114 protein-coding genes, 6 pseudogenes and 4 other annotated features (2 of these 124 cut by a window edge) are annotated in these 115,343 nt (G+C 35.4%); of the genes and pseudogenes, 84 read left to right on the plus strand and 36 right to left on the minus strand.

Features of this window, described 5'->3' with window-relative positions; all coding sequences use genetic code 11:
- The 4 genes from BWGOE10_RS10065 to BWGOE10_RS10080 all read left to right on the plus strand — a co-directional run.
- Positions 1-1,611, plus strand: partial view of a formate--tetrahydrofolate ligase gene (locus BWGOE10_RS10065; RefSeq protein WP_033710610.1) — the 3' portion only. Its footprint begins 78 nt before the window's first position; only the last 1,611 of its 1,689 coding nucleotides appear in the window; the start codon falls outside the window, past its left edge; its stop codon occupies positions 1,609-1,611.
- A gap of 90 nt (positions 1,612-1,701) precedes the next feature.
- Positions 1,702-2,229 carry a hypothetical protein gene (locus BWGOE10_RS10070; protein ID WP_070142184.1) on the plus strand — a complete coding sequence of 176 codons (528 nt, stop codon included), beginning with the start codon at positions 1,702-1,704 and terminating at the stop codon, positions 2,227-2,229.
- Between the two features lie 19 nt (positions 2,230-2,248).
- Entirely contained in the window at positions 2,249-3,418 is a 1,170-nt protein-coding gene (locus BWGOE10_RS10075) for a DEAD/DEAH box helicase (RefSeq protein ID WP_070142186.1), read from the plus strand.
- A gap of 268 nt (positions 3,419-3,686) precedes the next feature.
- Positions 3,687-4,070, plus strand: a complete 384-nt coding sequence (locus tag BWGOE10_RS10080; RefSeq protein ID WP_070142188.1) for a VOC family protein — start codon at positions 3,687-3,689, stop codon at positions 4,068-4,070.
- A gap of 44 nt (positions 4,071-4,114) precedes the next feature.
- Here the strand turns inward: BWGOE10_RS10080 and BWGOE10_RS10085 are convergent, their stop codons facing one another.
- Together BWGOE10_RS10085 and BWGOE10_RS10090 are read right to left on the minus strand one after the other, a co-directional pair.
- The gene (locus BWGOE10_RS10085; RefSeq protein WP_070142190.1) at positions 4,115-4,753 is read right to left on the minus strand and encodes a zinc dependent phospholipase C family protein; all 639 of its coding nucleotides are present in this window, start codon (positions 4,751-4,753) and stop codon (positions 4,115-4,117) included.
- Positions 4,754-4,782: 29 nt separating this feature from the next.
- Positions 4,783-5,769 carry a quinone oxidoreductase family protein gene (locus BWGOE10_RS10090; protein WP_070142192.1) on the minus strand — a complete coding sequence of 329 codons (987 nt, stop codon included), beginning with the start codon at positions 5,767-5,769 and terminating at the stop codon, positions 4,783-4,785.
- Positions 5,770-5,975: 206 nt separating this feature from the next.
- Between BWGOE10_RS10090 and BWGOE10_RS10095 the strand changes: the two genes are divergently transcribed.
- Both BWGOE10_RS10095 and BWGOE10_RS10100 read left to right on the plus strand, forming a co-directional pair.
- On the plus strand, positions 5,976-6,554 hold the full coding sequence (locus BWGOE10_RS10095; protein WP_070142194.1) for a sigma-70 family RNA polymerase sigma factor: 579 nt from the start codon (positions 5,976-5,978) through the stop codon (positions 6,552-6,554).
- On the plus strand, positions 6,551-7,231 hold the full coding sequence (locus tag BWGOE10_RS10100) for a DUF3600 domain-containing protein (protein WP_070142196.1): 681 nt from the start codon (positions 6,551-6,553) through the stop codon (positions 7,229-7,231). The genes BWGOE10_RS10095 and BWGOE10_RS10100 overlap by 4 nt, the downstream gene beginning before the upstream one ends.
- Positions 7,232-7,285: 54 nt before the next feature.
- On the opposite strand, the gene BWGOE10_RS10105 is transcribed toward BWGOE10_RS10100, so the two are convergent.
- The 5 genes and pseudogenes from BWGOE10_RS10105 to BWGOE10_RS10125 form a co-directional block, all read right to left on the minus strand.
- Positions 7,286-7,531 carry a hypothetical protein gene (locus BWGOE10_RS10105; protein ID WP_070142198.1) on the minus strand — a complete coding sequence of 82 codons (246 nt, stop codon included), beginning with the start codon at positions 7,529-7,531 and terminating at the stop codon, positions 7,286-7,288.
- A 141-nt stretch (positions 7,532-7,672) separates the two neighbouring features.
- Positions 7,673-8,017 (minus strand): annotated as a pseudogene (locus BWGOE10_RS33340) (AarF/ABC1/UbiB kinase family protein); the annotation flags it as partial.
- A gap of 166 nt (positions 8,018-8,183) precedes the next feature.
- Positions 8,184-8,618 carry a hypothetical protein gene (locus tag BWGOE10_RS10115; protein WP_070142202.1) on the minus strand — a complete coding sequence of 145 codons (435 nt, stop codon included), beginning with the start codon at positions 8,616-8,618 and terminating at the stop codon, positions 8,184-8,186.
- Between the two features lie 85 nt (positions 8,619-8,703).
- Positions 8,704-9,669: an MBL fold metallo-hydrolase gene (locus BWGOE10_RS10120; RefSeq protein ID WP_070142204.1), complete on the minus strand. Its 966-nt coding sequence runs from the start codon at positions 9,667-9,669 to the stop codon at positions 8,704-8,706.
- Positions 9,670-9,766: 97 nt separating this feature from the next.
- On the minus strand, positions 9,767-9,976 hold the full coding sequence (locus tag BWGOE10_RS10125; RefSeq protein WP_070142205.1) for a DUF3925 family protein: 210 nt from the start codon (positions 9,974-9,976) through the stop codon (positions 9,767-9,769).
- A gap of 224 nt (positions 9,977-10,200) precedes the next feature.
- Between BWGOE10_RS10125 and bsaA the strand changes: the two genes are divergently transcribed.
- Positions 10,201-10,680: a glutathione peroxidase gene (gene bsaA, locus BWGOE10_RS10130; RefSeq protein ID WP_070142208.1), complete on the plus strand. Its 480-nt coding sequence runs from the start codon at positions 10,201-10,203 to the stop codon at positions 10,678-10,680.
- 251 nt (positions 10,681-10,931) lie between these two features.
- On the opposite strand, the gene BWGOE10_RS10135 is transcribed toward bsaA, so the two are convergent.
- Genes BWGOE10_RS10135 through BWGOE10_RS10145 form a run of 3 tightly spaced genes read right to left on the minus strand, consistent with a single transcriptional unit; the run spans position 10,932 to position 15,333 of the window.
- Complete coding sequence (locus BWGOE10_RS10135) at positions 10,932-13,160, minus strand: DUF3488 and DUF4129 domain-containing transglutaminase family protein (protein WP_070142210.1); 2,229 nt, start codon at positions 13,158-13,160, stop codon at positions 10,932-10,934.
- Positions 13,157-14,371: a DUF58 domain-containing protein gene (locus BWGOE10_RS10140; protein WP_070142212.1), complete on the minus strand. Its 1,215-nt coding sequence runs from the start codon at positions 14,369-14,371 to the stop codon at positions 13,157-13,159. Before BWGOE10_RS10140 ends, BWGOE10_RS10135 begins: the two co-directional genes overlap by 4 nt.
- Entirely contained in the window at positions 14,371-15,333 is a 963-nt protein-coding gene (locus BWGOE10_RS10145) for an AAA family ATPase (RefSeq protein WP_070142214.1), read from the minus strand. The genes BWGOE10_RS10140 and BWGOE10_RS10145 overlap by 1 nt, the downstream gene beginning before the upstream one ends.
- An 826-nt stretch (positions 15,334-16,159) precedes the next feature.
- On the opposite strand from BWGOE10_RS10145, the gene BWGOE10_RS10150 reads away from it, so the two are divergent.
- The 4 genes from BWGOE10_RS10150 to narI are packed head-to-tail and all read left to right on the plus strand — an operon-like array spanning position 16,160 to position 22,568.
- Positions 16,160-19,846, plus strand: a complete 3,687-nt coding sequence (locus tag BWGOE10_RS10150; RefSeq protein WP_171903106.1) for a nitrate reductase subunit alpha — start codon at positions 16,160-16,162, stop codon at positions 19,844-19,846.
- On the plus strand, positions 19,836-21,311 hold the full coding sequence (narH, locus tag BWGOE10_RS10155; RefSeq protein WP_070142218.1) for a nitrate reductase subunit beta: 1,476 nt from the start codon (positions 19,836-19,838) through the stop codon (positions 21,309-21,311). Before BWGOE10_RS10150 ends, narH begins: the two co-directional genes overlap by 11 nt.
- A 19-nt stretch (positions 21,312-21,330) precedes the next feature.
- On the plus strand, positions 21,331-21,861 hold the full coding sequence (gene narJ / locus BWGOE10_RS10160; RefSeq protein ID WP_070142220.1) for a nitrate reductase molybdenum cofactor assembly chaperone: 531 nt from the start codon (positions 21,331-21,333) through the stop codon (positions 21,859-21,861).
- Between the two features lie 17 nt (positions 21,862-21,878).
- Positions 21,879-22,568 carry a respiratory nitrate reductase subunit gamma gene (narI, locus tag BWGOE10_RS10165; RefSeq protein ID WP_070142222.1) on the plus strand — a complete coding sequence of 230 codons (690 nt, stop codon included), beginning with the start codon at positions 21,879-21,881 and terminating at the stop codon, positions 22,566-22,568.
- A gap of 144 nt (positions 22,569-22,712) precedes the next feature.
- On the opposite strand, the gene BWGOE10_RS10170 is transcribed toward narI, so the two are convergent.
- Positions 22,713-23,405 carry a Crp/Fnr family transcriptional regulator gene (locus BWGOE10_RS10170; RefSeq protein WP_070142224.1) on the minus strand — a complete coding sequence of 231 codons (693 nt, stop codon included), beginning with the start codon at positions 23,403-23,405 and terminating at the stop codon, positions 22,713-22,715.
- Positions 23,406-23,797: 392 nt separating this feature from the next.
- Here BWGOE10_RS10170 and moaA point away from each other — a divergent pair, with 392 nt between their 5' ends.
- The 7 genes from moaA to BWGOE10_RS10205 all read left to right on the plus strand — a co-directional run bounded on the left by moaA (position 23,798) and on the right by BWGOE10_RS10205 (position 29,777).
- Positions 23,798-24,811 carry a GTP 3',8-cyclase MoaA gene (gene moaA / locus BWGOE10_RS10175; protein WP_070142226.1) on the plus strand — a complete coding sequence of 338 codons (1,014 nt, stop codon included), beginning with the start codon at positions 23,798-23,800 and terminating at the stop codon, positions 24,809-24,811.
- Positions 24,812-24,828: 17 nt separating this feature from the next.
- Positions 24,829-25,842 (plus strand): molybdopterin-synthase adenylyltransferase MoeB, encoded by a 1,014-nt coding sequence (locus BWGOE10_RS10180; RefSeq protein ID WP_070142228.1) that lies wholly within the window; start codon positions 24,829-24,831, stop codon positions 25,840-25,842.
- A 43-nt stretch (positions 25,843-25,885) separates the two neighbouring features.
- The gene (gene glp / locus BWGOE10_RS10185; protein ID WP_070142230.1) at positions 25,886-27,175 is read left to right on the plus strand and encodes a gephyrin-like molybdotransferase Glp; all 1,290 of its coding nucleotides are present in this window, start codon (positions 25,886-25,888) and stop codon (positions 27,173-27,175) included.
- 154 nt (positions 27,176-27,329) lie between these two features.
- On the plus strand, positions 27,330-27,800 hold the full coding sequence (locus BWGOE10_RS10190; RefSeq protein WP_070142231.1) for a molybdenum cofactor biosynthesis protein MoaE: 471 nt from the start codon (positions 27,330-27,332) through the stop codon (positions 27,798-27,800).
- Positions 27,797-28,030, plus strand: a complete 234-nt coding sequence (moaD, locus tag BWGOE10_RS10195) for a molybdopterin converting factor subunit 1 (protein WP_070142233.1) — start codon at positions 27,797-27,799, stop codon at positions 28,028-28,030. The genes BWGOE10_RS10190 and moaD overlap by 4 nt, the downstream gene beginning before the upstream one ends.
- An 80-nt stretch (positions 28,031-28,110) precedes the next feature.
- The gene (gene narK, locus BWGOE10_RS10200; RefSeq protein WP_070142235.1) at positions 28,111-29,280 is read left to right on the plus strand and encodes a nitrate transporter NarK; all 1,170 of its coding nucleotides are present in this window, start codon (positions 28,111-28,113) and stop codon (positions 29,278-29,280) included.
- Positions 29,281-29,579: 299 nt separating this feature from the next.
- Positions 29,580-29,777, plus strand: coding sequence for a PspC domain-containing protein (locus BWGOE10_RS10205; protein WP_033710387.1), 198 nt, complete (start codon positions 29,580-29,582; stop codon positions 29,775-29,777).
- Positions 29,778-30,013: 236 nt separating this feature from the next.
- Here the strand turns inward: BWGOE10_RS10205 and BWGOE10_RS10210 are convergent, their stop codons facing one another.
- From BWGOE10_RS10210 to BWGOE10_RS10240, 7 genes are all read right to left on the minus strand, one after another.
- Positions 30,014-30,487, minus strand: coding sequence for a precorrin-2 dehydrogenase (locus BWGOE10_RS10210; RefSeq protein ID WP_070142237.1), 474 nt, complete (start codon positions 30,485-30,487; stop codon positions 30,014-30,016).
- Entirely contained in the window at positions 30,480-31,190 is a 711-nt protein-coding gene (locus BWGOE10_RS10215; protein ID WP_070142239.1) for a sirohydrochlorin chelatase, read from the minus strand. The genes BWGOE10_RS10210 and BWGOE10_RS10215 overlap by 8 nt, the downstream gene beginning before the upstream one ends.
- Entirely contained in the window at positions 31,187-32,611 is a 1,425-nt protein-coding gene (locus BWGOE10_RS10220) for a uroporphyrin-III C-methyltransferase (RefSeq protein ID WP_070142240.1), read from the minus strand. The genes BWGOE10_RS10215 and BWGOE10_RS10220 overlap by 4 nt, the downstream gene beginning before the upstream one ends.
- Before the next feature lie 58 nt (positions 32,612-32,669).
- Complete coding sequence (gene nirD / locus BWGOE10_RS10225) at positions 32,670-32,987, minus strand: nitrite reductase small subunit NirD (protein WP_070142242.1); 318 nt, start codon at positions 32,985-32,987, stop codon at positions 32,670-32,672.
- Positions 32,988-33,001: 14 nt separating this feature from the next.
- Positions 33,002-35,404 carry an NADPH-nitrite reductase large subunit gene (nirB, locus tag BWGOE10_RS10230; RefSeq protein ID WP_070142244.1) on the minus strand — a complete coding sequence of 801 codons (2,403 nt, stop codon included), beginning with the start codon at positions 35,402-35,404 and terminating at the stop codon, positions 33,002-33,004.
- A 253-nt stretch (positions 35,405-35,657) separates the two neighbouring features.
- Complete coding sequence (ric, locus tag BWGOE10_RS10235; protein ID WP_070142246.1) at positions 35,658-36,365, minus strand: iron-sulfur cluster repair di-iron protein; 708 nt, start codon at positions 36,363-36,365, stop codon at positions 35,658-35,660.
- A gap of 203 nt (positions 36,366-36,568) precedes the next feature.
- Entirely contained in the window at positions 36,569-37,522 is a 954-nt protein-coding gene (locus BWGOE10_RS10240; protein ID WP_070142248.1) for an excalibur calcium-binding domain-containing protein, read from the minus strand.
- A gap of 208 nt (positions 37,523-37,730) precedes the next feature.
- Here BWGOE10_RS10240 and exsG point away from each other — a divergent pair, with 208 nt between their 5' ends.
- The 4 genes from exsG (at position 37,731) to BWGOE10_RS10260 (ending at position 40,809) form a co-directional block, all read left to right on the plus strand.
- Positions 37,731-37,883, plus strand: a complete 153-nt coding sequence (gene exsG / locus BWGOE10_RS10245) for an exosporium protein ExsG (RefSeq protein ID WP_000395676.1) — start codon at positions 37,731-37,733, stop codon at positions 37,881-37,883.
- Positions 37,884-38,131: 248 nt separating this feature from the next.
- Positions 38,132-38,341 (plus strand): hypothetical protein, encoded by a 210-nt coding sequence (locus BWGOE10_RS10250; protein WP_070142250.1) that lies wholly within the window; start codon positions 38,132-38,134, stop codon positions 38,339-38,341.
- 263 nt (positions 38,342-38,604) lie between these two features.
- Positions 38,605-40,215 carry a lipase family alpha/beta hydrolase gene (locus BWGOE10_RS10255; RefSeq protein ID WP_081338103.1) on the plus strand — a complete coding sequence of 537 codons (1,611 nt, stop codon included), beginning with the start codon at positions 38,605-38,607 and terminating at the stop codon, positions 40,213-40,215.
- A 318-nt stretch (positions 40,216-40,533) separates the two neighbouring features.
- Complete coding sequence (locus BWGOE10_RS10260; RefSeq protein WP_000427797.1) at positions 40,534-40,809, plus strand: stage V sporulation protein S; 276 nt, start codon at positions 40,534-40,536, stop codon at positions 40,807-40,809.
- 354 nt (positions 40,810-41,163) lie between these two features.
- On the opposite strand, the gene BWGOE10_RS10265 is transcribed toward BWGOE10_RS10260, so the two are convergent.
- The 3 genes from BWGOE10_RS10265 to BWGOE10_RS10275 form a co-directional block, all read right to left on the minus strand.
- A complete protein-coding gene (locus tag BWGOE10_RS10265) occupies positions 41,164-42,303 on the minus strand; it encodes a tyrosine-type recombinase/integrase (protein WP_070142255.1) in 1,140 nt (379 codons plus the stop codon).
- A gap of 20 nt (positions 42,304-42,323) precedes the next feature.
- Positions 42,324-42,842 (minus strand): ImmA/IrrE family metallo-endopeptidase, encoded by a 519-nt coding sequence (locus BWGOE10_RS10270; RefSeq protein WP_070142257.1) that lies wholly within the window; start codon positions 42,840-42,842, stop codon positions 42,324-42,326.
- Between the two features lie 201 nt (positions 42,843-43,043).
- Positions 43,044-43,421 carry a helix-turn-helix domain-containing protein gene (locus BWGOE10_RS10275; protein ID WP_070142259.1) on the minus strand — a complete coding sequence of 126 codons (378 nt, stop codon included), beginning with the start codon at positions 43,419-43,421 and terminating at the stop codon, positions 43,044-43,046.
- 161 nt (positions 43,422-43,582) lie between these two features.
- On the opposite strand from BWGOE10_RS10275, the gene BWGOE10_RS10280 reads away from it, so the two are divergent.
- The 12 genes from BWGOE10_RS10280 (at position 43,583) to BWGOE10_RS32820 (ending at position 49,075) form a co-directional block, all read left to right on the plus strand.
- Positions 43,583-43,834, plus strand: coding sequence for a helix-turn-helix domain-containing protein (locus BWGOE10_RS10280; protein WP_070142261.1), 252 nt, complete (start codon positions 43,583-43,585; stop codon positions 43,832-43,834).
- A gap of 18 nt (positions 43,835-43,852) precedes the next feature.
- Positions 43,853-44,152, plus strand: a complete 300-nt coding sequence (locus BWGOE10_RS10285; protein WP_070142263.1) for a helix-turn-helix domain-containing protein — start codon at positions 43,853-43,855, stop codon at positions 44,150-44,152.
- A 67-nt stretch (positions 44,153-44,219) separates the two neighbouring features.
- On the plus strand, positions 44,220-44,735 hold the full coding sequence (locus BWGOE10_RS10290) for a helix-turn-helix domain-containing protein (RefSeq protein ID WP_070142265.1): 516 nt from the start codon (positions 44,220-44,222) through the stop codon (positions 44,733-44,735).
- Between the two features lie 28 nt (positions 44,736-44,763).
- Positions 44,764-44,985 (plus strand): hypothetical protein, encoded by a 222-nt coding sequence (locus BWGOE10_RS10295; RefSeq protein ID WP_033659540.1) that lies wholly within the window; start codon positions 44,764-44,766, stop codon positions 44,983-44,985.
- A gap of 183 nt (positions 44,986-45,168) precedes the next feature.
- On the plus strand, positions 45,169-45,453 hold the full coding sequence (locus BWGOE10_RS10300) for a hypothetical protein (RefSeq protein ID WP_070142267.1): 285 nt from the start codon (positions 45,169-45,171) through the stop codon (positions 45,451-45,453).
- A gap of 118 nt (positions 45,454-45,571) precedes the next feature.
- Positions 45,572-46,522 (plus strand): DnaD domain-containing protein, encoded by a 951-nt coding sequence (locus BWGOE10_RS10305; RefSeq protein ID WP_070142269.1) that lies wholly within the window; start codon positions 45,572-45,574, stop codon positions 46,520-46,522.
- Positions 46,519-47,841, plus strand: coding sequence for a replicative DNA helicase (gene dnaB / locus BWGOE10_RS10310; RefSeq protein WP_070142270.1), 1,323 nt, complete (start codon positions 46,519-46,521; stop codon positions 47,839-47,841). Before BWGOE10_RS10305 ends, dnaB begins: the two co-directional genes overlap by 4 nt.
- Before the next feature lie 2 nt (positions 47,842-47,843).
- Positions 47,844-48,038, plus strand: a complete 195-nt coding sequence (locus tag BWGOE10_RS10315; protein ID WP_070142272.1) for a hypothetical protein — start codon at positions 47,844-47,846, stop codon at positions 48,036-48,038.
- The gene (locus BWGOE10_RS10320; RefSeq protein WP_070142274.1) at positions 48,007-48,294 is read left to right on the plus strand and encodes a hypothetical protein; all 288 of its coding nucleotides are present in this window, start codon (positions 48,007-48,009) and stop codon (positions 48,292-48,294) included. Before BWGOE10_RS10315 ends, BWGOE10_RS10320 begins: the two co-directional genes overlap by 32 nt.
- Positions 48,269-48,631, plus strand: coding sequence for a cell division protein SepF (locus BWGOE10_RS10325; RefSeq protein WP_070142275.1), 363 nt, complete (start codon positions 48,269-48,271; stop codon positions 48,629-48,631). Before BWGOE10_RS10320 ends, BWGOE10_RS10325 begins: the two co-directional genes overlap by 26 nt.
- A 74-nt stretch (positions 48,632-48,705) precedes the next feature.
- Complete coding sequence (locus tag BWGOE10_RS10330; protein ID WP_044442009.1) at positions 48,706-48,897, plus strand: DUF3954 domain-containing protein; 192 nt, start codon at positions 48,706-48,708, stop codon at positions 48,895-48,897.
- Positions 48,898-48,934: 37 nt separating this feature from the next.
- Positions 48,935-49,075 carry a hypothetical protein gene (locus BWGOE10_RS32820; protein ID WP_097809065.1) on the plus strand — a complete coding sequence of 47 codons (141 nt, stop codon included), beginning with the start codon at positions 48,935-48,937 and terminating at the stop codon, positions 49,073-49,075.
- A gap of 69 nt (positions 49,076-49,144) precedes the next feature.
- Here BWGOE10_RS32820 and BWGOE10_RS29765 read toward each other — a convergent pair whose 3' ends face one another.
- The 4 genes from BWGOE10_RS29765 to BWGOE10_RS10350 all read right to left on the minus strand — a co-directional run bounded on the left by BWGOE10_RS29765 (position 49,145) and on the right by BWGOE10_RS10350 (position 53,617).
- Positions 49,145-49,339, minus strand: a complete 195-nt coding sequence (locus BWGOE10_RS29765; RefSeq protein ID WP_081338104.1) for a hypothetical protein — start codon at positions 49,337-49,339, stop codon at positions 49,145-49,147.
- 2,110 nt (positions 49,340-51,449) lie between these two features.
- Positions 51,450-51,734 carry a DUF4183 domain-containing protein gene (locus BWGOE10_RS10340; RefSeq protein WP_001123250.1) on the minus strand — a complete coding sequence of 95 codons (285 nt, stop codon included), beginning with the start codon at positions 51,732-51,734 and terminating at the stop codon, positions 51,450-51,452.
- A 347-nt stretch (positions 51,735-52,081) separates the two neighbouring features.
- Positions 52,082-52,801 carry a hypothetical protein gene (locus BWGOE10_RS10345; RefSeq protein WP_070142277.1) on the minus strand — a complete coding sequence of 240 codons (720 nt, stop codon included), beginning with the start codon at positions 52,799-52,801 and terminating at the stop codon, positions 52,082-52,084.
- A gap of 240 nt (positions 52,802-53,041) precedes the next feature.
- Positions 53,042-53,617 carry a hypothetical protein gene (locus tag BWGOE10_RS10350; protein ID WP_070142279.1) on the minus strand — a complete coding sequence of 192 codons (576 nt, stop codon included), beginning with the start codon at positions 53,615-53,617 and terminating at the stop codon, positions 53,042-53,044.
- 437 nt (positions 53,618-54,054) lie between these two features.
- On the opposite strand from BWGOE10_RS10350, the gene BWGOE10_RS10355 reads away from it, so the two are divergent.
- On the plus strand, positions 54,055-54,525 hold the full coding sequence (locus BWGOE10_RS10355) for an ArpU family phage packaging/lysis transcriptional regulator (protein WP_070142280.1): 471 nt from the start codon (positions 54,055-54,057) through the stop codon (positions 54,523-54,525).
- A complete protein-coding gene (locus BWGOE10_RS10360) occupies positions 54,522-55,064 on the plus strand; it encodes a site-specific integrase (protein WP_070142282.1) in 543 nt (180 codons plus the stop codon). Before BWGOE10_RS10355 ends, BWGOE10_RS10360 begins: the two co-directional genes overlap by 4 nt.
- Before the next feature lie 369 nt (positions 55,065-55,433).
- Here the strand turns inward: BWGOE10_RS10360 and BWGOE10_RS10365 are convergent, their stop codons facing one another.
- A complete protein-coding gene (locus BWGOE10_RS10365) occupies positions 55,434-55,739 on the minus strand; it encodes a WGxxGxxG family protein (RefSeq protein ID WP_070142284.1) in 306 nt (101 codons plus the stop codon).
- Positions 55,740-56,084: 345 nt separating this feature from the next.
- On the opposite strand from BWGOE10_RS10365, the gene BWGOE10_RS10370 reads away from it, so the two are divergent.
- The 23 genes and pseudogenes from BWGOE10_RS10370 to BWGOE10_RS10475 all read left to right on the plus strand — a co-directional run bounded on the left by BWGOE10_RS10370 (position 56,085) and on the right by BWGOE10_RS10475 (position 75,502).
- Positions 56,085-56,600, plus strand: coding sequence for a DUF3231 family protein (locus BWGOE10_RS10370; RefSeq protein ID WP_000512143.1), 516 nt, complete (start codon positions 56,085-56,087; stop codon positions 56,598-56,600).
- 564 nt (positions 56,601-57,164) lie between these two features.
- The gene (locus tag BWGOE10_RS32825) at positions 57,165-57,332 is read left to right on the plus strand and encodes a hypothetical protein (protein WP_098786673.1); all 168 of its coding nucleotides are present in this window, start codon (positions 57,165-57,167) and stop codon (positions 57,330-57,332) included.
- 56 nt (positions 57,333-57,388) lie between these two features.
- Positions 57,389-57,652, plus strand: coding sequence for a hydrolase (locus BWGOE10_RS10375; protein ID WP_070142285.1), 264 nt, complete (start codon positions 57,389-57,391; stop codon positions 57,650-57,652).
- Positions 57,639-57,974 carry an HNH endonuclease gene (locus BWGOE10_RS10380; RefSeq protein WP_070142287.1) on the plus strand — a complete coding sequence of 112 codons (336 nt, stop codon included), beginning with the start codon at positions 57,639-57,641 and terminating at the stop codon, positions 57,972-57,974. The genes BWGOE10_RS10375 and BWGOE10_RS10380 overlap by 14 nt, the downstream gene beginning before the upstream one ends.
- A 128-nt stretch (positions 57,975-58,102) precedes the next feature.
- The gene (locus BWGOE10_RS10385; protein WP_070142289.1) at positions 58,103-58,465 is read left to right on the plus strand and encodes a hypothetical protein; all 363 of its coding nucleotides are present in this window, start codon (positions 58,103-58,105) and stop codon (positions 58,463-58,465) included.
- Positions 58,462-60,120: a terminase TerL endonuclease subunit gene (locus BWGOE10_RS10390; RefSeq protein WP_070142291.1), complete on the plus strand. Its 1,659-nt coding sequence runs from the start codon at positions 58,462-58,464 to the stop codon at positions 60,118-60,120. Before BWGOE10_RS10385 ends, BWGOE10_RS10390 begins: the two co-directional genes overlap by 4 nt.
- A gap of 8 nt (positions 60,121-60,128) precedes the next feature.
- Positions 60,129-61,292 carry a phage portal protein gene (locus tag BWGOE10_RS10395; RefSeq protein ID WP_070142292.1) on the plus strand — a complete coding sequence of 388 codons (1,164 nt, stop codon included), beginning with the start codon at positions 60,129-60,131 and terminating at the stop codon, positions 61,290-61,292.
- On the plus strand, positions 61,276-62,058 hold the full coding sequence (locus BWGOE10_RS10400; RefSeq protein ID WP_070142294.1) for a head maturation protease, ClpP-related: 783 nt from the start codon (positions 61,276-61,278) through the stop codon (positions 62,056-62,058). The genes BWGOE10_RS10395 and BWGOE10_RS10400 overlap by 17 nt, the downstream gene beginning before the upstream one ends.
- Positions 62,059-62,061: 3 nt before the next feature.
- Positions 62,062-63,213 carry a phage major capsid protein gene (locus tag BWGOE10_RS10405; protein ID WP_070142296.1) on the plus strand — a complete coding sequence of 384 codons (1,152 nt, stop codon included), beginning with the start codon at positions 62,062-62,064 and terminating at the stop codon, positions 63,211-63,213.
- Positions 63,214-63,218: 5 nt separating this feature from the next.
- Positions 63,219-63,512: a hypothetical protein gene (locus BWGOE10_RS10410; RefSeq protein WP_070142298.1), complete on the plus strand. Its 294-nt coding sequence runs from the start codon at positions 63,219-63,221 to the stop codon at positions 63,510-63,512.
- 1 nt (position 63,513) lies between these two features.
- Positions 63,514-63,879, plus strand: coding sequence for a phage head closure protein (locus BWGOE10_RS10415; RefSeq protein ID WP_070142299.1), 366 nt, complete (start codon positions 63,514-63,516; stop codon positions 63,877-63,879).
- Positions 63,872-64,219 carry an HK97 gp10 family phage protein gene (locus tag BWGOE10_RS10420; RefSeq protein ID WP_070142301.1) on the plus strand — a complete coding sequence of 116 codons (348 nt, stop codon included), beginning with the start codon at positions 63,872-63,874 and terminating at the stop codon, positions 64,217-64,219. Before BWGOE10_RS10415 ends, BWGOE10_RS10420 begins: the two co-directional genes overlap by 8 nt.
- Positions 64,216-64,545 carry a hypothetical protein gene (locus BWGOE10_RS10425; protein WP_070142303.1) on the plus strand — a complete coding sequence of 110 codons (330 nt, stop codon included), beginning with the start codon at positions 64,216-64,218 and terminating at the stop codon, positions 64,543-64,545. Before BWGOE10_RS10420 ends, BWGOE10_RS10425 begins: the two co-directional genes overlap by 4 nt.
- Positions 64,546-65,108, plus strand: a pseudogene (locus BWGOE10_RS10430) (major tail protein).
- A gap of 18 nt (positions 65,109-65,126) precedes the next feature.
- Positions 65,127-65,489, plus strand: coding sequence for a hypothetical protein (locus BWGOE10_RS10435; RefSeq protein ID WP_070142305.1), 363 nt, complete (start codon positions 65,127-65,129; stop codon positions 65,487-65,489).
- Positions 65,490-65,720: 231 nt separating this feature from the next.
- Positions 65,721-66,929 (plus strand): annotated as a pseudogene (locus tag BWGOE10_RS10440) (DUF2207 domain-containing protein); the annotation flags it as partial.
- 259 nt (positions 66,930-67,188) lie between these two features.
- Positions 67,189-69,591 (plus strand): annotated as a pseudogene (locus tag BWGOE10_RS10445) (DUF2207 domain-containing protein); the annotation flags it as partial.
- Between the two features lie 41 nt (positions 69,592-69,632).
- Entirely contained in the window at positions 69,633-71,120 is a 1,488-nt protein-coding gene (locus tag BWGOE10_RS10450) for a distal tail protein Dit (RefSeq protein WP_070142311.1), read from the plus strand.
- Positions 71,117-73,537, plus strand: a complete 2,421-nt coding sequence (locus tag BWGOE10_RS10455) for a phage tail spike protein (RefSeq protein WP_070142312.1) — start codon at positions 71,117-71,119, stop codon at positions 73,535-73,537. The genes BWGOE10_RS10450 and BWGOE10_RS10455 overlap by 4 nt, the downstream gene beginning before the upstream one ends.
- Positions 73,538-73,553: 16 nt before the next feature.
- A complete protein-coding gene (locus BWGOE10_RS10460; protein ID WP_070142314.1) occupies positions 73,554-73,928 on the plus strand; it encodes a hypothetical protein in 375 nt (124 codons plus the stop codon).
- Positions 73,929-73,965: 37 nt separating this feature from the next.
- On the plus strand, positions 73,966-74,202 hold the full coding sequence (locus tag BWGOE10_RS10465) for a hemolysin XhlA family protein (protein WP_070142316.1): 237 nt from the start codon (positions 73,966-73,968) through the stop codon (positions 74,200-74,202).
- 17 nt (positions 74,203-74,219) lie between these two features.
- Complete coding sequence (locus BWGOE10_RS10470; protein ID WP_070142318.1) at positions 74,220-74,441, plus strand: holin; 222 nt, start codon at positions 74,220-74,222, stop codon at positions 74,439-74,441.
- Positions 74,438-75,502: an N-acetylmuramoyl-L-alanine amidase gene (locus BWGOE10_RS10475; RefSeq protein WP_070142320.1), complete on the plus strand. Its 1,065-nt coding sequence runs from the start codon at positions 74,438-74,440 to the stop codon at positions 75,500-75,502. The genes BWGOE10_RS10470 and BWGOE10_RS10475 overlap by 4 nt, the downstream gene beginning before the upstream one ends.
- Positions 75,503-75,619: 117 nt before the next feature.
- Here the strand turns inward: BWGOE10_RS10475 and BWGOE10_RS32830 are convergent, their stop codons facing one another.
- Positions 75,620-75,757: a hypothetical protein gene (locus BWGOE10_RS32830; RefSeq protein ID WP_165616035.1), complete on the minus strand. Its 138-nt coding sequence runs from the start codon at positions 75,755-75,757 to the stop codon at positions 75,620-75,622.
- 550 nt (positions 75,758-76,307) lie between these two features.
- Positions 76,308-76,736, minus strand: coding sequence for an SMI1/KNR4 family protein (locus tag BWGOE10_RS10480; protein WP_070142322.1), 429 nt, complete (start codon positions 76,734-76,736; stop codon positions 76,308-76,310).
- Between the two features lie 159 nt (positions 76,737-76,895).
- Between BWGOE10_RS10480 and BWGOE10_RS10485 the strand changes: the two genes are divergently transcribed.
- A complete protein-coding gene (locus BWGOE10_RS10485; RefSeq protein ID WP_081338106.1) occupies positions 76,896-78,758 on the plus strand; it encodes a GMC family oxidoreductase in 1,863 nt (620 codons plus the stop codon).
- Positions 78,759-78,953: 195 nt separating this feature from the next.
- On the opposite strand, the gene BWGOE10_RS10490 is transcribed toward BWGOE10_RS10485, so the two are convergent.
- Positions 78,954-79,712, minus strand: a complete 759-nt coding sequence (locus tag BWGOE10_RS10490) for a hypothetical protein (RefSeq protein ID WP_070142323.1) — start codon at positions 79,710-79,712, stop codon at positions 78,954-78,956.
- A 109-nt stretch (positions 79,713-79,821) separates the two neighbouring features.
- Between BWGOE10_RS10490 and BWGOE10_RS10495 the strand changes: the two genes are divergently transcribed.
- The 5 genes and pseudogenes from BWGOE10_RS10495 to BWGOE10_RS29780 all read left to right on the plus strand — a co-directional run.
- Positions 79,822-80,469, plus strand: coding sequence for an HD domain-containing protein (locus tag BWGOE10_RS10495; RefSeq protein WP_070142325.1), 648 nt, complete (start codon positions 79,822-79,824; stop codon positions 80,467-80,469).
- Positions 80,466-82,361, plus strand: coding sequence for an ABC-F family ATP-binding cassette domain-containing protein (locus tag BWGOE10_RS10500; protein ID WP_002158067.1), 1,896 nt, complete (start codon positions 80,466-80,468; stop codon positions 82,359-82,361). The genes BWGOE10_RS10495 and BWGOE10_RS10500 overlap by 4 nt, the downstream gene beginning before the upstream one ends.
- Before the next feature lie 75 nt (positions 82,362-82,436).
- The gene (locus tag BWGOE10_RS10505; RefSeq protein ID WP_048372457.1) at positions 82,437-83,168 is read left to right on the plus strand and encodes a Bax inhibitor-1/YccA family membrane protein; all 732 of its coding nucleotides are present in this window, start codon (positions 82,437-82,439) and stop codon (positions 83,166-83,168) included.
- Between the two features lie 105 nt (positions 83,169-83,273).
- Entirely contained in the window at positions 83,274-83,438 is a 165-nt protein-coding gene (locus BWGOE10_RS10510; RefSeq protein ID WP_171903105.1) for a hypothetical protein, read from the plus strand.
- Between the two features lie 10 nt (positions 83,439-83,448).
- A pseudogene (locus BWGOE10_RS29780) lies at positions 83,449-83,637 on the plus strand (single-stranded DNA-binding protein); the annotation flags it as partial.
- Between the two features lie 42 nt (positions 83,638-83,679).
- Here the strand turns inward: BWGOE10_RS29780 and BWGOE10_RS10515 are convergent.
- The 3 genes from BWGOE10_RS10515 to BWGOE10_RS10525 form a co-directional block, all read right to left on the minus strand.
- On the minus strand, positions 83,680-84,270 hold the full coding sequence (locus BWGOE10_RS10515; RefSeq protein ID WP_070142327.1) for a TetR/AcrR family transcriptional regulator: 591 nt from the start codon (positions 84,268-84,270) through the stop codon (positions 83,680-83,682).
- Between the two features lie 76 nt (positions 84,271-84,346).
- Positions 84,347-84,787, minus strand: a complete 441-nt coding sequence (locus tag BWGOE10_RS10520) for a hypothetical protein (RefSeq protein ID WP_070142329.1) — start codon at positions 84,785-84,787, stop codon at positions 84,347-84,349.
- A gap of 31 nt (positions 84,788-84,818) precedes the next feature.
- Positions 84,819-85,952, minus strand: coding sequence for an FAD-dependent monooxygenase (locus BWGOE10_RS10525; RefSeq protein WP_070142331.1), 1,134 nt, complete (start codon positions 85,950-85,952; stop codon positions 84,819-84,821).
- 259 nt (positions 85,953-86,211) lie between these two features.
- Here BWGOE10_RS10525 and BWGOE10_RS10530 point away from each other — a divergent pair, with 259 nt between their 5' ends.
- The 11 genes from BWGOE10_RS10530 to ileS all read left to right on the plus strand — a co-directional run bounded on the left by BWGOE10_RS10530 (position 86,212) and on the right by ileS (position 101,758).
- Positions 86,212-87,339, plus strand: coding sequence for a conserved virulence factor C family protein (locus tag BWGOE10_RS10530; protein WP_070142333.1), 1,128 nt, complete (start codon positions 86,212-86,214; stop codon positions 87,337-87,339).
- A 3-nt stretch (positions 87,340-87,342) separates the two neighbouring features.
- A complete protein-coding gene (locus BWGOE10_RS10535; protein ID WP_002158060.1) occupies positions 87,343-87,726 on the plus strand; it encodes a thiol-disulfide oxidoreductase DCC family protein in 384 nt (127 codons plus the stop codon).
- 83 nt (positions 87,727-87,809) lie between these two features.
- Complete coding sequence (locus BWGOE10_RS10540; RefSeq protein ID WP_070142335.1) at positions 87,810-88,244, plus strand: BrxA/BrxB family bacilliredoxin; 435 nt, start codon at positions 87,810-87,812, stop codon at positions 88,242-88,244.
- 49 nt (positions 88,245-88,293) lie between these two features.
- Positions 88,294-89,070: a class I SAM-dependent methyltransferase gene (locus tag BWGOE10_RS10545; protein WP_070142337.1), complete on the plus strand. Its 777-nt coding sequence runs from the start codon at positions 88,294-88,296 to the stop codon at positions 89,068-89,070.
- A 40-nt stretch (positions 89,071-89,110) separates the two neighbouring features.
- Positions 89,111-89,325 (plus strand) — a binding site (T-box leader).
- 45 nt (positions 89,326-89,370) lie between these two features.
- A complete protein-coding gene (gene argS, locus BWGOE10_RS10550; RefSeq protein WP_070142339.1) occupies positions 89,371-91,059 on the plus strand; it encodes an arginine--tRNA ligase in 1,689 nt (562 codons plus the stop codon).
- 171 nt (positions 91,060-91,230) lie between these two features.
- Entirely contained in the window at positions 91,231-91,560 is a 330-nt protein-coding gene (locus tag BWGOE10_RS29785; RefSeq protein ID WP_078205517.1) for a DUF2085 domain-containing protein, read from the plus strand.
- Between the two features lie 29 nt (positions 91,561-91,589).
- On the plus strand, positions 91,590-91,808 hold the full coding sequence (locus BWGOE10_RS10555) for a hypothetical protein (RefSeq protein WP_070142341.1): 219 nt from the start codon (positions 91,590-91,592) through the stop codon (positions 91,806-91,808).
- A gap of 223 nt (positions 91,809-92,031) precedes the next feature.
- Positions 92,032-92,910 (plus strand): class I SAM-dependent methyltransferase, encoded by an 879-nt coding sequence (locus tag BWGOE10_RS10560; protein ID WP_070142343.1) that lies wholly within the window; start codon positions 92,032-92,034, stop codon positions 92,908-92,910.
- A 27-nt stretch (positions 92,911-92,937) separates the two neighbouring features.
- On the plus strand, positions 92,938-93,711 hold the full coding sequence (locus BWGOE10_RS10565) for an endonuclease/exonuclease/phosphatase family protein (RefSeq protein WP_070142344.1): 774 nt from the start codon (positions 92,938-92,940) through the stop codon (positions 93,709-93,711).
- Between the two features lie 350 nt (positions 93,712-94,061).
- The gene (locus tag BWGOE10_RS10570) at positions 94,062-98,264 is read left to right on the plus strand and encodes a tetratricopeptide repeat protein (protein WP_070142347.1); all 4,203 of its coding nucleotides are present in this window, start codon (positions 94,062-94,064) and stop codon (positions 98,262-98,264) included.
- 98 nt (positions 98,265-98,362) lie between these two features.
- Positions 98,363-98,601, plus strand: a binding site (T-box leader).
- 55 nt (positions 98,602-98,656) lie between these two features.
- Positions 98,657-101,758: an isoleucine--tRNA ligase gene (gene ileS, locus BWGOE10_RS10575; RefSeq protein WP_070142349.1), complete on the plus strand. Its 3,102-nt coding sequence runs from the start codon at positions 98,657-98,659 to the stop codon at positions 101,756-101,758.
- A gap of 50 nt (positions 101,759-101,808) precedes the next feature.
- Here ileS and BWGOE10_RS29790 read toward each other — a convergent pair.
- Positions 101,809-101,934 (minus strand): annotated as a pseudogene (locus BWGOE10_RS29790) (DUF418 domain-containing protein); the annotation flags it as partial.
- Between the two features lie 235 nt (positions 101,935-102,169).
- Here BWGOE10_RS29790 and BWGOE10_RS10580 point away from each other — a divergent pair.
- Positions 102,170-103,681, plus strand: a complete 1,512-nt coding sequence (locus tag BWGOE10_RS10580; protein WP_070142351.1) for a M36 family metallopeptidase — start codon at positions 102,170-102,172, stop codon at positions 103,679-103,681.
- 107 nt (positions 103,682-103,788) lie between these two features.
- Here the strand turns inward: BWGOE10_RS10580 and BWGOE10_RS10585 are convergent, their stop codons facing one another.
- The gene (locus tag BWGOE10_RS10585; RefSeq protein WP_070142353.1) at positions 103,789-104,268 is read right to left on the minus strand and encodes a hypothetical protein; all 480 of its coding nucleotides are present in this window, start codon (positions 104,266-104,268) and stop codon (positions 103,789-103,791) included.
- Positions 104,269-104,522: 254 nt separating this feature from the next.
- Positions 104,523-104,735 (plus strand) — a binding site (T-box leader).
- A 105-nt stretch (positions 104,736-104,840) separates the two neighbouring features.
- Between BWGOE10_RS10585 and aspS the strand changes: the two genes are divergently transcribed.
- The 3 genes from aspS (at position 104,841) to BWGOE10_RS10600 (ending at position 108,963) form a co-directional block, all read left to right on the plus strand.
- The gene (gene aspS / locus BWGOE10_RS10590) at positions 104,841-106,139 is read left to right on the plus strand and encodes an aspartate--tRNA(Asn) ligase (protein ID WP_070142355.1); all 1,299 of its coding nucleotides are present in this window, start codon (positions 104,841-104,843) and stop codon (positions 106,137-106,139) included.
- A 168-nt stretch (positions 106,140-106,307) separates the two neighbouring features.
- Positions 106,308-106,556: a binding site (T-box leader), on the plus strand.
- Between the two features lie 115 nt (positions 106,557-106,671).
- Positions 106,672-108,012: a sodium-dependent transporter gene (locus tag BWGOE10_RS10595; protein ID WP_070142357.1), complete on the plus strand. Its 1,341-nt coding sequence runs from the start codon at positions 106,672-106,674 to the stop codon at positions 108,010-108,012.
- A 36-nt stretch (positions 108,013-108,048) separates the two neighbouring features.
- A complete protein-coding gene (locus tag BWGOE10_RS10600) occupies positions 108,049-108,963 on the plus strand; it encodes an alpha/beta fold hydrolase (protein ID WP_070142359.1) in 915 nt (304 codons plus the stop codon).
- Between the two features lie 39 nt (positions 108,964-109,002).
- Here the strand turns inward: BWGOE10_RS10600 and BWGOE10_RS10605 are convergent, their stop codons facing one another.
- Together BWGOE10_RS10605 and BWGOE10_RS10610 are read right to left on the minus strand one after the other, a co-directional pair.
- On the minus strand, positions 109,003-109,578 hold the full coding sequence (locus tag BWGOE10_RS10605; protein WP_070142361.1) for a nucleotidyltransferase family protein: 576 nt from the start codon (positions 109,576-109,578) through the stop codon (positions 109,003-109,005).
- Positions 109,579-109,611: 33 nt separating this feature from the next.
- Entirely contained in the window at positions 109,612-110,409 is a 798-nt protein-coding gene (locus tag BWGOE10_RS10610) for a lipid II flippase family protein (RefSeq protein ID WP_002189473.1), read from the minus strand.
- Positions 110,410-110,600: 191 nt separating this feature from the next.
- On the opposite strand from BWGOE10_RS10610, the gene BWGOE10_RS10615 reads away from it, so the two are divergent.
- From BWGOE10_RS10615 to BWGOE10_RS10630, 4 genes are all read left to right on the plus strand, one after another.
- On the plus strand, positions 110,601-111,266 hold the full coding sequence (locus BWGOE10_RS10615; protein ID WP_070142363.1) for an HAD family hydrolase: 666 nt from the start codon (positions 110,601-110,603) through the stop codon (positions 111,264-111,266).
- Between the two features lie 217 nt (positions 111,267-111,483).
- Positions 111,484-112,923 (plus strand): GntP family permease, encoded by a 1,440-nt coding sequence (locus BWGOE10_RS10620; RefSeq protein ID WP_070142365.1) that lies wholly within the window; start codon positions 111,484-111,486, stop codon positions 112,921-112,923.
- Between the two features lie 371 nt (positions 112,924-113,294).
- A complete protein-coding gene (locus BWGOE10_RS10625) occupies positions 113,295-114,494 on the plus strand; it encodes an iron-containing alcohol dehydrogenase (RefSeq protein WP_070142367.1) in 1,200 nt (399 codons plus the stop codon).
- Positions 114,495-114,645: 151 nt separating this feature from the next.
- A protein-coding gene (locus BWGOE10_RS10630; protein WP_070142369.1) for an aspartate/glutamate racemase family protein crosses the window boundary here: on the plus strand, positions 114,646-115,343 show its 5' portion. 1 nt of this gene lie beyond the right edge of the window; 698 of the gene's 699 nt are visible here — the first part of the coding sequence; it begins with the start codon at positions 114,646-114,648; the stop codon is cut by the window's right edge — 2 of its three bases fall inside, at positions 115,342-115,343.

The raw sequence follows: 115,343 nt of genomic DNA on the forward strand, positions 1-115,343 counted from the left end.
GCTAATTTAAATATTTTAGAAGAAGAACTAGAGCCATACGGACATTATAAAGGCAAGTTATCTCTTGATATTTTTAAGCGTTTACAAGATGAGAAAGACGGTAAAGTTGTTTTAGTAACAGCAATTAACCCAACTCCAGCAGGAGAAGGTAAATCAACAGTAACAGTTGGTTTAGGTCAAGCTTTTAATAAAATTGGTAAGAAAACAGTAATTGCACTTCGCGAACCATCTCTTGGACCAACAATGGGATTAAAAGGCGGAGCAGCAGGTGGCGGTTATTCTCAAGTAGTACCAATGGAAGACATTAACCTTCACTTTACTGGAGATATTCATGCGATTACAACTGCCAATAACGCATTAGCGGCGTTTATTGATAATCATATCCAACAAGGAAACACACTTGGAATTGATACGCGTAAAATCGTTTGGAAACGCTGTGTTGACTTAAATGATCGTGCCCTTCGTAACGTAGTAATTGGCCTTGGTGGACCGGTTCAAGGTGTACCACGTGAAGACGGTTTTGATATTACAGTAGCATCTGAAATTATGGCCGTATTCTGCCTTGCAACAGATATTCAAGATTTAAAAGCTCGTCTATCTCGCATTGTTGTCGCTTATAATTTTTCAAATCAACCTGTAACAGTTAAAGATTTAGGCGTAGAAGGTGCGTTAACACTTCTATTAAAAGATGCATTAAAACCGAACTTAGTACAAACATTAGAAAATACACCAGCTATCATTCATGGCGGACCATTTGCGAATATCGCTCACGGTTGTAACAGTGTTATCGCTACGACAATGGCAGCAAAATTAGGTGATTATGTTATTACAGAAGCTGGATTCGGTGCAGATTTAGGTGCTGAGAAGTTTTTAGACATTAAAGCACGTGCAGCTGGTATTAAACCAGAAGCGGTAGTTATTGTTGCGACTATTCGTGCGCTTAAAATGCATGGTGGCGTTGCGAAAGATCAATTAAAAGAAGAAAATGTAGATGCGTTAGCAAAAGGAATGGAAAACTTACAGAAACATGTTGAAACAATTCAAAGCTTCGGTGTTCCATTCGTAATTGCCATTAACAAATTCATTACTGATACAGATGCAGAAGTTACATACTTACAAGAATGGTGCAATGAGCGTGGCTATGCAGTATCCTTAACAGAAGTTTGGGAGAAAGGTGGCCAAGGCGGAGTTGACCTTGCTGAGAAAGTGTTAAAAGAAATTGAAAAAGGTGAAAACAACTACGCACCACTTTATGAATTAGAATTACCATTAGAAGAAAAAATTCGTACAATTGCTCAAAAAGTGTACGGCGCAAAAGATATTGAATTTGCTCCGAAAGCACGTAAGCAATTAGCTCAATATGAAGGAGAAGGTTGGAGTAACCTACCAATTTGTATGGCGAAAACACAATACTCTCTTTCTGATGATGCAACAAAATTAGGTCGCCCATCTGACTTTATCGTTACAATTCGTGAATTGAAACCATCTATCGGTGCAGGGTTTATCGTTGCGTTAACAGGAACAATGTTAACAATGCCTGGTCTTCCAAAACAGCCAGCTGCGCTTCAAATGGATGTAAATGAAGATGGAAAAGCAGTAGGTTTATTCTAAAAGGTTGTAATTCATCTCGTTTATCTGTAAACTATATATACATCAAGTGGCGCCTTTCCATAGAAAGGCGCCTGTTTTTTGGAGGAAATTATGTTTGATCCAACTGCTTTTGAAAATTTAAAGGTAATTGTGGAAGGGGCTGTCTATGATTTCGATTTACACGGTGATATTCTCGTAACAGATCGAAAAGATGTGATGGATCTTGCTTCATTAAGTCGTATGTATAGTATTTCATTTCAACTAACAGAAACATTTAAAACGCTGGTAGAGGCGACATTTTCACTATCTGTTGATGCAAAGAATTTATCAGGTGAAATATTGGAAGTACCTCAGTTTATACCAGGTTGTGAAATGAAGTTAGTGTTCTCGTTCGAAATGGAACAGCCAGAGATAGGATGCCAAGAAATTGAAGCTTTATTGCAATCTATTTGGGGAAAAGAGCGAATGATTACACAGAAAATTTCATACGAATATAATAAGCGAGCGATTTCATATCATAATAAGGTAGAGGTTCTATTTCAAAAAGCGATTACAGAAGACCATGTTGATGATTTAATAGCTGTTATTTCACACATGATAGAAACGGTGCGAACAATACAACATTTTCTTCAAAAATAGAGATAAAGGAGAAAAACAAATGATAAAAGATATGCAACCATTTTTACAACAAGCTTGGGAAAAGGCTGGTTTTAAAGAGTTTACTGAAATTCAAAAACAAGCGATTCCAACTATTTTAGAAGGACAAGACGTTATAGCTGAATCTCCAACTGGAACAGGAAAAACATTAGCGTACTTATTACCCCTTTTACATAAAATTAATCCTGAAGTTAAACAACCTCAAGTTGTAATTTTAGCGCCAACTCGTGAACTTGTAATGCAAATTCATGAAGAAGTTCAAAAGTTTACAGCGGGAACTGATATTTCTGGTGCGTCTTTAATTGGTGGTGCAGACATTAAGCGCCAAGTAGAAAAATTAAAGAAACATCCGAGAGTAATTGTTGGTTCACCAGGACGTATTTTAGAATTGATTCGTATGAAAAAGTTAAAGATGCATGAAGTGAAAACGATTGTATTTGATGAGTTTGATCAAATTGTAAAACAAAAGATGATGGGTGCTGTACTTGATGTAATTAAATCAACGATGCGCGATCGTCAATTAGTATTTTTCTCGGCGACAATAACAAAAGCTGCAGAAGATGCGGCACGTGATTTGACAGTTGAACCACAATTAGTACGTGTAACACGTTCAGAGGCACAGAGCCTAGTTGAACACACGTATATCGTTTGTGAGCGTCGTGAAAAAAATGATTATATAAGAAGAATTATGCATATGGGAAATGTAAAAGCAGTTGCCTTCTTAAATGACCCATTCCGTTTAGATGAAATTACTCGGAAATTGCAATTCCGTAAAATGAAAGCAGCAGCTCTTCACGCAGAAGCGAACAAACAAGAACGTGAAGCAACGATGCGTGCATTCCGCAGCGGGAAATTAGAAATTTTACTTGCTACTGATATTGCAGCACGTGGATTAGATATCGATGATTTAACACACGTAATCCACTTAGAGTTACCAGACACAGTAGACCAATATATTCACCGCTCAGGCCGTACTGGACGTATGGGTAAAGAAGGAACAGTTGTTTCTCTTGTAACAGAACAAGAAGAGCGTAAATTACTTCAATTTGCAAAAAAATTAGGTATTGTGTTTACGAAACAAGAAATGTTCAACGGATCATTTGTAGAAACGAAACCGAAAGCACCAAAGAAAAAGAAACCAGCATTTACTGGGAAGAAAAAGCCTAGATAAATAAATGGAAAGACGTAACTATGCGTAGTTACGTCTTTTTTGTTTGTAAGTTTCTAAATAGTAATTTCAAATATATGAACGATTCTATAGGGGGTATCGATTTATCGGTAAAAAACGACAATTTTGTTAGTTTCTAATTTTTTATGTGCATTGAATGAAATGAGTAAGTCGATAAATTTCGTGAAGAAGTACATATAAATTAAAAAGGAATAATAATAGCACCTGTAGAAAGCTACTTAGAATATAAAAACTATTAGGGGGAAAATAAATGATTCATAAAGTTGGACAAATTATGTTATATGTAAATAATCAAGATGAGGCAGTAAATTTTTGGACTGAAAAAGTAGGGTTTCATGTAATCGCAGAGGAAGATAACAATCAAGGAATGAGATGGATTGAAATCGCTCCAACTAATGATGCTGAGACGAGTATCATATTACATAATAAAGAGGTTATCTCCAAAATGAGCCCAGAATTGAATCTTGGTACACCATCGTTAATGTTTTTCTCAGAAAATCTTGAACAACTATACAAAGATTTAACAAATAAAAATGTTACAGTTGGCGAAATGGTAACTATGCCTACTGGTAAAGTGTTTAACTTTGCTGATAGTGAAGGGAATTATTTTGCGGTAATGGAAAAAAACAAATAATTATATAGTTATGTAAAAATCCCCCTCGTATGTAATGAGGGGGATTAAATATTTGAAGTGAATTTTTCATTAGAGCGTTGTTCTATAAAAAATGTTCCTTTTTCAATAGCAGTCTCAATATAACCAACGATTTGATCAAATGAAAACACTTGTAAGTTTTCGTGCAAGTGTTGCTCAGGGTATAGCATATCTTCAAAAAGATATTTTCGAAAAGTCAAAACGTTCTCTTTAGAAACCTCTTCGATGTCCACAATGTGAGCTTCTTGATTAAGAAGAGAAAAGAGCTGTTGTTCTTTATCGTAATGATGCAACAATTGTGCGTTCAATAATTTAAAATCGTTATAGTACATAGGTGCGATAGTTTCGTCGTTCTCAATTCTATTTTTTAGCCAAGGTAGAAAAAATCCACTTAGCCAATTATCATCGGCAATGAGGTGGGTATAATAACCTAACATATAAGAGGAATCCATATGCTCTTCATATTTATGAATAAATGAATCATAATCTATTCTTCTCGTATAGTTCTTCGTTGTACCAGCGTAAAAATGTGAAGTTCCTTTTTCTTTTTTTGAATGAACAGCATCAGGAGCTACACCACCAAGTAAGAAAGAAGTTTTATCTTGAATAGAAAGTTTCTCAGCAATACCGTTAGCGATAATGATATGCATAATTCGTGATCCCATGAATAACACCTCTATTTCATGTATTCATTTTAGGGAGCTGTCTGAACGTGTAGTATTACTTTCCCTGTACTTTGTCTACTTTCGACCCATTCATGTGCTTTCCCTGCATCTTGAAGAGGAAAAGATTTCGTAGCCTTAATTTGCAAACTTCCATCGCGTAAATAACGGAAAACTTGATTCGCAGTTTCTTGGAGTAGTTCAGGGCGTTTTTTTCGTGTAGTGCCGAAGCTGAATCCGAGTATAGAACGGCAACTTGCGTGTAAATCTTTCGTTTGGAAATTGCCAATTTCACCGCTCGCATTACCGAAATGAACGAGGCGACCGTAATAAGCAAGGCATTTTAAACTTCTTTCAGAGACAGCTCCAGAAATGGAGTCTAAAACAATATTAACGCCTTCTCCGTGTGTAAGCTGAGTTACCCTCTCTACAAAATCTTCATCTTGATGACAAATAACATAATCAGCGCCAGCATCTAAAGCAATTTTTCTTTTTGCTTCACTTCCGACAGTCCCAATTACTTTTTTAGCCCCTAATAATTTTGCGAGTTGAATCGCGGTAGTACCAATTCCTCCAGCAGCTGCATGAATTAGAACAGATTCACCTTGTTGAAGCCTTGCAACATTTGCGAGTAAATTATAGCTTGTAAAAGATACGATAGGGCAAGCGGCTGCAGTTTGGAAATTAACTTCATCAGGTAATACAAAAGTAAGATTTTCGTTCGCGACAACATATTCAGCGTAAGAGCCATTTTGAGGAAAAGTAATGACACGCTGGCCAGGATGAATGTTTTTTACATGAGAGCCTACGTGTTCTACAATACCAGCTGCATCTATCCCTGGAATAAAAGGTAAGGATTTGTTTCCTTTTTTGCCATAACGTGATTTAATATCGGCGAAATTAACACTAGTAGCAACAACGCGAATTAAAACTTGATTATCTGAAATTGTAGGAATATCCATGTCCGTATATTTCAACACTTCAGGACCACCGAATGAAGTTACAACGATAGCTTTCATATACATCCTCCTAAATTTGACTATATATATTATTTTAAATCTTCATTAGGAATTGGAAAATTATATAATTGTTATGCAGGGTTATAAGTGAAGCTTATGAAGTTATTGCATCATTATATTAATTTATTTGAAAAATATTTGAAAGAAATCGAACGAAATATCGTTTGCTTGCCAATATATAGTGTAAGACAAAGGAGGGATGGTACATGAAGGATGAAACATTGTATACCGATTTAATTCAATTAACTTTATCAGGTAATAAAGAAGCGTATAGCGAATTGTATGATAAAACGATTCAAGAAGTATATAAGACAGTACATTTTTTAATAGAGGATAAAGCAGATATAGATGATGTCGTTCAGGAAATATACATACAGCTATATGAATCGCTTCGTAAATATGATAGTGAGAAGCCATTTCGTCCATGGTTAATTGGACTTGCGATTAAACAAATCCATTCTTATAGAAGAAAGAGGTGGATGCGACTGCGAATTGTAAAAAAAGCAGAAGAGCAAAGAAAACCAGTACAAATTGATTTTTCTAGCGATGTTGTAAGTAAAATATCAAACCAAAAATTAATTGAACTCATTCATAAATTACCATATAAATTGAAACAAGTTATTATCTTAAGATACTTACATGATTACTCACAAGAAGAAGTAGCACAAATATTACATATTCCAATCGGTACCGTGAAATCTAGAATTCATGCGGCCTTAAAGAAACTACGTCAAAAAGAGCAAGTAGAAGAAATCTTTTTAGGAGAGGTAGGGAATGTAAAATGAGTTTGGATTGTAGAGTTAGAGAGTCTATACAAGAAGAAGCGAAGGGGATTGTAGCCCCGCCAGAGTTAAAAGAAAAAGTAATCGTTCAAATTAAAATGAAGCGCGGTGGAAGTAAAAGGAAGAAGCGCCTTATCGCAGGAGTGCTTGCAGCCGCATTTTTAATTCCGACAACTGGTTTTGCTTATCAATCTATTATGGCAGATGGTATATACGGGTCGTTTGAAAATTTAAAGAAGCATGCCGGAGCTATAACATTAGAAGGATACATGCGTTTTAATGCAAAGTTATCGCAAGCGAAAGACGAAATGGGTGCAAAAGAATATGAAGAGTTTACAAAAGAACTAAAGAAATTAACAAATGCAAAGCTTGAGTACGGGGATTCGAATGGTAATATTGATTATGATCAATTATCACCAGCTAAAAAAGAGGAATTGAAAAAGGTAGAAATGGAGCTTCAGCCGTATTTTGATAAATTAAATGGCCATAAATCTAGTAAAGAAGTATTAACTCCTGAAGAGTATGAACAATATATGGAAGCATTAATGGCATATCAAACAGTATTAGTAAAAATGAAATCGAGTGGTGGGATAACTGTAAACGAAGTACCTGAAGCGTACAAAGAAAAATTTATTAAAACGGAGCAGTATATGGAGTATGTAGATGAAAAGGTGCGATAAGTAGAAAAGCTCATAGCTTTAGCTTTGAGCTTTCTTAATTGAAGCGTAAAGATATTAACCACCTATTCCTTTTGCTAGCAATAGGAAATATACAAATACTAGTATTACACCATTTAATGCAGTACCAACTATTCCGAATAACCAATTTTTTGATGCAATTGCAAAAATAATGCCGAGTAATGAAAGAATACTTAGAATCACAATAATTAACGTTAAATTCGCATTAGGGCCTCTAAGAATAAAGAAAGAAAATACACTTGCGAGAAACATTAGAAACGAGAACCCAAAAAATCTATACATAATAATTCTCCCTTGGTTGAAATGTATTTTGACTTAGTGCACGATTTTCTTTAGTTTAACATAAATTTCCTAGTACATATTGAATATATAAACAATAAAAAACGAGTATAAAATCTACGTGATTTCATACTCGTTTTGTTATTACTTAAATTTCCTTACCGCATGAATAGCTACTCTTACAAGTAATATCGCACTTATAAATAAACCACCGTAACCAACGACACTTAAAAATTGATTATTTGGCTCTTTCGCATTGTTTGCTAAATGCAATACGCTTACCGAAATCCTACCAAATGCAGTTCCAATAAATGCAATGAGGAATTGTGAGATAAACGTAGTAATGAATGATGCATTTGTTTCGTCAGAGAAAAAGCCGACCTTTACGGATAATTCTCCGTTTTCTAGTTTTGAACTTAAATCATCTAGTTTTCTAGGAATGCGTCGCATGGCAGGTAACATAGAGAGTAATTCGTTAGTTGCAGCATCGTTCCTTCACTAATAAAAGACATAATGACTGCTAGTAGAAAAAATTGAAAAAACATTGTATCATTCCTCCGAATTTTATTCGATAACTGTATTATACAGGAATATAATTATGCTAAAAACAAGCCAAGGAAGTACAATCCTTGACTTGCACGATTAAATAGAGTATTCAATTATATTTTTTCATAGTTGCATTGTCCTTTTGTATAAAACAATCTAATAGTGAATAACCCGCAATTAGGCTAATTATAGTAACGAAAGTTGTGTTCACGAGAATAATATTAGCTAAATAAGGTAAGTATTCGCCAAGTGGTGAAAAGAGTAATGCAGGGGAAAAGGAAATGAATAGTGTGGGCACTGTAATAGCAATAAACTTATCCGGTTGAAAGCTCCAGTTTTGTTTACTCGTTTCGCGATTAATGGATTGAAGGAATCGTAATAAAATGCCAACTATAAGAGGGAAGAGTGTAAAGTAGAATAATCTTGGATAAACGTTAAAGTTCACCTGCGCGTCTGTATCTAAATAAAATTGAATTTTAACACCTACAACTAATAATAAGATGATAAATAATGTAAAGCAGAGGTATAATATTACTTTTTGCATTCCATTCCACCATCCTTTATTAAAAAATATATTCAAGGAACGAAGATATATACGATAACTGCGTTGTATATATCTTCGTTTTCTATTAGTTAATTGAGGATTTTGTTTGTTTCGTTAAGTAATCAATAATTCCCATCGCGCTAATCTCTAAATCAAGATGTAAAATGTTATAAACAGAATGATTTGATGGAACGTTTAGCTTTGTAAGGTGAGAGGAGACTTTCTCCATTAGTAAAGATTGTAATGCCTTAGTAGTCTCATCAAAATCAGTATATTTTTGAAAAACTTCATTTCCAGTATTAACGAAAATAGGTAACCAATGTTCAAGTTGGTTATATACTTCTGTAACATTGGCAGATGCGCCGTAATGACCGAAATAAATAGTATCTACATTCATACTTTGAATATGATTTTTCGAAGCGATCATCGCATCTGGTTGGAATTGTGAAGGTGAAGTTGACGGTAGATATAATTCTACATCAAAATCAGCTAGCTCTCGATAGTAAATTCCAATCGTATCACCAGTGAAAATGCCGTTTGTTTTTGAATCGTGAATGCTAATATGGTGCTTCGCATGTCCCGGTGTATCATAAAATGTAAGTGTACGGTCTTCTGCAATTTTTAATGTATCGCCATTTTGTACAATATGAACACGATTTTCTTCTATTGGAAGAATTGGATCAAAGAGTTTATTGAAATCTTCTTTGTACACAGCTTTTGCACCTAGAATTAGTTTTGTTGGATCAATCATATGACGAGCCCCGCGCGGATGCACAAATAGAGTAGCATTTGGGCACTTTTCCATCATTAACCCTGCTGCGCCTGCGTGATCTAAATGAACATGTGTAACGATAATGTTTTTTACATCATTTAAATCAATATGTAATTGCTGTAAGCCGTCTAAAATATAGGGAAGAGAAGGGGCCGCACAAGTTTCAATTAAAGTAATATCGTCACCTAATAAAACGTATGTACCTGTGCGTTCATTATGTTTTAAGTCGTAATCATCAATAAGATATAGATGAGAAGATAGTCGCTCTACTTTTTTCATACTTACCACTCCTTATACATATTTGTATGGTTTTATTATACGCTAAAAAAGAAAAGGCAGAAAACGAAAATTCGTCTTCTGCCTTCATGTAATGTTGTTATTTAGTTTGTTCTTTATTGATAAATATAACGAACAGTCCAACAATACCGCCAACTAATGGAAGAGTAATCTCTCCTGCTAAATTAAAGTAGGAACTTAGGAATAAGCCATTTACATCGATTACCCAGCCAGTAACATACAATAACATCATATATAGTACGAAATAAAACTCACGATTTGAAATCATTTCACGTTGTGCAGTTTTCATAATGAACACCATCCTTTTCTTTTATAATGGAATATAAACTGTCACATTTTGTTCACAATTCAATTGTAAAACTTTCCATCATAAAAGTCTAGTATATTGTGTCGAATTTTTGGACAAAAATAAAGCGCTATCATTTCAGTGTGTAAGTACGTAATAAGAGCTGTATATTCACGAATGTAGTATAGTAAAAACATAGAATGATAGTGAAGAGAGGGGTAGGAACAATGACAGTTTATGATTTTTCAGCTAAAACAATAACAGGAGAAGATAAATCGTTAAAAGATTACGAAGGAAAAGCACTTCTTATTGTAAATGTAGCTAGCAAATGTGGTTTTACACCGCAATATAAAGGATTACAAGAAGTATATGATAAATATAAAGATCAAGGATTAGAAATACTAGGTTTCCCTTGTAATCAATTTGGAGGACAAGAACCGGGAACGGAAGCTGATATTACTAGTTTTTGTGAATTAAACTACGGTGTAAACTTCCCGATGTTTGCAAAAATTGATGTGAAAGGTGACAAGGCTCATCCTCTCTATACATACATGACAGAACAAGCACCAGGTTTACTCGGTATGAAAGCCGTAAAATGGAACTTTACTAAGTTTTTAATTGGAAAAGATGGTAAGGTAGTAGGACGTTTTGCACCGCAAACGAAGCCGGTGGATTTAGAGGTTGAGATTGAAAAGGTACTTGGCTAATAATTAGGAGTCACTACTTTGGTCACTTCTGCTAAATAGCTTGTTTAACTTTTCCGCTCCCGATTTTTGCATACTTGGTAGTACGTGACTGTACGTATTTAGTGTTGTACCGATATCCGTATGTGGCAGTTCAGGAGATGGCGGAGGCGATTAGGAGTTAGCTATCTTATATTATGTTTATTAAAACCACCTCAAAGAACAAAGTAGCTCTTAGTCTTTGAGGTGGTTTCTTTAAACTCACATTATCAAGATTAAATCACTGTATCGAATTCATTTGATTTAGGCAGAGAAGCTGCTTTTTTCATAAGCACTTCCCATAAGTATACGGATTTCTTCCATTCGGCTGCGGCCTGTCCTTTTTGATACATAGCGTTTTCATAACTGAAAGTAAGTTGTTGCATATCGGCCGAGTTGTAAAGTGTATCGATGTGGAGAGCGTATTCTCGGAATGTTTGACTTTCACCCCGTGGTATGCCAATTCTCGCAAATTGTTTTAAAAGTGCACCGTAAGCTTTTTGATAAACAACATCATCTTTTCGGTATTTATAGAAAAGAATAATAAAAAATGTAATCCACTTCATTCTAGTAGTGAAGAGAATGTATCCGATGATACTAATCGGTATCGTAGAGAGGAATACGTACCACCAGGAAAAATAATTTTTGGAATTTGTGATCTTTTTAGTAGAGGCTTCTTCTGTATTTTCTATTAAACTTTTGAGCTTTGCTTCATTGTTCCGTTGGTGTATTTGCTCGTTATTAGAATTATTTTCTTCACTATTTTGTGAAGTAGAAGCAGGAGTATTATTTGTAAAAGTATAGGGATTGGTAAATCCTTTTGTTGGTTCGAATGGAATCCATCCGTATCCTGGGAAATATACTTCGACCCAAGAGTGTGCGTTATTGTTCGCGATTTTATAAACATTCTCACCTTCTGTACTAGCAAGTGTATTCTCAAGAGTTCCTTCTGTATAGCCTTTTACCCATCGAGCGGGAATCTCGGCAGAACGAAGTAACACGATCATAGACGTCGAAAAATTATTACAGTAGCCGCTTTTTGTATCGAAAAGGAATTGATCTACATAATCTTGGTTTTTGGCAGGGAATAAGACATTCGTTGTTTCGTATACAAAAGAGTTGTCTGTGAGGTAATTTTCAATAGCTAATACTTTATCATATCGGTTGTCTTTATCGTTTGTAAGATTGACAGCTAAGTCTCTTACTCGCTGCGGTAATGATTCGGGAAGTTGTGTGTACTTTGTCATGAAATAAGAACTTGTTTCATGACCTTCATTCGTTTTTACAGCTTTCAAATTTTCTATGGAAAACTCCGGGATCTCATACGTTACTTTATATGAATTTAAAGTAGTAGAAGAGTCTCCGTGCATCGTATAGATTTTTTCTGAAAATGGGTCAACACTGTATGATACATCAGTAGAAGCATCAACAGATACTAATCCTGCTGGATAGGTAAGGTGAGGATAACTTTTTTGCATGGTGATTGTTGCTTCGGTTGTCTCCGTTTTTGTATTTTGTTCGTACCAACTCACGACGTCGTTTTTATTTTTAAAAGAAACCTTTTTCGGGTTTTCGGAAACCTCCCAGCCTTTTCCTGTATAAAAATCTTTTGTTTCTACTCTCCAATATTGTTTGTTTTGCGTTTGTGCTGTAAAAACAGTTGTATTATCCGCCTTAAAAGGACCACCTAATTGTAAGTCATCTAAACCATACCCAATTGTAGAAACTTCTTGTTCTTTACTTGCTTCGGATGTGTTGAATTTTAAAAAATTCATTGGGTTTGGCCATTGAGGGCCAAATTTTGGAGCGAAGTATGCGATGGTTGCTGACAATACAATAAATATTGTAAGAGGTCTAAGTAATTTTGAGATTACTCTAGCATAATTTTGTAAGTGTTCAATCTCTTTTATTCGTTCTATTTGAAGAAGACTAAGCATAAAAAAGCCGATGACAACAGTACGAATAATAGCGTAGTTTGCATTGTATAAATGTAAGTTATGAAAAGTTGTGATATAAATAATAGTCAATACAAGAAATAACAACCCACGTTTTTTATGAATCATCCAAAAAGAGATGAAAGAACTCAAAAACCAAAATGATAGAAAAAATAAAAATGTTGGAAAAACTGGAGAAATATCTAGCAAATTCCCTTGAAATAACAGGGAGGAATTTCGAGAAATATCAGCAAAAAATTTCGTTAGCCAAGATGGATTTATAAAAGCATTTTTATAATACAGGAAATGAATGATGAATAAGATCGTGACGATCTTTATTGGAATCTGCCACCTTGTTTGAAAAAAAGAGAGAGTGAAGCAAATTCCTATAAATATTACAAAAATATCTAATCTACCTACGTTTGTAATACCTATAAGGGGGCTTAGCCATTCTAGTAAAAGTAGAAGTGCACATACATGCATGAAGAATCTGCTCATATCCCATTTGTATTTTGTTCGTAATGTTATCATTTGCTCACCTCAAAAAACACGTTTGTGTACCGGTTTTCATAAACCGCATTTACAAATATTTTTCGTTTTTGTAGAGTTTCTAGAATACTTAGTTCTCGATGTGAGAGTTGATTCGCTTTTTCTTTCACGACAAACACCATTAATTTTCTATTTTTAATAGCAGCACAGTCAGCCGCCTTTTGAATATCGGGAGAAAGATCGCTTGTCACGAGTATAATCGTTACGGGCTCATAAATTTTTCTTAATTCCATTTCTACACTCTGGGAGAGCGGGAATACACTGTCTGCTTGTACTTTCGCTAAATGACAAAAGATTTGTTGTAACTGCGTATCTCCATTGTCTAAAGGGAAAAAAGTTCGTTCTTTTCCAACAGACACGAATGACGCTGGTGAATTTTGTTTCAAGACAGCCCTCACAATAGAGGCAGTAAATGTTACGACTGATTCGAATAGAGAGGACTCAGTTCTGTCCATAAATATCATAATATTATGGCTGCGCTGTTGTTCAAACCCTTTCGTCATAATATTGTTTGTTCGTGCAGTTGCTTTCCAATCAATCCATGAAAAGCGGTCACCAGGTTTATATTCTCTGACACCGACAGAGACTGTAGAGTCTTTTGCTAAATTTATATTTGCTGAAAGTGCTCCTTGTTCGAAATGATTTTCCAATTGTCGATACGTTATATCTACATACTGGGGATAGACTAAAAATGTATCCGGAACTGAAAAAATTACTTCTTTCTCTATCATACCGAATAGATCGCCAGTTTTGACACGTACGCTTGAAAAAGTGTGCTCTCCTCTAGGGATTGTGTCAATAACATATTGAAACGAAATGTTTCGTTTTAATCCTGGAAAGAGTATGACCTTATTCATCTTTGCTTGTCTACAACTTGTAAATGGTGGTGGCAGTTCATCTTCTATAACTAAATAAAGTAGGGGAAAAGGAAACTTTCTTTTTATTGTAATAGTGCTTAAAAATTGTTCTCCTGCTGCATATTCGTTTTGGTTTGTTATTCGTTTTACTTCAGCGTCCCGTAAAGCGTAGAAGGGGAGTAGTAGTGAATAAAGGCCAATAGGAATCGTACTGTAAAACAAAAACCAACTTACAAATCCTCCTTGAAGCATAGCGTAAACAAATATTAAGACTAGGCATAAAGGGATTAGCAATAACTTCGTAACGTGATATAGTGCTCGTAGTAGTCGCTTCATCAAAGGTTCTTCGTCCTTTGAGTCGGCACGGTAGTTCGTGCAACGATTTTGGCGATAACTTGTTCTCCTGTTATTCCTTCAAATCTTGCTTCCATTTTTAGAATGAGTCTGTGAGCTAAAACGTAAGGAGCTAAAAATTTAACATCGTCTGGAATAACATAATTTCTGTCATGGATGAATGCATAAGCCTGTGAAGCTTTCATTAAAGCAATTGAGCCACGTGGACTTGCACCTAGCTGTATAGAACTATAAGAACGAGTCTGATTAACAAGTTTTACAATGTAATGCTTGATTGCTTTGTCCATGCTTACTTCCCGTACGCTTTGTTGTAAATAAAGTAATTCTTTTATTGTAGTAATAGCTTGTAAATGGGAAAGTGGATTTGTTTTTTCCATCCGGTTTAAAATTTCAAATTCTTCTTCTAGTGTAGGATATCCCATTCTTAGCTTCAACAAGAAACGATCGAGCTGAGCTTCTGGTAAAGGGTATGTTCCCTCATATTCGACCGGATTTTGTGTAGCCATTACAAAGAAAGGTTTTGGTAACGGTCTTGTAATGCCATCTATTGTGATAGTGCCTTCTTCCATACTTTCAAGTAAGGCAGATTGTGTCTTTGGAGATGTACGATTAATTTCATCAGCAAGTACAAAATTCGCCATAATTGGTCCAGGCTTGAACTCAAATTGGAGCTCTTTTGGATTGTAAATAGAAACACCTGTTACATCTGACGGCAGTAAATCAGGTGTGAATTGAATTCGCTTATAATCGGCATCAATTGATTTAGAAAGAGCACGTACTAGCATTGTTTTCCCGACACCGGGAACATCTTCTAATAGTACATGACCTTCAGCTAAGAGAGCTGTCAAGGCTAAAATCGTTTCTTTTCGTTTTCCGACCATTAATTTTTCAATATTGTTGATTATTTTTTCTACAATGGGATGTAATGAATCAAGCTGGGGCATTGTAATCCTCCTAATTTTATTATCTTTTCTAATTCATTTTTATGTTAAAGAAAAGGAGTTCCTTCATTTTAATGCAGTATAATAGTAATCTAAGAGGTAAGTAGGAATGGTGTATATAAGTTCATATTGAGAACTTATATAAATAGGAAAAAACTTAAATGTTAAAAAATCATGGTGATATACTTTATAATTTCTATGTCCCCAAAGGAAATCCTACTCATAATTTTATGAATATTCAGATTATATATGCAGATAACATCTAGTATAATTGTTTCCGTAACTAAGAGCAATACAGTAAATAATGATTTGTAGTTTTATCCCGCTATTTGTGGGCAGTAAAACGCCCACCTCAAAATTCAGCTAGTGCAAAGAAGTTAGGTGGGAGTGGGGCTGCCCGTAAATGCCCGATTGGTGCGGGCTGATAATCAGTGGGGGGTGAACAGAACCTCCACTGATTAAAGTTTCACTTTATATAAAATATGTCTTGATAATAGTATCGTTGCAGAAAAGTAAATTCCTTATAGCATTATTGAAGTAGTATCAAAACTCTTTTTAATATATGTATATAAAAACGTAGGAATCTCTCCTGCGTTTTTTCTTATGCAAAAAAAGGTGAATCCTCCAAATGCTATTCTCCTAATAAGCTCATGGCTGACCGAAATCTTCACAACAAAACAAAGTAATCTTTACTTATAAATGTTTCCCCGTAAACCGATTTCCAAATGAATTTATGACAATCTCTTGAACTGTGCGAAATGTCACATCTGTATTTTACAACCTCTCTTATAGTAAGGGTATGTAAGAGAGACGTATTAAAGGAGTGAACATGATGAAGAAGAAACCTTCAGCACTAATGAGACGTTTAAAATATTTTTCACCAATAGATCGTTATAACGATAATCATACACAAGAAACATATGAAGATCGTGAATGGGAAAATGTGTATAGAAAACGCTGGCAGCATGATAAAGTAATCCGTTCTACACACGGCGTGAACTGTACTGGTTCTTGTAGTTGGAACATTTATGTGAAAGATGGAATTGTAACATGGGAAGGGCAAGAGCTTAACTATCCAACAACAGGTCCTGATATGCCTGATTTTGAACCACGAGGATGCCCGCGTGGAGCGAGTTTTTCTTGGTACATTTATAGTCCACTTCGTGTGAAATATCCGTATGTACGTGGTGTTCTTTGGAGTATGTGGCAAGAGGAATTACAAAATAACGAGTCACCACTAGATGCTTGGAAAAGCATTGTGGAAAACCCTGAAAAAGCACGTAAGTATAAGCAGGCGCGTGGTAAAGGGGGATTCATTCGTGCGAATTGGGATGAAGTATTACAACTCGTTTCTGCTTCATTACTTTATACAGTAATCAAATACGGTCCAGACCGAAATGTTGGTTTTTCACCAATTCCAGCTATGTCGATGTTAAGTCATGCTGCGGGTAGCCGTTTTATGCAACTTATGGGTGGACCGATGCTTAGTTTCTATGATTGGTACGCTGATTTACCACCAGCTTCTCCGCAAATTTGGGGTGATCAAACAGATGTACCGGAAAGTAGTGACTGGTATAACTCTGGCTACATTATGACGTGGGGTTCAAATGTACCGATGACGAGAACGCCAGATGCTCACTTCTTAGCAGAAGTTCGATATAAAGGAACAAAAGTCGTTTCTGTAAGTCCTGATTTTGCCGAGTCAACAAAGTTTGCGGATGATTGGATTAGTGTAAAACAAGGTACAGACGGTGCACTTGCGATGGCAATGGGGCACGTGATCTTACAAGAATTTTATGTAGATAATCAAGTGGAATACTTCACAAAGTATGCGAAGCAATATACTGATTTTCCTTTCTTTGTCACATTGAAACAAAAAGGAGATCAATTCGTCGCTGATCGTTTCTTAAATGCTACTGATATTGGACGTGAAACAAAGTTAGGAGAATGGAAGCCTGTTCTTTGGAACGAGAACACGAAAGATTTTGCAACACCTCATGGCACAATGGGGTCACGTTGGGATAATGAAAAGAAATGGAATTTGCGTTTAGAAGATGAACAAACAGGTGAAAAGATTGATCCACGTCTTTCTTTACTTGGAATGGAAGACGCTGTTGGAACGGTACAAATTCCGTACTTCTCAGATGATGGAAACAAAGTATTAGAACGTACAATTCCAGTGAAAAAAATTATGACAGAAGAAGGCGAAGTGTTCGTTACAACTGTATACGACTTAACGTTAGCAAATTACGGCGTGAACCGAGGGCTCGGCGGACAAGAGCCGAAAGATTTCAATGATGATGTACCATTTACACCTGCATGGCAAGAGAAAATGACAGGAGTGAAACGAGAGCTTATTATTCAAATTGCTCGTGAGTTTGCACAAAACGCAGTTGATACGGATGGTCGCTCGATGATTATTGTAGGGGCCGGTATTAACCATTGGTTTAATTCTGATACGATTTATCGCGCAGTTTTAAACCTTGTTCTTCTCGTTGGGGCACAAGGTGTAAACGGCGGCGGTTGGGCGCATTATGTTGGGCAAGAAAAATTACGACCAGCAGAAGGATGGCAAACAATCGCGATGGCAAAAGATTGGCAAGGGCCACCGAAATTACAAAACGGTACATCTTTCTTCTATTTCGTAACAGATCAATGGCGTTATGAAGATACACCGGTTGGACATTTAGCATCACCAATTGAGGGCAACTCTCGTTATCAACATCACGGTGATTACAATGTATTAGCGGCACGACTTGGCTGGTTACCTTCCTATCCAACATTCGAGAAAAATGGAATTGAATTATATAAAGAAGCTGTTGCTACTGGTGCAACAACGCAAGAAGAAATCGGAAAATACGTTGCACAAAAACTAAAAGAAAAAGAACTAAAATTTGCGATTGAAGATCCAGATAATAAAAATAATTTCCCGCGCAACTTATTCGTATGGCGTGCCAACTTAATTTCAAGTTCTGGTAAAGGCCACGAATATTTCTTAAAACATTTATTAGGTACAACAAATGGATTAATGAATGACGATAGTGATTCAATACGACCAGAAGAAATTAAGTGGCATGAAGAAGCGCCAGAAGGGAAGCTTGATCTACTCATTAATTTAGATTTCCGTATGGCTGGAACAGCGCTCTATTCTGATATCGTCTTACCTGCTTCAACTTGGTATGAAAAGCACGATTTAAGCAGTACGGATATGCATCCATTTGTGCATCCATTTAATCCAGCAATCGGTTCACCGTGGGAAGCACGCTCTGACTGGGATATTTTCACCGCTCTTTCTAAAGCTGTGTCAGATTTAGCGAAGAAAATCGATCTTGAACCAATGAAAGAAGTCGTTGCAACACCACTTCTTCACGATACACCACAAGAATTAGCGCAACCACTTGGCAAGATTAAAGACTGGAGCAAAGGTGAGTGTGAACCGATCCCAGGTAAAACAATGCCGCAAATTCATGTTGTCGAAAGGGATTATAAAACGATTTATGACAAGATGACAGCTCTTGGACCAAATACCGGAAAACAACCGATTGGTACGAAAGGGATTTCTTGGTCGGCAGAAAAAGAATATGAGCAATTAAAGAGTCGATTAGGAGTTATTCGAACGGATTCTATTGCGAAAGGGTGCCCAGACATAAAAGAAGCAATTAATGCTGCTGAGGCGGTATTAACACTTTCTTCTACAACAAACGGTCATATGGCTGTAAAAGCATGGGAAGCACTTGAAAAACAAACCGATTTAAAACTACGTGATTTAGCAGAAGAACGTGAAGAAGAATGCTTCACATTTGAACAAATTACAGCGCAGCCTAAAACAGTAATTACTTCTCCAGCCTTTACGGGTTCTGAAAAAGGTGGACGCCGTTACTCGCCATTTACAACAAATGTTGAGCGTCTCATCCCTTGGAGAACGATAACTGGTCGACAATCTTTCTACTTAGATCACGACATGATGAAAGAATTTGGTGAAACGATGGCAACATTTAAACCAATTCTGCAACATAAACCGTTTCGTAAATCACGCCCTGAAGTAGAGGGGAAAGAAATTACACTAAACTATTTAACACCGCATAATAAGTGGTCGATTCATAGTATGTACTTCGATTCATTGCCGATGTTAACGCTGTTTAGAGGTGGTCCAACTGTTTGGATGAATAAAGATGATGCGAATGAAGCTGGAGTTGCTGATAATGATTGGATTGAGTGCTTTAACCGTAACGGCGTTGTCGTAGCACGTGCCGTTGTAACGCACCGTATACCGAGGGGAATGGCATTTATGCACCATGCGCAAGATCGTCACATTAACGTGCCTGGTACGAAATTAACAAGCACCCGCGGGGGAACGCATAATAGTCCAACCCGTATTCATGTTAAACCAACACATATGATTGGTGGATATGGTCAATTAAGCTATGGATTTAACTACTATGGTCCGACTGGGAATCAGCGTGACTTAAATGTCGTAATCCGTAAACTGAAGGAGGTAGATTGGCTTGAAGATTAAAGCGCAAGTCGGAATGGTAATGAACCTAGATAAATGCATCGGCTGCCATACTTGTAGCGTAACATGCAAAAACACCTGGACAAATCGTCCAGGTGCTGAATATATGTATTTCAATAACGTAGAAACGAAACCTGGAATTGGTTATCCAAAACAATGGGAAGATCAGGAGAAATACAAAGGCGGCTGGGAATTGAAAAATGGTGAAATTCAGCTGAAATCCGGTTCGAAAATGAAGCGTCTTATGAATATTTTCCACAATCCAGATCAACCAACAATTGATGATTACTTTGAACCTTGGAACTATGATTATGAAACATTAACAAATAGCCCGCAGCGTAAGCATCAACCAGTTGCTCGTCCGAAATCAGCAATTACAGGCGAATTTATCGACAAAATTGAATGGGGTCCAAACTGGGAAGATGATTTAGCAGGCGGACATATAACAGGATTACAAGATCCAAATGTAAAGAAAATGGAAGAAGAAATTAAAACGGATTTTGAGAATGTCTTTATGATGTATTTACCACGCATATGCGAACATTGTATGAATCCATCTTGCGTTTCGTCTTGTCCATCTGGTGCGATGTATAAACGTGAAGAAGATGGGATTGTTCTTGTGGATCAAAATGCATGTCGTGCTTGGAGATTTTGTGTATCGTCTTGTCCTTATAAAAAAGTGTATTTTAACTGGCAAACAAATAAAGCTGAAAAATGTACAATGTGTTTCCCACGTATTGAAGCTGGTATGCCAACAATTTGTTCTGAAACATGTGTAGGACGTATTCGATATATTGGGGTAATGCTATATGACGCTGACAAAGTAAAAGAAGCGGCTTCTGTTGAAAATGAAAAAGATTTATATGAATCTCAGCTTACTGTTTTCCTAGATCCAAATGATCCAGAAGTAGCAGCGGAAGCAAAAAAACAAGGGATTCCTGAAGAATGGATTAAAGCAGCACAAGAGTCGCCAATCTATAAAATGATTATCGATTGGAAAATCGCTCTACCTCTTCACCCAGAGTACCGTACAATGCCAATGGTTTGGTATATCCCGCCCCTTAGCCCAATTATGAATATGGTGGAAGGGAAAGGTAGTAACTGGCAAGCAGAAGAGATTTTCCCTGCTATCGATAATATGCGTATTCCAATTCAATATTTAGCGAATTTACTCACTGCAGGAGATGAATCACACATTCGTCTTACATTGAAAAAAATGGCTGTCATGCGAACGCATATGAGAGCATTGCAAATTAATAAAGAACCAAATGAAGCAGTATTAAAAGAAATTGGTTTAACGAAACAGGATGTAGAAGATATGTATCGTCTTCTTGCCATCGCGAAATATAAAGATCGCTTCGTCATCCCGACATCTCACCGCGAACAGGTTGCAGATTTATATAGCGAACAAGGAAGCTGTGGTCTTTCCTTCACAGGTGGTCCAGGCTCTTGTATGACAATTTCTTAAATAAAGGGGGCAGAAAATTATGAAACAAAGTTTACAAACTGCTTTTTCTTGTTCTTCTTTTCTTCTCTCCTACCCAGAACTTGGGTGGGGGGAAGCTTTAACTGAATTACAAGAAGAGATTGAAGCGATTGAACAGGAAGACGTTAAAGCAGCACTTACAACATTTATAAAACAAGCACTAAATAAAACGAATGATCAATTAATTGATACTTACGTATATACATTCGATTTTGGTAAAAAGACAAATATGTATTTAACTTATATGAACACCGGTGAACAAAGAGAAAGAGGTATTGAATTATTAGAGTTAAAACAGCATTATAAAAAATCTGGTTTTGAAGTAACAGATAAAGAACTACCTGATTATTTACCGCTATTACTTGAGTTTTTTGCAAATGCAGATGAACAAGATAGTGAACCGATTATGAGTAAATACAAGGAGAATATACAAGCATTGCACGTTCAGTTAAAAGAAGCAGACAGTATGTATGAACCAATTCTTGCAGCTATTCTCCTCGCTATCGATACATGGGGTGTACAGACAAAATAGAAAGGAGAGTTGTCAAAATGATGGATCAATTTCTATGGGTGTTGTTTCCTTATATCATTTTTGCAATCTTTATCGGTGGACATATTTTCAGATACAACTATGATCAATTTGGATGGACATCAAAATCTAGTGAACTATTAGAGAAGAAAATGCTCCGGGTCGGAAGTCTATTATTCCACTTTGGGATAATGTTCGTAATTGGTGGTCATGTTATGGGGATTTTAATTCCAGAGTCCGTATACCGTTCAATAGGTATTTCTGAACATATGTATCATGTAGTAGCGATTAGTTTCGGACTTCCGGCAGGTGTTGCTTCTATCATCGGTTTAATTATATTAACGTATCGCCGTGTAACAGTAAAACGCATCATTGCAACGAGTACAACGGGAGATTATATTGCGCTTATTTTATTACTTATCGTTATGCTAGCAGGACTTTCTTCAACGTTTTTAAATATTGACTCAAAAGGGTTTGATTATCGTACAACGATCGGTCCTTGGTTCCGTAGTCTCTTTATTTTCCAACCGAAAGTTGAATATATGATGGAAGTACCTGTTTGGTTTAAATTTCATATTATTGCAGCGATGGGGCTTTTCGCAGTATGGCCATTTACAAGACTTGTACATGTATTTAGTGCTCCAATTAAATACTTAAGCCGTAGTTATGTAATTTACAGAAGACGTATTCCTAATGAATTGAAAAAATAATACTGCTGTAAACGGATAGGAGCTAGCGGCTAAAACGAAACGAGGTCTAATATGAAAGGCCTCGTCTTTGTTAATATAGGGGGATAACCGTGTATGTTTAATAAGTAGCTTAATATGAAAAAAGATTAGCATCTAAATAAGATGCTAATCAATGCTACAAACAGAGGCAGAACAATCTTCACAAGCAATTTCACATTTTAAAAATTGTAAATCATGAATTGTAATCTTTCCTTTAGTAATAGAAATCGTACCCTTTTTTTTCAAATCATTTAACATTCGATTTACGCTTTCACGGGAAGTTGCACAGAAGTTCGCAAGTTCTTGATTCGTTAATGGTAAATCGATGAGAATACCATTTTCCTTTAACACACCATAACTATTTGTCATTCGTATGAGAGTAGAATACAGGGCACCTTTTTTGCCGTGTAATACTAAATCTCGGAACTTCGTTTGCATTCTTCTTAAATGTTCACTAATCCATTTCATAAATTCAAATACAAGTGCAGGCTTTTGGAGTAATGCTTTTTCTAAGGTTTCACGCTTTATTACTCCTACTTCAACATCTTCAAGGCATTTAGAATTTAATAAATACTTCGCATTGTCCGTGAACAATGTTAATTCGCCAATAATGTCGTATGCCGAACAAATACGAAGTGTTAATTCTTGCCCGTCAGCACTTAGTTTACTAATTTGTACTTTTCCTGAGTGGATGATATAGAGTTCTGTTGCTTCCATACCTTCTTGAAAAATAAAACTTCCTTTTTTAATCTGCATTTTATATTCAACAGATGCAAGTAATTCCTTTAAATCTTGAGATAATGTCATACTGTTTGCCACAGCGATCACCTTTCTTCTTTTAAGCAATACATTTCCTATTTTGAATGTAAGTATGATGAAAATGCAAGAGATATTTTTGGAAAAAAGTGAAATTTCAATGACCGTAAAGGAAAACGATATTAAATCTCTAAAAAACTAGTTATAGTAAGGGATTATATGGATTTGAGTTTTGAGAGTAAGAAAAGAAAAAAGAAACATAATAAGAAATTTTAATGTGTAAAGAAAGGAGACTAGAGATGTGAACAAAATTCGAACGGATTTGTGAAGAATTTTTGAATGGGGAAAGTAATGTGAGAAAAGTCACATTGAATATGTAGCTTCTTTTTTATAATGAAGGCAAATAAAAAAATTGAAAACTTACTAAGGACTTGAGTAGAAAAGAAGGGATATAGATGCACGAGAAGATGAGAGATTCTTTAGAACGGCCACTTCAAGATTTACGTATTTCAGTTATTGACCGTTGTAATTTTAGGTGCACATACTGTATGCCAGCTGAAGTGTTCGGACCAGATTACGCTTTTTTACAGGAAGAGTTTTTATTAACGTTCGATGAAATAGAAAGATTGGCGAGATTGTTTATAAGTATGGGAGTCAATAAAATTAGACTTACTGGCGGTGAACCTTTGTTGCGTAAAGATTTACCGAAGTTAATTGCAAGGCTTGCAAAGCTAGAAGGCTTAAAGGATATTGGACTCACAACAAACGGTATTCATTTAGCAAAACAAGCAAAGCTATTAAAAGAAGCAGGATTAAAACGTGTAAATATTAGTTTAGATGCGATAGAAGATCATGTCTTCCAAAAAATTAATGGACGAAACGTAAGTACAAAACCTGTCTTGAAAGGAATTGAAGCAGCAAAGGCAGCTGGATTAGAAGTAAAGGTAAATATGGTTGTAAAAAAAGGAATGAATGATAACCAAATTCTTCTTATGGCTCGTTATTTTAAAGAACAAGAAATTCAGCTCCGTTTTATCGAGTTTATGGATGTGGGGAGTACGAATGGCTGGAACTTCGAACAAGTCATTACGAAGGAACAAGTAATAGAGAAAATTAATCGTGTATATCCGCTTGAGCCTGTTACACCTCGTTACTTTGGAGAAGTTGCAAAATTATATCGATATGTAGGGAGCAACGCAGAAGTTGGATTTATTACTTCAGTCTCTGAGTCTTTTTGTTCTTCTTGTACGAGGGCTCGTATTTCGGCAGACGGTAAATTTTTCACATGCCTATTTGGAACAAAAGGAATGGATTTACGAACGCTTCTTAGAGAAGATATTTCTGATGCATCACTATTAAAAATTTTACAACATACATGGGCGTATAGAAAAGATAGGTATTCAGATGAACGAACGGCAGAAAGTACAAATAAACGTCCAAAAATTGAAATGTCCTACATTGGTGGATAATGAAAGGAGGATTCCATATGCAGGAGCGTTATTCAAGGCAAGTATTATTTTCTGGAATTGGTGAAATGGGACAAAAGAAAATACGAGAAAAGCATGTGCTTCTAATCGGTGCGGGTGCACTAGGGGCTGCAAATGCGGAAGCGCTCGTTAGGATGGGAATTGGGAAATTGACAATTGCTGACCGTGACTACGTTGAATGGAGTAATTTACAAAGGCAACAGTTATATACAGAAGAAGATGCACAGCAGTGTAAACCAAAAGCAATTGCAGCGGCAGAACATTTAAGAAGGATTAATTCTGAAGTGGAAATTGTACCAATTGTAACGGATGTCACAATGCAGGAAATGGAAGAGTTAACAAAAGAAGTGGATCTTATTTTAGATGCGACTGACAATTTTGATACGCGCCTACTTATCAATGACATTTCACAAAAAGAAAATATACCTTGGATATATGGTGGGTGCATCGGAAGTTACGGTGTAACGTATACAATTCTTCCAGGGGAAACACCATGTTTTCGCTGCCTAATGGATCATCCGATGGGCGGAGCAACGTGTGATACAGCAGGAATCATTCAACCAGCTGTACAAATGGTTGTTGCTCACCAAGTAACAGAAGCGATGAAAATATTGGTGGACGATTATAAGGCGTTGCGAGGAACAATGTTATCATTTGATATTTGGAACAATCAATATCTCTCATTAAAGGTAAATAGACAGAAGAAAAGCACATGTCCATCTTGTGGCAATGTACGCAAGTATCCAAGTTTAACATTTGAAGCACAGTTGAAAACTGAAGTGTTATGCGGGCGGAATACAGTTCAAATCCGTCCAGGGATAAAGCGAGTTCTTCATTTAGAAGAAATTCAAAAGCGCTTACAAAAAAGTGTGAATGTCAAAAAAACACCATATTTACTATCGTTTCTTGTTGATGAATATCGTTTTGTTTTATTTACAGACGGTAGGGCATTTATTCATGGGACTAATGATGTGAAAATGGCAAAACGATTATACGCAAAATATATAGGGTGAATAGAAAGAGCGTTTCTCCTTATCAAAACGAGGTGAAAAAGGAATGTTAGAAAAACGTATACCAATTCCAGTGGCAGAAGCAGTTGCACGTGTAATGGAGTACGCCTATCTAGGTGAAACGGAAAAAGTTTCTCTTAAAGAAAGCTACGGAAGAACGCTTGGAGAAGATGTTGTTGCAGATCATGATGTTCCGCATTTTGATCGTTCTCCATACGACGGGTTTGCAATTCGAGCGGAAGATACGAAAGAAGCAAGTAGCAGTAACCCCATTCAGTTTGAAGTAATTGGTGAAATTGGAGCAGGTTTTGTTTTTACAGAAGAAGTGAAAGCATTTCAAGCTGTACGTATTATGACAGGAGCCGCAATTCCAGAGGGGTGTAATGCTGTTGTTATGTTAGAACTAACGGAAGGGTTTGAAGAAAACGAAAAGACTTATATGAAATTAAAACGCTCTTTCGCTTCTAGTGATAACATTTCTTTTAAAGGGGAAGATGTAAAACAAAATGCCACCCTTGTGAAAAAAGGAACTTTTATTAACCCTGGAGTAGCAGCGCTTCTTGCTACGTTTGGTTATAGTTCAGTAAATGTTGTTAAGCAGCCGATTATTGGGGTCGTAACAACAGGAAGTGAACTTTTAGAAGTACATGAACCACTAAAACAAGGGAAGATTCGAAACAGTAACTCTTATATGATTGCTGCTCAAATTGAACGAGCGGGTGGAGTTGTACAGTATTATGGACAATTCGCTGACGATTTTGAGACGTGTTATAACACTGTAAAAAAAGCGATAAAAGAAGTGGATATATTAATTACAACTGGTGGTGTTTCAGTAGGAGACTACGATTATTTACCTGCTATTTATGAGAGATTACAAGCTAATGTACTTTTCAATAAAATAGCGATGCGACCAGGAAGTGTGACAACTGTAGCTGAGGTAGAAGGAAAACTATTATTTGGTCTATCTGGTAATCCTTCTGCTTGTTATGTCGGTTGTGAATTATATGTTCGACCAGTCATTGGGACATACTTGCATAGTAAAAATCCACACGTATATCGTGCAGAAGCAATTTTACAAAATGATTTTCCGAAAGCAAACCCATTTACTCGTTTTGTAAGAGGGAGAGTAGAAATTGTAGATGGTCAATTGCAAGTTACACCAGTGGGCTTAGATAAATCAAGTGCAATTTCTTCACTTGCAGAGGCGAATGCATTTATCGTACTGCCGGGCGGAACAAGAGGATTTGAAGCAGGAATGACTGTTTCGGTACTGTTATTAGAATCAAACGTAGGAAGCGAGTGGCCATGGGAAGAACCACTTCGATCATACAAGTGATAGAAAAATAGATTGATGGCTTCTCCGCGGATTATGATTTATCCCACATTAACTGCCCATAAACGCCCGATTGGTGAAGGCTAATAATCAGTAGGAGATGAAGAAAACCCCCACTGATTAAAGTTTCACTTTATACAAAGATAAGAGGTGCAAGATGACACATACGTATTATGAAGTAATTGATACACCAATTTCAATTGAAGAAGTTACTAATAAAGTAATTCAGCGTGAGTGCGGTGCTGTTACTACTTTTATTGGTACTGTTAGAGAATTTACGAAAGGACGCCGTACGCTATATTTAGAGTATGTAGCTTATAAGACAATGGCGGAAAAACAGCTTGAGAAAATTGGTACCGAAGTAGAAGGGAAATGGCCAGGTACATATGTGGCAATTACACATCGCATTGGTACATTGCAAATTTCTGATCTTGCTGTCGTTGTCGCTGTTGCTACACCACATCGGAAAGCGGCCTATGAGGCGAATGAATATATTATGGAGCGTATAAAACAAATTGTTCCGATTTGGAAGAAAGAGTTTTGGGAAGATGGTGAGTCATGGATAGGTGATCAGTTAGAGAAAACAGCATATGTAAATGGTGAACCTGAAAAGGAGATGAGAACATGATTGAAGTACTATTATTTGCACATTTGCAAGAAGAAGCAAGTAAGCCGGCCTTGCAAATAGAATGTGAAAAGATTACGGTTGCTGAGCTAAAGGATGTTCTTATAAAGAAATACAACTTAGCAATTTCAAAAGAGATTATGGTCGCTATAAATGAAGAATACGCAAATGAGGATGACATCATTCAAACTGGTGATGTTGTAGCAATGATTCCGCCAGTAAGTGGTGGTTGATTCTTTTCAGTCTAATCATGTGAGTACGTGATTAGACTGGAGGGAATTAATATAACTATGCATACATAGGAGGGAACAGGATGAAAAGTCCTAATTTTCAATTAAGTTTACAAACTTCTAATCTAGTTATCGGTTTTATGGTATGGGTCATTTTATCATCATTAATGCCTTATATTAAAGCGGATATTCCATTAACTGCGGGACAAATTTCTATGGTCACAGCAGTACCCGTTATTTTAGGTTCTATTCTTCGCATTCCAATTGGTTATTGGACAAATCGTTACGGAGCAAGAAAGTTATTCTTTATTAGTTTTATTCTATTATTATTCCCTGTCTTTTATATTAGTGTTGCCAATTCTATGATGGATTTAATTATTGGTGGCTTATTTGTAGGGATTGGTGGGGCTGTATTCTCTGTAGGGGTAACTTCTTTACCGAAGTACTTCCCGAAAGAGAGTCACGGTTTTGTAAATGGTATTTACGGTGTTGGTAACGCCGGAACAGCAATTACTTCATTTTTAGCACCTGTCATTGCAACTTCATTTGGCTGGAGAACGACAGTACAGTGTTATTTAGTTTTACTTGCAGCATTTGCACTTATGAACTTTTTATTAGGCGATCGTAAAGAAAAAAAGGTGAATACACCATTAATGGAACAAATAAAAGGTGTATATAAAAATGAAAAACTTTGGTTTTTATGTATCTTTTACTTTTTAACATTCGGATCATTTGTTGCATTTACAGTATACTTACCAAATTTTTTAGTATCTCACTTCGGATTAGAGAAAGTAGATGCAGGTATGCGGACAGCAGGGTTCATCGTATTAGCAACAATCATGCGCCCGATTGGTGGTTGGCTCGGTGATAAATTTAATCCATTTAAAATATTAATCTTCGTATTTATCGGTTTAACACTTTCAGGTATTATTTTATCATTTATGCCTAGTATGAACGTGTATACATTTGGTTGCCTACTAGTTGCATTTTGTGCAGGTATTGGAAATGGTACAATCTTTAAACTCGTTCCAATGTACTTCTCTGAACAAGCTGGTATTGTAAATGGAGTTGTATCAGCTTTAGGTGGACTAGGAGGGTTCTTCCCACCATTAATTTTAACATTACTATTCCAACTGACAGGTCATTATGCAATTGGATTTATGGCATTATCAGAAGTCGCACTTGCTTGTTTAATCATCACCGTGTGGATGTATAGCCAAGAGAAGCTGTTAGTAATGTTAAAGAATAATTAATAAGGAAAAAAGAACCGTCCCAAAGTATTCTGGGACGGTTCTTTTAGTAATAGGCTTCTTCATGTTTTATCGTTAAGTCGATAAAATGTCATTTACTATCTCCATCTTAACCAAAGCTTGTTTTCTAAAATAGTGTGGTTTTAAAATGAAAAACAGAAGGATTATGGGATTTTATGTTAAAATATAGATAACAGATGTTATTCAATTAAAGGGCAGGTTAGTTGAAGAAATGTTAAATCTCTTCCAAAGGTTGAACTAATTTTTAGTATACAAATATTTAATTTGATCGGGGTGTTTAGATGAAAAAATTATATAAGTCCACTCAAGATAAACAAGTATCAGGTGTATTAGGTGGCTTAAGCGATAAGTATGGAATTGATGTTAGTATCCTTCGAATAGTAACTGCATTATCAGCCTTTTTTACTAGCGGAATAACAGTGTTAATTTATATAATAGCTGCAATTGTTTTGCCTACAGATAAAGAAATTAAGGGATAAATGTATGAACTCAAATATAATTCAACAAACGGGAACTTTAAAGGAACAAGTAGATAAAGGCACTCCGCCTCTTACACGTCTACGATACCAGCCTTTGGTGGTAAGAATCCCACTGACGTTAGTCAGCTGGCCCTTTTAGAGGTAGGAGTGTCAATTGTCTGTCTAATAATAAAAAGAACAAACGTCTATAAAAAACGTTTGTCCGAAATTAATTAATATTTCACCTAAGAGATAAATTACGATTTGTTAGTACGAGAAAGCTTTTTTATAAGTTTAGGAAATATAGATGTTAGTTCTTGCTTCATACGCTTCGTAAACGATGGATCCTTACCTGAAGTTGAAATCGTTACAACATATTCATCATTTCGGATGATACCAGGTGTGTGAAATGATGATTCTGTACCATCACTTACAACGTTAACCCATTGGAAATCATGAGCGGCTTGTTTGACCATCATATTTACAGCGTGTTGATTTGTAGCTGCATAAATAAGGTGAGCATCTTTAATATCATCATTACTAAAAGTTTTTTGCTTCCAAGTAATATAAGGAAGTTCCTTCATTTCCTCGCAAATTTCTGGGCTGACAACGGTGACAAAAGCGCCCGTATCTTTTAATCCAGACGCTTTTCGATATGCAATTTTACCTCCACCAATGATAACGACCACTTTTTTATTTAGATTAAGCATAAGAGGGTACATGTTATACATACACACATTCCTCCATTCGTTCTATTAATGTTAATTTCATATATGTATCAAACTGAAGGCAGTTACAAGTTGTAACGTGATCATATTTTTTTGTATGCAATTTAATTTTTTGAAGTAACAAACCAGTAAAGAGAAGATACGGCATGACATATACATGGGACGCAGTCGATGTTATAGTCTTGAGCTCAGCGGTAAAAGAGGGTGTTCCTTTCGTTAAAAAGGAACAACATACTGGCATGCCGAGTTTTCGTTCGACAGCTGCTCCGATTTGTTGTAACTCATATATAGGCTGAGAGTCACTGCTACCTCGTCCTACGAGTAAAACTCTACTACCCTGCATTGGCATCGTTTCACGTATTCTTTTCACTACAAGTTCAACCATATGTGGATGCGTACTAAAAGGTGGTGCAAATGAAAATGTTATATGTGGATATTTCTTTTTCATTTGCCCTATCTCAAAAGGAATATCACGTTTATAATGAGCTGCCGCAAATAATAAAACAGGTACAATCATTATTTCAGTTGCTCCCTCTAGTATCGCTTCTGTAACTGCATCATGAATGGTAGGAGTTGTTAGTTCAAGAAAAGCTATTTTTTGAATTCTTTCGTTACGTTCTTTCATAACAGATTGAATAAATTGAATGAATTGTTCGTTACCTTCTTGCAGTCGGCTACCGTGTCCAACATATACGATTCCTTTCATCGTGCTACCATGTCTTTCTTCATAACGATTTCTTGTAATTGATGATCTACGTTGTGAAACCCGACTTTATTTGCATAGTGTAAAGTTGGAACATCGGTATATGAGAAGGGAAGAGTAAGAATATCTATAAAGCCAAGGCGTTTTACTTCTGATAAAAACGTATCAATTGAAGCACGTCCTTCAAATACAATGCTATCCCATGAGAATTCAGAAAGCATACGTGAATGAATTTCATCGAATCGATGATCAATTTTATACTCATGAGTCATCATATAGGAGCCTGCACCAATTTTTTCTTGAATAAAAGCAATTCGGTTTATATTCCGGCCTAAATAGACAGTTGTTTCTAAAGAAAACTCTGCAGATGTACTTAACAATCCATACTTCATAAGCTTTTCTTGAACAGGAAGGTTCATATACTGCAGTTCTGCCTGTAAGGAACGAATATCTTTATGATGTTTACTGCATGATTGCATCAAGATTTCTACACTTTCAGCTGAACAAAATACAAGGCGATCAACGTTAAAAATTTCATAGATTTGTTCAGGTGTTAATGTATATTCTTCCTTTTTAAAAGTTGGAATTTGATATATTTCTGCACCGGATTCTTGTAACTTTTGCTTGGTTAAACTTGTTTTATTTGTTGCGGATGTAAATAAAACTTTTTTACCATGTAATGGTTTACGTTCTTTCCAAGCGATTTGATTGCGTAAGGAAACGACGTCACCAACAATTGTCATTGATGGATTAGAAATATTTTCGTTTTTGACGATAGGAACAATGGTTGAAAGTGTTCCAGTGACAACGCGCTGCTTTCCAGTTGTACCCCATTCAATGACTGCTACGGGTGTATCTTCTTTTTTTCCTGCTTGTAGTAAGTTTGCACAAATTGTAGGTAAGTTTTTTATACCCATGTAGTAGGCGATAGTATCGCTATTGTGGGATGAATTATGTTTTTCGTGATCGGTTAAAGGACCTTTTGTATGTCCAGTTAGTAAAGTGACGCTATTACTGTAGTTACGGTGGGTGAGGGGGATACCTGCATAGCTACTAGCGGCGATGCTAGCTGTAATACCTGGTACAATTTCATACGGAATGTTCGCTTCTGCTAAAGTTTCTGCTTCTTCACCAACACGGCCAAAAATAGATGGATCTCCGCCTTTTAAACGGACAACGATTTTTCCTTCTTTCGCAAATTGAAGGAGGTGGGCATTAATCATTTCTTGTCGCATAGTATGATTTTTGGGCATTTTTCCGCAATAAATTAGTTCGCATGTTCCTTTCGTATAATTAAGAAAGGCAGGATTTAATAAGCGGTCATATAAGACAATATCTGCACGCTTTAAGCAATCTATCGCTTTTTTTGTAATAAGCCCTTCATCACCTGGTCCTGCACCAACTAAATATACATATCCGTTCATATACGCACCTCTTCTATTTTTATTTAAAAGGAAGCCAGGGGAGGCTTCCTTTTATCAATTACATGTATAGATAAATATCCCCGTCAATAACTTCTACTTCGTACGTTTGAATACAACCGTCATCAGGTTTTTGAACTTCACCTGTTACTAATGAAATTTTCCAATCATGTAGTGGGCAAAAGACGAATTCCCCAGATACAATTCCTTCTGCTAATGGACCGTTTTTATGAGGACAACGATTTTCTACAGCTCGAATATCGCCATTTGAGAGACGAAATAGGGCGATAGACATACCTTTCATTTGCACCTCTTTACCAATTTGAAAAGGAAGGTCATCCGCACGCATAATTTTTATTTTTTCTTTCGTTTGTAACATATAGTGCACGCTCCTTATTTTACAGTTTCTACTTCATACATCGCTTTTAATGACTTCGTTTCTAGTGCTTGTCCCCATGCTTCCGTATATGTGCTACGAGCTGTTTGGAAACGCTCATTTAGCATAGTGACCATGTTTGTATCTTGTAGTATTTCTTTTATGTGATCGAAGCCTAATCGTTCTGTCCAGTAGGCAGTGCGCTCCCCGTAAATACCAGTTTCACGATAATATTGTACGTAAGCTGTAGCGATGCGAAGTACATCATCTTCAGTAGGGACAATCATTACAAAGTCAGCTTCGCGTACTTCCGTACCACCATTTCCGCCAATATAAAGTTGGAATCCATTTTCGACACAAACAACGCCAAAATCTTTCGTTAGTACTTCAGCACAGTTACGTGGACAACCCGTTACACCCATCTTCATTTTATGAGGTGTATCTACCATTTCTAATGATTGTTCAAGTAGCATACCAAGTCCTAATGAATCTTTCGTACCGAACCGACAGTAGCGAGAGCCAACACATGATTTTACATTACGAAGAGATTTTGAATACGCATATCCAGAAGTCATATTTAAGTCGGCCCATACGTTAGGTAAATCTTGTTTCTTAACACCATATAAACCGATTCGACTTGCGCCTGTAATTTTTACGAGAGGAACGTCATATTTTTTCGCAACTTCAGCAATTTTCATTAAATCATCTGCGGTTGTAACGCCTCCGTACATACGTGGAATAACAGAAAATGTACCATCATGCTGGATGTTACCATTCATTCTTTCATTAACGTAACGGGATGATTTATCATCTGCATATTCTTCTGGGATCGCCATACGTAAATAGTAGTTTAAAGCAGGACGACATTTTGAACAGCCGTCTTCATGTGCAAAATCAAGAACATTTCGTACTTCTTTTGGCGATTTTAAACCTTTCTCATGAATTGCCGCTACAACTTCATCACGTGATAAAGTTGTACATCCACACATACCGGCAGATTGTGCTGAGGCATCAAAAGAATCTCCAAGTGTATGAGATAAAATTTGCTCAACAAGTGGGCGACATTTACCACAAGAACCTGCGGCTTTCGTGCATCCTTTAACTTCTTCAAAAGTAGTTAACTCTTGTTCTAAAATGGCGTGAACTATTGTGCCTTTCGTAACACCATTACATCCGCAAATAGTGTCATCCGCACTCATAGTAGCAACGTTAAGTTCGTTTTCTTCACCAGCTTTGTGAAGAAGGGAAGCTGCTGTATATTCTTGTATGTCTTCTTCTTTCTTTAACATGCTAAAGAGGCGTGTACCATCAGCAGTATCACCATATAAAACAATACCAACGACTTTATTGTCACGAACTAATACTTTTTTATAGGAACGTTTACATTCATCAAAGATTGATATTGCTTTCGTTATATCATCTTCATAAATTTGGCCAGCAGAGAATAAATCACAACCTGCAACTTTTAATTGTGTACCGACGATACTGCCCACATATCCATCAGTTTGTAAATTTGTTATATGCTTTGCTAAAATTGCGCCTTGTTCATAAAGTGGGGCAACAAGTCCATATGCGATACCGTCATGTTCTGCACATTCTCCAACCGCATAAATGGATTCATCATTCGTTTGCATATAGTCGTTGACTACAATACCGCGATTTACAATTAAACTAGCATCTTTTGCTATTTGAGTATTCGGACGTATTCCGACAGCCATTACAATTAAATCACAATTTACAATTTCACCATCTTCAAATTGAATGCCCTCAACATGATCTGTACCAAGAATCTTTACAGTTTTCTTTTCCATGAGAAATTTCATGCCTTGCGCTTCTAAATCTTCACGCAGAAGGGAAGCTGCTTTAGCATCTAATTGTTGCTCCATTAAGCCCGGCATTAAATGAACGACATGTACATCCATTCCTAAGTCAATGAGTCCTCTTGCGGCTTCTAAACCAAGTAATCCACCACCAATGACAACGGCCTTTTTCTTATCTTTAGCAGTATTTATCATAAATTGTGTATCTTCAATTGTTCGAAATCCAGTCACACCAGGAAGGGTGGAACCTTCAACAGGTAATATAAAAGCACTAGATCCCGTTGCGATAATGAGTTTGTCATATGTAAGAGTACGATTTTTTTCTGTGACAATGACTTTTTCTTCTCGGTCAATACTTTGAACTCTCTCGTTTGTATATAAAGTTATTTCATTTTCTTCGTACCAACTATATTCGTTCATAATGATATCTTGCATATTTGTTTTTCCCTGCAGAACATGAGAGAGCATAATGCGATTGTAGTTTGGATGTGGTTCATCTCCAAAAATAGTAATATTATATTCACTATCATGTTTTAATATTTCTTCCATACAGCGTATTCCAGCCATACCATTTCCGATCATTACTAAACGTTTTTTCATATTCATTTCCCCTTTTATGTGAAATGTTGAACAAAGTATATTATGTTTCTATTATAGAAAATTAAAAAAGAGGGAGATGTGATATTTATCACATTTTTATAATGATTCACAAATTGTTGAAATTCGGATTTATGTGAAGGGAGAAGCGAAAGGGAATATGGTTACAAGGGTAGAGGGGGAGGGGAAGTATAAATATTTTTCATACAATGAAAAAGCAGGACATGAGCATTTATACTCATGTCCTGCACTTTATTTATGCTTTCGTAATTGCACGTGGAAATAAAATGTTATTTTCTAAATGAATATGTTCAAATAAGTCAGATTCAAGGGCTTCAAGGCGCTGGTAAACAAGGCGATAAGTGCCGCAAGCTCCTTCTGGTGGAGTAAAGTCATTGGTCACCTTACGAAGTTCTTTAATAATATTGCCAGCGTGGTCATGCTCACTTTCTAATGCGTCTACTACTATACGTAATTTTGCATAATTTTCATCAGTCGGATTTTGTTCGAATTCTAAAATTAATGGGAAATCTTCCGTTTCTTCTTTAATTAAATGTTGTTCTAATTCAATCTTAAGTTCATGAAATAGCTTATGAATTTGAGCTAAATGAGGCTGACTTGCCCCATGAACGCGTAATACTTTCGTCACATATGGACTTAACTGTGGCAATTCTTCATTTAAATAGCGATGATGCTTGTTTACAACATAATCAATCAATTCTTGATAAGAAGCATTTTTCCAATCAATTTCAGATTCGTTTAATAGTTTCGTTTTATGATAAAGCGTATTTAACTCTGTGATTACCTCTATTGCCGATAAATTTCTTTCATTAATTGCATCAATAAGTGGTCTATTACCACCACAACAAAAGTCTATTCTATATGATTTAAAAAGATCACTAGCTTTCGGAAATTGTGTTACAATCTCACCGATAATTGAAGTTTCAGTAAATGTATGTTTCATATGAATTCCTCCATAAAGTTTAAATGTAATATCTAAATCAAGAATAGCGATAAATTAAAATCAATGTGGTGATTTAAATCACTTATTATGTGTCATTTTTGAGAATAATAAAAGGAGTTTTATTTAAGTAAGAGGAAGCGTAATTCGTCGCAATACTTTACGATAATAAAAAAAGAAGCTTAGTAGAAGCTTCTTTTTTATTACTATCTTTCACACGCAACTCCATCGCCATCACGATCAAGTTTAGAGCTATATCCTGGTTGGTCTCTATATAATGGGGCTTTCCCAGCATTTTTAACTTCAGTACAATTTTTGAAATATGTATTACTATTGCTTCCAGCAGCCGGTTGTGTTTGAGTTTGCTGTGCTTTTTGTTGTTCCTGTTGTACGCGAGCTTGCTCAGCAGCTTGACGTTGTTGCTCTTCTTGTTGTTTGCGAGCTTGTTCAGCGGCTTGACGTTGTTGCTCTTCTTGTTGTTTGCGAGCTTGTTCAGCGGCTTGGCGTTGTTGCTCTTCTTGTTGTTTACGGGCTTGTTCTTCAGCTTGACGCTGTTGCTCTTCTTGTTGTTTACGGGCCTGTTCTTCAGCTTGACGCTGTTGCTCTTCTTGTTGTTTACGGGCCTGTTCTTCAGCTTGGCGTTTCTCATCCTCTTGCTTACGAGCTAGTTCCTCAGCTTGACGTTTCTCATCTTCTTGCTTACGAGTTTTTTCGTCCGCTTCTTTCTTTTCTAATTCCTTTTTCTTTTCGTCATCTTTTTTCTCTTCACTATTAGAAGCGACTTGTTTATTAGTTGCTTTCGTTTTTTCAGAAGAAGGACTTGAAATACCTGATAGCGCAACAAAAATGACAAATAAAACAGCTGTAATTATAAATTGTTTTTTTGCTACACCCGTTTTCTTAATAACAGATAATATTGCAAGAACAAGGAAAAATATAAATAGAATGAAACTTAAAGTAGAAAAAAATTCGACGACTGGGTGTTCAGATTTTGTTGTGCCGGTCACCATTAAGATAATTGAAATCATAAAAAGAATAACAGTTGGACGACCATATTGTTTTGCTTTTCCATTTTTCTTAAAGAATGAAATGATACATAAGATTAAAAGAATGATAGCAATCAAAAATAAAGCTACACCAATATTACTCAAAATAGCCATTTTCATACCTCCATTTGTAAGATTTTCTCTATAGATTATATAGGAATTTATTGGATAGTACACGTTTTATATTAATTTAGAAAATTAATATTTTTAATAGACGAATAAACATTTATTTTATATATAAGGAAAAATAGATATATTTACTATTACTTTTTGAAAGAGATTTCATAAATTATAGTATATCGATTGAAAGGAGGAGATTTGTATGGAATTTCAATTACTAGTGAATTGCGTGTTACAAGAAGGGAATGCTTACTTTTTAGTAACAAAAGTAGATGATGTTATTACGTTGAAAGTGCCAATTACAGCAGGAGTAGCAGGTTTATTTTTAGCTTTAGGTGTACCGAGATGTTCTTAATTTAGATTTTGATAGTAAAAGGATGAGGGACAAGCCTTACCCTTTTACTATTACATAATTTTTTTATGTAAACTAAATGAGGTTTTTAAGTTTTTTAATATTATTTTTGCCATAGCACGTTTAAAATGGACATGCATATACTATAATGTTTCATTGACCTTTGATGATGAACGATAGTTTTAAAAAGTGTATCGAAAGTAGAAGTGATACTCTTTTCAATAATGAAAATAGAAGAGGTGCTAGTATATATGAAAAGACGAACGTATGATATTCCAGTCGCGTTGCGAAGAGAATGGTTTTTAATAGAGTTAGCGCATTTAACAAAAAAATATGGGATTGAAATTGCAACTAGTAAAATAGAAGATGCACCATTTTTAAGAGATCAAGTTACAGAATTCAAAATAGGAGCTGGTTTGCAATACGATAAATATGATGATGAGTACATCATCGAGTTTTAAACAAAGAAGCTGCGTATAAAAGGTTATTAAAGAGACCTTTTATACGCAGCTTTTTTGTAAAGAGAATGCTTTATTGAGAAATATTCAAAACGCTTATTGTAAAAAGGAATGAAGGAATGTTGAGAGAATAACGTTTGATAAGAAAGGAATGTGGCTATTAATTTCTTATTCAAATGTATCGTAAAAGTAATTGATTAAATGGAATTTAAAACAATTGGTGTTCAATGTAATGGTAGCGCTTTCTTTCGAGAGAAAAAAGGGGGATGTTAATGGGGATTATGAAAAGGTGTATCGTATTACTTATTGTACTTTGTTTTATGAGTCCGATGGTTGTTAGTACAAATGTACACGCAGAGGTTGTAACAGAGCTTAAGACTGGCTTTCCAGATCAAGAAGTATTTACTCCTGGAGAATGGTTTTTAGGCCAGAAACCTGCTAATTATGATGAGAATAAACCACCAATTCTCTTTGTACAAGGAAGAAATGGTAATGCGGATAGTTGGTATGGAAAGACAGTATATCATGATATGAATGATATGTACGATTATGCTTTGAAAGCAGGCTATCAAACTGTATTTATTCAATTATATGATGCTGCGGGGAAAGGATCAGCTAGCCAATGGGACAATGGAAAATTGTTAGCACAAAAGCTTGAAGAAATTTATAATCATTTTGGTAAAAAAGTGAATGTTGTAGCTCATAGTAAAGGTGGTATCGATACACAAGCTGCGTTAGTTGGATATGGAGCGAATCGATTTGTTGGAAATGTTATTACGCTTGCCACTCCGCATTACGGATCAAATTTAGCGGATTTATCATATAGTTGGTGGGCAGGATGGCTTGCCTCTATATTAGGTCAAAAAGATGATGGGACCTATTCATTGCAAATAGGTGAAATGGCAAAGTTTCGTTCTACAATAGATAATAATCCTGCAGCTAAATTAAACCGTTACTATACGGCTACTGGGACAAGCTGGGGACCTGTTTTTTCAGCATTATCTACGGGCGGGTTGTATTTGTCATCATACGGTTCTAATGATGGATTAGTGAACGAATGGAGTGCTAAGTTACCATATGGAACACATTTATTTACAGATTCACGATTTGATCATGATAATATACGAAAAGGTTCAGCCGTTTTTTCACGAATTGAACCATATTTACGGACAGCAAATGTACCAGTACCAGCTTTATTAGCCCCGAGTAATAGTTCAGAGGAAAAGGTAGAACAATTAAACACAACTTCTAATCAAGCTATTTTAGGAGGAGAGTTGTCACAAAATGAGTGGGTAGGACAAACTGTCGCAGTTGATAAAAAAGCAGAAGGGGTAGTTTCTATTTTAACAGCTTCTTCGGATGTAGAAATACAACTAATATCTCCAAAAGGAAAAGTTTATACAAAAAAAGATAGTGCTATAACTACTGGTGAAGGTGAATCGTTCTTTAAAGGAGCGACTATAAGAACATTTAAATTTGATAAAATGGAAGCAGGAGAATGGCAAGTTAAAATGATGGCGAAGCAGCCGAAAGATGCATATTTAATCGTAACCGATTACAAAAAAGATGCTCCGTTCGTCCTTCAAATGCCGGCAAAGGTTAAAGCAAATAAAGCAGAGTATAAACTCAAAAAATCACCTGCAGTTCCAGAAATGAAAGGCGATCTTTCAGTAACAGTAAGAGTAATTAATAAAGATGGAAAGTTAGTTTCTGAATCAAGTGAATCGCAAAATATTAATGCAAATATATTTACAGGTGCTTTGAAAAATATAGAACAGCAGGGTGTATATAACGTTACAATTGATATAAAAGGGATGAATAAGGAAGGACAACCTTATAATCGTACGATAGTTAAATCGGTTTATGTAGAGAAGTAGGAAAGAATGAATCGGTTTTAATAAAAAAAATGCCGAATTTTTGCGATAGAAGGATTTCGGCACTTTTTCATGTTTATTAGATGAATAGAAAAAGGAAAGCATTTTAGTGAAACAGAGAAATGGAAAAAGCGATGACTAAGTTTTCAACTTAGTCATCGCTTTTTATTTATGCAATTGAGCAGGAAGAAGGCAAAAAATATCGAATGAATGTAATTATACAGAATTGTTTGCTTTTGGTATGAATAGTAGTTAAAGATACGTTAGTTATATTTCAAACCGTAAGAAAAGAGAGATTAAATAATAGAGGGAGCAACTTACATGGAAAATATATTAAAGGTATCCTCAAAATCAAGTCCAAATTCAGTGGCAGGTGCAATAGCCGGTGTACTAAGAGCAAGTGGCAATGTAGAAATACAAGTAATTGGAGCTGGTTCTTTAAATCAAGCGATTAAAGCAATTGCGATTGCAAGAGGTTTTGTCGCTCCAAGTGGAATTGATTTGGTTCTTGTTCCAGCGTTTCAAGAGGTTACTATCGATAATCAAGAAAGAACAGCAATCAAATTAATTGTAGGCCCTAGAAGGAAAAGGTCTTAATAGCGAGCACTAATATAAGGGGATTTGAAAAGGTCAATAGACTCCAAAAAATTAGACACGTTATTTCATTTGACAGTTCCTTGGGCGTGGACACAGTATTGTACCGGATTCATGACTTTTAATTTCTATTTATATTTATCGGATTTTTCTGGAAACTTAAAAATGCCAAATCCTTTGTGACATAAGGGATTTGGCATTTTTGAAGTTTTTATGTTTTTTAAAATAAATACTAAAACTGCTCATTCTTCTCCCAAGATTCAACGATATAGGCCTATAAACCTTGTTATATCAAGGTTTATAGGCTCTGCTTTTTATTAATGCTCACATTTTGCTCACATTCGAATTTTTTTGTTTTTATTTGATGTTTTCATAAGATTTTATTACATTCTCAAAATTCTCTGCGGCCTGTTGCTGCATGTTTTGTGTGATATGGCTATACTTGTCTAAGGTCATTTGAATAGAAGAGTGGCCTAAACGATCCTGAACAATTTTAGGATGCTCACCCGCTTGAAGCATAAGTGTTGCATGAGTATGTCTTAAGTCGTGAATACGAATTCGCGGAACACCAGCTTTTCTGTAGTGATCTTTTAAAAAACGATGGGGAGCATCTATATGTAAGGGAGAATGAATTGTATTGCCAGCGAAAATAAATGCCTCTTCATTCAAATGTATGCCCCAGCGGAAAAACTCCTTCTTTTTATAGACGTAGTATGATTGTAACTCTGTTACAACAAAGGAGGAGATACTAATGCTTCTATTGGAAGATTTAGTTTTTGTAGCAGCTTTAAATAATCCTTTTTCAGTTTTTACAAGAGATTTATTAACTAAGATACGTTTGTTATCAAAGTCAATATCTTTCCATGTCAGTGCAAGTAATTCCCCACGTCTCATACCTGTATAGATCGCAAGTAAAAAGAACATATAGTACTTTTTATTTTTTTCTTTTAAATATTGGAGGAATCGATTACATTCCTCACTAGACCAGGTTTTCATTTCCCCTTGCTCTTCACGCGGCTTTTTTACTTTATTCATTATATTACCATGTATGATTTCCCATTCTACAGCATGTTTGAATATGCATCTGAAGCAGCGATGTATATTGCTGATTGTACCATTTGATAGACCTTTTTCTTTAAGTTCAGCATAATAGCTTTGAATCATTACAGGCTTAATGCTTTTAATTTTTTTATAACCAAATGTGGGAAGAATATAAAGTCTAACTAGGCTCATGTCTTTTTCATAAGAAGTTATTTTTAACTCAGCTTTTCGAATAGGCTGTAATTTTTCCCAGATATCTAATACACTTAATTGTTTATCATCAAAATACATTCCTTTTTCTATCTCTGTAATCATAGCTGCAGCAGCATTTTGAGCTTCTTTTTTAGTTCTAAATCCACTTTTGCTTTTTTGTTTTCTTTTGCCAGTCATTTGATCTATACCAATATCTATTGTAAATGACCACCTATCTCCGCGCTTATGAAAGTATCCTTTCAAATTTAACCCTCCTTTAAAAATTATTGAATCATTGTGTAGTTTTGAGCAATAACATCATGCAACTTATTGGCTAATAGTTGGTTTTCATAACGCAAAAGTCTTTTTTCAGCAAATTGTAGTGAGACGTTAAAAGTCTCAGCTATAAAATGTGCTGTTAAATGTGAAGGGGGCAAGTTTCTTAACATGAAAGTGGGAATACAAAAATGTAGTTCAAAATTCTTAGCTTTTGCTTCTTGATAATCCATGAACATTTTAGGCATATTTAATTGGTTCCCAGCATGAAATAGAAGGTGTGCAACTTCGTGGCCGAAGTCTTCAAATTGCTCTTGCTGCGATTTCCGTTCATCTAATATGATGCTTGCTAGACCATTACGTTTCATTGCACAACTTCCAATCGGAACAAAATAAAGCCAAATGTTTAGTTTTTGTGCAATTTTCATCATATCCATTTGTTCTGGAACAAAGATAGACAGAGATTGGTACAAGTGTTGCATATAGTCTTCAAGTTGTGTAGTGTAGTAGGGCTGCGATTTGTACATGTTATTTCACTCCAACATCTCAAAATAAGAACACTTGTTCTTATTTTACCGCAAAAAGAAAAGCCCGTGAAGAGGGCTTTATCGATAATTCTATTTCTGTTTATATAGGTATTGAACACTTATGTTCGAAAAATTAGGTGTTTGTGCAATATTCATACATTTTAAGATAAACAAAAATAATACACGCAATAACAGCGTGTATTATTTTTGTTTATCCCCAGGCTTACGATTCTTTTCTTTCATCTTAATAAATTCCCAAAACAGGCGTAGTTCCTCCTGTTTCTCTGGAGAAGCATCTTTGATGTCTTTGAACCATAATCCGAGTTCAGGATCGTTAAGAGGCTGATTAAATTCATCAGGTGTATTATTCAGACTTCGCTTATTTGTTCGACCAAGAAGATAGTCTACAGATATATCGAAGGAATCAGCTAATTTTTGCAGTGTGTCTGTGTCGGGAGTACGATTTCCGTTTTCATAACCAGATACAGAAACTTTTGTAACATTTATTTTTTCGCCTAATTGTTCTTGAGTTAACTTATGTTCAAGGCGTATTTGCTTAAGGCGTGTAGGGAAATCCAAGGTAATCCCTCCTTTACATACATTAATTATATGTTAACTAAATGTTAACGTAAATTTATAAAAATAAAGTTAACTAAATAGAAACTTTTACATTGACGTTAGCTAATGGTTAACTTATAATTGTTGTTAACAAGCAGTTAATAATGTTTGGTGGTGAAAAAATGAAACTAGAGAAATTAAAAGAAATTAGAGTGGTAAACAAAATGTCATTACAAAATGTTGCGGATTCAATAGGTGTTAGCAAACCTTATTATTGGCAAATTGAAAATGGAAAAAGAAGATTAACATATGATTTAGCTGTAAGAATATCTGGAGTGTTTAATTTAACCCCAGATGATATTTTTTTGGAGTTTGAGTTAACTAATAGTAAACTTGAGTGTTCATATTCTCAACTAAAAAGAATAAAAAACTAGCCTAAGGTGGTGACTATCATGTTTAGTTTTGATGTAGAAAGTTTCCGTCAAATTATTCGTGAAGAAGTGGAAAGGGCAACGATTCATATACAAAAGCAAAATGAATTGCCACCATTCCTTACAGTAACGGAATTAATGGACCTGCTACATATTAAACGTACCAAAGCATCAGAGTTATTAAATCGTTCTGATTTTCCAGTATGTCGCGAAGCGGGTGTTCTTATTCCTACACATCTTCTTTTTAAGTGGATGGAAAATCATACTGACTGGGTCGAAAATAATACTGAGTACTACAATCCATTAAAAGAATCTGTCTAATACTAAGTTACCATGTTGGGTTGTCACAAATAAATAATACGTTAGGTACGAATGGGGGAAGTAAACGATGTCTATAGGAAAAGAAGTTGCTATGGCACGTAAACGAAAGGGAATCACTCAAGAACAACTCTACTTAGAAATCCCTGTGAGTCGTGAGTCTTTAGCAAAATATGAAACTGAAAAACGACGAATACCGAAAGACTTACGAAAATGTATTACTGAAGGAATAGATGATCCACAACTGTTTTTTAAAATGTGGAGTGAAGCGACAGGTCATGTAAGTATCCCATTCTTTAATGGAGAATACATAGACCTTCATCCTACAAGTATGAGGTACATGGTTCAGCAAGAAACAAATGAAGCTTTGAAACAGCTTGATACATTATGTTGGTTTAAACCTTCACAAGCATGGTCTGAACAGGAGAAAGAATCTATGAAAAAGGCTATGCATGAAATTTTAGATGCTACGGGTTCGATGATGAGCCTAGTCGCGGTCTTATGTGATCAGTACGGTTTTTCAATGACAGATATATTTAAGTATTGGAAGGTTTCACTGAGAGCAAGGAAATATACAGATGGTTAATTTGATTATTACTAGGGAGGTTAGAGTAATGACAATTGATTATGTGAGTCCAACTTTAAAGCAATATAAAGAACTGGTAAGAAAAGAAGCAAATTTATATGGTGATATCCGAATCGCATCAATTTGTGGAGATTTTATAAAAGCTAAAAGTTTAAAGCAAGAGAAGAAATTAACGGAGATAAGAATTCGAATTATAGAAGCTGCATTTGTTTTGAAAAATAAAAAGAAAAAAGAAAAGGCTACCGCATAGCCCGCGATAACCAAAAATATCAACAAATGAATTATAACATATTCCGATTTAATGCGACAAGCAACTGCGCTTGTCGTTATGGCCAGAAAGATTTGTTCTCCTGTTGTTAATAGTTTATAAGATTGTACTTTCTGGCCATAACGATACGTACAGTATCAAATTATTTGAAGTGAGGGATGAAACATGAAGGTAGAATGTAATCGTCTGTTTGATTTAGTTCTACCAGGAGACTTTGCTTTTGCAAATGAATTACATAACTGCATGGTGACATGTATTCATAACATGTTCAATGCTGGCTCGCTTGATGAAGCAGATTACTGGGAGAAAGAGTTAAATAGGTGCGCTAAAGAATTCAAGAGTATTCGTAACGCAAGAGAAGATCATGATGTATCAAAGAGTTTTCGTGTAGTTGTTAAAAACCTTCAAGGTAAAGGAATCAATGCATCATTAGTTAGTCGTAGAAAATAAAAAAATCTATCACTTGGCAGAGTGATAGATTTAAGACACGTATAGCGAGTCTTTATAAATACTAATTTAGTTAAATTATATCAAAGTAAATCAAGTAAAACAATGGAGGATGAATAATATGGCAGTTTATAGACCGGTACACGTTTCATTTTGGCAGGATTCATTTGTTTTAGATCTTACACCAGAGGAAAAGTATTTTTACTTGTATTTGATGACAAACAGTAAGACGTCTCAATCAGGAATCTATGAGCTTCCACTTCGCATCATTGAAACTGATACAGGGTACAACCGTGAAACTGTTATGAAGCTATTAGAACGTTTTGCAGAGTACGGGAAAATTAATTACAACCAAAAAACAAAAGAGTTGTTCTTAATCAACTGGTTAAAATTCAATCCGATTAAAAATGTAAACATTGAAAAGTGTGTTTTAAAAGAAATTCAATCTGTAAAAGATCAAGATTTTCTGGTTGATTTTTATGAAACATGTTTGCAATTAGAAAGGGAACAAGATTTTAAAATTCCTCGTATTAAGGAGTATTTATCAGTCCGTTTGGAGGGGCTGATAAGGGGCTTCCAAGACCCTAGCAAGGAAGAAGAAAAAGAAAAAGAAGAAGAAAAAGAACAACAACAAGAAGAACGCGCAGGCGCGGAAGAAGTTGTTGAGGTTAATCCAATTTCTTTTTACGAGCAAAACTTCGGATTCGTTACACCTTTTATCGCAGATGGTATTCACGCTTGGATAGACGATTTAAATGCAGAGCTAGTTTTAAAAGCTATGGAAATTGCTTTAGAAAAGAATACGAGAAACATGTCTTACGTAAATACGATTTTACGAGACTGGCATCTTAAAGGATTGAAAACAGTAGCAGATGTTGAAGCGGCTGATAAAGAATTTCGTGCTCAACGATTAGCAAAAGGGCAACAACCGATACAAGCACCTTATCAACAAAAAGGCTTATCGGAATCTACTAAAAACGTAATACAGCAGCAAAAAGCATGGGAGCAGAACATTCCAACAGAAGAAGAACTTGCAGTACTTAACCAACAGAATGCGTGGTTGGCCCAATGAGTAACGATATGATTCGTAACACAGAAGCTGAACAAAGTGTTTTAGGTAGCATTATCCAAGAAGGCGATTTAATTAAAGATTGCCAGCTAAAGGCAAAACAGTTTTCTTTACCAACACACCAAGTGATTTTTAAAGCGATGAGAGAGTTAGAGGATGCAGAAGTCCCAATAGATCTTGTTGCTCTCATGGGGAAATTTGAAGACAGTTTTACGAATCAAATTGGTGGTATTGCGTTCTTTGTAAACTTAACCGAAGTTGTTCCAACGACGAAAAACTTTTCGTATCACGAAGGCTTAATTATCGAAGCTTGGAAAATGAGACATGCTCAAGAGGTTGCTGGTAACTTATATAACCGTCTTCAGCATGAAAGAGATATGAGCGCTATTAGTACATCGATAGATGAGTTAAGCGCTATTGAAGAAACAGGTTATTCAGATGAATTTAATCTAAAGGAAACCCTAGTTGATCTGTATAAGCAAATGCAAATCGATGTAGGAGATTTAACAGGAATAAACACCGGTTACGACGATTTGAATAGAATGACAGCTGGACTTCAAGAGGGCGATTTAATCATTGTCGGTGCACGTCCTTCGATGGGGAAAACAGCATTTGTATTAAACGTCACATTTCATGCAGCAAGCTCTAATACAGCAACAGGCATCTTTTCGCTAGAGATGGGAGAAGAACAGCTGCTTAAGCGAATGATCTCAAGTACTGGAAATATAGATGCCTCGAAATTAAAGAATCCTAAAAAACTATGTAATTTAAAGGATTGGGAAAAGATTAGCCAGGCAATGGGATTAATAAATGATTTGCCGTTAGAAATATACGATAAAGCAAACGTGACTATGCAAGAAATTTATGCGAAGACGAGAAAGCTAAAGCGAAAATATCCAGATAAAAAAGTATTCATAGCAATTGATTACTTACAGCTCATTGTCGGTGATCCAAAGCATAGAGGGAATCGTATGCAAGAAATCGGTGAGATTAGTCGTAAGCTAAAACTTATGGCAAGAGAGTTAAATGTATGCGTAGTCGCACTATCACAATTAAGCCGTGCTGTTGAAAGTAGGCAAGATAAAAGACCATTACTATCAGACTTACGTGAGAATGGTCAAATTGAGCAAGATGCGGACTTAATCGCATTCTTATATCGTGAAGATTACTATGACCGTGAAACAGAAAATAAAAACATTACGGAAATCATTTTAGCGAAACAGAGAAATGGTCCAGTTGGTGTTGTTGAACTAGCATTCATTAAAGAATTTAGTAAATTTGTGAACTTAGACCGGAAGTTTAGTCATCAACAGGAGGCTTAATCATGTTGTTACGGCAGGAAGTAGAGCGTAGGAAACTAGCAATTATTCGTAAATTATTAGGATTAGGGTTAGCTGAAATTAACGGACAAACATTAGATCAACTAACATTAACGCAGCTAGAGGGAATTTTAATCGCAAGCTTGCAAGTATTGGAGGACAATGATCATGATTCTCACGAGAGATTGGCGAAATGGTAATACGATTCACCTCAAGCGTAAAAAGTTTAGAGATATTTTACGTGCTGTACAAGATTTAGAAAAGCGAGGATATTCATGTGTTCATCCGATTAGATCGTTAGTACAGCTTCAAAGAGAATTCATTCATAAACGAACGAATGGAAAGATTAGCACAGCCAATTATAGCTTTACACAAACGAATGCTGATACTTGCTATGTAGTAATGATGAGAAAAGAAAAGAGTGAAGAACATGCGGAAGCAATTAACAATTTTTGATGTTGAGCCTGTTGTTTCATTTGATTCAAAGAAAGCAACAATCCATCGTTTGAATTCACAACTACGTTATGCGGATGTAGTTGTACAAATACCACGTCAAGCAAAAGCGATTGATGAGTTGAAACCAACGACAGCACCTGATGAGAGTTACGAGTTATTTGAAGATTACGCAATTGGGATTTGGCGTTACAAACGAGCGGAGGATAAACAATTTGTATGGGAAGAAGCTGAAGAAATGTGTAAGCGAGCAAGAGATGAAAAAGAGCCGATTCCAATACGGCTTCATTTATCACTTGAACAAGCATTCATTCCAGAAAACGTTGTTCAATATTTGTAGACAAATAAAAAAAGCCGAGAATACTCCCGACTACTTTCGACAAAGTAATTATAACACATGTGGGAGTGGTTTCGGTGGGAATTATTAAAGAAAACATTGCAGAAATGACAGCTGAAATTTCATTAAATCAGAATATGATTTACGTTGTGAAAGATGGAAAAGTTCATCTGATTGAACCACCAACTAGTGGTCACGGTGAACAGTCCTTTGTATATAAAAACGGAAAAGTAACTCGTATGGATGAGCGGAAAACGCAATTAATTTAATAGAATTTGAATTTTATTAAAAAGGGAGAGATGAGTAATGAGATTTGGAATTTATTTAGGTGGAGAATTGATGGAAGATTACGATGATATTTTAAAAGCTTATGAAGATGCTATCTATGTAACAAAGGAATCAGGAATTCCGCATGAAGTGAAAATAATTAAACCAGAAAAAAACTAAACAAAAGCGTTATTTTATATAAAATAATCCCCTGAAATCTAGGAGATTTAGGAAAACATCTATGAAAAATTATTTTATAAGGACTGGCATTCTTTTAGTTTCAAATCTTTCGAATTCTATAGGGCAATATGCAAACGTTGCTATAGGTTCTGAAGTTTCGTTTGTAAAAAAAGTGTGGTTAATTACTTTACCAGAAGAAGAATAAAAAGTAATTTTGGTTTTTGATATAGGAGGAAGCGTTATTACTAGTGGTTTACTTGTCATACTAATCAGCTCCTAAATTATTTGGTTTTATATGAACTTAATATGTATTCAATAAATATATATGAATTCATTTTATAAAGTTAGTACTTTGTGAATTGAGAAATTTAACAAAATAGTTATTGTATGACGAACAAAATAAAAGAACCCACTAATCATAACGGGTTCTATGTATAAGGAATACAAGGAATACAAGGAAATTGGTCCAGGGCAACCTGTGTATTCCTTTGAATGATAATAATATATTCAAAAGAATTAAAAAGATGAATGGGAAATTAAATAAAATCCTAATTTAAAACTAAAGAGCGCTTTCCAAGGCGCTCTCTGACCAAAACTTATACTGAAAAAGAATACACATGATATTGTATGCATGCTGTTTAGGTATGTGTAGTTGTACAATAAAATCTTTATTTGAATAGAGAAAAGAAAAAAGACAACAACCGGAGGGCTTGTTGTCTCAAAAAAAGTGGAATGGCACTAAAATATTAGTTTAAGTCATAACAGGTTATTTAAAGTATATGAATTGCGTATAAAAATATACATCTTTCAAACAAAAGCGTTATTTTGTACAAGAATTTTTACGATTATACACAAAAACAGCGGGCAACTGATTAAGTTGCCCGCCATGTTCTTGCACGGCACGGAGGAGCGCTTTCCCTTTTGAAAGAGTGCAGCCGGGGAGAGATCGGCTTAGAGGTAGTATGTGTAATACAAAAAAGATTATTCGTAAAGAGGAATGTAACGGTTCAAAACTAAACAAAATAGTTATTTTTTATTAAAAACTGCCCTTGTATTTTGGGGTCACAAGGGCAGAACAGATATATGGATTTGCAAAGGGGAATCTGCAAAATCATATAAATTGTAACATGTATATAAGCCTAAAGTGGTTACGGAAAAGTAACAAAATCGTTATTTTAAAACTAAAGAGCGCTTAAAAAAGCGCTCTGCACCAAAATTTATATAGAAAGAGGAAATACTACATTATATGCATACTGTTTTAGAATGGTGTGATCTTAAAGCTGAATCGTCATTGAATAACAAATTAAAAGAGCACACCTATAAGCGTGCTCTTAGAAAGGTAAGAATCTTATGAGTGGAGATTCTCCATACAATAACATATGCTTGTCCAGTTTAAAGGTGAAAAGTTTTTTAATAAAAACGCTATTTTGTACTTAGGAAATGGTGATGTTTATATAAATGATAAAGCAGCTAGCTCAATGAACTAACTGCTTTATCGTCCAACAAGAACAATACCCACAATACACTGTAACTAAAGGTTACAACTATAGTATGAGCAGAAGTGAAAATGTTATGCAAAAAAGAAAGCTAAACAAAAACTTCATTTTATAAAATATTCCCATGCAACAAAGGACACTTTCATTAGTGCCCTTTGTTGCATGGGAATAGCGTAAGTGGCCAGCTCACGTTATAAAGAAAGGTAGACTTTAATGTATTCAAAACCTGCTTAAATGTTGAAAACAAAAGAGCAGCTAGCCAAAGCTAACTGCTCCATTGCAACTTGTTAAAAAAAGAAAACGGCTGCTATTCAGGAATTGAACAGCTTGTAGATATTATGTGGAAGTTTTGGAATTTTATTCAGATAAATTTAAAAAAGCAGCTAGCAAAAGCTAACCGCTTAGCCCCAAGTAAGAGAGAGGAGCGCTTTATTAGGTCTAAGGCTGAAATAAGGGTTTTAGATGTTAAGACCTAAGACCTAATATATAGTATGGATCTCACTTGAGAAATTATGTATATAAATTGTATTCATACAAAAATGGTTAAAAAAACAAAGTAGCTAGCTCAATTAACTAACTACTTGTTGTACAAAAGAAATTAGGCCCTACAAGTAATGATGTGTAACTTTAAGTTACAGTTATAGTGTAAACAAGATTGGAAAAGTTATACGGAAGTGAACTTAATAAAAATTTCATTTTGTAGAAAAGAGGAAGCTAAAAAAGAGCACTATATATAAGTGCTCTTTTCGAGAGTGAGTATAAATCCCTATCATTCTATACTAGTATATGTACTGTTTTATGTAGTTGCTACTAAAATTAATGTCAGTTTTTAAAATTAGAGGTTTCTTTTAATGAAACCTCTAAAAAGACAACTAAATCTACGTTATTGTAAATTCAATTGCAATAGGAGTACCTCCATCTAGGACGGCTCCCCCTACAATAGTAGCAGCTGTAGTAGTCACACCAGTAATAGTATCACCTGTCTGAATAACGCCATTAATATAAAGCGTTAAAAAAGCATAAGAAGCAGGAAATGTTGTTACAGCGCCAGTGTCATCAGTAAAGTCTGTATTAGCAAAAGTTAAATCCGCTCCAGCGACAGTTCCTGTTGCTGCTGTACTTACAAATCGTCTTCCAGCTATAAAAGGTTTAACGATAGGCATTTATGTTCACCTCTTTATAAGAATTAACTCAGACAAGTTTTTTGAAAGCCTTGTCCTGTATTGTATTCTATGTTGTGCTTCTTTTAAAAGATACGGCTTGTATACTAGTAAAAAAGTATAATTCTTATGTTTTTAATAGATGTTGTATAAATTTAAACAAAATAATCCTTTTACGAAAAAAGGTCCTGTTGTCTCCAACAGAACCTTTCCTAAAATGGCAAAGAGCACTTTCAAAAACGCTAATTTTCATCCATAGTAGTGTCGGATGATATTATAATTTGAATAAATTGGTATTCGGTGTTAAAGACTATTACTTATTTAATCCTCTAAATGGAAGTTTCACTTTATTATGGACAAGGTGAAGTTGTAGTCGTTTCTCCAAAGAAAGGAAATCCATTTACCGTACCAGACGCTATAAGAGTTATATTTCCAGGCCCAGTAGCAGTAACATTCGTACTAAAAAATCCGCCTTCTTCTGTAAACACTGTAGTTGGAGAAACAGTCGCTGCACCTTGTATTGTGAACGTGACTGGTATTCCTGCAAATCCTATGCCATTTACTAACAAACGACCAGGTGCTACAACAGGAACGTTACAATCTTCACTTGTAAACGCTAGTCCAATAGCCACTTCTGTACCAGTGACTGGCAATCTCCTAACGCAGACTTTGACAATCTCCTTTTCTTTGAATTTAAAAGCAACTCGTAATCCGTCTATAAATCCAAAATTTTGTTCTTGGGCAGAAACTTGTCCAAGAATTGCTACTCCTGTGACCTCGAAAATGTCGCCTTCATTGGCATCTTCACGGTCAATGACACATTGAAAAGGGATATCATCAAAAACTTGAAAACCCGGCACTAGAGTGCCATTTTCTAAAACAGCAGTGTAAGTTAACGTTTTACGAACTACTCCGCAAATTACAACCTTTTCTGGGATTACATTTTCAATATCCGCTTCAACAGTTTGTGTAAAGGTAACGGTACCTGCAAGTGCTGGGGGTACAAGCTGCGTTGTGCGCTCAACAACAACTTGGCAACAAGTTGTTGGATTAATAAGTGGGCAAACCATTCATTATTCCTCCTTAGTTCAATAAATAATATTCTCTCAGTACATTTCGAAGTCAAATAGAATGCTATTGCTTCTACTATAGAATATGAAGTAGAGACAGAGCTGGTATAGGAGGATATCTTGGACAAGATTCCTATTTTTCAGCAAATAAATAAGTTATTTCATCTTAGAGAGATCCGGAACTGCGGATTTAGTCTCTAAAATGATCTGATTTTATATTTATGATGGAAGGATATTGATTTACTTAGTAATCGTTTTTATGGAAACTTTTATAACATCCTTCTCTATAAAATTGAAAGCAAGGGTTTGTCTATACGATCGAAAACCATTTGAACTTCCAAAGTTAGCTTCACGTGCAAAAACTTCACCAAGTATTTTTTTCTCGACGATGCTAAATTGATGATTTTCTTTAATGTCCGTTGATTCTATAAGACACTGGAAAGGAACATCATCTTGGATACTATGATTTGGAATCTCTCTGTTATGAGTTACTGCTGTATAAGTAACAGTTTTTCGGATATATCCAATAATGACGACTACTTCTGAACACACCTTTTCAATCGTAGTGAATATCTGTTTATCAACTTTGACGGTTCCTTTTTTTGCGGGAGGAACTAACTGGATTTTATGCTCAACAATTTGTCTGCAACACATCGTTTGGGATTTTGGAACTTTTAATAATTGTTTTGATTTTGGAGTTTTTGGGGATCGCGATGATTTTATTGGTTTTTGAACTTTCGGAAATACCGATAAATCGATATGCGGGAAAAAAGGTGCGCTTATATTAATGAAATCTTTCTTATGATGTGAATTCATATACGTTTCCTCACTTTTTGATAACATATAGTGTAGAATATGTTTTCTACACTATATATGCTTGTTTTTGACAAGGAATTTAAAAAAATGAGCTGTTGTCATATATCAATATGATTCTTTGACAATAAAAAAATGTTGCTTCTGATTTACATTCATAAAAAGCATATTACTCCTTCTCATTCATATAAGAGATAACGTGCTTTCAACTTTAAAAAAGGTCTATGAAATGCAGGACGAACATTTAGACAAAATAATCGTTTGAATAGAAAAATAGATAAATGGTGTAAAAATGGTATAATAAATAAAAATTAAATATTTAGTCCTACTGGAAGAACCAGCGGACATCAAACCATAAAGAGCATAAGCGATAGTGCTCTATGGTTTGATGTCCGCTTTTTGTTTTTTATTAATAAAATAGATAAGGAGTGTTTTTATATATGACGCAATTAACTTTCTTACCTAAAATTGATCGTAAAGCAACACAAGTCCGTTTAGAAGAGATTCTTGAAAATGTTCGTATTTATAGACAATTCGGGATGATTAGAAATGAGATGAAGGTCACAGCTTCTTGTGAGGTAAGATATCATGGTCCAACAAACATAGTAGGAAAGCCAGCTGAAGATGTTGCTTTAGCAAATGTTGCTATGAGTGAAAGAGAAGTGAAATTACAACGTTTATCTTTTCAAATTGATAAGGCATTAAGTCGTTTTAGTAAAAGCCAAAGGGACATTATTGTAAAACGATATTTAGAAGATGAAGAAGTTTTTGATTACATGGTTTATAACGAGATTAGTATGAGTGAACGTACATATAGACGAAATAAATCTAATGCTTTTTATAAACTAGCTTTTGCTCTTAGATTAGAAGTATATGAGACAGAAGAACAGAATGGAGGGGATAACCTATGAACTTTGTTCAACCTATCCGTGATCCAGAGCAAATACAACAGATTAAAGAATATCTGAAAGAAAACAGCGAACGTAATTTTATTTTGTTTGTAATGGGAATTAACACAGGTTTACGTATTAGTGACATTCTCAAATTGAAGATAGGTGATTTGAAAGGTAGCCATATTTCAATGAGAGAAAAAAAGACAGGGAAACAAAAACGTATTCAATTAACTCCAGCGTTAAAAAGAGAATTGCGTTGGTACATTGAAGAACGAGATGACAGTGAGTATGTAATTAAAAGTCGTGAAGGTACTAATAGACCAATTGGGCGCAGCATGGCTTACAAGATACTCAGAAGTACAGCAGCAGAGTTTGGCTTAAAGGAGATAGGGACCCATACATTAAGAAAAACATTCGGATATCACATGTACATGCAAACGAAGAATATTGCTTTGCTAATGGAGATATTCAATCATTCAAGCGAGAAGGTGACCCTTAGATATATCGGTGTAAACCAAGATGCAATGGATAAGGCTATGACTCGATTTAAAATATAGCAACGTCCTTTTTATTTTTTTGTTTTTATAATTACCCATTTTTTATGCGTTGTGTAACTCAAAAGGGAAAGTATTATGAAGCTATGAATATCAAGCGATTCAGCGATAGGGGCAGTTACACAAAATATAAGATATGGGTAAGTGAAGAAACGGCATAAAAAAGAAGCGTAGTTCATCAAATGGACGTAACGCTCCATTACCATCAAGTTAAGAAATTCATTGTTTCCGATTAATAGTATCCGTTTTTATGCGATTGTTATTGATTTTAAAAAAATAAAAAATCGCCTTATTAAAGGCGATTCATAATTTATTCATTTTGCATTTTTTTAATAAATAAATATCTTTTAAAATTAAATGCAATGTTCTACATTAACGTCTTTCTGGTTCTTTGTCTTTTTTTCTAAGACCAAATAATCCTACTAGTCCCAATAAACCAAGCCAAGCCCAATTATTATTTTTATCACGATTATCATTTAAATCATTTGTCGTATTTACATTTCGAGTTCTCACATCATTATTAACTCTATTCATGTTATTGTCATTAACTCGAGTTGTAATATTATTATTGTTAACTCTATTCGTATTATATCCATCGTATTCAGCATGGACGTTTGTACCAAAAACCATAATAGTTAGTAATAGGGCACCTAAAATAGATGAAAGTTTTTTCTTCATGGTTTTCCCTCCTTTCGTATTTAGTAATGTCTCCAGTTCCTTTAGACAATATTCGGTTGAAAATATATAAAACCATTTGAATTGAAATTCCGATAAACATCTTTAATTTTTATTATTAAAAGTACTTATAATAATGGATTAAGTTAATTGAAATGTATTTATTCTTTATAAGAATAAATTTTTGGTAACGGTACATTCTATGAGAGGTAATTACTATATTTGGGTAAGGTGTTCCTTATGAGTTATAAGAACTTATTTTCTTTAATCAAGAACATGATTGGGAAAATTTTTTCTATAGTAAGTATTGTTGCTAAAAGTCTAATTTCTTTAAGGAGGAATATTTTTATGGGTATTTTAAGTGGAAATCCACAAAATGAACCAATGCACTACGGAGAAGTCTTTGGGATTTGGAGTTATCTTGCAGCGGCACAAGGCGCAATTGCTGGATATCAAGTTCTTATTAACCATACAGGAGACGAGGATTTAAAGAAATTTTTAGAGAACCTTGTAGAGAATGATATCCAATCAGAAGTTGAAGAATTAAAAAATATCTTGAAATTGAATGGTGTTGCATTACCACCAGCACCTCCAGAAAGACCAGTTGCATCTATTGAAACGATTCCTCCTGGTGCTCGTATTAATGATGCAGAAATTGCAGCTAAAGTTTCTATGGATCTTGCTGCTGGGTTAGTAGCATGTAGTCAAGCTATGGGACAATCTCTTCGAGAAGATGTTGGAATGATGTTTGGTCAATTTCATATGAAAAAAGCACAAGCTGGAGCTATATTACTTCGTCTGAATAAGAAAAAAGGTTGGATTATTCCACCTCCATTACATGTTCTACAATCAGATCAAGCATAATAACTAAATAAAAATTCAATCTATTCTTTATGGCTGTTGCAGTGAGGTAGTCTAGGAAAATAAAGGTTATTAGCGAATTAAAATAAGTGGCAGAGTCATGACCGCTTTTTGGCAGTATATGTACCGGTTATTTTGGAATTAGCGTGTTATATTTGTATTGTGAGTAGTGGCGGAAAACATTTCTCACAAAATTCCTGATAAATGAAAATGGATCGTCATGACCGGTGGCGATGGTTGCGGATTGGATGACCAGTTGTTTCTTGATTCCACATTCAATTGCAATTTACGTTGTGTAAACGGGGAAGGGCTTTTGCTCTTCTTCCAGTTACTTAATATTGTGGGAGCGAATGAATGTAACGGTATTAAGTGATTGGAACAAGAATAAATACCGTATTTATATAGTAATAACAAAAGATTTTGACGAAAGGGCAACTGGTGCACGGTTGCTCTTTCATTATGCAAAAATTGCATGAGTAGTGTGAGGATTGAAAGAATAGTATATTATCCTTCTCAATGTACATATTAAGTAAAGTATTTAATATCATACATAAAAGGCGGGGTAATATGAGTGGAAATAAGAAAAATGAAGAATTGAATAAGGTGAAGAAGTATTATTTTAATGAGGATAATCAGCCAGTAGCTGGCATAGAGTTAACTTTGCCGCCTGATATAGGAAGCATGTTAGACCCGAAATCAGATGATGATGAAAGCAGAGAAAGTAATAATGAATAAGTTTAATCTAAGCATCCATTCGGGTGCTTTTTATTTTGGTTAAGGAGTGAAGGTAATTGGATAGCGTTTTAAACGATAGGATTGCTGCACTTGGTCTTATACCCATTGATAAGAAAGCATACATCAAATACCTTAAGCCTAATGAGAAGGCGTACAAGAAGGTTGGGATTGATGTTAATCGATTTAAGTATTATAAGCTGTATGAACAGAAGCCAATGTTTTACTCTGTAGAATATCTCACGCAAACACCAATAAAAGATTTATTGGAAAGAGATAGAGGGAATCAAACACGCTGGGTAAAGACAGATGAAAGAATATAAAACCAAACAACAGAAGCGTAAGTTCTATGACAGTAGTGATTGGAAGAGTACACGTGAACAAGTAAAGAAGCGTGACAACTACGAATGCCAGGAATGTAAACGAAACGGTCGAGTACAAACGGATACTAATGAGTACAGTGAGAGTGCAAAGCGTAAGAAGATACAGTTAGTTGTCCATCATAAAAAAGAACTTGAACATCATCCAGAACTTGCATTAGAAATCGACAATCTCGAAACAATATGTGTGGATTGCCATAATAAAGAACACGGTAGAATATTCAAAAAGAAACAGAACAAATGGGAACACGATGAAAAGTGGTAAAAATGATTCAGTAATAACACCCCCCCTTAAAATATTTCATCAAAAAATGCTCTAAGGGGCACCGGAGGAGGGGGTCGATTTTCCAAATTTATCAGCAATATTGCGCATGAGGGAGGGGGTACCCATGAATGGCTAAATTAAGTAGATCAAAACAAGACGAAATGATTGCAGAAGAAGTTAAAAAATGGCATGAAATTTTCAAAGATATTTCGAATGAAAAACGTGAAGCAGCCACAAGGTTAATTGAACGTGTGGCCTTTATGACAATTACTCTTGAGATACTAGAAGATGAAATTAAACTAAAGGGTCCAACCATCAAATATGAGAATGGTTCACAAAAAATGACCGTGGAAAACCCCTCCCAAAAATCATACAATACGATGATTAATCGTTATACGGTTGCATGTGATAAACTGTTTAATTTATTACCAAAAGAAATTGCTGAAAATGAAAAACAAAAAACAAAGCGCTCAGCTAAAGATTTAACATGATTCAGAATCAATATGTCAGTGAATATATAGAAATGTATCGAACAGGGAAAATTAAGCTAAACAAAGAGCGCATAATGCTAATTGAGTACCTGGAGAAATATATATTAACTCGTGACGATTTATATTTCGATACTGAAATGCATGAGGATTATATAAAATTCACTGAGAAATGGTATTTCAAATTGCAGCCATTTCAAAAATTCCTAACAGCATTCGTCTTCCTCTTTTATAAAGAAGATGATTCTGTATTTTACGAGCAATTTTTAATTATGATGGCTCGTGGTGGTGGTAAAAATGGTTTGATTTCATCGTTATGCCATTTCTTTATTAGTCCATTACATGGAATAGATCGCTACAATGTTTCTATTGTGGCCAACAATGAGAAGCAAGCAAAAGTTTCTTTTCGTGAAGTGTATGATTCAATTGAAGGTAAAGAAGTATTAGAAGACATGTTTTACCGCACTAAGGTTGAAATACTTGGTAATGATACAAAAAGCGTTATGCAATATCACACATCTAATGCAAGTTCTAAAGATGGACTTCGTGACGGTTGTGTTATTTATGATGAAATACATCGATATGAAAATTTTGATGTAGTAAATGTATTCTCTAGTGGACTTGGAAAAGTACCAAATGCTAGAGAATTTTTTATTGGTACAGATGGTTTTGTTCGTGATGGATTCTTAGACAAGACGAAAGAACGAGCGATGAATATTCTTAAAGGAAAAGATTTAGAAGATCCATTGTTTCCTTTTATCTGTAAGATTGATGATCCAGAAGAAATTGATAATCCAGAAGTGTGGGAAAAAGCGAACCCGATGTTTAGCGAGCCGAGAAGCGCCTATGCTAAAGGTTTATTTAAAAAGGTATTAACTCAATATAAACAGTTAGCAAACAATCCATCTAATCGTGAAGAATTTATAACGAAACGTATGAACTACCCTGAAACAGATTTAACAAAGTCTGTTGCTCCGTGGGAAGAAATAATTCGTACTGGTTATGAAGAAGATGGGGAAACACTTAGAGAAATTCCAGATCTAAGACATAAAACAGCTGTGGGCGGCCTCGACTTCGCCAGCATCAAAGACTTCGCATCAGTAGGGCTATTGTTCAAGAATGGTGAGGATTACATTTGGAAAACACACTCCTTTGTACGAAAAGGATTCTTGGATAAAGTGAAATTAAAAGTACCTATTAAAGAATGGGAAGAACAAGGATTACTTACTATTCTAGATGAACCGGTTATTAATATCTCTCACATTGTAGATTGGTTTGTAAAAATGCGTGAGTTATATGGGGTTAATACGATTGTAGCTGATACATTCCGTCTTGATCTAGTTAAAACAGCACTTGAATCTGAAGGGTTCATATTGTTATATATTCGTAATCCAAAAGCGATTCATTCTTTATTAGCACCAAGAGTCGAAACGTTATTTGCAAATAACCGCATTATTTTTGGTGACAATCCATTAATGCGTTGGTACACCAACAACGTCTACGTCCACATCAAGAAAGACGGCAACAAGGAGTATCTAAAAAAGGATGAATTTAAAAGGAAAACGGATGGATTCCAAGCTTTCATTCATGCACTATGGCAAGCGGATAACATTCTTGTGGATGAATTCGACTTTATGCTAGATGGTATTAAATTCTAATAAAGGGGGTGATAATCATTGGATGGCTGGATACAGTATTTAAAAGAAATAGTGAATTAGGATTTATGTTTGATGTGGAAATGTTTATTGAAAAAACGAATAGAGTCTACATGAAACGACTAGGGATTGATACATGTATATCTTTTTTAGGAAGAACAATTAGTCAATCAGAATTTAGAGTAAAAAATGGTGAAGCGTTTGAAAAGAATGAGCTTTACTATCAATTAAATGTTAGGCCAAATAAGAATATGACAGCAAGTACCTTTTGGGAAAAGTATATTTATAAGCTTATTTATGATAATGAAGCTTTAATTATACAAGCTGATGATGGTGATCTACTTATTGCAGATGATTTTGAACATAACGAATACGCTGTTTTTGAAGATACTTTTACAAATGTCACCGTAAAAGATTATCAGTTTAAGAGAAGCTTTAAACAAAGTGAAGTCATTCATTTAAGATATCGGAATGATAAATTATCACCACTTATCGATGGCCTTTTTGCTGATTATGGTGACTTATTCGGAAGGATATTAAGTTCTCAAAAGCGTAAAAATCAAATTCGCGGAACAGTTGATATGGACATGCTTGCAGCAAAGAGTAAAGAGCACCAATCAAAGCTACAAGAGTTCATTGATAATATGTATAAAGCGATTGGAGAAAAGGACGTTGCTATCATTCCACAACAACCGGGATTTAAATACGCTGAAACATCGGGCGGTGGGAACTCAGGTCAAAGTGTGGATGAAATCAATAAAGTAACGAATGGCTTTTTAAATCAAGTAGCAATGGCTATTGGTATTCCAACGGCTTTGTTATATGGCGAAATGGCTGATGTAGAGAAGCAAACAAAGAATTATATGCTTTTCACAGTCAAACCTTTATTAAAAAAGATATCGGATGAAGCAAACGTTAAATTCTTTGAAATGAATGAGTACCTTGAAGGACAAAAGATTGAAGTTAAAGCTATCTCTTATCAAAGTATATTTGATCTTGCAGAAAGTATCGATAAGCTTATTTCTTCTAGTGCTTTCACAGGTAATGAGCTTAGATTGGAAGTAGGATATGATATTTCAAATGATTCGAATTTAAACAAACATTATATTACGAAAAACTATACAGAAACTCATTTAACTGAAGGAGGTGAGAAAGAAAATGACGGTGAAGCTTGATATTAAAGGACCAATCATTTCTAGTGATGAAGCTTGGATTTATGAATGGTTTGAAATGGATGCAACAAGCCCAGGTATGGTTGCAAAAGAACTTACTAATGCCAATGGTGATGATTTAATCGTATCAATTAATAGCCCTGGTGGTTATGTACACGAAGGATCAGAGATTTATACAGCATTAAAAAACTACCCAGGACAGGTTGAAGTTCAAATTGTTGGTTTGGCTGCAAGTGCAGCTTCTGTTATTGCGATGGCTGGTGATAAAATTCGAATTTCTCCAACTGCACAGATTATGATTCACAATGTTTCTATGTGGAATGGTGGAGATCATCGTGACATGGAAAAGGCTGCTGAGATGTTGAAAACGACAGATCGAGCAATTGTAAATGCTTATGTCATTAAAAGTGGTAAATCGGAAGAGGAACTACTTAATATGATGGCTGAAGAAACATGGATGGGGCCACAACAAGCATTAGAAAATAATTTTGTGGATGAAATTATGTTTATGGATAATCCGGTTAAAATGACCGCTTCCAGTACCGTTTCTTCTATGATTCCACAGAAAATAATCGATGGTTTTAGAAATGGAACAATGAACAAAGGCCAAGGGATTACAAAAGAAGAGTTAAAAACTGCATTATCAGGGTTAAAAAGTGAAATTCTGAATGATTTACAAACTAATACAAATCCAAAAGAGCCTATTCAAGAGCCTGTTAATACAAAACAGAATCTGAGTACGCTCTTTTTAACTTTAGGAGGAAAATAAAATATGGTGATTAAATTTAATAATTTTGAAGAGAAGAAACTAGCATTTGCGAAAGCAACACAGGAAGGTACAGCAGAAGAACAATCAACAGCGTTAAATTCCATGATTGAAGCACTTGCTACAGATGTACGAGCAGATATTTTAAATCAAGTAAATGAATCAATGGTAGATCGTTCTATTATGCAGTCTCGTGGCGCTAATGTACTAACAAGTGAGGAAATGAAGTTCTTTAATGCTGTTGTTGAAGAAGGTGGTTTTAAGTCTACTGAAACATTACCTAAAACAACACAAGAACGAATTTTTGATGACTTAGTTCAAAGCCATCCGTTACTAGGGCATATTGGATTAGAGAACTTAGGGGCTGTGACAGAGTTTATTTATGGAGATCCAGAAGGCGCAGCTGTATGGGGACCATTATTTGGTGATATTAAAGGGCAATTAAATGCTGCATTCCGAAAAGAATCTATTACTCAACTTAAATTAACTGCGTTTATTCCATTAGCGAACGATATGCTTAAACTTGGTCCAGTTTGGGTGGAACGATATGTTCGTACAATGATTTCAGAAGCGATGGCAGTAGGTTTAGAACGAGGATTTGTAACTGGTACAGGTAAAGAAGAACCTATTGGATTGTTAAAAGATCCAAGTGGAAGTGTTGTTGGTGGAGTGTATCCGGACAAAAAATCAGCAGGGACTTTAACTTTCGAACCGGGTCGCAAAACAATTAATGAAATGAAAGGTGTTGTTAAGTTACTAGCTAAAAAGGTAAATGCTGATGGTTCCGATGCAGACAGACCGAAAAATATTGCTGGGAAAGTAGTTATGGTAACAAATCCATTTGATACTTTCGATGTTCAAGCAAATGCAACAATTCAAAATGCGTCTGGAGTGTATGTGACAAGTTTACCTTTTAATCCAATCCCTTCAGAATCGGTATTTGTACCTCAAGGTAAGGTGCTGTTTTTTGTTAAAGGAGAGTATATTGCAGCAATGGGTGGAACGGAGCCAATTAAAAAGTTTGAAGAAACATTAGCATTAGAGGATGCAACACTTTACATCTCTAAACAACATGCTACAGGTAAACCGAAGGATAAATATACATCTCAAGTTTACACATTACAACTTGCAGAAGTAACGCCACCAGCACAAGGATGATGTGAATGGAAACAGTAATTTCAAATGAAATATTACAGCAATTCAAAGATAGGATGCGATTAGGTGATGATGAAGATGATAACCTAAAACGTATCCTTTCTGCATCTAATCAAGAATTAACAAGAGTATGTGGGGCATATGACATAAATAATGATGAAGCGTTCAAAGAATTAGTTTTTGAGCGCTCTCGTTATGTCTATAATGATGCACTTGAGTATTTTAATAGTAATTTTTTAACGGTGATTAATAGTTTCAGCATCGAAAAAGCATTAGAAGAAATTGTATTGGAAGGTGATTGATATGCGTCCTTTTCAATATAAAAAGCCATTAAATACAGGTGATTTTAGGAATCGAATTGTTATTGAACAACCAATAGCAATAGAGGATGAATTAGGTCAAACAAGTGAAGAAGAAATAACATGGAAAGAGCTAAAAAAAGCGTGGGCTATGATAAAAACGTTAAAAGGCTCTGAATATATTGCAGCTTCAGCTTCACAAGCGACAAAGACATATCGTTTTGTTATTCCTTATACTTCTGGAATTACAGAAGAGATGAGAATTAATTTAAAGGGCCGTATCTTTGATATTATCGAACCGCCTATGAATGATGATGAAATGAATCGAACATTGACCATCATTGCAAAGGAGAGTGTGGGAGATGAATGATTTTGCAAGTGATATTGCTAGGGAACTGCAACGGTATTCAAACTTAGTAGAAGAAGAAATGGAAGTTGCAAAAGAAGAAGTTGCAGATAACCTAGTAACTGAATTAAAACGAAAAAGCCCTAAAAAAACAGGTAATTATCGTAAGGGATGGCGTAAGAAAAAGGATGGTAATGCAATTATCGTCCACAATGCATTGAAACCACAAGTTACACACTTATTGGAGAAGGGTCATGCGAAAGTTGGAGGTGGTCGTGTAGCGGCTCAAGTTCATATACGTCCAGCTGAAGAAAAAGCGATAAACGACTTCACTGAACGTGTGGAAAGGGCGATTCAGCAATGACATTAAGTGAATTAAAGGGAATTCTTGATGCTACAGGTTATCCTGTGGCCTATTCGCAGTTCACAGCAACACCAGGTAAGCCAGCACCTAAGCCACCTTATATTTGCTATCTTGTGGATGGATCTCCTAATATGCCGGCTGATAACAAGGTGTATCACAAGATAAGTGATGTAAGTATTGAGCTTTATACAATAAAAAAAGACTTGGCTGCAGAAGCCAAATTAGAAAAAGCCTTAGATGATCATGAGATACCTTATGAATCATTTGAGGCTTTTATTGAATCTGAAAAAATGTATCAAAAAACATATGAAGTGAGGTTGATATAAATGGAGAACAAAGTGCAATTCGGTTTAAAGAACGTTCATTATGCAACATTTGAAGAAAAAGACGGTGTGGTTACATTTGAAACGCCAACTCCTCTTCCTGGTGGGGTTGAACTGACATTTGAACCACGTGGAGATTTAATTGAATTCTATGCAGACGATATGCTTTATTACGCTGCAAGTAATAACCAAGGTTATGATGGCACGTTAAGTATCGCTAGTATTCCAGAAAAATTCGCTATCGATGCGTTAGGTGAACAGTTAGATGAAGTTGATGGCGTGTTAAATGAGTTAGCGGATGCAAAAGGAAAGTCATTCGCATTGCTATTTGAATTTGATGGTGATAAAAAGCAACTCGTCATGTTATGTATAACTGTTCAGCGAGTCGTCCAACACTTGCATCTAAAACAAAAACAAACTCTGCTGAACCTAATACAAATGAATTGAAATTTGTTGCCAGCCCTATCAATTTGAATGGAAAACGCGTAGTTAAAACAAAGACAACTTCTAATACTACTCAAGCTATTTATGATGGTTGGAACACAGAAGTTTATAAAAAGAAATAATAAAAGGGGCATAAATAGATGGAAAAGACAATTACAATTGATGGTAAACAGGTTCGATTAAAAGCTACAGCGGCAACAGTTAAACGCTATAAAGCACAATTCAGACGTAATTTATTTGCAGATATGATGGGGTTAGGAGCCATTAATGGATTAACTGCACCAGATGGATCACAACAACCTATTGATATATCTAATTTTGATATAAGTAAAGTGGATTTTGAGCTTATTTATGATTTGACTTGGTTATACGCTAAAACGGCTGATCCAAGTATTCCTGATCCTTTAACATGGCTAGATGGATTTGAAGAATTCCCTATGGAAGAAATCATGCCGGAAATTATGGAGTTAATCCAAGTCACTATGGGAGCAAAAAAAAAATAACAGGAAATGATGAAGAGCAAGGAACTTTCGGTGATGAAGAGTTAACAACCGATACATTCCTTGCTCTTTGTTATAAAGCGAAATTAACACGTTGGGATTTAGAAGATATGACAATCGGTGATTGCTTTGATTATATTGCTGAATTTGCTGAAATGGAAAAACCAGATAAAGAAAAAGTAAGAAAAGCGAATCAAAAAGATTACGATTCTTTCTAAGAAATGAGGTGAGAATATGGCAGGAAGAATTAAAGGTATCACGGTTGAAATTGGTGGAAATACTGTCGGCTTACAAAATGCTTTAAAAGACGTTAATAAACGCAGTAATGATTTAGCAAAAGAATTAAAAGATGTAGAACGTCTTTTGAAATTTGATCCCGGTAATGTGGAAGCATTAGCGCAAAAACAAAAATTATTAACACAACAAATTGAAAATACAACTGAAAAACTAGATAAGTTAAAGGCTGTTGAACAACAAGTACAAGCACAATTTCAAAACGGTAAAATTTCTGAAGAACAATATCGAGCGTTTAGGCGTGAAATTGAATTTACAGAAGGGTCACTTAATGGTCTTAAAAATAAATTAGGAAGCATGAAAGCCGAGCAAGAAAATGTAGCAAGTTCAACTAGACAATTAGAAACATTATTTAGGGCTACAGGAAAAAGTGTTGATGATTTTGCAGGAGCGTTAGGAAATCGTCTTGTGAATGCAATTAAAAGTGGAACGGCTACAAGTAGACAGTTAGAGCAAGCAATTGGAATTATTGGCCGAGAAGCATTAGGTACAGAAGCAGATATTGAAAAGTTACAACGTGCTCTTAGATCTGTGGACGACGGTAACTCGATACAACAAGTTCGAAATGAATTAAAAGATTTACAACAAGAAGCTCAAAGAACACAAAAGGAATTTAAAGAATTAGATATTGGTTTAGAAAATGTACTTGGAGCTATGGTAGCTGGTGGTGGTATTGCCGGAACAATAGAACAAGCACTTGATATGTCAAAGTTAAAGACAAAAATCGATATCACTTTTGATGTTCCAGAGTCTTCAAAAAAGTCAGTTGAAGAAGCTGTTAGAGGGATAACTGCTTACGGTGTGGATGCAGAAGCATCTTTAGAAGGCGTGCGAAGGCAGTGGGCATTAAATAAAAATGTTAGTGATGAAGCGAATGCAGCAATTGTTAAAGGAGCGGCGGCAATCGCGCAATCATATGAAGGTATTGATTTTACTGAATTAATACAAGAAACAAATGAAATTGCAAATGAATTAGGTGTTTCACAAGAAGGCGCTCTTGGTATGGCTGATGCCCTATTGAAAATGGGTTTCCCACCGGAACAGTTAGACATTATCGCTGAATATGGAGGACAGCTTGCCCGTGCTGGCTATAACGCTGAGGAAGTACAAGCAATAATGGAAGCTGGGGTTGAAACTGGCACCTGGAATTAGATTATAGTTCCCTTGTATGGCGACATACAATGAAAAACCCCTTTAATTCAGTGAAACTCTCACAAGAGACAATACTGAGCGAAGCCTTTTATTAAGGAACGTGCAACGACTAGTCGAAAGACGTAGGGTGTAAGTAAATGACACTCGAAACGGGGGGCAACTCAAGTAGTTGAAGATATAGTCTAATCTATACGGTGACGTATAGCAGTTCGTAAGAGAACGGGCGCGACGTTGCGAATCGCGTTGAATATAAATGATTGATAATCTCTTAGATGGTTTAAAAGAGGGGCGTATTAAAGCCGCTGAGTTTGGTCAAGGTGTCGATAAGGCTATGAAGGAAACACTGGAAGGAACTAATATCTCAGCTGAGCAATTGCAAAAATGGGGACAAGCTGTAGCTAATGGCGGTAAAGAAGGTTCAGCCGCTATGACTGACATTGCTCTAGCATTATCACAAGTTGAAAATGAAACGAAGAGAAACGAATTAGGTGTAAAACTCTTCGGTACGATGTACGAAGACCAAGGCCAAAACATAATTAATACATTGCTAGGTGCAAAAGAAAAAACGGTCGATTTCAAAAATAATCAAGATCAATTGAATGACTCAATAAAGAAAATGGATGCGAATCCAGCTGTTAAAATGCAAAAGGCTTTAGGTGATTTAAAGATGGCGCTAGAACCAGTGTTATCAGTTGTAGCTGATCTGGTATCTAAATTTGCTGAGTGGGTCACAAATAATCCAGCACTTGCAGCGACACTTGCAGCCGTAGCAACTGCCATTGGTATAATTTCCGGTGCGATTATGGCACTTGCACCTATAGTTGTAACGGTCATGAGTATCTTCGGAATTGGAGCGGCTGCAGCGGCTGGGATAGTTGCCATTGTTCCTATTATCATAGCCGCTATAGTTGCTTTAGGTGTAGCCATTTATAAAAACTGGGAAGATATCAAAAGCTGGACAATAGAAACCTGGAATTCTATTAAGGAATATTTGATAGAACTTTGGGACGGTATCGTTCAATCATCTAGTGAAGCGTGGAATTCATTTTTAGAAACAATGCGTGAGTTTTTTGAACCTATAGGTCAATTTTTTAGTGATTTATGGACAGGTATAGGTGAGGTATGTAGTAGTGCATGGAATTCAATAGTTGAATTCTTTTCTGGGGCTTGGGCTTCATTCACTGAAATGATGCACAGTTTCTTTGATCCAATAGGCGAATTCTTTAGTAGTTTATGGTCTGGAATTGTTGAAACAGCTTCCTCTTGGTGGACATCTTTAGTTACAACGGCATCCGAATTGTGGGGGATGCTAACGCAAGCTTGGCAAGATACTTGGAATGCAATTTTAACAATCTTAGACCCTATTATTTCAGCAATTTCAACAGTTTTAGAAGCAGGTTGGTTACTTATTCAAGCTGGGGTACAAATTGCATGGGCGGCAATATGTCAGTATATTATTCAACCGATTCAAGAAGCTTATGATTGGGTAAGTGTAAAAATTGGTGAATTGGTCACTTGGCTTGGTACACAATGGGAAATAGCAAAGGCTGCGGCACAAATCGGATGGGATTTATTGAAGCAATATATCATTCAACCAGTCCAGGAAACTTGGAATTTAGTGAAAGAAAAATTCTCTGATTTGGTTTCTTGGCTTGGTTCGCAGTGGGAAACAGCGAAATCTTACACTCTTACGGCGTGGAATTTAGTAAAACAGTATGTTATTCAACCTGTCCAAGAATTGTGGAATACAACAAAAGAAAAACTTGGAGATTTGGCAAATTGGATATTAGGAAATTGGGAAAAAATAAAATCCTATACACTTACAGCTTGGAATTTAGTGAAACAATATGTCATTCAACCAGCTACAGAAGCTTATAACTCAGCTAAAGAAAAATTTGAGAGTTTGTATAATTCAGCACGAGAAAAATTTGATGCTGTAAAAAATGCAGCACAAGAAAAATTCGAAGCAGCGAAAAGATTTATTGTTGACCCAATACGAGATGCTGTGGATCTGGTAAAAGGGTTTATCGATAAAATCAAAGGATTCTTTGAAAATTTAAAGCTGAAAATCCCAAAACCTGAAATGCCACCTCTTCCACATTTCAGCTTAGAAACAAGCACTAAAAACGTTTTAGGAAAAGATGTTACTTATCCATCAGGAATCAATATTGATTGGCGCGCGAAAGGTGGTATCTTCACTAAACCTGCAATATTTGGAATGAATGGTGGAAACTTGCAAGGCGCGGGAGAAGCTGGACCAGAAGCGGTTTTACCATTAAATAAAAAGACACTTGGGTCTATTGGTGAAGGTATTGCTAAAACTATGATTGGTACTACCGGATCTATGAGTCAATTAATGGGTGATATGAGTCGCATGATGGATAGTTCTATGAGCCAGTTATCAGGATTAAAAACTGTTATGAGTAGTGTATATGGAAGTATGTCAAACAGTAGGCAAGCAATGACAACTAGTGGTGCAAATCAAGTGTTTAATTATTCGTCAGGATCATCCAGTGTTACTGGAGGAATTCCGATGCAAGGTGGCGACTTAGTAATTGAAGTGCCTGTTGTTTTGGAAGGTCGAGACGTAGCGCGCGGCACTTATCGATATACAAAAGAGTATCAAGAGCGAGAAGAACAAAGAAACTCGGCCTTTTAGGTTTGAGTTTCTTTTACTTTATATAGAAATGAGGTGTTAACATGAGTTCTTTTACATTTAACAATCAAAGAAAACCATTTGTTCAGGTTGAGTATGGATGGAAAAAGCCAACATGGGCACCTTTACGGAGAAATTTGTTACAAGTACCAAACTATCCTGGAGCAAGGTTATTAAACACTCAAACTGAAATTCGTGTTCTTTCTGTTCCTGTAGGAATTATTGTTCCTGACGATTCCAATTTAGAAACGTTAAAAGAAGAAATTGCAGATTGGTTAATAACAGATCAAGAAGCGGAATTGAAATTTGATTCTGAACCTAATCGAACATATTTGGCGGTTGTTGATGATGGATTTGATCCTGATGAATTTGTTACCTTAGGGAAAGGCGTTATTAAATTCATATGTCCGATGCCATACAAGTTGGGTGATACTACAACAAGTGAATTTGTTCAAAACTGGTCTACAGAAACTACAGCATACTTAACAAATAAGGGCAGTGTAGAAGCTCCACCAATCATTGAAATTGATGTTAAAAAACCAAGTACCTTTTTAGATGTTTGGTTTGGTGATTATCCTAATAAACGTGATTATTTCCGTCTTGGTTATCCCCGAACTGTGGATGAAACACCAGTACAAGAGCGTGAGCGTGTATTGTGGGATGAAATGTCATCGATAGTAGGATGGACACCTGTTACTGGACAAGTGGAAGAGATGAAGGGCACGGGCGAAATCAAAGTAAAGAATGGAACAGCGTTTTACTGTCCTTATTACGGAACTGAAGGTACACAAGGATTTCATGGAGGTATTGTAAAGAAAAGTATACCTGGTGGACCATTGCAAAATTTCGAATTAGAAGCAAGGGTGCATTTGCAATCAGAGCATATAGATCAAATGGGACGCGTGGAAATTCTCCTTTTAGATGATACAAGTAATGTTGTAGCACGTATCAACATGAATGATTTATATGATCAGGCAGAAATAACAAAAGCATATATGAGGATTGGTAATAGTGCGACACCTAATAGTATTCGGAAGTTAGTTGATACAAGTGGTGCACATCCTAGTACACTTAATAATTTTCATGGTCGATTACGTATAGCAAGGCGCGGTAAAGACTGGTCTGTTTATGTTGCTAAATTCCAAGATGGCACAGAAATTGATGGTACATCTCTTGTGGAACGATGGACAGATGACACTGAAAATCCAATGACGAACCGTAAAGTCGCTCAAGTGATGATTGCAATTTGTAGGTTTGATAGGAATACACCTGTTTATACAATGCAAGTGGACGATTTAAAGATTTGGAAAGTAAATAACGTAGAGTCAAACGAAAAACCTTATATTTTTGACGTTGACGACAAAATTGTAATTGATACAGAAAGAAGCCTTGTAACAATCAATGGGAAAGATGCGGTAAATCTAAAGGATCTATTTAGTAATTTTCCAACAGTTATAAGAGGGGATAACCGTTTGGATATTATGCCGCCCGATGTTAAGGCGACAGTAACGTTTAGGGAGAGATATAGATGAGAACACCTAGCGGAACACTTCATGTTGTTGATTTTAAAACCAATCAGACCATCGCAGCCATTCAACCAAAAGATTACTGGGATGACAAACGGCATTGGGAAATTAAAAATAATGTTGATACTTTAGAATTTAAGGTGTTTGATAAAACAAGAAATTCAATAACTTTAATGCAGCAAAATCTAGTTTTAAAGGAAGTTCGAGATGGTAGGATTGTCCCTTATGTTATTACTGAAGTTGAAAAGGATTCTGAGGATAGATCAGTAACCGCTTATGCATCGGGTGAATGGGTTCAACTTGCAAAATCAGGGTATATTCCTCCACAGAAACTTGAAGGTAAAACAATTAATGAATTTATGGATATAGCCCTTATAGGAACAAAATGGAGACGAGGGAGAACAGAGTATTCTAGTTTTCGTTCCCTGACAATTGATGAATTTATTGATCCACTTTCTCTTTTAAAGAAAATTGAATCATTGTTTGAAATGGAAATTCAATACCGAGCTGAAATTGTAGGTTCTAAAATTGTCGCTCGTTATGTTGATATGGTAGCAAAACGAGGGCGAGATACAGGAAAAGAAGTAACGCTTGGTAAGGACCTAATAGGAATTAAGCGCATTGAGAACTCACAAAACATTTGTACAGCCTTACTGGGTTTCGTAAAAAAAGAAGGTAGCGATTTTATTACAATCGCTGATATAAATAAGGGCGTTCCGTATCTTGTGGATGACGATGCTTTTCAGCGATGGAATGAAGATGGAGTTCATAAATTTGGATTTTATAGCCCAGAAACAGAAAGTCAAGATATGGATCCAAATCGTTTGCTTACTCTTATGAAAACAGAGATGAAAAAGCGGATTAATACATCCGTTTCTTATGAGGTAAGCGCACATAGTATTGGGCGCATATTCGGAATGTCTCATGAATTGATTTATGAAGGGGATACTCTTCGAATTAAAGATACAGGATTTACGCCACAATTATTTTTAGTGGCCCGTGCAATATCTGGTGATGAATCATTTACTGATCCATCGAAAGATAAATATACTTTTGGTGATTATGTAGAAATTATCGATACGCGAGAAGAATTGCAAAAGTTATACAATAAACTTCGTGATTCTTTATATGATAAGGCTGATATGGATGCTTTAAAAGAACTTGAAATTCAACTAGAGGAAACATCGAACGGTTTCGACGAAAGATTAATTGCTATGAAGACGAGTCTTGAGAAAACCGATGAATCGATTATTTTAAATGCCCAAGCTGTTAATCAGCAGATGGAAAAGTTATCTTCTGATTTTAGTGTAACCGCTAAAGAGATTAGTTCAAAAGTTACAAAAGGTGAAATTATATCTACTATTAACCAAACGGCGGAACAAATTACTATCGATGTTTCTAAGTTGGCTATTAATGCTGACACAATTGTAAAATGGTTGACAGCAGAAGGGATCGATACAAACTTCATTTCAGTCCGAGGTGATAAGATTACCATTGATAAAAATGGTGTAACTGTTAAAATGTTAGATTTCCTCTATGAAGACGAACGGGGAACAAAAACGACCGTTATATCCAAACGAAATCTAATAGCAGATCATGATTTTTCAAGTGTTACAAAGAAAAACATCGGGCACAATGATTATTCGGGGTTTGAGGGTGGATATGGTCTGCCGTGGAGGGCTAACGGCAATGTAATTATAGAAAAAAATACATCCGTGTTTAATTATGAACAAATGGTGAATGCAACACGAGTAGATATGTATAACTATCCTGAAACAACTGTTAAAAACGGTATACATCCTGGTAATGTTTATACAGTATCAGCACACTTCCGTTGCGCTATGGTAAATGGAAAGAGGGTAACGGCTAAACCACAGCTGCACGTTTGTTATGTAACATATAGAGATAATGTTCATTACGATATATGGTACGAAGCAAAACTTTCATTCGATGCACCTAGCACATACTATGGCGACATTCAGCGTAGATCGTTCACTTTTACAGTACCAACAAGTTATAATTCACAGGAACACGCTGTTGTTATAAAAGTAGAGTCTGCGGATGCAAACATTGGACAAGGAACAGCAGTTTGCGTGTCAGGTGTAACCTTAGTTAGTGGCAAATATGCATCTATGTATGATTGGGATAGAGCGGCAGCAGAAAGAACCGATGGCATTCAGCCTTTCAACATGATTACAGTAGGCGGTGTAAATAACATAGGTCCAGCAGCAGATGGTCAAACGTTTGATATATCAACAGAAAAAGAAGTTAAGTTTCTTACTAATATACGAGCGGTTCAAGGCGTTAACCTTGGTGGAAATGCATTTCAAGGTTGGGGGCATATTCGCTTTACAGACGGAAATCGTGGTGTAGGTTTTTATGTCAACAATTCGAATGGATGGAATTTCAATGCTCTTGGATAGAAAGGAGATAGGTAATATGAATCAATACAAAGATTTACAAATTATGCCGTTACAGGCAGGCGAAGCATTTCCTTTTATGGGGAGATTGGTTGATGCAAAAAGAGAAGAACATGGCATTTTTGTTCAGATACCTGCAGACATGCTAGATAATGCTGGTATTCCAAACGATATCAGTAAAGTTGAAGTATGGAGAGAACTGTCTGATGGAACAATCTGTTTTAGAATTGCGACAAGGTGTGAAATATGTGGACGAGGCGCAAGACTTTATGAGTTAGATATGGGATTTGCGAAAAAGAATATTTGTGCAGATGATTACAAAACAATAACAGGTAATTATCCACCGCAAGAAACTCAAACAACTGAAAACGCAACACAAATGGAGCAGTCATAAGCTGGTCTTTTTTATTGTCTAAAAAGGGGTGGTCAAAGTGGAAGGATTACAAGAAGTAAGAAGTGATGTTCAAGAAATTAGGAAAGACATAAAGGACATTCGTTTAGAAATTAAAAGTTTAGAAATGCGAATAACAGGTAACGAAAAAGACATTATTAATATAAACAAGCAGCTAGATAAAATCAGTGCAAATACAACCTGGATCTTACGACTTATTGTTGGTGGAATTGTTGGAGCTATTCTTACGCTGCTATTGAAAGGAGGTGGTATGTAAAGTTTGAAATTACTGTAATGATTGGAATTGTCGTTGGTCTTTCACAGATTGCGAAAACAATCGGGTTACAAACAAAATATGTTCCGTTATTAAATTTAACGCTTGGCATTGTGCTAGGCGTTTTATTTTTGGGCGGAGATATCAAAACAAATGTATTTCAAGGAATCATCATTGGACTATCAGCAAGTGGATTATTTGACCACACAAAAATTATGAAAAAGGATGTTGATGCTAAATGAAAAAGATAATGAAACTAGCTTCCTCTGTATTTATGACACTAGTGCTCCTGTTAAGTTTCACAACAGGGGCTTTTGCTGATAGAACACTTATTATTCCTGATTTACCGAAACAACCATATCGTAATGGCGTAGGTGCTTATGAAGGCGTTGTAGCGCATAGTACAGCTACACCAGAAGCGCCAGCTATCAATATTCAAAAATATGAGTCTCGTACATGGCGCTCAGCATTTGTTCATTATGCAGTTGATTGGGACGAAACAATCCAAATTGCTGATACAAAATACATTGCCTATGGAGCTGGACCAGGTGCAAACAAAAGGTTAGTGCATGTAGAATTATGTGAAACGAGAGATTACGAGAAATTCAAACGCAGCTATGATAAATATGTAAAGTTACTAGCTAAAATCTTACGTGATCGTGGATTATCTGTAGAAAAAGGGTTATGGACTCACTATGATGTTACAAAATATCTTGGTGGAACAGACCATGAAGACCCACTTGATTATTTACGTAGCCATGGTGTTTCAGAAGCGCAATTCCGAGCTGATGTGCAACGTGTATACAACAATTCTAGTGTTGAAGTTTCAGTTCCTGAAAATCCATCTAAACCAGCAGAAGTGCCAACAGCAGTTGTTGATGGTGTAGCTTATATTCAAGGTAACAACGTTAATTTACGCAAAGGTCCAGATACAAGCTATTCTAGAATCCGTCAATTAAACAAACCGGAATCATATGTTGTGTGGGATGAAAAAGATGGATGGCTTAACTTAGGTGGCGAGCAATGGATTAAGAACGATCCATCTTATGTGAAGTTTAGCAAGAAAAGTACAGTGGATTCTTCTGTTGTAGGAAAACGTGTTGTTTCTAAAGTTAATAATCTACGTTTCTATGATGCTCCATCTTGGCAAGATAAAGATGTTGCTGGTTCTGTAGATGTAGGATTAGGATTCACAATTGATGCGAAAGTAACTGTCAATGGATCATCACAATATAAAGTACACAACAGTAGAGGAAAAACATACTACATAACAGCAAATGAAGTCTATGTGTATGTGAAGTAAGAAATGAAAAGAGTGCACTCTTGATCAAGGAGGTCACTCTTAAGTACACATTTATTTATAAAGAATCAATATAAAAATATATTCATGACTGGATTTTGTTATCCAAAATGAAGGTTTTTATTTTTTTTCACAGCCACAACCTTTTTTCTTTGTGTATCCTTGTTGAGATAAGTTTTCTTGTGGTTGTTGGGAGGAAGTAGAGGAATTGTTATTTTTATTACTTGAATCATTTTTTTGATCATTATCCTTACTCATAATATCATCACCTCCAATTTAATATATATAACCTGTGGTGTTAATTAAAATTTATTCAATATTTTGTAACTGTTTGAGCATAAAAAAATCAACTATCATAACAAGTGAGAAACATATATTGATATACATCTCATGTGGTATTATATACCAAAAGTATAGTGGAGCGTGTGGGCTTGTTTTAAAAATAGGTATACACTTTAATAGTAAGAAAAAGTGTTTTTAAGATAAAAAGTATGTAAATTTATGGTTCACCACAATATAAAGTACAAAATAGCAAAGGAAAAACATACTATGTTACTGTAAATGAAGCCTATGTAAACGTCTATTAACCTAGCAACAGCATGACGAAGAAACCGATTCCCACTAAAGAGTCGGTTTCTTACAATTATTATGTCAAACGTTTAATGCTGATACATATTATACGATAAACTCGAAATATTCCGGGGAAATTTTATCTTCGTCTGTAATGATGATTCCTGCATGTATATGTACATGTGAATTGAGAATAACAGCCGACTCGATATAAATGAGTCGGCTGTTATTCTTTTAACTATGACAACAATTCCTCTACTCCGACACCATCTATTAACAATGCTTTTAATGAAGGAGCTATTTTAATTGTCTCTTCAATATCTAAATCTCCAAAATCCACTGTATATAATCCGAATCCTTCTTTTCCATCTACATATAGTAATGCTTTTCCGCCTTCATCATCACCGATTGCCAGTGAATTTGGTATATATTTTTGAATATCATGTGCTTCATTCATCTCTATGCAATCAGTAGGGCTCCAAATACGTATGTAAAGTTCATTTTGTACATTAATCTCTGCATTTGTACAATGTTGGATTACTTCTAAATAATCTAATGGTACATCTATTGATGAGAACTTTTGTAATTCTTGAATAGCCTCTTTACTCGCTAGTGATTCATGAGCTTCTAATGTGAAGGCCCCATTTAATTTTTCTAGAATATTCATTAATAGTCAATCCTTTCATATGATAATGAATAGCAATTTCGTTATGTTAACCTTACATGTATAGAGCATACATTTTAAAAAAAGTAAAGACACTGGCACAAGAAACAAATTCTTTTTTACATTTAATATACTAAATGCAAAAAAGGAGCTTGATTATTCATGCCATCAAAAAAAAGAAATTGTTTCAATCCTCATGAATTTCCCTATTCATTATTTCCTTGTGCATTTCCTTGTGCAGTTCCAGAGCCTATAAAACCAATAGACCCTACCAAATTTGATTATATCGTGATTGGCGCTGGAACTGCTGGAGGAGTAATTGCCAAAGAATTAACGGATGACAAAAGTACTTCTGTACTAGTGCTTGAAGCAGGAACAAATATGACGAATGAGCTAAGTAACCCTAGCGTTATTGCCGCCATTAATACAACCCGCGGTAACAGGTTTAGCTTTAATGTTACTTCTGAACTAGAGTCAACTATTGCACGTACACTTATTGCAACACATGGTCGCGCCATGGGGGGAAGCTCAGAAATTAGTGACATGTACGCCGTACGTGGGAGTAAAGAGTTGTATAACCAGTGGGCAAGTCTTGTTGGTAATCAATGGAGTTACGACAAGATTAGCTCCTTATTTGTAAAAAATGAAACCTATACAGGATCGACACAAGACCCTAATGAACGAGGAACACAAGGGCCGATCTTTATTAGGCAACAGAGTATTCCCCCTAATGGATTGATTAATACGTTAGTTCAAGCAACAAACACTGTATTGGGAACACCGATTGCTGTGGACTATAATACCGGCATAAGGGATTGTACATTTCATAAAACACAAATTATTCAAAAAGAGGTTAGCCCTGGTCAATTTGTCCGATCATCAACGGCAACAGGCTATTTAAATGACCATATTGTCAGTCAAGGAAATCAGTTGCAGCCAGATGAATTTGGAGTCGGAGAAAGAAAGTTGGTTATTTTAGCTAAAACAACCGTTAATAAAATCTTATTTAAGGAAAAAAATGGATTGAAAATTGCGGTTGGTGTTGAATTTGTCAAGGATGGGGTTTCGCATAGAAGATTTGCAAGAAAAGGCATTATCGTCTCTGCAGGATTTTTTTCCTCACTCATTCTACAACGTTCAGGAATCGGTAAATCGGATGATTTGGCTAAAGCAGGTATACCAACATTGATAGAGAGTCCAAATGTGGGTCACAATCTTCAAACTCAGGGTTATGTTGGATTGGGGGTTGAGATAGATACCTCCCAAATTCTTCCGATATTTTTTGCTGATCCCAATTATCCACTTATCCTAGGTGCTTTCCAAGCAGAGAATCCAATGAATCTACTAGAAAGTCGTCGTCTTCAACTGATAGGGGCTCCTATCCCATTTTTTCTTCCTGCTCCAGATGTGATTAGCAATGGTTGGAGTTTTGATGTAACTTTCCAAACCACTCCAAGTATCATGAGTTTCGGTATTGTAGACGTGAATACAAAAAGCAGGGGTGCAGTGCTAGTGGAACATAGCGATCCGGAGGCTTATCCATCCCTTAACTTCAATCCGTTGGAAGATCCTAATGACCTAACGTATATGGTCGATCAATATAAGAGAATTTATAATATTATTGTAGAGGCTAGAGATCCACTGAAATACCCAAATAACGGCATCGGGAAAGTTGTATATCCTCCAGAGAGTATATTCCAGTTACCTGATAACGATCCTAACAAACAAAAGCAGCTTGAGAATTATGTCAAAGCCTCTTACACGAACTTCTCTATAGGCGGGCAGTGTCGGATGGGACAGACGATTCAAGATGGGGTTGTCGATGGATTCCTCAATGTGTTTGGTACCAAAAATCTTAAGGTTGCCGATCTATCTATTTCGCCTATTTTACCGGATGGTCAGCCGTCCGCCGCTGCTCAGATGATCGGGCTAAATGCGGTACGGTTTATAAAAGAGGATCCCTCCTCATATGTAATGACAGATTATGAACTTGAAGATTATGAAAATCAGATTAAAAAAACATAAATTAAATATTTATTCAATGGTTTTATTCTAATTTTTTGCTCACATTTTGCTCACAAATTATATAAAAACACGTGAAAAAATATGAAATGAATTTTTATAGTAAAATATAGTGAAATAAATAAAAAGTGCCATAAATGCTTGTTTAACAGTCATTTATGGCACTTTTTATTTTTATATTAAACAATATGAACACACTTAAAACTGCTCATTCTTCTCCCAAGATTCTACAATATAATGAGCAATCGTTGGATTGAATCCTTTACCAACTAAGAACATAATCGCAGCAACTTCTGTTAAAGCATGTTTGTGTGATGTATGTTTCGCTTCATTTAAACCGTAATCTACCCAAGGTTTTACGAAATCAAGTACAGGTTTCTTTAAAGGTAAAAACTGTGTACCGACAACTTGTTGGATTTGTTGTTGCGTTGGTTCTGTAATAGGTCCTGGTGGTAAAATTTGTGGCTGTGTAATATCGAGTGTAGGTCCTGGTGGTAAAATTTGTGGCTGCGTAATATCGAGTGTTGGCCCAGGCGGTAAAATTTGTGGCTGCGTAGGATCAATAGTTGGTGGTGCAGGTGGTGAGACACGTGCGTCATAGTTTGGCTGATACATTTGTTGTTGGTATTGCGGTTGTTGTGGCTGAGTTGGATATGGATTTTGTTGATATTGTTGTTCTTGATTTTGTGGTGCTACATATGGATTTTGCTGATATTGTTGTTCTTGAGTTGGTGGTGCTGCATATGGATTTTGAGGATATTCATAATTTGGACGTGTGTCATATGGATTTTGTTGATATTCAGTTTCTTGAGTTTGCGGTGTTGCGTATGGATTTTGTTCGTATTGGGGCTCTTGATGTTGTGTCTCTTGCTCCCCATATTGTTCAGCATATCTTTGTTCCTGATGTTGAGGATGAAAAGGTTGTTGTGGGTAAGGCGGTTGATTATTATAGAACATGTTGATTCCTCCTTAATAATGATGCCTACCACCTAGTGTATGGGCGGACAAGAAAATATGTGATGAAAAAAGGCGGGCGTGTTACAATAAGAAACTGGGTGAAGATAAAATGATAAAACAAGAAAAAATACAAAAAACAATAACTTTCGTAAAGCATATTTTAGAAAAAGATGCGAGTGGGCATGATTGGTATCATATTGAACGCGTACATAAATTGGCGATTTCTTTATCCGAGCAAGAAGGGGGAAATCGTTTTATAATTGAAATGGCAGCATTACTTCACGATGTAGCAGATGAGAAGTTAAATGCGAGTGAAGAAGCAGGAATGAAAAAAGTTTCTGACTGGCTAGAAGGATTGGAAGTTTCAAAGGAAGAAAGTGATCCTATTCTCCATATTATTGCGAATATGTCCTTTAAGGGTGGCCATGGTGGTAAAGTGGAATCAATTGAGGGGAAAATTGTTCAAGATGCAGATCGTTTAGATGCTCTTGGGGCAATTGGAATAGCTCGTACATTTGCATACGGAGGGGCCAAAGGGAGATTAATGTATGATCCCAATGTTCCGCCTCGTGAAGTGATGACGAAAGATGAATACCGAAAAAATAACGATCCATCTTTAAATCATTTTTATGAAAAACTTTTAAAATTAAAAGACTTAATGAATACGAACGCGGCAAAACAAGAGGCTGAAGTTCGTCATCGTTATATGGAACAGTTTATTGAACAATTTATGAAAGAGTGGAATGCACAAATATGAAAATGTTAACTGTGGAGAACTTATCGAAATCATACGGAGAAAAACCGTTATTTGATGGATTATCATGTAGTATTACAGAAGGACAACGTGTCGGAATTATTGGTGTAAACGGTACTGGTAAATCGACATTATTAAAAATTATTGCAGGATTAGAAACTCCTGATACAGGTGATATGACGCATTCACGTGGGTATACAATTAGTTATTTATCACAGCAACCAGAGTTTGATGAAAAACTAACAGTATTAGAGCAAGTGTTCCATGGTGATACACCTTTAATTCGTCTTCTTCGTGATTATGAACAATCGTTATTAAATATCGAAAAAGATCCAAGTAATGAAAAAGTACAGGAACAATTATTTGCAGTGCAGCAACGTATGGATGCAATGAGTGCATGGGAAGCAAATGCGAATGCAAAATCGTTATTAACGAAATTAGGAATTACTGATTTTACAGCGACTGTTGGAAACCTATCTGGTGGACAAAAAAAGCGTATTGCAATGGCGCAATGTTTTATTGAAACACCTGACTTATTAATTTTGGATGAGCCTACGAACCATCTTGACCATGAGACAGTTGAATGGTTGGAAGAATATTTAGCAAGATATACAGGTGCGGTATTACTTGTAACCCATGATCGTTATTTCTTAGATCGTGTGACAAACCGTATTTTTGAATTAGATAACGGTAAACTATATAGCTACGAAGGAAACTATAGTACATTTTTAGAAGCGAAAGCACTTCGTGAAGAGCAAGAATCGGCACAAGAATCCAAACGCCAAAATTTATATCGTCGTGAACTTGCTTGGATTCGCCGTGGTGCAAAAGCCCGTTCTACGAAACAAAAGGCGCGTATTCAGCGTTTTGATGAGCTAAAGGGACAAGAAGGACCAGCTGCAAAACAGTCAGTTGATATTGCACTAAGTGGAAGTCGTCTAGGAAAGAAAGTACTTGAGTTAAAAGATGTAACGAAAAAATTTGGCGATAAGACGGTACTACATAATTTTAATCATATTGTGAAACCAGGCGATCGTATCGGAATTATTGGGGCGAATGGAAGCGGGAAATCTTCTCTATTAAATATGCTTGCAGGCAAGTTATCTCCTGATAGTGGTGAAGTTGAAGTAGGACAAACTGTAAAAGTTGCTTATTATACGCAAGAAAATGAAGAGATGAATTTAAATCAGCGTATGATTGAATACATTAAAGAGATTGCAGAAGTTATTCATACAACAGATGGAAAAGTAATTGGTGCATCTCAAATGTTAGAACGTTTCTTATTCCCGACGCATTCACATGGTACACCGCTTGGTAAACTATCTGGTGGTGAAAGAAGACGTTTATATTTATTACGTATTCTAATGGGAGAACCAAACGTACTATTACTTGATGAACCTACGAATGATCTAGATACACAAACATTAACAGTACTAGAAGATTATTTAGAAGATTTCCCAGGTGTCGTTTTAACTGTATCGCATGACCGTTACTTCTTAGATAAAGTAGTAGATGAATTGTTCATCTTTAGTGGTGAGGGCGAAGTGCGTGAATTCCTAGGTAGTTATACGGACTATTTAGAGATGGAAAAGACGAAAGAACTTATTGAGAAAGCGGAAGTTCAAAAAGAGAAAAAAGTAGTAGAAGAAGCTCCAAAACAACAACGTAAACGTAAACTTTCATACAATGAGCAGCGTGAATGGGAAACAATTGAAGATACAATTGCCGAACTAGAAGAGAAAATTGAGTCAATTGGAGAAGAACTTGCGAAAGTTGGATCTGACTTCACAAAGGCACAAGAATTATCTGAAGCACAGCAGAAAACAGAAGAAGAGCTAGAAAAAACGATGGAAAGATGGAGCGAACTATCAGACATCGTTGAAGGATTAAAATAAAAACAAGCTGCATATATTGAAAAGTAAAGAGAAAAACTTTACACTATTGGTAGAACCTATTTTAGGAGGGAAAAAATGAGAACATCTAATCCAATGTTGAAAAAAGAGGCATTCCGTAAAGAGGGAGCAAATGCTTCTGCGATGACTATTGGCGGAACAGTAGGCAAAACGTTTATCATGCTTATCTTGCTGCTTGCAACGTCTGTCTATTCATACATACAGATGACGCAAGGTACAATGAAGATGCCAGTATTAATTGGTGCTTTAGTTATTGCGGCAATCGTTGCGTTTGCGTCTATATTCTTCCCACGCATATCACCTATCGGTGCGCCAATCTATGCAGCGGTAGAAGGGGTAGTGTTAGGAAGTATTTCAGCGGTTTATACAATGAAATTTGGCGATACTATCGTTTTAAACGCTGTATTACTAACAATTTCTATTCTATTTGCGATGTTAGTTTTATATGCAACGCGCGTAGTAAAAGTAACTGATAAATTCCGTACAGGTGTAATTGCAGCGACAATGGGAATTATGGTTATGTATTTAATCGTATTCTTATTAAATATGTTCGGTGTAACTGTTCCATATATTCACCAGGGCGGTACAATCGGTATTATCATTAGTGCAGTTGTTATCGTAGTTGCTGCGTTAAACTTATTACTAGATTTCGATTTAATCGAAAGTGGTGCACGTAGCCAAGCTCCAAAATATATGGAGTGGTACAGTGCAATGGGTCTAATGATGACTTTAGTATGGCTATACTTAGAAATTCTTCGTTTTGTTTCTTACTTTACGAAAAATGACTAATAAAAAAATCCTGCATGAAAAATGCAGGATTTTTTTATTTTCAAAGATAAATTGAAAACATCGTATAATATGGATGCTATTAACTCGAATTGAAGGGGATGGAATATGATGAAAGAGAAGAACGGGATTATGAAAAAACTATTTTCTAAAAGTTTTTTCATAGAACTAGATGACGCTTTAACATATCCGTCAGCAGAAGTCATTCGTTCAGCTATTGAAGGATATGGGGCTGAATGTAATGAACAATTAAAATTTGAGAGTAAAGTTTAACCGATTACTTTCTTGGCGAAGGTCGGCTGAAAATGTAACAGAATATTGTACGAAGGGGTCACTTGTTGGGATTACAGGGCGTATTCATACGAATAATTACGATGATGAGAAAGGAAAGAAAATATATAGAACTGAAGTTGTGATTGAGAGTATTACCTTTTTGGAGAGAAGGAGGGAGGGGGCATCGCATAAGAAATAAGGAGTATTAAAATAAAAGAGGGCTTTGTAGCAGAGCCCTCTTTTATTTTTGATTGATACCTTCCCAAACAATATCCAACTGTTGATTAAGTATATTTTTCGCACTTGTTTCATTAGCGTGTAATAGCGAGTGGGACATTAGTGTATAAAAATAAGTACTCATAATAGTAGAAGTGATGATATTTGTATCCCATGGACTGTGTAATTTTCCTGTCTCTTTCGCTTCTGTAATAATAGAAGACAAACTTTCTTCTAGCTGGTGTATACTTTTTAATTCATTTTCTACTAAGTAGTTAGATTTAATAATTTCAAAGACGGCATGCTTCATTAATTCACCATGTCCAGTAAATCGATCCAGTAAATCTCCTAAAACAAGTTTGATTCGCTCTTTCGGATGTTCTACATTTGCATATGTTTTTAAACTTTCATTCCATAGTTCAATTTGAGAATCACCTAAAAATAATAATATGTTTTCTTTTTTCGGAAAGTAGTTGAAGAAAGTTCCTTTTGCAATCCCGCATGCAGTAGTAATATCTTGAACCGTTACATTTTCGTACCCACGTTCTTGGAAGAGCTGTACTGCTTTTAGGAATATAAGTTCTTTTAATTCTTTTTTTCTCGTTTCTCTAAGCATATAATCGACTCCTAACACAAACAATTATATCTGTTTATTAGATAATCTCAAACGAAATTGTATTTCATAAACAAGTTTACTGTTTAATGAAGTTTAATACAATCATAGGAGTTTTTAGGTCGTGTTGTATTTGAACGCCCTTTGTGGATGTAGCGTTAGAGTTTTCCATTATTGTAATTGTATCTTCATCATTTACTAAAATTAATAAAGTTTTTATAGATTGATCTTCATATACAATTTCCATTTTACATGATACGGATTCCATAGTTTGTTTAGTTAAAGAAACCTCTTTAGGTGTACCTGCTTGAAGAGACTTAAGCATTTGTACAATAAACCCTTTATTATTTGTTTCGGCTTTTACTGTATTATTTTCCTTCATATTTAACAACTTTACATCTGTTATTTCATCTGTTTTCAATGCTAGTTTTGAAACTTCTTTATTTGAAGGAGAAGAAGTACACCCAAGTAAATTAATAATTAATGCAGTTGAAAGAAGGGTAGAAAGAATTCTGTTCATACTTTTCGCCACTTTTCGTTATAGTTTTTTGTTATAAATGAAAACTGTATAGTTCATGTGCTTGCCTATCAGAAACCCATTTCGGAACATGTTTCATTACTTGGTTTCTTAGTATAATTAAAGGTTTACTTTCCATTTGTGCCATTTTTCCAATGTTCCATGCAGTGTTTGAGATTTTTTTAATCCTATTTCGTCTTTTTTGTTCGTATTCTATAAATGCTTGACGATAGTGGACGTTATTTTTGATACATTCAGCAAGAATAATAGCATCTTCAATTGCCTGACAAGCTCCTTGACCTAAATTAGGTGTAAGTGCATGGGCAGCATCTCCAATAAATACGATGCGTTTGTCAAAAAATTGTTTCATTGGAGTGATGTCTACAATATCACGATGAATCATATTAACGTCATATGCATTTTTTAAAATAACTGGAATGGGATTATGATAATTTTTGAAATGACTATATAAATCTGCTGTTGTGTAAGCTGTGTATTTTCGATCCCTAGCTTTAGCGTTTATGAGCGCATACCAGTATACTTCGTTGTTTGGAAGAGGGACGATACCAAATCTACCGTTTGTTCCCCAAGTTTCAATAAAATCGTTTGTTAAAGATAGATTATGAGCTGGAGTTACGCCGCGCCAACACGTATAACCGGCATAACGATAACCATCACATTGTGTTACTTGTTTTCGAACGACAGAATGAATACCATCTGCAGCAATGAGTATATTGCCGAATGCTTCACTACCATCTTGAAATAATATTTTTAAGGCGTTTTCTTCATTTTGTTCTATTTTTACGCACTCTTTTCCCCGCTCGACAGTACCTTCTTGTAGTTTGGAAAGAAGCAATTGATGTAAATTTTTTCTATGAATAGAGTACATTTTTGGATAACAAGTTGGAATGGTCAATTTACTTAATATAGATCCTTTTTCTGACACAAGGTTAAAACCGTCACTTCCGTTCCCCAATTTTTTTATTTGCTCAGAAATTCCATATGGTTCGAGTGCTTGCATTGCATTTGGGGCAATGATAATACCTGCACCAGCAACAGTAGGTTCAGTATTTTTGTCATATACTTTTACATCTAATCCTATTTTTTGTAAGGAAATTGCTGCGCAAAGACCAGCAATACCACCACCAATAATCATGACATTATTCATTTGTTATCCCTCCACTTTCAAATGACTTAACTCATAAAATGACCAAGGTCATTTTATGAGTTAAGGTTAATACCTTTTTTGGTTATTGTCAATTAGACTTTTAACTATAGTTTCGGAACGAATAGGTGAAAATAGAAATAATTAAACTTCTATAAAATGTAGAAAAGGAATTAGTAAAATTAAGCATTCGAGTAGGAGTATAGAGTGATAACATGTTACAATACAGCTAAGAACAAGCAATAAAGGAGAGTTATTTTACGTGAAAATTAAAGCAATTGAACCGACGCCAAGTCCGAATACAATGAAAGTTATTTTGAATGAAGTACTACCATCAGGAGCGCGTAATAATTATACAAATGAAAATGCAGAACAAGCACCAGTGCAAGTGCAAGAAATTTTGAAGATTGAAGGCATTAAAGGTGTGTATCATGTTGCAGACTTTTTAGCAGTGGAGCGAAATGCGAAGTATGATTGGAAAGTTTTATTACAACAAGTTCGTGCTGTTTTCGGTGAAGAAATAGTGGAAGAAAGTGAAGAACAGCAAATTTCTCATTTTGGAGAAGTGAAAGTGTTTGTTCAAATGTTCTTTACTATTCCAATGCAAGTGAAGTTAACAGATGGAACGACAGAAGAGCGTGTAGGCTTACCTGATCGTTTTAAAGAATCCATTATGAAAGTGCAAATGTCTGCACCTAACGTTGTGAAAGAGCGCAAATGGGTAGAGCAAAGTACACGTTACGGTAATTTTGAAGAAATCGGGAAAGAAGTAGTAGAAGAAATTGTTGCTGCTTATTCAGAAGAACGTGTAAATGAAACGGTTAAAGAATTATTAGATCAAGCGGGTGCTGTTGAAGTAACGATTCAAAAGCGTGAGCCATATAAAGTAACAGAAGAGATGATGAAGGATTCCGACTGGAAAAAACGTTTTGCAGCTTTAGAACAAATGGATCCTACTGAAGAAGATATGCCAGTATTGAAAATGGCGCTAGATGATGAGAAAGTATCTATTCGCCGCTTAGCAACAGCTTATTTAGGTATGGTAAAAGGTGAAGGCGTATTGCCGTTATTATATAAAGCATTATTAGATCGTTCTGTAAGTGTTCGCCGTACAGCAGGGGATTGCTTATCGGATGTAGGTGACCCAGCAGCGATGTTCGTTATGATTAAATCTCTGAAAGATTCAAGTAAATTAGTACGCTGGCGTGCAGCAATGTTCTTATTTGAACTTGGTGATGAAAGTGCAATTCCGGCATTAAAAGCAGCTGAAGATGATCCAGAGTTTGAAGTAGCAATGCAAGCACGTTTAGCTTTAGAACGTATTGAAGGTGGCGAAGAAGCAAAAGGATCAGTATGGAAGCAAATGACGGAGTCTCGTAAAGGGGAATAGTTTATGATTGTTTTCTATGATAGTTGGTGTCCGATGTGTACAGCAGTTGCAGAGCGTACGGAAAAATTAGATAAAAAGGGTACGATGAAATTTGTTTCATTTCGAGATGAAGATGTAGTTGAGAAGTATGAACTTTCTCAAGAATTACAAAGTAAGATGGAACAGAGATTGTATATTTTAAAAAATAATAAGTGGTATGACGGAATTCATAGCATTAACGTATTAGCAAAGGCCGTTCCATCTTATTGGTTTGCAGTGCCGTTTATAAAATTATCTATCGTACTTGGATTTGGAAGTAAAGTATACGATTATATTGCCAACAATAGAAAACTTGTCCCAGTTGGACACTGCCGTGAAGGGGTTTGTGAAATCCCTACAAAAAAATGAAATCATCACTATCTTTCTTTTGCACCTATTAATAGCGCGTGATATGATGAAGTTGGAATGAAAGTTGAAGGAGAGATTACAAGATGTCAAATGCATATGAAGAATACATGCGCCAAATGGTAATTCCAATGCGCCAAGAATTAGTGCGTTCTGGATTTGAAGAGTTAACTACAGAAGAAGCTGTAACAGAATTTATTGAGAATGCAACAGGTACAACATTAGTTGTTGTAAACTCTGTTTGTGGTTGTGCAGCTGGTTTAGCACGCCCGTCAGCAGGTCAAGCAGTTGTACGTGCTGAAAGACAACCTGATCATCTTGTAACTGTATTTGCAGGTCAAGATAAAGATGCTACTGCAAAAATGCGTGAATACTTCGGAGAAATTCCGCCATCTTCACCATCTATGGCATTACTAAAAGGAAAAGAAGTTGTTCACTTCATTCACCGTCATGAAATTGAAGGCGCAACAATGGACGAAATTATTACAAACTTAGAACAAGCTTTCGAAAAGAATTGCTAAAGAAGGGGGAGAGTAAATCTCCCTCTTTTCTTTATATAGAGGTGAAACAATGATAGTAACAACAGCCGGAAGAACAAATAAAGAAATGACAGATTATGCAAAAAAGGTAGCAGAAGAGTTACAAAGTTCTTTCGTTATCCGTAATGATATACCTGTACATAAACTACATGAGCAGTATGAACAAGATGTACTTGTCGTAGGGAAAAACCGATTAGCTATTTATCCGAAAGGTACGGAAGAGTCGTTTTTCTTTCATCCAAACTCAGCGATGTTTCGTGTGAAAAGGTTAATGCGCGGAGAACACGATCCGTTTGTACAAGCTGCTAAATTAGAGAGCGGAATGAGAGTATTAGATTGTACGCTAGGTATGGCATCAGATAGTATTGTAGCTAGTTATATTGTTGGCGAAAGTGGAAAAGTAACAGGGCTTGAAGGAAACGAATATATGGCTTATATCATGGGGAAAGGCTTGAAAACATGGTCTTCATCCGTTTCTGAAATCGATGAGGCAATGCAAAGAATCGATGTAAAGCAAACAGAGCATTTTTCATTTTTAAAACAATGTGAAGATAATAGTTATGACGTTGTTTACCTTGATCCGATGTTTGAAGAAACTGTCATAGAATCAGATGGAATTAAAGGGTTAAAACACTTCGCTTTGTATCATGATATTACTGACGAAACAATTGCAGAAGCGAAGCGTGTGGCGAGAAAATGTGTCGTTCTGAAAGATCATTTCCGTAGTTCTAGATTTGAAAAACACAATTTTCACGTATACAAAAGAAAAAGTGCTAAGTTTCATTTTGGTGTAATTGACCCTTGCTAATTGTTTGAAAAGATGTATAATAAGCAATAATTAATTAAATATACTGTCTGTGATGAAGAGAGTAGTCTTTTTCAGAAGGAAAGCGAGCTAGGGATGGTGTGAGCCTAGTGCAGAAGAAAAAGATGAAGCGCACTTCGGAGACGCTTCTTGAACGAATAGTAGAGTAAGCCGAGGCCCCCTGTCCTCGTTATAAACGGGAAAGTGGTTCGGAATGAACAACAAGGGTGGTACCACGGGTTAAAACTCGTCTCTTATATAGAGACGAGTTTTTTGTGTTTCAAAAAATAAGGAGGTTGTAGTATGGAGTATAAAAAAAAGTTTGCGGAAAGTTTATCAAATATTCTTGCGAATGAATTAACACAAAGTCAAATTTTAGATTTAATTGAAACACCGAAGCAAGATGAATTTGGAGATGCAGCATTCCCATGTTTTTCACTTGCGAAGGAATATAAAAAAGCACCAGCTATTATCGCAAAGGAAGTGGCGGAGAAATTAAATGATCCGTTCTTTACGAAAGTAGAGGCCGTTGATCCTTATGTAAATGTATTTTTCAATCGTGAAACAGTAAGTGATGAAGTATTAAAAACAATTTTAGCGGAGAAAGAGGAGTACGGTCAAAATTACTTTGGATGTGAAAAAACGGTAGTTATCGATTATTCCTCTCCTAATATCGCGAAACCTTTTTCAATGGGGCATTTACGTTCTACAATGATCGGCAATTCGCTGAAACATATCGCCGAAAAGTGTGGATATGAAGTTGTCGGAATTAATTATATTGGGGATTGGGGAACACAGTTTGGAAAGTTAATTACCGCATATAAAAAATGGGGAAATGAAGAAGTAGTTAAAGAGGATCCAATACGTGAATTATTTAAGTTATATGTTCAATTCCATGAAGAAGTAAAAGAGAACAAAGTACTAGAAGAAGAAGGTCGTGCTTGGTTTAAAAAATTAGAAGAAGGTGATGAAGAAGCAGTCGAACTATGGAATTGGTTCCGTCATGAATCTTTAAAAGAATTTTCCCGCATTTATGAACTTCTCGGTGTGGAATTTACAAACTTTCAAGGAGAAGCTTTCTATAACGATAAAATGGAAGACTTTGTTGGGATTTTAGAAGAGCACGACTTACTGGAAGAATCAGAAGGGGCATTAGTCGTTAATTTAGAAGAAGAAGGTATGCCGCCATGTTTAATTAGAAAATCAGATGGTGCGACTATTTATGCAACGCGTGATTTAACAGCTGCTTTGTATCGTCAAAACACATACGAATTTGATAAAGCTCTATATGTAGTTGGCCCAGAACAAAGTTTACATTTTAATCAATTTTTCACTGTATTAAAAAAGCTCGGCTACAACTGGGTTGACGGGATGGAACATGTACCGTTTGGATTCATTTTAAAAGACGGTAAGAAAATGTCGACACGTAAGGGCAGAATTATTTTATTAGAAGAAGTGTTAGAAGAAGCTGTTGCACTTGCGGAACAAAATATTGAAGAGAAGAATCCTAATTTAAAACAAAAAGAAGAAGTGGCAAAACAAGTCGGTGTTGGAGCGGTTATCTTCCACGATTTAAAAAATGAGCGTATGCATAATATCGAATTTTCATTAGAAAATATGTTGAAATTTGAAGGAGAAACAGGACCGTATGTACAGTATACGCATGCGCGTGCTTGTTCAATTTTAAGAAAAGAAAGTGTGGAATTTGAAACGTGTAATTTTGAATTAAAAGACGATTACAGCTGGAGCGTCGTAAAGTTACTCAATAAATTCCCTCAAGTAATTGAAGCGGCTTTCAATAAAAATGAGCCATCTATTATTTCAAAATACGTATTAGATGTAGCACAGGCGTTCAATAAATATTACGGTAATGTTCGTATATTGGAAGAGAGCGAAGAGAAAGACAGCAGACTCGCATTAGCTTATGCTGTGACGGTTGTATTAAAAGAGGGGTTACGTTTACTTGGGGTGGAGGCACCTGAGGAGATGTAAAATAATAATTTTGTAACAAAAAGGCAAATCAGACGGTCATTAACCTGATTTGTCTTTTTGTATTTTCTTAAATAAATTCTTATTTATAAAGTGTTATACGCTACGAAGTGTAAGAATTCTATAATTTTGTTACTAAATCAATTAAAATATTTGTAGAGAGGATGGTCCGTATTGATTCGAAGTTTCATTTTAAACATTCCTTGTCATAGACTACCGGAAAGGAGTTTTCTTAAACTACAAAAATACATGCCTTTATGTGCGCGATGCACAGGTATGTTTATTGGTTTATGTATGTTTCCAATTTACTTTTTAATAACACCTTCGTTTAGTCTCTCATTAATGCTATCCTTTTTTGCTCAAATTCCATTATTAATTGATGGATTCACCCAAAAGTGGAAATGGCGAAGCAGCACAAATTTGCTAAGAGTAACTACCGGCTTATTAAGCGGTAATGGTATGGGACTATTTATTGCATCTAGTATTATATGGATTACATCTTAAACCACATATCAACGGAGGTAGCTACTTACATGTTTTGGATTTACATAATTCTAATTTTTATATCAGGTGGAAGTGGAATTGGTTTTATCATTCATGAAAAATATATAGAAGCAACAATAGCTTTTGTTATTTGCCTATTATTTATGGTGCTACTATATTTTTATTTAAAAAGAAGCAAAAAAAAGAGAAATTTAGATTGTGACTTAATAGATTGTACCGATTGCTCAGATTGTGATTGTACTATCTAAACTTCTATGTATTTCTTTTTTATGAAAAGGATTATATATCGTTTCAGGTATGTAATCCTTTTTATTTTTTTTTAAAATTAGTTGGTCAAATAGGTGGAGAGTAAAGAACATGTACGATTTAACGCAATAATTAGAACTAAACATCTCTAAAAATATTAGAAATATAGGAATACGTTTATTGAATGGAGAACTTTAGTTTTGTATATAAAAGGAGGTGTTGTACTTGGAAGAGTATGATTGGAATAGTAAGCTAGAGTATTTAAGAAATACGAGAGATTTATATTATAACGATGATTATTTAAGTTTTTTAGTAAATACAGTTTGGAAGATTTCTGAGCCAGTACATATTGTTGATTACGGTTGTGGGTATGGCTACTTAGGTTTAATTTTGTTGCCGTTACTTCCAAATGGATCAAAGTATACAGGTATTGATAGCGGGGAAGCATTAATAGCTGAAGCGAGAGAGTTGTTTCGTTCGCTTCCATATGAATCAGAATTTATTGAAGAAGATGCTACAGAAATTGAATTGGAAAATAAATATGATATAGCTGTCAGTCATGCTTTCTTATTACATATGAATTCGCCCAAAACGATGTTGCAAAAAATGATAAATTCAATTAAGGAGGGAGGAAAGATAATATGTTTTGAGCCGAATTGGATTTCTAATATGTCCTCATACACGCTAGACAGATTAATTCAATCGGAAATTATCCAGCTTGGTGTTTTGCAGAAGTTATTTGAAGAAGATGCACACAGAAGTGGTAAAGATGGCAATATTGGCATGAAAATACCAATGTATTTAAGTGAATTAGGTGTTAAAAATATTGAATGTAGAGTAAGTGATAAAGTGAATTTTTTAGATCCTAATTTAAATCAAAATGATAAGCAAGGATTATATAATTCTCTAAAAGAAGAGGGGATTGCTAGTAATCCAGGTGAAAAACAACAATTTATAGACCGTTTAATGAGTCGGGGCTTAACATTTGCTGAAGCGCTCGCTCAATATGAAGCAGAACTACGATTTTTTGAAGTGTTTCATATACATTCTGCTTTGGTATATGCCCCTAATATGAAAATTACATACGGTGAAATAAGGAGATAAATTTAATGTTAGAAAAGTAGGGATATAATGAGAATTGCTACCCTCAACATTTGGAATCATCAAACTTTGTGGTCAGAGAGATTAGAGGCTATTTGTGAGGAAGTTCAAAATGTTGCTCCTCATATTCTTGCTCTACAGGAAGTTAGAAGTTGTGTTACTTATGGACCAAAGAAAAATGTTGCGCAGTATATAGCAGATCAAACTGGATATCCGGTTTGTGTATTTAAAGAGTATCCAGATTCTCCAGATGAAGGCCTAGCTTTTTTAAGTAAAATTCCTATCTTAGCTGAAGAAGCTATTTGGGAAACAGGTATAGAGGAATCGAATTATTGTGCCATTCGAATTATGTTAAAATATAAAGAGTATAAGCTCGGGATAACGAATGTTCATTTAAATTGGAAATCTAGTAAGGTAAGAAAAGAGCAAATGAATACCGTGAATAATTGGATTAAAAACAGAGGTAGTGGCTACGAATTATTATGTGGTGATTTTAATGATGATCCACATTCAGGGGTGCATCAATACTTAATAAGTAATCAATGGATAGATATGGCTCAGTTTAAAGAAAATCAAGATAACATTCGTGCTCAGCCAACTTTAGATTATGGAAAGAATACAAACTTAATAGGGGATGAAAAGCAAGGAGGACGATATGATTGGGTTATGATACAAGAAAATGACGCGTTTGAATTTCAAAATATAGAAAATATATCAATATTTGCAGGTTCAGTACTAACTTCATCATGCATATTCCCAAGTGATCATTACGGTGTTTTTGTGGATTTAAAATTTGATAAGTGAAACAACCTCGCTAATAGTATGAAATAGAAGATGGGATAATTGTCATTTTTGTCGGTAAATCGATATATCTTGTCGAATCGTTGATATAATTTCATCCACTGAATGAAGCCTCAAAAAAGAGGATAAAATCGATGTTCTAATAACACATGATATTTCATCAAATTAAACAAAATTCCCATAAAAATCAATGTTTTTAAGATATTTAGTTATAAACTTGAATAATATTAAATAATATCGTTCATTATATGAGGTTTTAGTTGAATGCATACTATATGATGTGTAAAATCTAAGCAAGTAGGTTAGAATACTGCTTGCAAATGGCAGTATAAATAATAATTTGAGGTGAATGCATGCTAGATTTTAAGCAATTAGAGATTTGTTTGAAAGAAAAGAGATTCCTAGATGGATTACATGAGATAAATAATGAAATTGCGCATATAAAAGAAACGAATAAGTTATCATACGTGAAGAAATGGCTTTCTAACGTCTCGTCAGCTAAGGAGTTTGATACATTAATTCGTCTTGCTGATGAAGGTTTGATGCATCAATATAGCTCCTTTTTAATTCGTTATACTTATAAAAAATTCCCAAATATGAGAACGCTCTCTTTATATTGTGATGAATTAATTGATGAGCGTAAAATCCTTGATGCTGAACAATTATTAAAAGATTCTTTGGAAAAGGTAAATGAAGAGGAAACTGATGCGGATGTTTTAACGAAAGCATACTTTACGTTAGTTAGATGTTTGCTAGATATGAAGCGAAATGAAGAGGCCTATGCCTATATGCAAAAGGCGGAAAAGCATAGTACGCGTGCAGTTTTTGATAAATGGGGTTACTTATATATACAGACTGGTGAGTGGGAGAAGGCAGAGGAACAACTTTTATCCGGTCAGCAGCATAAAGATTGTGAAGAGTTAGCTACGTACTTATTGGCGCAATTATATGCATATAAAGGTGACCAGCAGCGAGCATTACAACTCATTAATGATGCGATTGCAAAGTTCCCTCAAGTACCATATTTCTATTTTGAAAAAGTGAAATATTTATTAGATTTAGAGCGCTATGAAGAAATGTTAGCGGTAATAGATAAAATGAATCATATGCTTCCGCATCATGCATATACAACTTATTTTATACATTTACGTGCAGAAGCATTTTATAAAATGAATAATATTCACGATTTGCAAGCACTATTGAAAAGTGAAAAGAGTTTAAAAAATTCTCTATATCATCATATAGAAAAAAATCCTGATGGAAAAAAGGTGCGCTTACCGATAGTTCCGGTTGTACAAAAGGATAACTATTGCGTTCCGACTAGTTTGGAAATGATGTTAGGGGTATGGGGAGAAAAACGTACGCAAGATGAAATTGCACAACATATTTTTGATGTAACAGGTTCTAAGTTTTCAGATACAGTTACATATATAGAAGAGCAAGGTTACGAATATCGTTATTTTCAAGGGAATGAGGAAAATTATAAGAAATTACTCAATCAAGGTATTCCCGTTTTATTAAGTATAGATATTGAGCACGCTTCCCATGTACAAGTGCTTTCTGGTTATGACGATGTACTGCAAGCTTTTTATATTCAAGATCCGAATTTCTTGGAACCAATTCTTGTGGAATATGATAAGTTGCAAGAAAAATATCGTTATACAGATTGTTTAGCTATTACGTTTATACCAAAAGATAGAATAGAACAACTTTCATTTTTAAATGAGGAAGAACACATTTATTATAAAACAATCTTTTCACTTACAGATCATTTAGCTGAGCAAGATAAAGAGGGGATTGAAAAGTTAGTACTATTTTTAAAAGAAACAAGTGAAAATCCAAACACTTGGCTATATACGATTAAACATTTAGATGCTGAAGTAGATAAAGATTTTATTCAGTTTTGTATAGAAAAATTAATGGAAAAGTTTCCGAGCTCTGACTTTGTGAAATTGCATAGTGCACAGTGTTTTATTCGTCTGCAAGATATGGAAAAAGCAGGACATATGCTTCAAAGTGTGGAGAAGAAAAGCAATCAAGCGTTATATCATTTTATAAATGGACGTTATTCTTTTGAGCAAGATAATTATGCAGAAGCCATTGCTAGTTTTCGTTCATCATTACAATTGGATGCAGATCAACCAGTTGCGTGGAGTTTCTTAGCATTATCATACATGTATATGGATCAATCCGAAAAGGGGCTAGAGTATTCTCTAACAGCTATAGAACGTAGCCCAGAAAGGTTTACACTTGTAAATCACGGTTTAATTTTAATAGATTTAGAACGATATGAAGAAGCATATGGATTCTTTAATGATTTATTAAAAGAATATAAGTATGAAGCGCACATATGGTATGAACGTGCAAGATGTGCTCAGCATTTAGGAAAAGTGTATTTGGCGGTAAAAGGACTTAAAGTAGCAATTCAATTAGATAAAACGGCAGCGTATTTATATACGAAGCTTTCGGAAATCTATGAATCAGATTTGGATGATGGGAATAATGTGAAGGGAATTTTATTACAAGGAATTCAAAATTGTGAAGATCAGGCATCTTTATATGTTCGTTTAGGAGATGTGCATTTTCAAAATGATGAACTTGAAGAAGCGGAAACTATATATAAGCGTTCTTTAGAAGAAAATAATGAAGATGTATATGCCCATTTCGGTTTAACTCAAGTTTATATGGCAAAGGAACAATATAAGGATGCAAAAAACTATATTGTTAGTATTAATAAGCAATTTGAAGACAATCAAGATTTCCTTATGAATGCTGGCATGGTGCTATGGGATGCTGAAATTGCATTAGGTGGGGATGAAAAAGAGTTAAAACTTGCACTTTCTAAATTAGAGAGCGGTATACGAAGAGTATACGCTAATATAGCGACGGTGTTGGATGAGTATGTAAATCGAATAAAAGACACAGCTTTTGTGCAACGAGGCATAGCGTTTTTAAGAACGTTAGAAAAAGAGAAAACGGAAGTAATTGAATACGGTTGTTACGCTGGTGTTTTATATGAATCTATTGGACAGTATGATCAAGCAATGAAGAGATACAACAAGGCAATAGAACAAAAGAGAACTGCATTTCCATATTTTCGAATCGGCGAAACATATATGGTATTAGGACAATTGACAGAAGCAAAACAAGCGTATGAAACATGTTTGGAACTCAATGGGAATTTCACAGGTGTACATGTGCAACTAGCGGAAATATATGAAAAAGAAGAAAATAGTTATAAAGAACAAAGTCATATGGTCCAGGCAATGAAAGAAGAGCCTTTGCATATTAATATGGAATATTTGGCACAGCTTTCAGTAGATTTGAATCTTCATGAAGAATTGCTAGTTGAACTAGAACAATTAGCAGAAGAGGTACCAGAAATATGGCGTTTAGATGCAATTGCATATGTATATGGTGCGATGAATGAGGTAAATAAAGAAAAAGAATATATTGAATGCGCAATGAAAATAGATGAAGCGCATGTGGAAGTACTATATCATTATGCGAAAGTACTAGTTAAAAAGCAGAGTGCAGAAGCAATCGAAGTTGCGCTGAAAGTAATGCATAAAGATTTGGAAAGTGAACGTATATTTGGTGTGTACGTAAAAGCAATGGAGCAACATAAAAAAGTATCTCAAATAAGAGACGCACTTCATACGCTAAAGGTGAAAAAAGCAGAAAGAAGTACAGCGTTTGTGTATGCAGCTACTGCGGTTGCCGAAAGATTAGTAGAAAGGCAGCAAAATGAGCAACCGAAAAAATCTATATTTACAAGAGCATTTTATCGCATGAAAAATCGTGCGAAGGAAATTTCAATGATTACAGTTATTATCGATTTATTTGAAATCTCCTTAAAGTTAAATCCAAAAAATAGTATGGCAGCGCAGCGTTTTGCACTATTTTACGAGAATGCAGCGATGAATAAAGAAGCGATAGAGGTATTACAAACATCGTTAGAAAATAAGTGGGATTATGATGTAGCGAAGCAACTTGTAAATCTTTTCATTGAGTGTGAGGAAGAAGATATGTTACGAGATGCTTTTGAATTAACGAAACAAATGGTTCGAGAGCTACCGGATGATTATGATACTCTTCTTTTACAAGCGAATGTATTATGTAAGCTAGGCGAAGGAAGAAAAGCCGAAAAAATTTACTTGCAATTAATTGAGAAAACGCCATTTGTAAGTAGAGGATTCCTTGCTTTAGCAGAAGTATATCAAAGTCAAGAGAGGTATGAAGATGCGATTTATTTATTAGAAGATGCTTCTGTACATCATCCAAATGAAACGGCAATTCTTCTTGCTTTAGCATCTTCGTTTCATAGAGCTGGGCAAACGACAAAGGCAGAAAAAATAACAAGTGAAATATTAGCAATTGATGCTACTGACTTGTTAGCAAGATACGATCATGCTTGTTATTTAACATCATTAAACAGAAATGAAGAGGCAAGAGATGAACTTGAAATTGTGCTGCGTGAAGATGAAACAGGATTTTTCGCTGAACTTGCAGAGGAAGATGAAGATTTAGCAGGATTGCGAGAGTTTGAAAAGTAATTGTATAGGAATAGAGAAAAGGGGTATAAATAAAAATATGTTTTGAATTGGTTGACAATTAATTGCCCAATGGCATAAAATAACTTTTAATAAAGTATACAAATCTGAAGACGAGAAAGAGTAAAATAGTGAGCTGTTCCCCAGAGAGCCGGTGTATTGCTGAAAGTCGGTGTGCAGACGTTATTTGAAAATCATCTCCGAGGAGCCGTGGCTGAATAAAGTAAGCTCGGACGGATGTCTACCGTTACAAAGAACGCGTATGTTAGTACGTTGCTAAGTGCTATTAGTGAAAAGCTAATAGAATTAGGGTGGTAACGCGGGTAAACCCGTCCCTACTTCATAGGGACGGGTTTTTTGTGTGCTTTTTAAAAAATTCAAAGGAGTGATTGTACATGAAAAAAGTAGATGTAAAAGAGTCAGCTGTAGGGAGAGAAAAACGTATTCGTAAGCAGTGGAATGAACAAAGTATTTTCGAGCAATCAATTCAGAATCGAGAAGGTGCACAATCTTTTGTGTTTTATGAAGGGCCACCGACAGCGAACGGATTACCACACGTCGGCCATGCACTTGGGCGGGCGATTAAAGATTTAGTAGCGAGATATAAAACGATGGCTGGATATAAAGTGTTAAGAAAAGCCGGATGGGATACACATGGATTACCTGTAGAATTAGGTGTTGAAAAGCAACTTGGTATTTCAGGTAAACATGAAATCGAAGAGTATGGCATTGAACCATTTATTCAAAAGTGTAAAGAGAGTGTATTCACATATGAGAAGCAGTGGCGTGAATTTACGGAGAGTATTGGATATTGGGTGGATATGGATGATCCGTACGTTACTTTAGAGAATCCATATATCGAAAGTGTATGGAATATTTTAGGGACGATTCATGAAAAAGGCTTGTTATATAAAGGGCATAGAGTTTCACCGTACTGCCCAAGCTGTCAAACATCTCTTAGTTCACATGAAGTTGCACAAGGATATAAAACAGTGAAAGATTTAAGCGCGACAGTTAAGTTTAAAGTGAAAGATAGTGAAAATGAATATTTCCTTGGATGGACGACAACACCGTGGACACTTCCAGCGAATGTTGCACTTGCCGTACATCCAAATATGGAATACGTTAAAGCGAAACAAGAAGGATATGTATACATTGTTGCGAAAGAACGTGTACAAGAAGTACTAAAAGAAAACTATGAAGTACTATCTGTTCATAAAGGTGAAGAATTATTAAATACATCGTATACAGCACCGTTTCCGATGAAAGAAGTTACAAATGGATACCATGTTATTGCGGCAGATTTTGTAACTGCAGATAGTGGAACAGGACTCGTTCATATCGCTCCAGCATATGGGGAGGACGATTATAAAGTCGTTCAAAGTGAAGGGTTATCGTTCTTACATGTTGTAGATGAGAAAGGTGAGTATACAGAAGCAGTGCCCTTCTTAAAAGGAAAGTTTGTAAAAGGTTGTGACGTTGATATCGTTCGTTATTTAGCGAAGGAAGGTTTGCTGTATCATAAAGAAAAATATGAGCACAGCTATCCACATTGTTGGCGCTGTGATTCACCATTACTTTATTATGCAGGAGAAAGCTGGTTAATCCGAACAACTGAGATTAAAGAAACATTTTTACAAAATAATGATTCTGTTACGTGGTATCCAGACAATATGAAGCACGGACGCTTTGGTAAGTTTTTAGAAAATATGGTGGACTGGAATATTAGCCGGAATAGATATTGGGGAACACCGTTAAACGTATGGGAATGTGAAAGCTGCGATCATCAATTTTCACCGAAAAGCATTGCCGAATTAAGAAAGCGTAGTATGAAAGAAACACCTGAAGATTTAGAATTGCATAAGCCATATGTAGATGAAGTGCAAGTATGTTGTGAAAAATGCGGAAGTACAATGAATCGTACACCAGAAGTAATTGATGTTTGGTTTGATAGTGGTTCCATGCCTTTTGCGCAATATCATTACCCCTTTGAAAATAAAGAGTTGTTTGAAGAACAGTTTCCAGCAGATGTAATTGCAGAGGGAATTGATCAAACACGCGGCTGGTTTTATAGTTTATTAGCCGTATCAGCGCTATATACAGGGAAAGTACCATATAAACGAGTATTATCACTAGGGCATGTTCTAGATGAAGAAGGACAGAAAATGTCTAAAAGTAAAGGTAACGCGCTAGATCCGGCTGATTTAGTAGAGAAGTTTGGTGCGGATGCACTAAGATGGGCTCTTCTTGTTGATAGTGCGCCGTGGAATGCGAAGCGATTCTCTGAAAGAACAGTACAAGAAGCGAAATCTAAATTTGTAGATACGTTAGTCAATGTGTATAGTTTCTACGTCTTATATGCAAATTTAGATAACTATAGTTCAAAAGAAAATTATGAAATTAAACGTACGAAATTAGATGAATGGGTGTTATCAAGATTGCATAGCACAACGAGAAAGGTAAGAACTGCACTTGATGATTATCAATTCACAAATGCAGCTCGTGAAATTGCTGCTCTTGTAGATGAAGTGAGTAACTGGTATGTAAGACGTTCACGCAATCGTTTTTGGGAATCTGGTATGAATCCTGAAAAAGCAGCTGCGTATGAAACACTTCATGAAGTGCTTGTAACAATTAGTAAATTAATCGCACCATTTACACCGTTTGTAGCTGAGGATATTCATCTGAATTTAGAAGGAAGCAGCGTTCATTTAGCAGATTATCCGGTTGTAAACGAATCACTTATCCAGCCCCAGTTAGAAGCGGAAATGGATGCTGTTTTACAAGTTGTTGAACTTGGAAGAAGTAATCGTAATCAACATTCATTAAAAGTAAAACAGCCGTTAGCAGAGCTTGTATTACTTGAGCATAACGAAAATGATATCGATTGGGAATCATATCGTGATATCGTTATGGATGAGCTAAATGTGAAAGCATTCCATGTTGAACTCGATGAAACGAAGTATACATCCTATCAATTAAAGCTGAATTTTAAAACGGCGGGGCCGAAATTTGGTAAGAATGTGAATGCAGTAAATGGTTGGCTAAAACAATTATCACAAGAAGAAGTACAAAACTTTGTATCTACAGAAAGAGCAATTTACGAAGCAGCATCAGGAGATGAAGTAGTTGTAACGGCTGAAGATGTATTAGTAGAGAAAGTTGCGAAATCAGGATTCTCTAATACAACTAATGGACAATATACGGTTATGTTAGATACGAATGTAACTGAGGAATTGTTACAAGAAGGAGTAGCACGTGAATTTATTCGTGCAGTTCAAGAATATCGTAAGCAGTTGAATTTACCAGTTAACTTACGAGTTGATGTTACTCTTGATGTAGAAGATGAATTGCAGCATACATTAACGAACCATAAAGAGTTATTAGAAGAAAATTTACTCGTAAAACAATTTACGTTTCATGCATTAACGAAAGAAGATGATGAGCTTTCATTAGGTGAGACAAAAGTTCGCATCAAACTGAGCCCAGCAAATTAAATGAAAAGGAAGTTGGAATCATTCCAACTTCCTTTTTGTATGATGGGAAATTATCCGGCTAATTTCCACATAATCGATTCGATAGGGCCTCTAGAAAATTTCTTTCTCCAAAACACGCTAAATAAAATACTGAAAATGAAAAATCCAGTAGCAAATAGTAAAACGAATAATAGTGTTTAATGTGCCATTAAACAGTATAGGGTTCAGGGAATGAACAAAGAAATATATTGCTAAAGTATTGTTCTCGTTTTACAAATAAATATTGAGAAAATTTCACTTACCCAAAATGTAAAGGTAATAGAATTGTTTGTATAGAATTACTCGTAGATTCACTTTATTTCGTTACTTGTGGACAGTAATAGCCTTATAGGAATGGGGTAAAGGGTTCAATTTATTAGGGGGAGTGGTTTTATGTTAAACAAAAAAATGGTGGCAATGGCAATGACTGTACCATTAGTAATGGGGACAATTTCCACAGTTTCAGCATTGGAAAAACAACAGCAAGTAAAGCTAGAAGCTTATTCACCACAGAAAAAAGCAATTGAATATTTAAAAGGACATGCTACGGAATATGGATTGAAGGCGGACCTTTCAGACTTACAATATATTTCTACAACAGAAACATCAGTAGCTTCATATGTTAGGTTCCAACAAGTAGTTAATGGTGCTCCTGTATTTTCAAAACAAATTACAGTTACTCTTAACGGTGAGGGAAAAGGATTACTTGCCGTTTCTGATTATCAGCCTGTTACAGGTGTGAAGGAAGTTACGAAAAAAATTAGTGAAAAAGATGCAGAACAAAAATCGATGGCGTATGTTGGAGGAGAAAGTGAGCAAAATCTATGGGCTCCTACAGAAAAAGAATTCGGATATATTGTTGAAGAAGGTGTCGCTCTTCCAGTATATAAAGTGGTAGTCCATTCTAATAATCCATTCGGTGCATGGGAAACATTCATTGATGCAGAAAATGGAAAGTTAATTAAAAAGGTTGATATAAACCGAAAAGCAGAAGGAACAGGAAAAGTATTTTTACCTAATCCTGTCGTATCTAGTGGTAGTAAAACAGGATTAAAGGATAGTAATGATGCAGATTCAACAGCACTAACGAATCAATTGAAAACTGTTACGTTAAAAGGTTTAGATGGTACAGGATTTTTAATTGGTGAGTATGTAACAATTTCTTCAAAAGCGAAGACGAAATCTACAAACTTACAATTTAACTTTACACGTGCAAATGATAGTTTTGAAGATGTTATGTCATATTATCATATTGATACATTACAGCGTTACATTCAAGGATTAGGCATTAACAATATTAATAATCGTTCTATTAAAGTGAATGTAAATGGTACAACTGATGATAACTCATTTTATTCACCATCAACGAAAGCTTTAACTTTCGGTACTGGCGGAGTAGATGATGCAGAAGATGCGGGCATTATCGCGCATGAATATGGACATTCTATTCAAGATAATCAAGTACCAGGCTTCGGAAGTTCACCAGAAGGTGGAGCGATGGGAGAAGGGTTTGGAGACTTCTTAGGTGCTACTTATGAAGATGCAGTATCGACAACAGGTTACGGTAAAGCATGTATTGGAGAATGGGATGCGACCGCTTATTCTAGTTCGGATCCGACGTGCTTACGCCGATTAGATACGAATAAAGTATACCCGAAAGATATAACGAGTGAAGTGCATAATGATGGAGAAATTTGGGCTCAAGGCCAATACGAAATGGCACAGGCTTTTGGCCGTGATGTAGCAACAAAAATTATTTTACAATCACATTGGTCATTAACGCCAAATGCGAAATTCCGTGATGGAGCGAAAGCGATTAAGCAAGCAGATGCTCTTTTATACGGCGGACAACACGCGGCTGAAATTGATCGCATTTGGGCAGCGAGAGGAATTAGTACGAATTAATTAAAAAAGTCGTGGCTTTTATAAGCCACGACTTTTTAATTTACATAAGAACTGGTACTAGTAAATTAAGCTATATCAATGATAGTGTGAATATATTCTCATGCCATTTACTTTTTTGTTTCTTTAAAAACAAAATGCTCTTTAAATTTTCTAGATTCAAATTTTTGACCGTTTCTCATGGAGAGGAAAGGATGTTCTTGCCACGTAATGATCACGTCAATCTTATCCGATTTTGTAGAAACTGAAAAATTAGCGTGTTCAAATCCAGTTTTTCCGCCCGCTAGACGACTTTCTTTTAGGGAAAAGAGTTCATATTTTGTTTTCGTATGTGGTTCATTCCGAAAAACTTCAACTTGTACATTATACACTTCACTTTTCCCGAGATTTTTTACAGAGAAATGATATGTTTGAAATACACCTTTTTTGGGTTGCAACAATTTTTTACTCGTTCTTTTTACTTCATCAATATTCACTTGCCATTGATCAGAGTTTTGAGAGATTGGTAAAGATTTTGGTGAATAGGCATATGTTTCATTTACAACAATAAGGCAAAACAAAAGGAGAAAGAAACTAATTGCTTTTTTCATATGTACACCTCCGATAAAACTTTAATAATAATATGCGTGGGAAACGTGTAATTTATGTAATAAAATGGAAAAACAAGTTCGATTGAAAGAATTTGAGAAGGATAAAATATTTCTAAGCTGTCAAATGATAATTGTATAGAGTTCAATGTTCATATTACATACCTTTAGAAGGGGCCTGTTTAGTGAGAAATCGCAATATTTTCCTAAAAAGGCTTGCGTTTTATAAAATAAAGAGATAGAATACTCTGTAAATATAAAAAGTGATGATTAGGAAAAGTACATGATGCATGGGTCTACAGAGAGCAATCGGTTGCTGGGAAGATTGCGATACCGCATGATGGAAAGACGCCTGTGAGTGTTGCTTTGAACGTGATTATTAGTAAAAGCAAACGGTACCTACCGTTATCAGGACTGAGATGGTCATTGTGACAATTTGGGTGGTACCGCGGAAAAAATCCGTCCCTATTTTTAGGGGCGGATTTTTGTATTCTTTGAAAGGAGGTGAGTGACCGTGGATGATGACGATGACAACAATAATGTAAATAAATATAAAATTATTGGAGGGAAATATAATGGATCAAATAATGAAGCGTTCACTCACACGAGAATGTACGGAGCATAGCGGAAAGATTGTATTACTACAAGGGTGGGTAAAAAAGATTCGTCATCTAGGTAATGTTAGTTTTTTATTATTACGGGACCGAACGGGAGTTATTCAATGTGTATTAGAAAACGAGTTAGCTGGATACAAAGTAGATGTTGAAAGTGTCGTCGAAGTAATTGGTGAAATAGTAGAGACAACGAAAACAGAATTAGGTATTGAAGTACTTGCGCGTGAAGTGAAAGTATTAAATGGTGCAGAACCACTTCCATTTGAAATAAATAAAAAGAAGTTACAAGTTGGTTTAGATCAACTGTTGAATGAGCGGGTATTATCATTAAGACATGAGCGAATCGCTGCGATTTTTAAAGTGAAATCTACACTCGTTCAAAGCTTTAGTGAATTTCTAATAGAGAACGATTTCACACGTGTATTTACTCCGAAAATTGTCTCGCAAGGGGCAGAAGGAGGAGCAAATGTTTTTAAGCTTCCATATTTCCAAAAAGAAGCGTATTTAGCTCAATCACCACAATTTTATAAACAAATGATGGTAGCAGGAGGACTCGAACGTGTTTTTGAAATTGCTCCTGTGTACCGGGCTGAACATCATAACTCTTCACGACATTTAAATGAATATATATCGTTAGACGTAGAACTTGGATTTATTCATGATTTTCATGAAGTGATGCAATTAGAAACGGATGTTTTACGATATATGTTTCAACAAGTAGGAGAAACATGCGAGAAAGAACTACAACTATTACAAATAGAAGTACCTGTCATTACTGAAATACTGAAAATCACATTGTCAGAAGCACAAGAGATCTTGAAAAGTAAGTATCGTAAAGAATCACCGATTGGGGATTTAGATACAGAAGGTGAAAAGTTACTAGGGAAATATGTGAAAGAAACATATTATAGTGAATTTGTATTCATTACACATTATCCGAAAGAAGCGAGACCAATGTATACGATGCCAAATAAAGAGAACTCAGTTATTACTGATTCTTTTGACTTATTGTATAAAGGGCTAGAGATTACGTCAGGGGCACAGCGAATTCATAACTATGACATGTTACTTGCATCGTTTAAAGAAAAAGGATTGCATCCAGAGAAATTTCAATCTTATTTAAATACATTCCGATACGGTTGTCCACCACATGGTGGTTTTGGGATAGGATTAGAAAGGGTTGTATATAAACTTTTAGAATTAACAAACGTACGAGAGGCGAGTGCTTTTCCGAGAGATTGTACACGTCTTATACCATAAAAAAGCACCTTCGCGATTATCGCGAAGATGCTTTTTTACTGTTCTTTCATTTTTACATTGAAAGTTTATAAAAATCCTTTTCGACAAAAAAATAATATATCCCTTGACAGTTACAAATATAACCGATATACTTCATATTAATTTCAAAAGAAAATATATTCTAAATATTAAAATGTGTTGAATAGGAGTAGTAAGGTCATGTATTTGTACAGAGAGCTATGGGTTGGTGCGACATAGTCAAATGACATCCTGAACTCGCCTAGGAGCAGTAAGGTGGAACGGAATCACATTCTTAGTAAATCTTAACGGTTAACCTTCGATATTAGGTTAGTAATCAAACGATTACTACTAAGGTGGATTCATAATGGAATCAATAAGGGTGGTACCGCGTTAAGTAAATGGCTTAGCGTCTCTTTATATAAAGAGACGCTAGGCCATTTTTTATTATATAGGAAGAAATGGAGGTTTTATTCAGATTGATCAATAATATTTATTTATTAATATAAAATGATTTTAATTGGAGGAAAATAGGATGAAACAGACGGAGCAATGGACTTCGAAATTAGGATTTATAATGGCTGCAGCAGGATCAGCAATTGGACTTGGCGCAATATGGAAATTTCCTTATATCGCTGGGAAGAGCGGAGGAGGAGCATTCTTTTTAATCTTTATATTATTTACTGTATTAATTGGACTACCGCTACTTATAGCTGAATTTATGATTGGACGCAGTACACAGAAACAAGCAGTCGGAGCATTTAAAAGTATCGCACCAAATACAGGATGGCACTGGATTGGACGTCTTGGCGTTGGAACTTGTTTTATATTACTTTCGTTTTATAGTGTTGTAGGTGGATGGGTATTAATTTATTTATTCAGAGGAGTAACTGGACAACTTATTACTCCGGGACAAAATTACGGTTTGTTATTTACTGAAACAATTGGAAATCCCGCTTGGGCTATTATGGGACATTTCGCTTTTATGTTCATTACGATATGGGTTGTATCAAAAGGTGTACAAAATGGAATTGAAAAAGCAAGTAAATATATGCTACCAGCATTGTTCGTTTTATTTGTCGCTCTTATTATTCGTTCATTAACACTGGATAATGCGATGGAAGGTGTGAAGTTTTTCTTACAACCAGATTTCTCGAAGATTACTTCAGAAAGTATTTTGTTCGCAATGGGGCAATCATTCTTTGCGATTAGTATCGGAATTTCAATTATGGTTACGTATAGTTCGTATTTAAATAAAAAAGAAAGTTTACCAAAATCAGCAGTTACGATTGTCGGATTGAATTTATTCGTTTCTTTATTCGCAGGTCTTGCTATTTTCCCAGCAGTATTTTCATTAGGAATGGAGCCAACTGAAGGACCTGGATTACTATTTATCGTATTACCATCAGTATTTAGTCAAATTCCATTCGGTGGAGTTTTCTTAACGGTATTTCTTGCGCTATTTACATTTGCGACATTAACATCGGCATTTTCTCTACTAGAGACGGTCGTGTCAGCATTAGCAAATGGTGAACAAGAAAGAAGAAATAAACTATCATGGATCATCGGTTTCTGCATTTTCCTAGTAGGTATACCATCTGCGTTATCATTTGGAGTATGGAGTGATATTACGATTTTTGGGAAGAATATTTTTGATGCAGTAGACTTCTTATCTAGTAATATATTAATGCCACTTGGAGCATTGTTTATCAGTATTTTCGTATCGTTTAAAATGGAGAAGAAAGTGCTAGAAGCAGAATTTTTTGTAGGTGGAAATTACGGAAAGAAAGTGTTTACTATCTGGGTATTTTTACTTCGATTTATAGCTCCACTTGCAATAGTCATCGTCTTTTTAAATGTAATAGGGATTATTTAAGTTTAAATGTTATAATATTCAGTAAAAAAGAAGGTGATGATTATAAAGACGAATTTGATTGAAGTGGGGAAATACATGAACATTAGAGGGAAAAAGCTATACGTTGAAACACATGGAAATCCTAAAAATAAACCAGTATTATATTTGCACGGTGGACCAGGAGAGAGTTGCTATGATTTTTCATTTCATCAAGCGGAACGATTAAAAAATTCCTTATATGTAATTATGATAGATCAAAGAGGGGTTTGTCGTTCAGAAGTAATTACCGAAGAAGAACCTTTTGGACTAAATGATCTAATTGAAGACTGTGAGGAACTAAGAAAAGTATTAAGAATTGAGAAATGGTCTGTAATTGGACATTCTTTCGGTGGATATTTAGCATTGTTATATGCAAGGGCGTATCCAAATTCAATAGAAAGAATAATATTTGAAGGACCGACTTTCGATTTTGCATTAACAAGTAGGGCGCTATTAAAAAAGACAGGGAGTTTATTAAAAAAGTATGGAAAAGAAGTAGCAGCAGAAGAGTGCCTAGCTTATTCATCTAGTAGTGCTAATTCGGAAGAGTTGCTAGAATCATATATAAGGTTAAGTGATGAATTAGATGAAAAAAGAATGGAAATTTACAATTATAAGGAAGATGAGACAGACGATAGCTTATATAGTGACGAAGAGTGGGAACAATTTTCGAATCGTTCCAAAATCCATTTTGATAGATTAAAAGCAGAAGGGGCATGTCATACGTCATTATTATCAAAAATAAAGGAAGTAAACAATCCAATGTTATTAATTGTAGGGAAATATGATGTAGTAACGTGTGAAAAGCAAATTGGAACGTTTAATCGAGATGCTCAAAATGGTAAGTGCATCATATTTGAAGAAAGTGGTCATACGCCACATTATGAAGAAGCAGATCGATTCGCTGAAACAGTCATTCATTTTTTGAAATAAAAAAAGAAAGGGTGCTTCTAATAATGAGAAGCACCCTTTTTAAATTTCGGGATAAGTGATTGTAATGTTAGCCCATTTGCTTTGCCAATTCTTTTTATTAACTCTATTTTTGTACATATGTATCCGTTCTTTCGTTTCAAGAAAATGAGGCGTAGGTTTCACTTGTAATGAAAGTACATCTTCTATTCCGCACGGGGATGTTAATATGACATTGTTTTTCTCGTCTAATGTAACACCAAGGGCGGTTGCTGTTTCAGGAAATTTAGAAATAGCATCAACAGAAGAAGAGTAAGGTGGCATTTTGTTCACTACATGCATGCGAGCTTGATTTTTTACTGACCAAGGGATAGTAGTATCCATATTGGTCAGTTTTTTCTCTAACGATTGTTCGTATGCCTCATCTTTATGTAATGGATCATAATAAATGACATCAACATCGGGTGTATCCGTTCTAATTTCGTAGTTATGTAAAGTATCCCAAATTTTAGAACGAACAAAACCGGCGCAAATCCACCAATCAGGCAGCTCTAGTGATCTTGCAATTTGCAATACATTCATCATCCACTGATCGTTTTGTATCACTTGGATAATATCTTGTTCTGTTTTAATAGTCATTTGATAGTACACCTACTTTTTTTAGAGAGTGAATTAATTCATAAGCTTAATAATCCATGTAATCCAGTAAGCACCTGGTATGAATAATAGTTGCGCTAATAATGTACCGAGAAGTCTAGAAATCATGAGCCAACCATACATCTTACTCATTGCTTCAGCACCTTCTTCTGATTGAAGAGCCCGTTCTGTTAAAAGAGCGATACGTGGATCTAGTAAAACTGTTAATAAAATAGTAGCAAAACCATTAACAAGACCAGAAGCTGTAGTAGCCTTTGTTGCATAAGTCGGATTTAAAAAAGAAGCATATAGTGCGGAAAGAACACCAGCTGTATAAATGGCAGTGGCAAACATATTAATAAGCATAATTCGCTTCGGAATTCCGCCAATACGCATTCGATGAATCATCTCAAACTTTGGAAAGCGTACATATTTTTTTGTGTACTTTAATTTTTGAATGTTATTCGTCTTCATCATTCGAATGAAAGAACCATCTGTTTCAAAGTTTTGAATGACATATCCAAATAGCTTTGTCAAAGTTGGATAGAGTATAATCGCGAGCAATGTACCGACAGAAGCAGATAATAGAACGAGCCGTATAATATGCTCTAAATCAATAGAAGAATCTAGCTTTGCTTCATCGACAATACCACCAATTAAAAAAGCTTGTAGTAAGTTAGATGTTCTTGAAATAAGTAGTACCATTCCTACGATGGATAAGGCAACGACAATCTTTTTTAAACGGACACCAGCTAATCGAATACTATAAGAGCTAGTTTCAACTGCGTGGATAACAATTGTGAAAGCCATTATAAAAATTAACGTAATTGACATGTGATTCACCAGTTTCTATTAAATTAAGTATAACTTTTTCACTTTATCATATCTTTTGTGATTTTGTAACTGAAAGTATAAGGGTTAGAAAAAGTAATTTTCTGAAAAGTTAGATGGTGATAGTATAGTAAAGGGGTAAGTAGGAGAATGGCCTTAATGGGGTACATATAAAATCAGTGGGGGAATTAAATATGTATACAACATTTCTATTTGATTTAGATGGAACATTAACTGATCCGAAAGAAGGGATAATCAATGCTGTTCTATACGTGTTAGAAAAAATGGGGATTGAAGAAGTGAATATAAGTGAGTTAGATTCATTTATCGGTCCACCAATTCAACAATCTTTTGCAGATAGATATAATATGAATGAAATAGAAGTAGAACGAGCGGTGTTTTACTTTCGGGAATATTTAAAGCAAAGTGGTTTATTAGAGAATAAAGTATACGATGGAATTGGAGCCCTATTGCAAGAATTAAAGGATGCTGGCAATCGTTTGTTTGTAGCAACTTCAAAACCTACTGTATTTGCGAAACAAGTAATAGAGCACTTTCAGTTAACATCTTTTTTTGAAGAGATTGTTGGGAGTAATTTAGATGGGACAAGAATAAAAAAGGAAGAAATAATTGCTCATATTTTACAAACAAATGAAGAACTTCAAAAAGAAGAAATTGTGATGATTGGTGATAGAAAGCATGACGTAATCGGTGCGAGCAGTAACGGAATTGCTTCAATAGGTGTATTGTATGGATATGGTAATGAGAATGAATTGAGTGATGCTAGGGCGATTCATATAGTGAAAGATGTCGAAGAGTTACAAAGCTTTTGTATAGAGAATAGTACGATAAAACTATAGAAATAGAACCTAGAAATCCCTTTATAACATATGACGATGAAATCGTTTTTGTTTAAAGGGATTTTACATATGTAATCGAATATTTATAATTAGACATTTTTAGCATGAAAAATTTGTAATAAAAAGAGGAGGAATGTCATGAAATAAAAGGGTTCGAAATACGAGTAAAAGTTCGTTATCAAAAGATTGAATTTTCAGTTTAAAAGGAGGGTTATTATTGGAGCTAGTTATTATTTTATTAGCACTTAGTTTACTCATGTTTGTAGCATATAAAGGATTTTCTGTAATATTATTCGCACCGATTTTTGCATTATTTGCGGTATTTTTGACAGAGCCTAGTTTTGTATTACCTTTCTTTTCAAATATTTTTATGGAGAAAATGGTAGGATTTATTAAATTATATTTCCCTGTGTTTTTACTTGGAGCAATATTTGGGAAAGTAGTAGAAATGTCAGGAATCGCTGATTCCATCGCAAAGACGATTGTAGAGTTAGTTGGGGAAAAACGTACAATTTTAGCAATCGTTTTAATGGGAGCTATTTTAACGTATAGCGGTGTTAGTGTGTATGTAGTGGTGTTCGCTATATTTCCGTTTGCGGCTAAGTTGTTTCGACAAGCGGATATTCCGAAGCGTTTAATCCCTGGCACAATCGTTCTTGGAGCAGCAACATTTACAATGGATGCGCTTCCTGGATCGCCACAAATTCAAAACGTAATACCTACAACATTTTTTAAAACGGATATTTATGCAGCACCGATACTAGGTATTTTAGGAGCAATCTTTGTTTTAACGTTAGGTTTACTATATTTAGAGAGTAGACGTAAGAAGGCAAAAGCAGCAGGAGAAGGGTATTTTGGGTTTAACGATGGAAATTCTGAAATGGCAGCATCTTTGCAATTAGAACAAAAAGATATGCCAATATTAAGCAGTATTGAAATTACAAGAGTACAGCAAGTAATTGCGTTTGTACCACTTATTTTAGTAGGTGTAATGAATAAAGTTTTCACAATCATGATACCAAAGTGGTATCCGAATGGCTTTGATTTCTCAGCTATTGGTATGAAAGCATTTGGAAAAGTTGAATTAAGTGCGGTAGTTGGGATTTGGTCTGTAGAATTGGCACTTATTATAGGGATTTTATCAACGCTTTTATTATATTGGAAACGAGTAGTAACTGGATTTCAAGCTGGATTGAATACAAGTATTGGTGGAGCGCTACTTGCAACAATGAATACAGGTGCGGAGTTTGGATTTGGTGGTGTTATTGCGGCACTTCCAGGATTTGCAATTATGAGAGATAGCATCTCTGCAACTTTCACGAATCCATTAGTGAATGGGGCAGTAACGACGAATATTTTAGCTGGAATTACAGGGTCAGCATCAGGCGGAATGGGGATTGTTTTAAGTGCGATGGGAGATAAATTTATTGCAGCGGCCAATCAATATGATATTCCGTTAGAAGTTATGCACCGCATTGTATCAATGGCATCAGGCGGGATGGATACATTACCACATAATGGTGCAATTATTACTATTCTAACGGTAACAGGTTTAACACATAAACAGTCATATAAAGATATATTTGCTATTACAATTTTGAAAACGGTTGCTGTATTTGCGGTCATCGCGTTCTATACTTTAACAGGAATCTATTAATACTAGATACGAAAAGAAAAGATTTATCAGATTGATATTTTATATAATAAAATATTTATTGTAACTACTCAGTCACTCTATGAAAAAACGGCAGAAAAGTTTTTTAGTTGGTCGAGAGAGGACCTGGCTATGTATAGGAGCGGTCAGGGCGTTTTCCTGCCAAGCGCAAAGTTTTAAAACAAAGAAGATAGCAAGGTGTAGGTCCATTTTTATCTTCATGGCAGCAATCTATATGCTGAAAAATGAAAATAACTTTCTAGAGTTAATAAGGGGCTTATTTTAGCTGGAATAATACTCTTTATCAAACTTCTAAATGAAATGTATGGCTGAGTAGTTGCAAATATTTATTATGGATAGAAGGGGTGGAATACTTGCAAGAAGTTGCTGAGTTTCGTATGCCGAAGTCTGTATTATATGGGAGAAATTCGTTTGAAAAACTAGGGGATCAATCAAGAAAATTAGGGAAAAGGGCTTTTATTGTAAGTGATACAATTATGGAGAAGTTGGGTTATGTTGAAAGATGTGTGGATCACTTAAATGCGAAAGGGATTACTGTTATTACGTACAATGAAGTAAATACTGAGCCTACAAATTTACACGTATTAGAAGCGTTATCTATTTGTAAAGAAGGAAAATGCGATTTTATCATAGGTATTGGCGGAGGAAGTTGTATTGATGCTGCGAAAGCAGTAGCAGTGTTATATACAAATGGTGGAGAAATTGAAGATTACGTCCAAAAGGATATAGAAATAGAATACAATCCACTACCGCTAATCGCAATCCCAACAACTTCTGGTACTGGATCGGAAGTAACAAGTGTAGCAGTAATTACGAATAAAAAAACAGATGTGAAAATGATGATAAAACATCCAAGCTTTACCCCTCATGTTGCGATAATAGACCCGATTTTTACAAGTTCGGTACCATCTCATATTACTGCAGCAACGGGAGTAGATGCATTATGTCATGCAATTGAAGCTTATATTTCTAAAGTTTCACAACCTCTTACAGATGTTCTTGCTCTTTCAGCTATTGAAAGTATTATGAAATATTTACGTATCGCATATGAAGATGGAGATAATATGGAAGCAAGGGAAGCAATGATGATTGCTTCATTACAAGCGGGGATAGCTTTTTCAAATGCATCTGTTACATTAGTTCATGGTATGTCCCGTCCAGTGGGAGCAATATTCCATGTACCACATGGAATATCGAATGCAATACTATTACCTACAGTTTTAGAGTTTACAAAAATGAGTGCAGTAAAAAGGTTAGCGGAAGTAGGACGTAGCTTAAACAAAGATTTGTATTCCCATTCTGATGAAGAAGTAGCGAATTATACCATTGCTGAAATTAAGAAACTTTGTTTTGATCTTTGTATCCCTAATTTAAGAGAATACGGAATTGATGAAGTTGAATTTGAAAATGCGATTTCTAAAATGGCGAAAGATGCTATCGGAAGTGGGAGTCCAAGTAACAATCCACGAGTTCCATCTTATGATGAAATAAAAGAGCTCTATCGAAAATGCTTTGATTATAAATATGAGGTTACTACAAGAGGAGTTTTCTGAATATTCGTTAATTATTTCCGTGGAAATGAAAAGTAACTTTTAATATAAATGGTTATAAAACTATTAATTATATTTCAGTAGAACATTATTTATTGTGTATAAATTACAGTATGAATTACACGTTTTAAAATATTATTTTGAAGGAGAATATATGAAATTAATAGGTCTTATTGGCGGAATGAGCTGGGAGTCATCTACTGAGTATTACAAAATGATAAATGAAGAAGTAAAAATGAGATTGGGTGGATTACATTCAGCGAAATGTCTGCTTTACAGTGTTGACTTTGAAGAAATTGAGCGATATCAATCTGAAGGGGATTGGGATAAAGCGGGAGAAGTATTAGGAAATGCAGCTTCTTCTTTGGAGAAGGGTGGTGCTGCTTTTATAATAATTTGTACAAATACAATGCATAAAGTTATTAAGCATATAAAAAATAGAATCAGTATTCCAATATTACATATTGCTGATGCAACAGCGAAGGAAATAAAACAACAGGGGATTCAATCAGTTGGTCTACTTGGGACAAAATACACGATGGAAGAGGATTTCTATAAATTACGTATAGAAGAAAATGATATAAAAGTAATTGTACCAATAGAAGAAGATAGAGAGAGAATAAATAAAATAATATATAACGAATTATGTTTAGGAAAAATAAACCCACAATCAAGGAAGTATTTTGAAAATGTAATGGAAGATTTGGCGCAAAGAGGAGCAAAAGGCATAATATTAGGGTGTACGGAAATAGGACTATTAGTAAAACAGGAAGATTCAGTAGTTCCTTTATTTGATACAGCACACATACACGCGATTGAAGCTGTAAATATCGCCTTAGAATATAGAGTATA

Origin of the sequence: Bacillus mycoides, from assembly GCF_001757995.1 — a bacterium.
Classification (GTDB): Bacteria; Bacillota; Bacilli; order Bacillales; family Bacillaceae_G; genus Bacillus_A; species Bacillus_A mycoides_B.

Bases quoted from the DNA above. Each gene is read 5' to 3' on its own strand.
- BWGOE10_RS10070 (WP_070142184.1), top strand. From the start codon at position 1,702: ATGTTTGATCCAACTGCTTTTGAAAATTTAAAGGTAATTGTGGAAGGG.
- BWGOE10_RS10075 (WP_070142186.1), top strand. From the start codon at position 2,249: ATGATAAAAGATATGCAACCATTTTTACAACAAGCTTGGGAAAAGGCT.
- BWGOE10_RS10080 (WP_070142188.1), top strand. From the start codon at position 3,687: ATGATTCATAAAGTTGGACAAATTATGTTATATGTAAATAATCAAGAT.
- BWGOE10_RS10085 (WP_070142190.1), bottom strand. From the start codon at position 4,753: ATGGGATCACGAATTATGCATATCATTATCGCTAACGGTATTGCTGAG.
- BWGOE10_RS10090 (WP_070142192.1), bottom strand. From the start codon at position 5,769: ATGAAAGCTATCGTTGTAACTTCATTCGGTGGTCCTGAAGTGTTGAAA.
- BWGOE10_RS10095 (WP_070142194.1), top strand. From the start codon at position 5,976: ATGAAGGATGAAACATTGTATACCGATTTAATTCAATTAACTTTATCA.
- BWGOE10_RS10100 (WP_070142196.1), top strand. From the start codon at position 6,551: ATGAGTTTGGATTGTAGAGTTAGAGAGTCTATACAAGAAGAAGCGAAG.
- BWGOE10_RS10105 (WP_070142198.1), bottom strand. From the start codon at position 7,531: ATGTATAGATTTTTTGGGTTCTCGTTTCTAATGTTTCTCGCAAGTGTA.
- BWGOE10_RS10115 (WP_070142202.1), bottom strand. From the start codon at position 8,618: ATGCAAAAAGTAATATTATACCTCTGCTTTACATTATTTATCATCTTA.
- BWGOE10_RS10120 (WP_070142204.1), bottom strand. From the start codon at position 9,669: ATGAAAAAAGTAGAGCGACTATCTTCTCATCTATATCTTATTGATGAT.
- BWGOE10_RS10125 (WP_070142205.1), bottom strand. From the start codon at position 9,976: ATGAAAACTGCACAACGTGAAATGATTTCAAATCGTGAGTTTTATTTC.
- bsaA (WP_070142208.1), top strand. From the start codon at position 10,201: ATGACAGTTTATGATTTTTCAGCTAAAACAATAACAGGAGAAGATAAA.
- BWGOE10_RS10135 (WP_070142210.1), bottom strand. From the start codon at position 13,160: ATGATAACATTACGAACAAAATACAAATGGGATATGAGCAGATTCTTC.
- BWGOE10_RS10140 (WP_070142212.1), bottom strand. From the start codon at position 14,371: ATGAAGCGACTACTACGAGCACTATATCACGTTACGAAGTTATTGCTA.
- BWGOE10_RS10145 (WP_070142214.1), bottom strand. From the start codon at position 15,333: ATGCCCCAGCTTGATTCATTACATCCCATTGTAGAAAAAATAATCAAC.
- BWGOE10_RS10150 (WP_171903106.1), top strand. From the start codon at position 16,160: ATGATGAAGAAGAAACCTTCAGCACTAATGAGACGTTTAAAATATTTT.
- narJ (WP_070142220.1), top strand. From the start codon at position 21,331: ATGAAACAAAGTTTACAAACTGCTTTTTCTTGTTCTTCTTTTCTTCTC.
- narI (WP_070142222.1), top strand. From the start codon at position 21,879: ATGATGGATCAATTTCTATGGGTGTTGTTTCCTTATATCATTTTTGCA.
- moaA (WP_070142226.1), top strand. From the start codon at position 23,798: ATGCACGAGAAGATGAGAGATTCTTTAGAACGGCCACTTCAAGATTTA.
- BWGOE10_RS10180 (WP_070142228.1), top strand. From the start codon at position 24,829: ATGCAGGAGCGTTATTCAAGGCAAGTATTATTTTCTGGAATTGGTGAA.
- glp (WP_070142230.1), top strand. From the start codon at position 25,886: ATGTTAGAAAAACGTATACCAATTCCAGTGGCAGAAGCAGTTGCACGT.
- BWGOE10_RS10190 (WP_070142231.1), top strand. From the start codon at position 27,330: ATGACACATACGTATTATGAAGTAATTGATACACCAATTTCAATTGAA.
- moaD (WP_070142233.1), top strand. From the start codon at position 27,797: ATGATTGAAGTACTATTATTTGCACATTTGCAAGAAGAAGCAAGTAAG.
- narK (WP_070142235.1), top strand. From the start codon at position 28,111: ATGAAAAGTCCTAATTTTCAATTAAGTTTACAAACTTCTAATCTAGTT.
- BWGOE10_RS10205 (WP_033710387.1), top strand. From the start codon at position 29,580: ATGAAAAAATTATATAAGTCCACTCAAGATAAACAAGTATCAGGTGTA.
- BWGOE10_RS10210 (WP_070142237.1), bottom strand. From the start codon at position 30,487: ATGTATAACATGTACCCTCTTATGCTTAATCTAAATAAAAAAGTGGTC.
- BWGOE10_RS10215 (WP_070142239.1), bottom strand. From the start codon at position 31,190: ATGAAAGGAATCGTATATGTTGGACACGGTAGCCGACTGCAAGAAGGT.
- BWGOE10_RS10220 (WP_070142240.1), bottom strand. From the start codon at position 32,611: ATGAACGGATATGTATATTTAGTTGGTGCAGGACCAGGTGATGAAGGG.
- nirD (WP_070142242.1), bottom strand. From the start codon at position 32,987: ATGTTACAAACGAAAGAAAAAATAAAAATTATGCGTGCGGATGACCTT.
- nirB (WP_070142244.1), bottom strand. From the start codon at position 35,404: ATGAAAAAACGTTTAGTAATGATCGGAAATGGTATGGCTGGAATACGC.
- ric (WP_070142246.1), bottom strand. From the start codon at position 36,365: ATGAAACATACATTTACTGAAACTTCAATTATCGGTGAGATTGTAACA.
- BWGOE10_RS10240 (WP_070142248.1), bottom strand. From the start codon at position 37,522: ATGGCTATTTTGAGTAATATTGGTGTAGCTTTATTTTTGATTGCTATC.
- exsG (WP_000395676.1), top strand. From the start codon at position 37,731: ATGGAATTTCAATTACTAGTGAATTGCGTGTTACAAGAAGGGAATGCT.
- BWGOE10_RS10250 (WP_070142250.1), top strand. From the start codon at position 38,132: ATGAAAAGACGAACGTATGATATTCCAGTCGCGTTGCGAAGAGAATGG.
- BWGOE10_RS10255 (WP_081338103.1), top strand. From the start codon at position 38,605: ATGTTAATGGGGATTATGAAAAGGTGTATCGTATTACTTATTGTACTT.
- BWGOE10_RS10260 (WP_000427797.1), top strand. From the start codon at position 40,534: ATGGAAAATATATTAAAGGTATCCTCAAAATCAAGTCCAAATTCAGTG.
- BWGOE10_RS10270 (WP_070142257.1), bottom strand. From the start codon at position 42,842: ATGTACAAATCGCAGCCCTACTACACTACACAACTTGAAGACTATATG.
- BWGOE10_RS10280 (WP_070142261.1), top strand. From the start codon at position 43,583: ATGAAACTAGAGAAATTAAAAGAAATTAGAGTGGTAAACAAAATGTCA.
- BWGOE10_RS10285 (WP_070142263.1), top strand. From the start codon at position 43,853: ATGTTTAGTTTTGATGTAGAAAGTTTCCGTCAAATTATTCGTGAAGAA.
- BWGOE10_RS10290 (WP_070142265.1), top strand. From the start codon at position 44,220: ATGTCTATAGGAAAAGAAGTTGCTATGGCACGTAAACGAAAGGGAATC.
- BWGOE10_RS10295 (WP_033659540.1), top strand. From the start codon at position 44,764: ATGACAATTGATTATGTGAGTCCAACTTTAAAGCAATATAAAGAACTG.
- BWGOE10_RS10300 (WP_070142267.1), top strand. From the start codon at position 45,169: ATGAAGGTAGAATGTAATCGTCTGTTTGATTTAGTTCTACCAGGAGAC.
- BWGOE10_RS10305 (WP_070142269.1), top strand. From the start codon at position 45,572: ATGGCAGTTTATAGACCGGTACACGTTTCATTTTGGCAGGATTCATTT.
- dnaB (WP_070142270.1), top strand. From the start codon at position 46,519: ATGAGTAACGATATGATTCGTAACACAGAAGCTGAACAAAGTGTTTTA.
- BWGOE10_RS10315 (WP_070142272.1), top strand. From the start codon at position 47,844: ATGTTGTTACGGCAGGAAGTAGAGCGTAGGAAACTAGCAATTATTCGT.
- BWGOE10_RS10320 (WP_070142274.1), top strand. From the start codon at position 48,007: ATGATTCTCACGAGAGATTGGCGAAATGGTAATACGATTCACCTCAAG.
- BWGOE10_RS10325 (WP_070142275.1), top strand. From the start codon at position 48,269: ATGCGGAAGCAATTAACAATTTTTGATGTTGAGCCTGTTGTTTCATTT.
- BWGOE10_RS32820 (WP_097809065.1), top strand. From the start codon at position 48,935: ATGAGATTTGGAATTTATTTAGGTGGAGAATTGATGGAAGATTACGAT.
- BWGOE10_RS29765 (WP_081338104.1), bottom strand. From the start codon at position 49,339: ATGACAAGTAAACCACTAGTAATAACGCTTCCTCCTATATCAAAAACC.
- BWGOE10_RS10340 (WP_001123250.1), bottom strand. From the start codon at position 51,734: ATGCCTATCGTTAAACCTTTTATAGCTGGAAGACGATTTGTAAGTACA.
- BWGOE10_RS10345 (WP_070142277.1), bottom strand. From the start codon at position 52,801: ATGGTTTGCCCACTTATTAATCCAACAACTTGTTGCCAAGTTGTTGTT.
- BWGOE10_RS10350 (WP_070142279.1), bottom strand. From the start codon at position 53,617: ATGAATTCACATCATAAGAAAGATTTCATTAATATAAGCGCACCTTTT.
- BWGOE10_RS10355 (WP_070142280.1), top strand. From the start codon at position 54,055: ATGACGCAATTAACTTTCTTACCTAAAATTGATCGTAAAGCAACACAA.
- BWGOE10_RS10360 (WP_070142282.1), top strand. From the start codon at position 54,522: ATGAACTTTGTTCAACCTATCCGTGATCCAGAGCAAATACAACAGATT.
- BWGOE10_RS10365 (WP_070142284.1), bottom strand. From the start codon at position 55,739: ATGAAGAAAAAACTTTCATCTATTTTAGGTGCCCTATTACTAACTATT.
- BWGOE10_RS10370 (WP_000512143.1), top strand. From the start codon at position 56,085: ATGGGTATTTTAAGTGGAAATCCACAAAATGAACCAATGCACTACGGA.
- BWGOE10_RS32825 (WP_098786673.1), top strand. From the start codon at position 57,165: ATGAGTGGAAATAAGAAAAATGAAGAATTGAATAAGGTGAAGAAGTAT.
- BWGOE10_RS10380 (WP_070142287.1), top strand. From the start codon at position 57,639: ATGAAAGAATATAAAACCAAACAACAGAAGCGTAAGTTCTATGACAGT.
- BWGOE10_RS10385 (WP_070142289.1), top strand. From the start codon at position 58,103: ATGGCTAAATTAAGTAGATCAAAACAAGACGAAATGATTGCAGAAGAA.
- BWGOE10_RS10390 (WP_070142291.1), top strand. From the start codon at position 58,462: ATGATTCAGAATCAATATGTCAGTGAATATATAGAAATGTATCGAACA.
- BWGOE10_RS10400 (WP_070142294.1), top strand. From the start codon at position 61,276: ATGACGGTGAAGCTTGATATTAAAGGACCAATCATTTCTAGTGATGAA.
- BWGOE10_RS10405 (WP_070142296.1), top strand. From the start codon at position 62,062: ATGGTGATTAAATTTAATAATTTTGAAGAGAAGAAACTAGCATTTGCG.
- BWGOE10_RS10410 (WP_070142298.1), top strand. From the start codon at position 63,219: ATGGAAACAGTAATTTCAAATGAAATATTACAGCAATTCAAAGATAGG.
- BWGOE10_RS10415 (WP_070142299.1), top strand. From the start codon at position 63,514: ATGCGTCCTTTTCAATATAAAAAGCCATTAAATACAGGTGATTTTAGG.
- BWGOE10_RS10420 (WP_070142301.1), top strand. From the start codon at position 63,872: ATGAATGATTTTGCAAGTGATATTGCTAGGGAACTGCAACGGTATTCA.
- BWGOE10_RS10425 (WP_070142303.1), top strand. From the start codon at position 64,216: ATGACATTAAGTGAATTAAAGGGAATTCTTGATGCTACAGGTTATCCT.
- BWGOE10_RS10435 (WP_070142305.1), top strand. From the start codon at position 65,127: ATGGAAAAGACAATTACAATTGATGGTAAACAGGTTCGATTAAAAGCT.
- BWGOE10_RS10450 (WP_070142311.1), top strand. From the start codon at position 69,633: ATGAGTTCTTTTACATTTAACAATCAAAGAAAACCATTTGTTCAGGTT.
- BWGOE10_RS10455 (WP_070142312.1), top strand. From the start codon at position 71,117: ATGAGAACACCTAGCGGAACACTTCATGTTGTTGATTTTAAAACCAAT.
- BWGOE10_RS10460 (WP_070142314.1), top strand. From the start codon at position 73,554: ATGAATCAATACAAAGATTTACAAATTATGCCGTTACAGGCAGGCGAA.
- BWGOE10_RS10470 (WP_070142318.1), top strand. From the start codon at position 74,220: ATGATTGGAATTGTCGTTGGTCTTTCACAGATTGCGAAAACAATCGGG.
- BWGOE10_RS10475 (WP_070142320.1), top strand. From the start codon at position 74,438: ATGAAAAAGATAATGAAACTAGCTTCCTCTGTATTTATGACACTAGTG.
- BWGOE10_RS32830 (WP_165616035.1), bottom strand. From the start codon at position 75,757: ATGAGTAAGGATAATGATCAAAAAAATGATTCAAGTAATAAAAATAAC.
- BWGOE10_RS10480 (WP_070142322.1), bottom strand. From the start codon at position 76,736: ATGAATATTCTAGAAAAATTAAATGGGGCCTTCACATTAGAAGCTCAT.
- BWGOE10_RS10485 (WP_081338106.1), top strand. From the start codon at position 76,896: ATGCCATCAAAAAAAAGAAATTGTTTCAATCCTCATGAATTTCCCTAT.
- BWGOE10_RS10490 (WP_070142323.1), bottom strand. From the start codon at position 79,712: ATGTTCTATAATAATCAACCGCCTTACCCACAACAACCTTTTCATCCT.
- BWGOE10_RS10495 (WP_070142325.1), top strand. From the start codon at position 79,822: ATGATAAAACAAGAAAAAATACAAAAAACAATAACTTTCGTAAAGCAT.
- BWGOE10_RS10500 (WP_002158067.1), top strand. From the start codon at position 80,466: ATGAAAATGTTAACTGTGGAGAACTTATCGAAATCATACGGAGAAAAA.
- BWGOE10_RS10505 (WP_048372457.1), top strand. From the start codon at position 82,437: ATGAGAACATCTAATCCAATGTTGAAAAAAGAGGCATTCCGTAAAGAG.
- BWGOE10_RS10510 (WP_171903105.1), top strand. From the start codon at position 83,274: ATGATGAAAGAGAAGAACGGGATTATGAAAAAACTATTTTCTAAAAGT.
- BWGOE10_RS10515 (WP_070142327.1), bottom strand. From the start codon at position 84,270: ATGCTTAGAGAAACGAGAAAAAAAGAATTAAAAGAACTTATATTCCTA.
- BWGOE10_RS10520 (WP_070142329.1), bottom strand. From the start codon at position 84,787: ATGAACAGAATTCTTTCTACCCTTCTTTCAACTGCATTAATTATTAAT.
- BWGOE10_RS10525 (WP_070142331.1), bottom strand. From the start codon at position 85,952: ATGAATAATGTCATGATTATTGGTGGTGGTATTGCTGGTCTTTGCGCA.
- BWGOE10_RS10535 (WP_002158060.1), top strand. From the start codon at position 87,343: ATGATTGTTTTCTATGATAGTTGGTGTCCGATGTGTACAGCAGTTGCA.
- BWGOE10_RS10540 (WP_070142335.1), top strand. From the start codon at position 87,810: ATGTCAAATGCATATGAAGAATACATGCGCCAAATGGTAATTCCAATG.
- BWGOE10_RS10545 (WP_070142337.1), top strand. From the start codon at position 88,294: ATGATAGTAACAACAGCCGGAAGAACAAATAAAGAAATGACAGATTAT.
- argS (WP_070142339.1), top strand. From the start codon at position 89,371: ATGGAGTATAAAAAAAAGTTTGCGGAAAGTTTATCAAATATTCTTGCG.
- BWGOE10_RS10555 (WP_070142341.1), top strand. From the start codon at position 91,590: ATGTTTTGGATTTACATAATTCTAATTTTTATATCAGGTGGAAGTGGA.
- BWGOE10_RS10565 (WP_070142344.1), top strand. From the start codon at position 92,938: ATGAGAATTGCTACCCTCAACATTTGGAATCATCAAACTTTGTGGTCA.
- BWGOE10_RS10570 (WP_070142347.1), top strand. From the start codon at position 94,062: ATGCTAGATTTTAAGCAATTAGAGATTTGTTTGAAAGAAAAGAGATTC.
- ileS (WP_070142349.1), top strand. From the start codon at position 98,657: ATGAAAAAAGTAGATGTAAAAGAGTCAGCTGTAGGGAGAGAAAAACGT.
- BWGOE10_RS10580 (WP_070142351.1), top strand. From the start codon at position 102,170: ATGTTAAACAAAAAAATGGTGGCAATGGCAATGACTGTACCATTAGTA.
- BWGOE10_RS10585 (WP_070142353.1), bottom strand. From the start codon at position 104,268: ATGAAAAAAGCAATTAGTTTCTTTCTCCTTTTGTTTTGCCTTATTGTT.
- aspS (WP_070142355.1), top strand. From the start codon at position 104,841: ATGGATCAAATAATGAAGCGTTCACTCACACGAGAATGTACGGAGCAT.
- BWGOE10_RS10595 (WP_070142357.1), top strand. From the start codon at position 106,672: ATGAAACAGACGGAGCAATGGACTTCGAAATTAGGATTTATAATGGCT.
- BWGOE10_RS10600 (WP_070142359.1), top strand. From the start codon at position 108,049: ATGATTATAAAGACGAATTTGATTGAAGTGGGGAAATACATGAACATT.
- BWGOE10_RS10605 (WP_070142361.1), bottom strand. From the start codon at position 109,578: ATGACTATTAAAACAGAACAAGATATTATCCAAGTGATACAAAACGAT.
- BWGOE10_RS10610 (WP_002189473.1), bottom strand. From the start codon at position 110,409: ATGTCAATTACGTTAATTTTTATAATGGCTTTCACAATTGTTATCCAC.
- BWGOE10_RS10615 (WP_070142363.1), top strand. From the start codon at position 110,601: ATGTATACAACATTTCTATTTGATTTAGATGGAACATTAACTGATCCG.